Origin of the sequence: Empedobacter sp. UBA5987, assembly GCF_002429865.1 — a bacterium.
Lineage (GTDB): Bacteria > Bacteroidota > Bacteroidia > Flavobacteriales > Weeksellaceae > Empedobacter > Empedobacter falsenii_B.
On sequence record NZ_DJBB01000070.1, the window covers coordinates 1 to 89,811 of the forward strand.

The 89,811-nt window shown below is 32.2% G+C and carries 84 protein-coding genes, 5 tRNA genes and 1 pseudogene; 45 read left to right on the top strand and 45 right to left on the bottom strand.

Features of this window, described 5'->3' with window-relative positions; translation table 11 throughout:
• Positions 1-33: 33 nt before the first annotated feature.
• The 6 genes from B3J26_RS12070 to mutY all read right to left on the bottom strand — a co-directional run bounded on the left by B3J26_RS12070 (position 34) and on the right by mutY (position 3,822).
• A tRNA-Asn gene (locus B3J26_RS12070) sits at positions 34-107 on the bottom strand.
• A 55-nt stretch (positions 108-162) separates the two neighbouring features.
• A tRNA-Asn gene (locus B3J26_RS12075) sits at positions 163-236 on the bottom strand.
• A gap of 65 nt (positions 237-301) precedes the next feature.
• Entirely contained in the window at positions 302-1,612 is a 1,311-nt protein-coding gene (gene rseP / locus B3J26_RS12080; RefSeq protein WP_291074694.1) for an RIP metalloprotease RseP, read from the bottom strand.
• Positions 1,613-1,687: 75 nt separating this feature from the next.
• Positions 1,688-2,296: a gliding motility lipoprotein GldD gene (locus B3J26_RS12085; protein ID WP_260392386.1), complete on the bottom strand. Its 609-nt coding sequence runs from the start codon at positions 2,294-2,296 to the stop codon at positions 1,688-1,690.
• Positions 2,297-2,311: 15 nt separating this feature from the next.
• A complete protein-coding gene (locus B3J26_RS12090; RefSeq protein WP_038334855.1) occupies positions 2,312-2,764 on the bottom strand; it encodes a single-stranded DNA-binding protein in 453 nt (150 codons plus the stop codon).
• 38 nt (positions 2,765-2,802) lie between these two features.
• Positions 2,803-3,822 (bottom strand): A/G-specific adenine glycosylase, encoded by a 1,020-nt coding sequence (mutY, locus tag B3J26_RS12095; protein ID WP_291074695.1) that lies wholly within the window; start codon positions 3,820-3,822, stop codon positions 2,803-2,805.
• Positions 3,823-3,926: 104 nt separating this feature from the next.
• Here mutY and B3J26_RS12100 point away from each other — a divergent pair, with 104 nt between their 5' ends.
• Both B3J26_RS12100 and B3J26_RS12105 read left to right on the top strand, forming a co-directional pair.
• Positions 3,927-4,223 carry an HU family DNA-binding protein gene (locus B3J26_RS12100; RefSeq protein ID WP_019975652.1) on the top strand — a complete coding sequence of 99 codons (297 nt, stop codon included), beginning with the start codon at positions 3,927-3,929 and terminating at the stop codon, positions 4,221-4,223.
• Between the two features lie 213 nt (positions 4,224-4,436).
• Positions 4,437-6,008, top strand: a complete 1,572-nt coding sequence (locus tag B3J26_RS12105; RefSeq protein ID WP_291074696.1) for an Rne/Rng family ribonuclease — start codon at positions 4,437-4,439, stop codon at positions 6,006-6,008.
• A 35-nt stretch (positions 6,009-6,043) separates the two neighbouring features.
• Here B3J26_RS12105 and B3J26_RS12110 read toward each other — a convergent pair whose 3' ends face one another.
• Entirely contained in the window at positions 6,044-6,766 is a 723-nt protein-coding gene (locus B3J26_RS12110) for a GLPGLI family protein (RefSeq protein ID WP_125349904.1), read from the bottom strand.
• Positions 6,767-6,864: 98 nt separating this feature from the next.
• On the opposite strand from B3J26_RS12110, the gene B3J26_RS12115 reads away from it, so the two are divergent.
• The 3 genes from B3J26_RS12115 to B3J26_RS12125 all read left to right on the top strand — a co-directional run bounded on the left by B3J26_RS12115 (position 6,865) and on the right by B3J26_RS12125 (position 8,341).
• Positions 6,865-7,539 carry a TIGR02117 family protein gene (locus tag B3J26_RS12115; protein WP_291074697.1) on the top strand — a complete coding sequence of 225 codons (675 nt, stop codon included), beginning with the start codon at positions 6,865-6,867 and terminating at the stop codon, positions 7,537-7,539.
• Positions 7,540-7,675: 136 nt separating this feature from the next.
• Positions 7,676-7,749 (top strand) — tRNA-Asn (locus B3J26_RS12120).
• A 121-nt stretch (positions 7,750-7,870) separates the two neighbouring features.
• Complete coding sequence (locus B3J26_RS12125) at positions 7,871-8,341, top strand: ecotin family protein (protein ID WP_291074698.1); 471 nt, start codon at positions 7,871-7,873, stop codon at positions 8,339-8,341.
• Positions 8,342-8,393: 52 nt separating this feature from the next.
• Here the strand turns inward: B3J26_RS12125 and B3J26_RS12130 are convergent, their stop codons facing one another.
• The 3 genes from B3J26_RS12130 to era all read right to left on the bottom strand — a co-directional run bounded on the left by B3J26_RS12130 (position 8,394) and on the right by era (position 11,506).
• Positions 8,394-9,638 carry a DUF445 domain-containing protein gene (locus B3J26_RS12130; RefSeq protein ID WP_291074699.1) on the bottom strand — a complete coding sequence of 415 codons (1,245 nt, stop codon included), beginning with the start codon at positions 9,636-9,638 and terminating at the stop codon, positions 8,394-8,396.
• Positions 9,639-9,721: 83 nt separating this feature from the next.
• The gene (locus B3J26_RS12135) at positions 9,722-10,510 is read right to left on the bottom strand and encodes a universal stress protein (protein ID WP_221854431.1); all 789 of its coding nucleotides are present in this window, start codon (positions 10,508-10,510) and stop codon (positions 9,722-9,724) included.
• Positions 10,511-10,618: 108 nt separating this feature from the next.
• A complete protein-coding gene (era, locus tag B3J26_RS12140) occupies positions 10,619-11,506 on the bottom strand; it encodes a GTPase Era (RefSeq protein WP_038334822.1) in 888 nt (295 codons plus the stop codon).
• Between the two features lie 222 nt (positions 11,507-11,728).
• Between era and B3J26_RS12145 the strand changes: the two genes are divergently transcribed.
• Positions 11,729-11,998: a hypothetical protein gene (locus tag B3J26_RS12145; RefSeq protein WP_038334819.1), complete on the top strand. Its 270-nt coding sequence runs from the start codon at positions 11,729-11,731 to the stop codon at positions 11,996-11,998.
• Between the two features lie 58 nt (positions 11,999-12,056).
• On the opposite strand, the gene B3J26_RS12150 is transcribed toward B3J26_RS12145, so the two are convergent.
• Positions 12,057-13,100 carry a hypothetical protein gene (locus tag B3J26_RS12150; protein WP_291074700.1) on the bottom strand — a complete coding sequence of 348 codons (1,044 nt, stop codon included), beginning with the start codon at positions 13,098-13,100 and terminating at the stop codon, positions 12,057-12,059.
• Between the two features lie 173 nt (positions 13,101-13,273).
• Here B3J26_RS12150 and scpA point away from each other — a divergent pair, with 173 nt between their 5' ends.
• The 3 genes from scpA to B3J26_RS12165 all read left to right on the top strand — a co-directional run bounded on the left by scpA (position 13,274) and on the right by B3J26_RS12165 (position 18,802).
• Positions 13,274-15,406, top strand: a complete 2,133-nt coding sequence (gene scpA / locus B3J26_RS12155) for a methylmalonyl-CoA mutase (protein ID WP_280051711.1) — start codon at positions 13,274-13,276, stop codon at positions 15,404-15,406.
• A 76-nt stretch (positions 15,407-15,482) separates the two neighbouring features.
• Entirely contained in the window at positions 15,483-15,992 is a 510-nt protein-coding gene (locus tag B3J26_RS12160; protein ID WP_038334805.1) for a hypothetical protein, read from the top strand.
• Between the two features lie 38 nt (positions 15,993-16,030).
• On the top strand, positions 16,031-18,802 hold the full coding sequence (locus B3J26_RS12165; RefSeq protein ID WP_291074701.1) for an outer membrane beta-barrel protein: 2,772 nt from the start codon (positions 16,031-16,033) through the stop codon (positions 18,800-18,802).
• A 113-nt stretch (positions 18,803-18,915) separates the two neighbouring features.
• Here the strand turns inward: B3J26_RS12165 and B3J26_RS12170 are convergent, their stop codons facing one another.
• Positions 18,916-19,758 (bottom strand): siderophore-interacting protein, encoded by an 843-nt coding sequence (locus tag B3J26_RS12170; RefSeq protein WP_038334795.1) that lies wholly within the window; start codon positions 19,756-19,758, stop codon positions 18,916-18,918.
• A 177-nt stretch (positions 19,759-19,935) separates the two neighbouring features.
• On the opposite strand from B3J26_RS12170, the gene B3J26_RS12175 reads away from it, so the two are divergent.
• The gene (locus tag B3J26_RS12175; RefSeq protein ID WP_114998358.1) at positions 19,936-20,691 is read left to right on the top strand and encodes a tyrosine-protein phosphatase; all 756 of its coding nucleotides are present in this window, start codon (positions 19,936-19,938) and stop codon (positions 20,689-20,691) included.
• Between the two features lie 28 nt (positions 20,692-20,719).
• Here B3J26_RS12175 and B3J26_RS12180 read toward each other — a convergent pair whose 3' ends face one another.
• The 4 genes and pseudogenes from B3J26_RS12180 to B3J26_RS12195 all read right to left on the bottom strand — a co-directional run bounded on the left by B3J26_RS12180 (position 20,720) and on the right by B3J26_RS12195 (position 24,414).
• On the bottom strand, positions 20,720-22,654 hold the full coding sequence (locus B3J26_RS12180; protein ID WP_291074702.1) for a heavy metal translocating P-type ATPase: 1,935 nt from the start codon (positions 22,652-22,654) through the stop codon (positions 20,720-20,722).
• A 58-nt stretch (positions 22,655-22,712) separates the two neighbouring features.
• A complete protein-coding gene (locus B3J26_RS12185; RefSeq protein ID WP_291074703.1) occupies positions 22,713-23,129 on the bottom strand; it encodes a Fur family transcriptional regulator in 417 nt (138 codons plus the stop codon).
• A gap of 82 nt (positions 23,130-23,211) precedes the next feature.
• The gene (locus tag B3J26_RS12190; RefSeq protein ID WP_291074704.1) at positions 23,212-23,814 is read right to left on the bottom strand and encodes a discoidin domain-containing protein; all 603 of its coding nucleotides are present in this window, start codon (positions 23,812-23,814) and stop codon (positions 23,212-23,214) included.
• 39 nt (positions 23,815-23,853) lie between these two features.
• Positions 23,854-24,414 (bottom strand): annotated as a pseudogene (locus tag B3J26_RS12195) (glycoside hydrolase domain-containing protein).
• A gap of 24 nt (positions 24,415-24,438) precedes the next feature.
• On the opposite strand from B3J26_RS12195, the gene B3J26_RS12200 reads away from it, so the two are divergent.
• The 4 genes from B3J26_RS12200 (at position 24,439) to serS (ending at position 28,137) form a co-directional block, all read left to right on the top strand.
• Positions 24,439-25,086: a copper homeostasis protein CutC gene (locus tag B3J26_RS12200; RefSeq protein WP_291074705.1), complete on the top strand. Its 648-nt coding sequence runs from the start codon at positions 24,439-24,441 to the stop codon at positions 25,084-25,086.
• A gap of 18 nt (positions 25,087-25,104) precedes the next feature.
• A complete protein-coding gene (locus B3J26_RS12205; RefSeq protein WP_125349212.1) occupies positions 25,105-26,229 on the top strand; it encodes an ATP-binding protein in 1,125 nt (374 codons plus the stop codon).
• Positions 26,230-26,250: 21 nt separating this feature from the next.
• Positions 26,251-26,553, top strand: a complete 303-nt coding sequence (locus tag B3J26_RS12210) for a hypothetical protein (RefSeq protein WP_180905654.1) — start codon at positions 26,251-26,253, stop codon at positions 26,551-26,553.
• Between the two features lie 315 nt (positions 26,554-26,868).
• On the top strand, positions 26,869-28,137 hold the full coding sequence (gene serS, locus B3J26_RS12215; RefSeq protein WP_038334750.1) for a serine--tRNA ligase: 1,269 nt from the start codon (positions 26,869-26,871) through the stop codon (positions 28,135-28,137).
• A gap of 68 nt (positions 28,138-28,205) precedes the next feature.
• Here serS and rfbD read toward each other — a convergent pair whose 3' ends face one another.
• The 8 genes from rfbD to B3J26_RS12255 all read right to left on the bottom strand — a co-directional run bounded on the left by rfbD (position 28,206) and on the right by B3J26_RS12255 (position 36,035).
• Positions 28,206-29,060: a dTDP-4-dehydrorhamnose reductase gene (rfbD, locus tag B3J26_RS12220; protein WP_291074706.1), complete on the bottom strand. Its 855-nt coding sequence runs from the start codon at positions 29,058-29,060 to the stop codon at positions 28,206-28,208.
• 54 nt (positions 29,061-29,114) lie between these two features.
• Positions 29,115-29,630, bottom strand: coding sequence for an OmpH family outer membrane protein (locus B3J26_RS12225; RefSeq protein WP_114998374.1), 516 nt, complete (start codon positions 29,628-29,630; stop codon positions 29,115-29,117).
• 19 nt (positions 29,631-29,649) lie between these two features.
• The gene (locus B3J26_RS12230; protein ID WP_291074707.1) at positions 29,650-30,243 is read right to left on the bottom strand and encodes an OmpH family outer membrane protein; all 594 of its coding nucleotides are present in this window, start codon (positions 30,241-30,243) and stop codon (positions 29,650-29,652) included.
• A 61-nt stretch (positions 30,244-30,304) separates the two neighbouring features.
• Positions 30,305-32,827, bottom strand: a complete 2,523-nt coding sequence (gene bamA / locus B3J26_RS12235; RefSeq protein ID WP_236688201.1) for an outer membrane protein assembly factor BamA — start codon at positions 32,825-32,827, stop codon at positions 30,305-30,307.
• Between the two features lie 20 nt (positions 32,828-32,847).
• A complete protein-coding gene (locus tag B3J26_RS12240; RefSeq protein ID WP_291066364.1) occupies positions 32,848-33,591 on the bottom strand; it encodes an isoprenyl transferase in 744 nt (247 codons plus the stop codon).
• Positions 33,592-33,602: 11 nt separating this feature from the next.
• Positions 33,603-34,376 carry a DUF6089 family protein gene (locus B3J26_RS12245; RefSeq protein WP_291074708.1) on the bottom strand — a complete coding sequence of 258 codons (774 nt, stop codon included), beginning with the start codon at positions 34,374-34,376 and terminating at the stop codon, positions 33,603-33,605.
• Positions 34,377-34,494: 118 nt separating this feature from the next.
• On the bottom strand, positions 34,495-35,379 hold the full coding sequence (locus B3J26_RS12250) for an NAD kinase (RefSeq protein ID WP_291074709.1): 885 nt from the start codon (positions 35,377-35,379) through the stop codon (positions 34,495-34,497).
• Entirely contained in the window at positions 35,379-36,035 is a 657-nt protein-coding gene (locus B3J26_RS12255) for an HPP family protein (RefSeq protein WP_114998381.1), read from the bottom strand. Before B3J26_RS12255 ends, B3J26_RS12250 begins: the two co-directional genes overlap by 1 nt.
• A gap of 243 nt (positions 36,036-36,278) precedes the next feature.
• On the opposite strand from B3J26_RS12255, the gene B3J26_RS12260 reads away from it, so the two are divergent.
• The 3 genes from B3J26_RS12260 to B3J26_RS12270 are packed head-to-tail and all read left to right on the top strand — an operon-like array spanning position 36,279 to position 39,100.
• On the top strand, positions 36,279-37,196 hold the full coding sequence (locus tag B3J26_RS12260; RefSeq protein WP_291074710.1) for a mevalonate kinase family protein: 918 nt from the start codon (positions 36,279-36,281) through the stop codon (positions 37,194-37,196).
• Positions 37,197-37,221: 25 nt separating this feature from the next.
• Positions 37,222-38,145: a UbiA family prenyltransferase gene (locus tag B3J26_RS12265; protein ID WP_291074711.1), complete on the top strand. Its 924-nt coding sequence runs from the start codon at positions 37,222-37,224 to the stop codon at positions 38,143-38,145.
• A gap of 10 nt (positions 38,146-38,155) precedes the next feature.
• Positions 38,156-39,100, top strand: coding sequence for a pseudouridine synthase (locus tag B3J26_RS12270; RefSeq protein ID WP_038334708.1), 945 nt, complete (start codon positions 38,156-38,158; stop codon positions 39,098-39,100).
• Between the two features lie 54 nt (positions 39,101-39,154).
• Here the strand turns inward: B3J26_RS12270 and B3J26_RS12275 are convergent, their stop codons facing one another.
• From B3J26_RS12275 to rluF, 3 genes are all read right to left on the bottom strand, one after another.
• The gene (locus B3J26_RS12275; protein ID WP_114998385.1) at positions 39,155-39,877 is read right to left on the bottom strand and encodes a GLPGLI family protein; all 723 of its coding nucleotides are present in this window, start codon (positions 39,875-39,877) and stop codon (positions 39,155-39,157) included.
• An 84-nt stretch (positions 39,878-39,961) separates the two neighbouring features.
• The gene (locus tag B3J26_RS12280; RefSeq protein ID WP_291074712.1) at positions 39,962-42,406 is read right to left on the bottom strand and encodes an alpha/beta hydrolase family protein; all 2,445 of its coding nucleotides are present in this window, start codon (positions 42,404-42,406) and stop codon (positions 39,962-39,964) included.
• 115 nt (positions 42,407-42,521) lie between these two features.
• Entirely contained in the window at positions 42,522-43,436 is a 915-nt protein-coding gene (gene rluF / locus B3J26_RS12285; RefSeq protein WP_038334704.1) for a 23S rRNA pseudouridine(2604) synthase RluF, read from the bottom strand.
• 110 nt (positions 43,437-43,546) lie between these two features.
• On the opposite strand from rluF, the gene B3J26_RS12290 reads away from it, so the two are divergent.
• Positions 43,547-43,894, top strand: a complete 348-nt coding sequence (locus tag B3J26_RS12290; protein WP_038334703.1) for an arsenate reductase family protein — start codon at positions 43,547-43,549, stop codon at positions 43,892-43,894.
• Between the two features lie 9 nt (positions 43,895-43,903).
• Positions 43,904-46,042 (top strand): S9 family peptidase, encoded by a 2,139-nt coding sequence (locus B3J26_RS12295; RefSeq protein WP_291074713.1) that lies wholly within the window; start codon positions 43,904-43,906, stop codon positions 46,040-46,042.
• 91 nt (positions 46,043-46,133) lie between these two features.
• Here B3J26_RS12295 and B3J26_RS12300 read toward each other — a convergent pair whose 3' ends face one another.
• From B3J26_RS12300 to B3J26_RS12335, 8 genes are all read right to left on the bottom strand, one after another.
• Positions 46,134-48,335: a M1 family metallopeptidase gene (locus B3J26_RS12300; protein WP_291074714.1), complete on the bottom strand. Its 2,202-nt coding sequence runs from the start codon at positions 48,333-48,335 to the stop codon at positions 46,134-46,136.
• A 267-nt stretch (positions 48,336-48,602) separates the two neighbouring features.
• Entirely contained in the window at positions 48,603-49,214 is a 612-nt protein-coding gene (locus B3J26_RS12305) for a DUF4254 domain-containing protein (protein ID WP_114998393.1), read from the bottom strand.
• Between the two features lie 81 nt (positions 49,215-49,295).
• A complete protein-coding gene (tatA, locus tag B3J26_RS12310) occupies positions 49,296-49,478 on the bottom strand; it encodes a twin-arginine translocase TatA/TatE family subunit (RefSeq protein WP_038336575.1) in 183 nt (60 codons plus the stop codon).
• A gap of 37 nt (positions 49,479-49,515) precedes the next feature.
• A complete protein-coding gene (locus B3J26_RS12315; protein WP_221627893.1) occupies positions 49,516-51,183 on the bottom strand; it encodes a murein hydrolase activator EnvC family protein in 1,668 nt (555 codons plus the stop codon).
• The gene (locus B3J26_RS12320; RefSeq protein ID WP_291074715.1) at positions 51,183-51,983 is read right to left on the bottom strand and encodes a DUF4292 domain-containing protein; all 801 of its coding nucleotides are present in this window, start codon (positions 51,981-51,983) and stop codon (positions 51,183-51,185) included. Before B3J26_RS12320 ends, B3J26_RS12315 begins: the two co-directional genes overlap by 1 nt.
• Positions 51,984-51,988: 5 nt before the next feature.
• A complete protein-coding gene (locus tag B3J26_RS12325) occupies positions 51,989-53,011 on the bottom strand; it encodes a sugar phosphate nucleotidyltransferase (protein ID WP_291074716.1) in 1,023 nt (340 codons plus the stop codon).
• 98 nt (positions 53,012-53,109) lie between these two features.
• Positions 53,110-53,544, bottom strand: a complete 435-nt coding sequence (gene dut / locus B3J26_RS12330) for a dUTP diphosphatase (protein WP_038336568.1) — start codon at positions 53,542-53,544, stop codon at positions 53,110-53,112.
• 2 nt (positions 53,545-53,546) lie between these two features.
• Positions 53,547-54,965, bottom strand: coding sequence for a lipopolysaccharide biosynthesis protein (locus tag B3J26_RS12335; protein WP_291074717.1), 1,419 nt, complete (start codon positions 54,963-54,965; stop codon positions 53,547-53,549).
• A 96-nt stretch (positions 54,966-55,061) separates the two neighbouring features.
• Here B3J26_RS12335 and B3J26_RS12340 point away from each other — a divergent pair, with 96 nt between their 5' ends.
• The 8 genes from B3J26_RS12340 to B3J26_RS12375 all read left to right on the top strand — a co-directional run bounded on the left by B3J26_RS12340 (position 55,062) and on the right by B3J26_RS12375 (position 62,522).
• The gene (locus tag B3J26_RS12340; RefSeq protein WP_291074718.1) at positions 55,062-56,063 is read left to right on the top strand and encodes an NAD(P)H-dependent glycerol-3-phosphate dehydrogenase; all 1,002 of its coding nucleotides are present in this window, start codon (positions 55,062-55,064) and stop codon (positions 56,061-56,063) included.
• 1 nt (position 56,064) lies between these two features.
• Positions 56,065-56,478 carry a hypothetical protein gene (locus tag B3J26_RS12345; RefSeq protein ID WP_291074719.1) on the top strand — a complete coding sequence of 138 codons (414 nt, stop codon included), beginning with the start codon at positions 56,065-56,067 and terminating at the stop codon, positions 56,476-56,478.
• Positions 56,479-56,566: 88 nt separating this feature from the next.
• Positions 56,567-57,025, top strand: coding sequence for a hypothetical protein (locus tag B3J26_RS12350; RefSeq protein WP_291074720.1), 459 nt, complete (start codon positions 56,567-56,569; stop codon positions 57,023-57,025).
• 150 nt (positions 57,026-57,175) lie between these two features.
• Entirely contained in the window at positions 57,176-58,051 is an 876-nt protein-coding gene (locus B3J26_RS12355; RefSeq protein ID WP_038336522.1) for a bifunctional 5,10-methylenetetrahydrofolate dehydrogenase/5,10-methenyltetrahydrofolate cyclohydrolase, read from the top strand.
• 4 nt (positions 58,052-58,055) lie between these two features.
• Positions 58,056-58,703, top strand: a complete 648-nt coding sequence (locus B3J26_RS12360) for a 7-carboxy-7-deazaguanine synthase QueE (RefSeq protein WP_052217917.1) — start codon at positions 58,056-58,058, stop codon at positions 58,701-58,703.
• Between the two features lie 96 nt (positions 58,704-58,799).
• Complete coding sequence (locus B3J26_RS12365) at positions 58,800-59,321, top strand: plastocyanin/azurin family copper-binding protein (protein WP_114998433.1); 522 nt, start codon at positions 58,800-58,802, stop codon at positions 59,319-59,321.
• A 229-nt stretch (positions 59,322-59,550) separates the two neighbouring features.
• Positions 59,551-61,284 (top strand): thiamine pyrophosphate-dependent enzyme, encoded by a 1,734-nt coding sequence (locus B3J26_RS12370; protein ID WP_280045875.1) that lies wholly within the window; start codon positions 59,551-59,553, stop codon positions 61,282-61,284.
• Positions 61,284-62,522 (top strand): MFS transporter, encoded by a 1,239-nt coding sequence (locus B3J26_RS12375; RefSeq protein ID WP_280045876.1) that lies wholly within the window; start codon positions 61,284-61,286, stop codon positions 62,520-62,522. The genes B3J26_RS12370 and B3J26_RS12375 overlap by 1 nt, the downstream gene beginning before the upstream one ends.
• Before the next feature lie 46 nt (positions 62,523-62,568).
• Here the strand turns inward: B3J26_RS12375 and pgi are convergent, their stop codons facing one another.
• A complete protein-coding gene (gene pgi, locus B3J26_RS12380) occupies positions 62,569-64,221 on the bottom strand; it encodes a glucose-6-phosphate isomerase (RefSeq protein ID WP_280045877.1) in 1,653 nt (550 codons plus the stop codon).
• A 165-nt stretch (positions 64,222-64,386) separates the two neighbouring features.
• On the opposite strand from pgi, the gene B3J26_RS12385 reads away from it, so the two are divergent.
• The 7 genes from B3J26_RS12385 to B3J26_RS12415 all read left to right on the top strand — a co-directional run bounded on the left by B3J26_RS12385 (position 64,387) and on the right by B3J26_RS12415 (position 72,070).
• Entirely contained in the window at positions 64,387-66,012 is a 1,626-nt protein-coding gene (locus B3J26_RS12385) for an alpha/beta fold hydrolase (RefSeq protein ID WP_280045878.1), read from the top strand.
• Between the two features lie 55 nt (positions 66,013-66,067).
• A complete protein-coding gene (locus tag B3J26_RS12390; protein ID WP_244957993.1) occupies positions 66,068-66,814 on the top strand; it encodes a lysophospholipid acyltransferase family protein in 747 nt (248 codons plus the stop codon).
• On the top strand, positions 66,811-68,661 hold the full coding sequence (locus B3J26_RS12395; RefSeq protein ID WP_291074721.1) for a M1 family metallopeptidase: 1,851 nt from the start codon (positions 66,811-66,813) through the stop codon (positions 68,659-68,661). Before B3J26_RS12390 ends, B3J26_RS12395 begins: the two co-directional genes overlap by 4 nt.
• Before the next feature lie 3 nt (positions 68,662-68,664).
• Positions 68,665-69,138 carry a ribonuclease HI gene (rnhA, locus tag B3J26_RS12400; protein ID WP_038336544.1) on the top strand — a complete coding sequence of 158 codons (474 nt, stop codon included), beginning with the start codon at positions 68,665-68,667 and terminating at the stop codon, positions 69,136-69,138.
• 29 nt (positions 69,139-69,167) lie between these two features.
• Entirely contained in the window at positions 69,168-70,082 is a 915-nt protein-coding gene (locus tag B3J26_RS12405; protein ID WP_291074722.1) for a hypothetical protein, read from the top strand.
• A gap of 386 nt (positions 70,083-70,468) precedes the next feature.
• Positions 70,469-71,482: a radical SAM protein gene (locus B3J26_RS12410; RefSeq protein ID WP_038336547.1), complete on the top strand. Its 1,014-nt coding sequence runs from the start codon at positions 70,469-70,471 to the stop codon at positions 71,480-71,482.
• 30 nt (positions 71,483-71,512) lie between these two features.
• A complete protein-coding gene (locus tag B3J26_RS12415) occupies positions 71,513-72,070 on the top strand; it encodes a 5-formyltetrahydrofolate cyclo-ligase (protein ID WP_291074723.1) in 558 nt (185 codons plus the stop codon).
• On the opposite strand, the gene B3J26_RS12420 is transcribed toward B3J26_RS12415, so the two are convergent.
• Both B3J26_RS12420 and B3J26_RS12425 read right to left on the bottom strand, forming a co-directional pair.
• Entirely contained in the window at positions 72,010-72,639 is a 630-nt protein-coding gene (locus B3J26_RS12420) for a hypothetical protein (protein WP_291066273.1), read from the bottom strand. The genes B3J26_RS12415 and B3J26_RS12420 overlap by 61 nt on opposite strands.
• Positions 72,623-73,705, bottom strand: coding sequence for a hypothetical protein (locus B3J26_RS12425; protein WP_291068814.1), 1,083 nt, complete (start codon positions 73,703-73,705; stop codon positions 72,623-72,625). Before B3J26_RS12425 ends, B3J26_RS12420 begins: the two co-directional genes overlap by 17 nt.
• 308 nt (positions 73,706-74,013) lie before the next feature.
• Here B3J26_RS12425 and B3J26_RS12430 point away from each other — a divergent pair, with 308 nt between their 5' ends.
• Both B3J26_RS12430 and B3J26_RS12435 read left to right on the top strand, forming a co-directional pair.
• Positions 74,014-74,271, top strand: coding sequence for a hypothetical protein (locus tag B3J26_RS12430; RefSeq protein ID WP_038336554.1), 258 nt, complete (start codon positions 74,014-74,016; stop codon positions 74,269-74,271).
• Positions 74,272-74,301: 30 nt separating this feature from the next.
• Positions 74,302-74,523 carry a hypothetical protein gene (locus B3J26_RS12435; RefSeq protein WP_125349179.1) on the top strand — a complete coding sequence of 74 codons (222 nt, stop codon included), beginning with the start codon at positions 74,302-74,304 and terminating at the stop codon, positions 74,521-74,523.
• 62 nt (positions 74,524-74,585) lie between these two features.
• Here the strand turns inward: B3J26_RS12435 and B3J26_RS12440 are convergent, their stop codons facing one another.
• Together B3J26_RS12440 and B3J26_RS12445 are read right to left on the bottom strand one after the other, a co-directional pair.
• The gene (locus B3J26_RS12440; RefSeq protein ID WP_291074724.1) at positions 74,586-75,635 is read right to left on the bottom strand and encodes an NAD(P)-dependent alcohol dehydrogenase; all 1,050 of its coding nucleotides are present in this window, start codon (positions 75,633-75,635) and stop codon (positions 74,586-74,588) included.
• 79 nt (positions 75,636-75,714) lie between these two features.
• Positions 75,715-77,829 (bottom strand): prolyl oligopeptidase family serine peptidase, encoded by a 2,115-nt coding sequence (locus tag B3J26_RS12445; RefSeq protein WP_291074725.1) that lies wholly within the window; start codon positions 77,827-77,829, stop codon positions 75,715-75,717.
• 200 nt (positions 77,830-78,029) lie between these two features.
• On the opposite strand from B3J26_RS12445, the gene B3J26_RS12450 reads away from it, so the two are divergent.
• Positions 78,030-79,454, top strand: a complete 1,425-nt coding sequence (locus tag B3J26_RS12450) for an MATE family efflux transporter (protein WP_291074726.1) — start codon at positions 78,030-78,032, stop codon at positions 79,452-79,454.
• A 35-nt stretch (positions 79,455-79,489) separates the two neighbouring features.
• Here B3J26_RS12450 and B3J26_RS12455 read toward each other — a convergent pair whose 3' ends face one another.
• Positions 79,490-80,815: a hydroxymethylglutaryl-CoA synthase family protein gene (locus B3J26_RS12455; RefSeq protein WP_291074727.1), complete on the bottom strand. Its 1,326-nt coding sequence runs from the start codon at positions 80,813-80,815 to the stop codon at positions 79,490-79,492.
• Positions 80,816-80,990: 175 nt separating this feature from the next.
• Between B3J26_RS12455 and B3J26_RS12460 the strand changes: the two genes are divergently transcribed.
• Positions 80,991-81,629, top strand: coding sequence for an HdeD family acid-resistance protein (locus tag B3J26_RS12460; protein WP_291066261.1), 639 nt, complete (start codon positions 80,991-80,993; stop codon positions 81,627-81,629).
• Between the two features lie 42 nt (positions 81,630-81,671).
• On the opposite strand, the gene B3J26_RS12465 is transcribed toward B3J26_RS12460, so the two are convergent.
• Together B3J26_RS12465 and cls are read right to left on the bottom strand one after the other, a co-directional pair.
• Complete coding sequence (locus B3J26_RS12465; protein ID WP_181816261.1) at positions 81,672-81,815, bottom strand: hypothetical protein; 144 nt, start codon at positions 81,813-81,815, stop codon at positions 81,672-81,674.
• A 34-nt stretch (positions 81,816-81,849) separates the two neighbouring features.
• Positions 81,850-83,340, bottom strand: a complete 1,491-nt coding sequence (gene cls / locus B3J26_RS12470; protein ID WP_291074728.1) for a cardiolipin synthase — start codon at positions 83,338-83,340, stop codon at positions 81,850-81,852.
• Positions 83,341-83,471: 131 nt separating this feature from the next.
• Here cls and B3J26_RS12475 point away from each other — a divergent pair.
• The 4 genes from B3J26_RS12475 (at position 83,472) to der (ending at position 85,885) form a co-directional block, all read left to right on the top strand.
• Positions 83,472-83,547 (top strand) — tRNA-Phe (locus tag B3J26_RS12475).
• A 112-nt stretch (positions 83,548-83,659) separates the two neighbouring features.
• Positions 83,660-84,010 carry a phosphomannose isomerase type II C-terminal cupin domain gene (locus B3J26_RS12480; RefSeq protein WP_038336510.1) on the top strand — a complete coding sequence of 117 codons (351 nt, stop codon included), beginning with the start codon at positions 83,660-83,662 and terminating at the stop codon, positions 84,008-84,010.
• Between the two features lie 35 nt (positions 84,011-84,045).
• Positions 84,046-84,474: an adenylyltransferase/cytidyltransferase family protein gene (locus tag B3J26_RS12485; protein ID WP_180905607.1), complete on the top strand. Its 429-nt coding sequence runs from the start codon at positions 84,046-84,048 to the stop codon at positions 84,472-84,474.
• A gap of 103 nt (positions 84,475-84,577) precedes the next feature.
• Positions 84,578-85,885 (top strand): ribosome biogenesis GTPase Der, encoded by a 1,308-nt coding sequence (gene der / locus B3J26_RS12490; protein ID WP_280049488.1) that lies wholly within the window; start codon positions 84,578-84,580, stop codon positions 85,883-85,885.
• A 108-nt stretch (positions 85,886-85,993) separates the two neighbouring features.
• Here the strand turns inward: der and B3J26_RS12495 are convergent.
• A tRNA-Arg gene (locus B3J26_RS12495) sits at positions 85,994-86,067 on the bottom strand.
• Between the two features lie 191 nt (positions 86,068-86,258).
• On the opposite strand from B3J26_RS12495, the gene B3J26_RS12500 reads away from it, so the two are divergent.
• Both B3J26_RS12500 and B3J26_RS12505 read left to right on the top strand, forming a co-directional pair.
• Positions 86,259-87,326 (top strand): ABC transporter substrate-binding protein, encoded by a 1,068-nt coding sequence (locus B3J26_RS12500; RefSeq protein WP_280050859.1) that lies wholly within the window; start codon positions 86,259-86,261, stop codon positions 87,324-87,326.
• Positions 87,327-87,818: a MepB family protein gene (locus B3J26_RS12505; RefSeq protein WP_291074729.1), complete on the top strand. Its 492-nt coding sequence runs from the start codon at positions 87,327-87,329 to the stop codon at positions 87,816-87,818.
• A 532-nt stretch (positions 87,819-88,350) separates the two neighbouring features.
• Here B3J26_RS12505 and B3J26_RS12510 read toward each other — a convergent pair.
• Complete coding sequence (locus B3J26_RS12510) at positions 88,351-89,370, bottom strand: phenylalanine--tRNA ligase subunit alpha (protein ID WP_291074730.1); 1,020 nt, start codon at positions 89,368-89,370, stop codon at positions 88,351-88,353.
• Between the two features lie 96 nt (positions 89,371-89,466).
• On the opposite strand from B3J26_RS12510, the gene B3J26_RS12515 reads away from it, so the two are divergent.
• On the top strand, positions 89,467-89,646 hold the full coding sequence (locus tag B3J26_RS12515; protein WP_291074731.1) for a hypothetical protein: 180 nt from the start codon (positions 89,467-89,469) through the stop codon (positions 89,644-89,646).
• Positions 89,647-89,811 lie beyond the last annotated feature (165 nt).

The following is an 89,811-nucleotide window of genomic DNA, read 5'->3' on the forward strand; positions in this document are numbered from 1 at the left end:
AAAAAAAGACAATCAAATTGATTGTCTTTTTTGCTCCTCCTCTTGGGCTCGAACCAAGGACCCTCTGATTAACAGTCAGATGCTCTAACCAACTGAGCTAAGGAGGAAAATCCTATATTTTAAATTTATTTTTAAGTCTTTGTTTGACATTTCACTAAAAAGCTCCTCCTCTTGGGCTCGAACCAAGGACCCTCTGATTAACAGTCAGATGCTCTAACCAACTGAGCTAAGGAGGAATGTTGCTTAATTGTGGGTGCAAATATAGAAGTATTTTTTACACCCACAAAAAATATTTTAAAATTTATTTAAAAATCATATTCACAATATCATTCCCGAAGATGAATACCATTAATCCTAAGATAATTACAACTCCAACCATTTGTGCTTTTTCTAAAACTTTTTCACTTGGTTTTTTCCCTGTCACCATTTCATAGATAGCAAAAACAGCATGTCCACCGTCCAAACCTGGAATTGGTAATAAGTTAATAAATGCTAACCAAGCAGAAATCATTGCCGTAAATGACCAGAAAAATAACCAGTTCCATTCTTTTGGCATTTGTTTTACCATTCCAATTGGTCCAGCAACTTGCTTACGACCGTCTTTTACTTGGAACAATGTCCCAATTCCACGAACTTGCGTTGCAATCACTTCAAATGGCTCTACGATTCCTTTTGCGATTCCTTCACCAATTGTATAATCTTCCTTAGAAATCAATGAATCTAAATACGCTGTTGATCGAAGAAATCCAATGCTTCCATCTTTACCTACATTAACCATCAACTCTACAGGCTCACCTTTTCTTTCAACACTCAAAGAAACAGTTTTCCCTTTGTATTCTTTTAATTTATTTGTTAAATCTGAAAATAGAGGTGTTGTGAAACCATCAATAGCAATTACTTTATCATCTTTTAATAAACCTGCTTTTTGTGCTGCGCTATTCTCTACAACTGAATCCACAACGGTTGGCATTTGAGGAATAAAGAAAGCGCCTTTAGCGTTTAAAATTTCAGTTCTGAAATCTTCTGTAATTGGTAAAGAAACTTCTTTTCCTTGACGTTTTACATCTAAAGTTTCACCACCTAACAAGGCTTCTTTTCCAATTTCATTTAATGCTTGATATTTAACACCATTTACACCAACTGGAATATCACCTTTTTGCAAGCCGAATTTAGTTTGCGTTGCATTCGCTTCGATTCCATATTGCATTTTGTTTACATCAACAAAGCTTTTTCCTTGAGAAATGAATAAAATAGTATAAATAATCATCGCTAAAATGATATTCACAATAATACCTCCTAACATAATGATTAATCGTTGCCAAGCTGGTTTTACGCGGAATTCCCATGGTTTTGGTTCTTGTTTCATTTGTTCCAAATCCATACTTTCGTCAATCATTCCCGAAAGTTTTACGTATCCTCCAAGAGGCAACCAACCGATACCGTAAACAGTATCACCAATTTTCTTTTTCCAAATGGCAAATTTCACATCGAAAAAACAAAAGAAACGTTCAACACGAACGCCAAACCATCGCGCTGTTACATAATGTCCTAGTTCGTGCAACATTACTAAAAGCATCAAACTAAGCATTAAGGTAGCTATCTGTATTAACATATTGTTTTAAATTTATTTATGTTCTAATTTTATTAAACGATTACAAAATTAATCGAATTTATTTATCAAAGCGGTTTATTTTTTCCATTCTAAGGTTTCTAACAATTTTTTTACATCTTTTTTGATATAATCAACTGCTGGAGCTAAAGAATCGGGTTTTGGTTGAGTTTTGAAATAAACCGAACCTGCTAAAAAATTCTTTACACTATCCGTCGCATGAAACTGAATATTAATCGCTGATTCTCCTCCTAATTCATACATAGTACCAAAAACCTTTTTTTCTGGAAAAGAAAATTCTTGTGGCGAGATAAAACTGGCTTTAACCGTCTGTTCTTGCACAAAACTTTCACTTTCTTTTATTTGAACGATTAAATCTTGTGGAGACTGAACTGGAAAATATGTCAGGTAAATTGTCGCTTTCATTCTTGGATAAACAATATTGAAAGAGTTTGGTTTTTTACCCATAATGACCTTCCCAAAGTTTGAGTATTGAAAAGTATAGGGTACATTTTCTTTGAAAGACAGATAAGTTTGTTGCGGATATTCGAGGCGAACTTGTCCTAAAGGTTTGGCAACTTCCTCGCTTTTATTGCACGACACAAAAAAAATAGCACTACTACATAATGCTATTATAGTTTTAAAATTCATTGTATAACGTAAAACGTTAAGTTTTTTAAAATTCATTTAATTTTTTAATTTCTAAAAAGGCAAATCGTCTTCTCCTTCATCTATAAAAGGTGGCTCGACAACTGTTGTGTTTTGTTGACTTTGCTGAACTTTGTTCTGATCATTTTGCATGGCTTGACGTTGTTCATTGTCAATTTTTGGTGTCAAAAACTCGATTGAATTTGCTACGATCTCTGTTGTATAACGCGTTTGTCCGTTATCGTCCCATTTGCGCGTTTTGATGCGTCCTTCAACAAAAACTTTATCTCCTTTTTTCAGATAACGATCACATAATTCTGCCAATTTATTGCGTGTCACAATATTGTGCCATTCTGTTTCTGTAATTCGTTCTCCTGTTCTCGAGATGTAAGACTCTGTCGTTGCAATAGGAAATCGTCCAATACAATTTTGTTCGTCAAAATGATGCAATTTTACATCATCACCCAAATTTCCGATCAAAAGTACTTTATTCGTTGTTCCATTCATAGTTGTAATAGATTTTTAGTGGCTTGTTACTTACAAAGTTAATCCAAATAATGTTTATTTATAAATTTTTCTATTGGTTTTGGAAGCGGATAATGTTCTAGATCATTTAAAGCAATCATTTCAAAATCATTTTCGGCTTTCAAATTTGTTATATCTATTAAAGATACATTTAATTTCCAATATTTTATAAATAAATTTTGATGCGACAAAATATGTTTCTCCTCTTCGATAAAAGTTAGATTATTTTCAAGATTTTGATCTAAAATCCAACCTTTATCCAACAAGTCAGTTTCGGTTTCTATTTTTGGAAAAGTGAATAAATTTTTCCAAACATCATTTCCAATTCGTTTAGACAAGGCAATTTTATCTTCATTTTCGATGAGAATAAAATGTAAAAAACGATTCGAAACTTTTGTCTTTTTCAATTTTATAGGCAATTCGTTGACTTTATTTAATCGAAGCGCTTCACAAGACTCATTAAGTGGACAAATTTCACACTTTGGCTGTTTTGGTGTACAAATTGTTGCACCCAAATCCATTACCGCCTGATTAAAATCACCCGGACGTTTTTTATCAATGATTTCTAAGCCCAAATCCCAGAAAATCTTCTTTGTTTTAGGCGAACTTATATCATCAGTAATATTAAAATATCGCGCAAAAACTCGAAACATATTTCCGTCTACAGCAGGTACAGATTCATCATACACAATAGATGCAATTGCAGCAGCAGTGTAATCTCCTACGCCTTTTAGCTTTTTTAAATCTTTGAAATTATTCGGAAATTGTCCATTTAATTCATCAGCAATCGTCTTTGCCGTGAAGTGTAAATTCCTGGCACGGGAATAATAACCCAGTCCTTGCCAAAGTTTTAGCACTTTTTGTTCGTCGGCATTTGCCAAATCGAAAATAGTCTCAAATTCTTGTATGAAATTATTGTAAAATTTCATACCTTGGTCAACCCTTGTTTGTTGGAGAATAATTTCCGACAACCAAATGTGAAAAGGGTCTTTTGTATGACGCCAAGGTAAATCTCGTTTATTTTTGTCAAAATATGACAAAATCAGATAGTTGAAGTTCATAAAAACTGAAAAAATCTTTTTTTGTTGGGATACTATCGTTATATTTGCACCCGCTTTCAAATTTAAGAATAATAAGAGGAATTATGACAAAGGCAGAAATAGTAAATAACATTTCAGGTAAATTAGGACTTGAAAAGAGCGATACTCAAAGGGTGGTAGAATCGTTTATGGAGGAGGTGATTAAATCATTAGTAGAAGGAGAAAATGTATACTTAAGAGGATTTGGTTCTTTTACTATTAAAACTAGAGCTGAAAAAACAGGTAGAAACATTACAAAAGGTACTTCTATCATTATCCCAGCACACAACGTTCCTACATTTAAACCAGCTAAAACTTTCATCGAAGATGTAAAGACTAGCGAAGCAAACGTAATCAAATAACAATAAAATAATTGTATCATGCCAAGCGGAAAAAAACGTAAAAGACATAAGGTAGCGACGCACAAACGCAAAAAACGTCGTCGTCTTAACAGACACAAAAAGAAAAAATAATTAGTAGCTAAGCTATTAATAATTTAGTCTTTTTACAAGATAGCACTTTTCAATGGAAATTTTGGAAAGTGCTTTTATCATTTTTAAAAACATAATTTTTTGATGAGTAAAGAATTAGTAATTTCAGCCTTAGCTGATCAAGTACGCATCGCAGTTTTAGATGAAGGCCGATTGATGGAATTTCATCAAGATACTGCAAATGATGGGTTTGCAGTTGGCGATATTTACTTGGGAAAAATCAAAAAATTAGCTCCTAGTTTAAATGCAACCTTTGTTGACATTGGTTATTCGAAAGATGCATTTTTACATTATCATGACTTAGGTCCACAAATACGTTCTTCTAACTCTTACAATAAAATTGTAGCGAACGGAACGTACAAAACCGAAAAATTGAAAAACTTCCGTATGGAAGCACCAATTGATAAAGATGGTCAGATTACTGATATTTTTGCACCTGGTGATTCCGTTTTGGTTCAAATTACAAAAGAACCAATCCATACGAAGGGACCAAGAATTACTTCTGAAATTTCAATTGCTGGTCGCTATTTAGTTTTAGTTCCATTTTCGGAACGTGTTTCGATTTCGCAAAAAATCAAACAAAAACCAGAACGCGATCGTTTAATCAAAATTTTAGAAGGTTTAACACCAGAAGGCTTCGGAGTTATTATCAGAACAGTTGCCGAAGAGAAGAACGCAGAAGAGTTGCAAGCAGATTTGGCTTATTTGTTAAACAAATGGACTCAAATCTTCAAAAATCTTCAGAAAAAGAAAGCCCCAGCTAAAATTCTTAGCGAAATGGACAGAGCTTCTTCTATTTTAAGAGATAATTTTAATGATGATTTTATTAAAATTTCTGTTGATGATGACGAATTAGCTGACGAAATGCGCGAATATTTGGAAGTTATTGCACCAGATAAAATTAATTTGGTAAAAGAATACGACGATCCATTTGTTCCAATTTTTGAGAAGTTTAATGTCGAAAGACAAATTAAACAAGCTTTTGGTAAAACGGTAACTATTCCACAATCTAAAGGTGCATATCTTGTGATTGAACACACAGAAGCGTTACACGTAATTGATGTGAATTCGGGAAATATTTCTCGAAATTCTAAAAATCAGGAAGATTCAGCTTTTGCCGTAAACAAAATTGCTGCTTCTGAAATTGCACGTCAGTTGCGATTACGTGATATGGGAGGAATTGTTGTGGTCGATTTTATTGACATGACGGATGTAGAACATAAAAAAGAATTGTTTGAACATCTGAGAGCTGAAATGGCGAAAGATAAAGCAAAACATAAGATTTTGCCACCAAGTAAATTTGGATTAATTCAGATTACAAGACAACGCGTTCGCCCAGAGGTGAATTTTGTTACAACTGAAGAAAATCCTAACCAAGAATCGAATGAAGTTGAAGCACCTATCGTTACAATTGATAAAATTGAACAAGTGCTCTTGAATATCCTTGATAGAAAAGATAAGGATTTACGAAAAATGTCGTTGCACGTGCATCCTTTCGTAGCTGCTTATTTACAACATGGATTGCCAAGCATTCAGATGAAATGGTTTTTTAAGCATAAAAAGTGGATTAAGATTGTACCAAGAGATGCGTACAAATACTTACAATTTAATTTCTTGGACAAGGATCATAATACACTTTACAACGAATCAAATTAAGAAAAACCTCGCAATTGCGAGGTTTTTGTTTTTAATTAATCTTTTTCAACTCCTCCGCTAGAGTTTTCTGCGTCGACCATCATTTGTACTCTTTTTTTATATTCACTTTCAAGTTTTTTAAACTCTTCTTGATTGATTAATTTTCCTTTATTAGGTTCAGTAAATTTTAATGAATTATCCAATTGAATAGATTCTAATTTATATGTCATATATTGATCAGGAACGGTTTTAAATGATTTTCTCATCTCCAATATTAATCCAGGAAGATTATTATAATTATTAGGTCCACATTTCGATTTTATTTCTGTAGCATACCAAGCTTCGAGTAATAAATCACCTTCTTCGTATATTGCTTTCTTAACATTAAATCCTTTTATAACCTTAGTTTCTCGAGTCAAATTCCAATTTATTTTAGTGAAATCTACTTTTATCAAGTACAATTTATTATCCATTTCTCTTGAAACCTTTAAATAATTTTTATCAAAATCATAATAACTTTCTAAGTCTTTGTAGCCGCCAATGTAATTTAAATTGCTTGTAGCTCCTTGAGAATTATCAAGTTTTACAATTTGTTTTTGAGAACAACGATTATTATCACCAGTTAATTCTATATATAATGGTCGAGAATAACGTTTTTCAGTTTCTAAATCTTGTTCTGTTTTTCCGAAATTCATGAACTTACGAACTTCATATTCAACCTTGAATTTTTCTTGACCAAAACTAAATATTGGAAAAAAAATTAACAATAAATATTTCATATGTAATCGGTTTGAAGATAAATATACCTAAATTATATAAAAAAATCCGTTCAACTATTTGAACAGATCTTTTTATATTCGTTATTCAACTTAATACTATGAAAAAAATCTTCCGAATTCTACTCAAAATATTAGGCCTTTTAGTTTTACTTATTATTGTTTATTTACTTGCGGTGGTTTTGTTGCCATTAATTCCAGTGAATAAACAAAAAGATAAGCCTAACGATCAAATTACTGCGTATATTTTGACAAATGGTGTACATACAGACATTGTAGTTCCTGTAAAATCTGAAACGATTGATTGGTCTACTTTTGTGCCTTTTTCGCATACAAAATCGAAAAAAGAATACAAATATATTGCCTTTGGTTGGGGAGATAAAGGCTTTTATTTGGATACACCAGAATGGAAAGATCTTAAATTTTCTACAGCTTTCAACGCTGCATTTTGGTTAGGAGATTCGGCGATGCATACTACTTTTTATGATAATATGACGATAGATGACGATTGTAAAAGAGTTGATTTGAGTGTAGAAGAGTATCAAAAATTAATTGTTTACATCAAGCAATCATTTGATTTGGATCAAAATAACAAAGTCGAATTAATAAAAACAGATGCTGTTTATGGAGATAGTGATTCGTTTTACGAAGCAAAAAGAAGTTATAGCTTATTTTTTACGTGTAATACGTGGGCTGCAAGCGCGTTAAAAGCAGCAAATAAAGAAGGATCATTGTGGACGGCAACACAACAAGGAATTTTTCGTCATTATGAATAAATTTTTTTAAATTATTTCTAATTCATTTTCAAAGAGTTGCCTATTAATGCGACTTGTAGAACGAAAAAAAATACTTTTAAGATTTGGAAGTAATAAAATTTGCTCTATATTTGCAACACAATATCGATAACGATACTCCTCCTTAGCTCAGTTGGTTAGAGCATCTGACTGTTAATCAGAGGGTCCTTGGTTCGAGCCCAAGAGGAGGAGCAAAAAAGACAATCAATTTGATTGTCTTTTTTTATTTCACAAATATTTAACATTTCCTCACACAACCATTCACCTAACTTTTGCATCTTACTAATAGAAAAACAAATAAAATCAGATTAGTATGAAATTTAGAAAAGTATTTAGCGTTTTAGCATTATTAATGGTTATGGTAACATTCGCACAAAAAAATATGAAAATAGATTATTCAATGTATCCAAAAGCAAAAGATGGATATGAACAGAAAATTATCACTTTAAAACCACAAGCCAATGAAGAAAACTATTTAGTTGAAATATTTGCTGGGAAAAAAACAAAGGTTGATTCTTGTAATCAATTTTTCTTAAGTGGAAATTTTGATCAAAAAACTGTTGATGGTTGGGGTTATGATTATTTTAATTTCGAAACTGATGGAAATATAGCAGGAACTTTAATGGGATGTAGTGACAACAAATCTGTCGAAAAAATTGTACATGCTCAATCTTTGCAGACGCGTTACAATAGCAAATTACCAATCGTAGTTTACGTACCAAAAGGCTATACTTTAGAATATAGAATTTGGAAAGCAGATGAAAAACTTAACATAGTTAAGTAATATTTATAGTTGTTAATTGAAAAAGCTCGAGAAATTCTCGAGCTTTTATATTTTAATGAAATACCAATTGCGTAATCGTGTAAATAACCAAACCAACAAGTCCACCAACCAGCGTCCCGTTAATCCGAATAAATTGCAAATCTTTTCCAACTTCCAATTCTAGCTTTTCGCTCAATTCTTTTCCTTCCCATTTATCAACCGTATTACTAATCAAGCTTTCCATTTCTTTGACATTTCGTAAAATCATACGGTAAATAAAATGACGCACCCAACCATTAATTTTATCAATCATTTCTTGGTTATCGTTCAAATTTTCGGTTAACTTTTTAATGTTTTTCTTAATGTAAACTTGCATTGCAGAATTTTCATCATCAAAACTTTCGGTCAGATTTTGTTTAATCGCCAACCACAAATCCAAAGCATAATCATTCAATCGTTCTTTTGTGATAAAATCATCTCGAAGCGATTCTAACCTAAATTTCCAATCGGGAGATTCTTTTATATTCTGAATGTTTTCTCGGATAATTCGTTCGATATTATGACGAACTGGATGTTCTTTATCTTCTTCAACCTCATCCAAAAAACTCACCACGCCTTCTACTACTCCTTTCGATATTTTTTTACCAGCAAAAAATGAAATCACAGGATGTTTTTCGTTTAATTTATCTTTAATAATCAAATCACTTTCTAAGATATATTCTTTTGCTTTTGGAATAATTGCTTCTAAAATTTCGTCGTGTTTTTCCTTTTCTAAAATATACTCTAAACTTGATGATACTAATTCAGGTAAATCAAATTGTTTTAAAATTTCATCACCTTTCAAGGTTATAAAATCAACGACATCTTTATCATCTAAGTCTTTGACAATTTTCTTGGAGAAATTAATCAACTCTTCTTGCAACATTTCTTGATTCGTAGGTTTATTCAACCAATCTGCTGCGTATTTTACAACTTCTAATTTCTCGATATATGGACGAATTGTAGATGGCGTCAAAAAATTCTCAGTTACAAACTGTCCCAAATTATCTCCGATTGCATTTTTACTATTTTCAATCAGATTTGTATGCGGAATTTTAAGTCCAAGCGGATATTTGAACAAAGCTGTAACCGCAAACCAATCGGCAAGCGCACCAACCATCGCTGCTTCGGCAAATGCTTCCACATATCCGATCCATTTCGCTGGCGAATGTTGACTTAGATACACCATCAAAAAGTAAATAAAAGCCATCAAAATGAATAATCCTGTCGCAATAGCTTTATGTTTTTTGAGGTTTTGTATTTTCTGAAGTTCCGTCATAAAAGTGTTTTGAAAATTTGTTGCAAAAATTTAGCCAATCAAAAAAGCGGAGAATTCTCCGCTCAAATTTTTGTGTTTTTGATTTATTTACTTTCCTGAAAAACCAATAATGCAACATTTGCACTCGATAATAATCGTTGGCTATGATTGATTGTAAATAATCTTTCGAAAGACGATAATTCACGGTGAACAACACCTAAAACATCGATGTTGTTTTTTGTACAATAAGTGATTAAACCATCTTCTACATCTTTATTCGGTTCAATTGTAATCATCGCTTCAGGATATTCTTCTTCCCATTCTTTTTTCACGCTTAACATTTGTGGAGTAATCGATTTATCATCAACATGTACAATGTTCAACAATTTATCGTAACGTTTTGTCACTTCTTCCATTTGCGCCAAAGCTTTTGCTTCTTTTTGATTGAACAATGTAGCGTAAGCAAAATTTCTTTCTTCTTTAAATTTTACATTATTTGGAACAACCAACACAGGTGCAGGCGAATTGTTAATGACATTTACCGTGTTAGAACCAAAAAACTTTTTGCCTAAACTATTTTGTCCATTCGTTCCCATCACCACGTATTGTATATCTTCTTTGTTGATAATATCCAAAATCATCAACAACAAATCGCCAACAACCAAAGAACTCTCTATTTTAACGTGTTCAAGGTTATTTTCTTTTGCAATATTTTTAAGTTTATTGATATAATTTTCGAAGTTTTCTTCTGTAACTTCAAGATAATTTTTAAGATTTGATTGTACCGAGACTAACTTAATATTAGTTTTGAGAACTTTTGCAAGGTTTAACGCATACAAAAAAGCATTGTTCGCTGTTTCCGAAAAATCGGTTGGAAATAATATTTTAGCCATAATAATTAAATTCTAGAATAGATTGTTCTATAAATTTACAACTAAAATTTAGGTAAAGCCACAAAAAAAGTCTTGATTTCTCAAGACTTATCTATTTTTTAACCGTTTTTAATAACCAAAACGACGCAAATCATTCTCTTTGCTTCTCCAGTCTTTTCGCACTTTCACGAAAAGTTTCAAGAATACTTTTTTATCAAAGAATTTCTCTAACTCTTCTCTTGCTTCTTTTCCTACTTTCGATAAAGACTCTCCTTTATGTCCAATAATAATTCCTTTCTGAGAGTCACGCTCAACAAAAATTTCAGCTTCGATAGAAATTAAATTCAAATCTTCTTTGAAACGTTCTGTTACTACCTCAACAGAATATGGAATCTCTTTTTGATAGTTTAATAAAATCTTTTCGCGAATTACTTCATTTACAATAAAACGCTCCGAACGGTCTGTTAATTGATCTTCTGGATAATATTGCGGACCTTCTGGAATAATTGCTTTGATCTTATTAATCAACAAATCTACATTCACGTTTTCTTTTGCCGAAATAGGTAAAATCTCTGCTTTTGGTAATAATTCGTGCCAATATTCTACTGCTTCATTTAATCGATCTGGCGTAGCTGTATCAATTTTATTCAATAATAAAATAATTGGTGTAGATGTTTTTTGCAGACGTTCGAAAACTTGTTCATTTTTCAATCGTTTTTCTCCAATTTCTACAACATAAAGAATCACATCAGCATCCACCAACGATTCATTTACTGCATCCATCATTTTTGTTTGCAGTTCATAAGCAGGATCCAAAACACCAGGCGTATCCGAAAATACAATCTGATAATCTTCTCCTGTTAAAATACCTTTGATACGATGACGTGTAGTTTGCGCTTTGTGTGTTGCGATAACCAAACGCTCTTTCATCAACATATTCATCAAAGTAGATTTTCCAACATTTGGATTTCCTATGATATTTACAAAACCGGATTTAAATTTCTTTTCGTCTGACATTCTGCAAATTTAGTGATTTCTATAATATTATTTCAGATTAATATGTTGAAGAAAAGATTAATATTCTAATCCAATTTTAATTTCATAAAATTGATTTTGGTCTGTATTTTGAATAATTCTAATTAAGTTCAAAAAAATATGACGAAAGTTATGGTTTATTGAAAAATATGATTAATTTCATACATGTGTTATGGAAGATTAAATTAACCAAAATTTAAAAAAATGATGAAAGCAGAACTTATCGAAAAAGAAGAAGTAAGAAACTATAAATTTTTAGACGCGCCAAAAGACGAAGTAACGGTAGAGGCAAACAAATTGAATGGTGCAGTAAGATTAGGAAACGAATTCAAATCGAAAGCATATATTACATTTCAAACAGATCAAGGTCCTAAGAAAATTGAGACGACTGTTTGGTCTGTTACGGATAAATTTTTACAAATTAAGAATGGAGTTTTGATTCCGTTAAAATCTTTAATTGATATTCAATACTAAAAATTGTTTATTGCTTAAATTAAAAAAGGGATACGACGATGTCGTATCCCTTTTTTAATTAATTATTATCGTTGGATTCTTTCAACAATCTAATTAACTCTGCACGTATAGCAGCTTTATCATTACTTTTCGGGAAATCTCCTATAAAAAATGTTTGTTGCGGAACTTCATAAGGTTCTAATTCACTTTTTGGAATATCAACATGTTCAGCAAATCGACTTTCTATTACCAAAGAAATTACATCTTCTGTAGATCCTTTTTTCGGAAAAGCAATCACAATAAAGTTATAATCGATATATGGTTTTAATTTTTCTTCAATCAATTCTAAATTCACCACATCTTTCCCATTCAACTTACACTCATTTCCAAAAATCCATCTAAACTTTTTCTGATCATCCGAAACAACAGCCTGTCTATTTAAATTTAGTGATTCTTTTTCGTAAGGCGAATTCAAGACTAAATTACCTTTTTCATCTTCCGAAAGTTCTATTTTATCTAAAACTGTATAATCTGTTTCATCTATTTTCTTTACTGCAATCGGAAACCCATTCGCGGTAAAAACTTGATAAAAAGTTGTTTTCGTTTGATCATTCAATTTACTTTTCAAATCATCTGACAAATCATCACTTTCGACAGCAATTTTTTCGATTCTTGCTAAATCTTCAAAAGAGTTTTCAATCTGTTTCTTTGTCAAATAAGCATAATTTAATGCGTATCCTATCTCGTCTTGACTTTCGTCCGTTAATGGAATCTTCACTTTATCCGAATCTTCATGACAATACAAATCAAAACCTCCTTCTATGGCTTGAACCAATGAAATTTCTCCTTCATTTTCTAAAACCGATGAACTTAAAAGTGTAGAATCTCCTTTTTTCAATCCTAAAAAATTATTTAACGAATGAAACGTTTCATTCACAAATTGAGGATCAAAATTTGATATATAAACATTATCTTCTCTCGAATAATGGAAATTAACTTTTTCTTCTTTTGAATCGATCTTTTTCATCAAATCAAAAATATCATTTTGCCATTGAAAGGTATTTTTATCCTGAAATTCACTTAAAATCTCTGGAATGTTTTTATTGTTAAAATCTAACTTCATAATAATTACTTTTGTGTGTTTTTAATTTACTGATAATCAAATTAAATCAATAATTTTACCAAAAAACTCGATTAAAATGTTTTTTCAACTTTTGTTGACAAAAAGTTGAAAAAAGCAGTTTCAAAAATTGGTAATTTTATAAAATTTAATGGATAATTATTTATCTTAGCAAGATGAATCACAAAACAGATTTTTCGAATTTAAGATTTAAACGAAATCTAAATTCTAATCCATCACATATAGAGTCATTTGAATTAGATAGTTTACAAGTCAAAAGTGATTACAATTACGATGATGTAAAAAATCTGAAACAGATTAACTTTTTACCCGGAGTTGCCCCATATTTACGCGGTCCTTATACGACAATGTATGTTCGTCAACCTTGGACAATTCGCCAATATGCAGGTTTTTCTACTGCAGAAGAATCGAATGCTTTTTATAAAAGAAATTTAGCTGCTGGTCAGAAAGGGCTTTCTGTTGCCTTTGATTTGGCTACTCACCGCGGTTACGACTCAGATCATGAACGTGTTGTAGGAGATGTAGGTAAAGCTGGCGTTGCGATAGATTCTGTAGAAGATATGAAGATTTTGTTCAATGAAATTCCATTGGATAAAATTTCGGTTTCGATGACAATGAACGGAGCTGTTCTTCCTATTTTAGCTTTTTACATTGTAGCTGCAGAAGAGCAAGGTGTTTCGCAAGATCAACTTTCTGGTACAATTCAGAATGATATTTTGAAAGAGTTCATGGTGCGTAATACATACATTTATCCGCCAACTCCTTCAATGAAAATTATTGCAGATATTTTCGAATATACTTCTCAAAAAATTCCTCGCTTCAATTCAATTTCTATTTCGGGTTATCACATGCAAGAAGCTGGAGCTACGCCTGTTTTGGAAATGGCTTATACCCTTGCAGATGGTTACGAATATGTAAAAACTGGTTTGGAAGCAGGATTGAAAGTTGATGATTTTGCTCCTCGTTTATCATTTTTCTGGGCGATTGGAATGAATTTCCCTCAAGAAATTGCAAAAATGAGAGCTGCTCGTATGTTATGGGCAAAATTGATGCAAGAATTTGAGCCTCAAAATAAAAAATCATTAATGTTGAGAACGCACTGTCAGACTTCTGGTTGGAGTTTAACAGAGCAAGAACCTTATAACAATATTGGTCGTACAGCGATAGAAGCGTTAGCTGCTGCTTTAGGAGGAACGCAGTCTTTGCATACCAATGCGTTGGACGAAGCAATTGCTTTGCCAACAGATTTCTCGGCTCGTATTGCACGTAATACACAAATCATTTTACAAGAGGAAACTCAAATTTGTAGAACGGCTGATCCTTTTGGAGGAAGCTTTATGATTGAATCTTTGACAAATGAAATGGCAAATCAAGCGTGGGAATATATTCAAGAAGTTCGTGAATTAGGTGGAATGACGCAAGCCATAGAAGCTGGAATTCCAAAAATGCGTATTGAAGAAGCTGCTGCAAAAAAACAAGCCAAAATTGACTCTGGTGAAGTCGCAATTGTTGGTGTAAATGCTTACCGCTCGAAATTAGAACAACAAGAGTTCGAAATTTTAGAAGTTGACAACACTGCTGTTCGTCAAAAACAAATTGATCGATTAAATCAAATTAAGGCCGAGCGTAATAGCGAAGCTGTTCAAGATATTTTAGCGCAATTAACAAAAGCTGCTGAAACTGGCGAAGGAAATTTATTAGAATTATCTATCGAAGCGGCTCGTCGTCGTGTTACGTTAGGTGAAATTTCTGATGCATTAGAAGCCGTTTTTGGTCGTCACAAAGCGATTACAAGAGGAATTCAAGGAGTTTATGCTATGGAAGCAGGTAAAATGAATAAATTTGAGGAAGCTCGTAATTTAGCTGATGAGTTTGCAGAAGAAGACGGACGTCGCCCTCGTATTATGGTGGCAAAAATGGGACAAGACGGTCACGATCGTGGTGCGAAAGTCGTTGCAACATCTTTTGCGGATATGGGATTTGATGTGGATATTTCTCCTTTGTTCCAAACGCCAGCAGAAGTTGCGAAACAAGCTGTAGAGAATGATGTTCATATTTTAGGAATTTCTTCTTTGGCAGCAGGTCACAAAACATTGGTTCCGGAAGTTGTGAAACAATTGAAAGAATTAGGTAGAGACGATGTTTATATCGTAGTCGGAGGTGTTATTCCGCGTCAAGATTATGATTATCTTTATCAAAATGGTGCAGATGCAATCTTTGGTCCAGGAACAAACTTGGCGGAATGTGCCTGCGAAATTTTAGAGAATTTATTGAAATCTTATAAATAAATCTATTTTAGTATGAGTATTCCTGTCTATTGACAGGAATATTTTTATATTTATACCACACAAACCTTAAAGCGAAATGAATAAAACTCTTCGAAATATTATCTTAATCATCTGTACAATTTTTATTATATGGTTTATTGGATACTTTCTGATTGGAGATTTTATCAGTTTAGAATTCGCGAATCATGATTTTGCGAAACTATTTCCAAAGCTTTTAACATTTGCTGCGGCAGTTAGTATTTATGTACTTTTTCTACTTTCTATCAAAAAGAAAGACGGATGGAGTTTTATGAATGTGATGAAATTTATCTTTGGAATTATCTTCGGATTTCTTCCACTTCTAACCTTCGAATATTATAGTATTGGAAGTTGTACAAATTGGAAAATTGATAAAAAAATTCAAAAAACGCTTTATAAATCCAATTCTTCTGATTCAGAAAAAATTGTTTTAATCGAAACTTTTTGTCCAGAATCTAACCTAAAAACAACTCAGGTAAAGCGAATTGTAGAAATTACACCTCTTTTTATCACAACTTCTGAAATTGATCTAAATAAAATTTCGGATAAAAGTTGGAAAAAACTTTAATCAAAATTAAACTTTGCTCAAAATTTGATGTCTAACAGATGAAGAAACCAATTCATCTCATGACAAAATATATTCTGTCATTTCTTTTTAGTTTGATTACGATTTTTTCTTTTGGACAAGAAAAAGTCACAATTACGGGAAAAGTAACGGATGTGCTTAATTTTCCTTTAACTGATTCTGAAGTTATTTTAGGCAACAAAGTCGATTCTGCACAAATTTCTACTACATCTACAAATGATGATGGTACGTTCAAAATTGAAGTTAATCTACAAGATAAACCTGTTTATTTAATCATTGATGATCCTTTAGAAGGCGTTTTCAAACAAAGTTTCGAATCCATCAAAAACAATATTGATCTTGGAACAATTATCATTAATCCGATGATTTATGATTTAGATGAGGTTGTGGTAACAAATGTGGAACCTATTGTTGTAAAACAAGATACAATCGAGTATAATGCTGATTCTTACAAAGTAAAACCGAATGCAAATTTGGAAGCTTTGTTGAGAGAATTACCAGGTTTTGAGATGGATGACAGCGGAAATATTACGGTAAATGGAAAAGATGTTAATGAGATTTTGATTGATGGTGAACCATTTTTTGGAACGGATGGAAAAGTTGCGTTAGAAAATTTACCTGCAGATATTATCAAAAAAATTCAGGTTTCGGATTATAAAACGAAAAATGAAAAATTCTCTGGAGAACGTTCGAAATCGGATAAATCTTCGCTAAACATTACCTTGAAAGAGGATAAAAAGAAAGGTTATATGCTGAAAGCAACAGCGGGTTATGGAACGGATAATCATTACGAAGGCAATTTGATGGCGAACTATTTTAAAGGTAAAAAGAAAATTAGTTTGATTGGGTCTTCGACGGATATTGCAGCTTCTGGAATGACAAGCGGTGAAGGTTCGCGTGGTCGTGGTGGAATGGGAAGAAGAGGTTCTGATGGTATAACGACAAATACTTCGATTGGATTGAATTATAGCGATCAATTAAATGTTAATTTGAAAATTGGTGCTGATTATCGTTTAAATCATTCGTTTTCAAAAAATGATCAATATAAACACATCGAAAATTTTGCTCCAAAAAATATTTATACTTCTGATGCGAATTCTAAAACTAAAAGTGAAACGTATGGTCATAATTTTGGAACAAATTTAGAATGGACGAAAAACAATACAAAAATTTATTTTTATCCATCGTTTAGTAATTCATCATCTACAAATTCATCGATTTCGGATATTAAAACATATTCAGATTTGGGTGATTTGAGAAATCAAATGAATCAAACATCGAATGGAAAATCAAATTCGAATACATTTAATACATTATTATCACTTAATCAGAAATTCAAAAATCAATCATATCTAGACTTTAATTCAAGTATTTCGATTGGGAAAACAGATCGAAATTCGTTCATCAATTCGACAACTTTATATACAAATGATTCGATAGCGGATATTTATCGAAACATCAATGAAAAAAATATTTCGAAGAATAATCAATACAATTTTGATGTAAAATATACGTATCCAATTACAGATTCTTTGAAAATTGCTGTTGGTTCTGCTTATAATTTAACTGATTCTGAAACCAATAATAGAACATGGAATTATAATGATGTAACGGGAGAATATGATAATTTAAACAATGATTTGACGCGTTTTTATTCAACTCAATTGAATGAATTTAATCCATATGCACAATTATTATTGAACAAAAATAAAATTTCAGCAACTGTACGTTTTGGAGCAAATATATATAATCAACAAAATTTTGGAACGTTTAAAGCAGATGATTACAGCTCAACTCAAAACAAAACCTTGCCAGATATTTCGGGAAATATTCGTTATCAAAGCGGAAACAACTCGATTTATTTAATGTATAATTATCAGACAAGTTTGGCTTCGACATCACAAGTTTTACCTATTCTAGATGAAACTGATCCGTTAGATGTTTTCAAAGGTAACCCAGATCTTGATCCAAATAAAGCGCATCAAATCAATTTGATGTTCAGCAATTTTGATCGTAAAACGCGTCAAGGATTTAACGCTAACTTAGGTTATACATACAACGAATCGAATATTGTTAATTACACAGAAATGGATTATTCGATTTATAAACGAACTACAACCTATGAAAATGTAAAAGGAAATTATCGTTTGAATGGTAACTTTTTCTTTAATAAACAATATCAAAAAGGGATCAATAAATTTAGAGTAAATGTAGGAATGTCGGCGAGTTATGCTTTAACACAAGGTTTTAGAGATGCGGTAAAATATGAGCAATACAATACAACTCTATCACCTACATTGAGATTAAATTGGGATTATGGTGATTATTTAACGATTTCACCTTCTTATCGTTTGAACTTTACAAATTCTAAATATGTCAATTACTCAATTGATAATCAAAATAATATTACGCACAATTTCGGAATTAAAACGATTTCTACTTTTCCTAAAAATTTGACTTGGACAAATGATTTCAGTTACAATTATAACTCGAGAATGGCAGCAGGTTTCAAGCGTGATTTCTTTTTGTGGAATACAAGTTTGATGTATCGTTTCTTCGATGATAAATTGGAGGCTGGTGTTAAAGTTTACGATTTATTGAATCAAAATAACAGTTATACGCGTACAATTACAGCAGAATCAACAATCGATCAACGCAATAATATTCTGACTCGTTTTGTAATGTTCTCGTTAACATTCAACTTAAATCAGTTTGGTGGAAAATCAACAAAAAATGGAAACGGAAACCGACCAAGAGAAGGTGGTGGAATGCGAAGAATGGAAATGCAATAGTAAAATAACAACAAAAAAACGGCTCAAAATTGAGCCGTTTTTTCAATTCTTATATAATCAAAAAAAGCTTCACCATTTCTGATGAAGCTTTTGATTAAATATCCCTCTTGTTTTTAGAAAACTCTTACCAACAATTCTTGTTCTATTTTATCGTGACAATTTTCTAATGCATTTCTCTCTGCTTTTCCAGCTTTCCAATGCGATGTACAATAAAATTCGTCTTTTTTCCATTCTAAATCATCTTTAAAAAATGATTTTATTTCCTTTACAGATTTAGATTCTCCCGCAACATAAGCAAAACGTTTTCCATCTTTGCGTTTCGGAAATTGCTGATTTTTCGTCAAACTATATAAAGCTGTTCCACTTCCTACATTTTGATTCACAATCCATTTAAATTCTAAATTTGCTTTTGTTTCAATTTGGTGAATATCATCTTCTGTTGGCACTTCCACACAAACAATTCCGTTTGTTTTAGCAGGAAGCGACTCTATAATTGCCGAAATTACTGGCAATCCTGTTAAGTCTGCAGCTAAGAAAATGAAATCTGTTTTTGGAGCCAAGTCTTTCTTTTTCGACTTCATCGAAACCCCAATCATATCTCCGACTTTCGCCTCATTTGCCCAACGCGATCCTGGACCATTCAATCCATGATTTGCAATATCAATCACAATCACATTGTTTTTTGCATCAATATCGCGCAACGTGTAGGTACGAGAAACTGGTTTAAATTTTTCTGATGGCGAAATCCATTTTTGATTCTCTTCATCATACTCAGCGTAGTGAATATCACGGATCCCAAGCGGTGGAAAAAGTAATTTACATGTTCCGCCCAACGTTGTATCCTTAAAAAAAGATACATCATCATTTTCCAAATGAACGCGAATAAGATGTGGTGTCACAAATTCTTTCTTTTTTAAGATGAACTTCTCCTTCGCAATTTTCACTTTATCTCCCATCAGATTATTTAGATTTATTCTAATTCTATGCGAATATAAAGTAAATTTAGATTGAATAAGAATAATAAAATGTTAAAGTAAAAAGTTATACTTTTTTTAATATCATTTTAATATGATAACTAAATAATTAGCCTTAACTTTTACATATCAAAAAATAACCTAAAAAACGAACAGAAAATGGAAAATACTTTTTGCGAAATCTCGCTCGAACAAAGAACTCTTCCACTTGAAGGCGGATTTAATTGCAGAGATTTAGGTGGAATAATTAACACAAAAAATGAAGTCATTAGAAAAGGATTGTTAATTCGATCTGATGATTTAGCAAATTTGACAGATGATGACTTGGAGATTTTAAACGATTTTCCAATTCGAACAATTATTGATTTACGCACGACTTACGAACGTTTAAAAAATCAAGATCACATTCCAAATAGTTGTAATCACGAAGTTCATTTGGATATTTCTTCTGGACATTTCGAAAATTTAGTGAAACAATTCAAAGCTGGAATTTCAAATCCGAAAGAATTTATGTGCAAAATTTACGAGGATTTTGTTTTAGATAAGACGTGTCAAACGCAATACAAAAGCTTTTTTGATATTATTCAACACAAAAATAGAACGCCAATTTTATTTCATTGTACAGCTGGAAAAGATCGAACTGGATTTGCAACAGCAATGATTTTATCTGCTTTGAAAGTCGATTTAGATACAATTATGGATGATTATTTGGCTTCTAATATCTTTTTGGAACAAAAATATGCTCACATCTTAAAAATCGATCCAAATTATAAATATCTAATTGATGTTTTACCTGAATATTTAGAAAGTTCTTATGAAGCGATTAATAAGAATTTTGGTTCAGTCGAAAATTATTTAACTGATATTTTAAAGGTTGATTTAGATTTGATGAAAGATTTATACATAAAAAAATAAGCGATCAATTGATCGCTTTATTTTTTATCTAAAATTTCATTCGTTGAATTCGTACCGCATTCAAAATTGCTAATAAAGCAACCCCAACATCAGCAAAAACAGCTTCCCACATATTGGCGATTCCTTCTGCACCAAGGAAAAGCACGATTATTTTAACGCCCATTGCTAAAATGATATTCTGTATCACAATCTTTTTTGTTTCACGACCAATTTTTATCGCCGTTGCTATTTTAGAAGGTTGATCGGTTTGGATTACAACATCTGCAGTTTCTATCGCAGCATCACTACCAAGTCCACCCATCGCAATTCCAACATCAGAAAGAGCTAAAACAGGTGCATCATTGATTCCATCTCCAACAAAAGCCACCACTTGATTTTGATCTTTTTTCAATGCTTCAACTTTCTCTACTTTTCCTTCTGGTAACAATCCACCAAAAGCTTCATCAACACCAACTTCTTTTGCAACTTTTTGCGTAATGGTATTTTTATCTCCACTCAACATAATCGTTTTCGAAACACCTAAAGCTTTCATTTTCTGAATTGCTTGTTGCGCATCTTCCTTGATTTTATCAGCAATTGTAATATATCCAGCATATTTTTCATCAACTGCAACCACCACAATGCTTTCTACAATATCATGAATTTCTTGTGGATATTGAATCGAGAAATAATCTAATAATTTAGTATTTCCAGCTAAAACTATTTTTCCATCAACTTTTCCTTTCAAACCTTTTCCAGAAATTTCTTCCACTTCTATCGCTTTCAATTCTGATGGATGACTTGCCACAATCGCTTTCGCAATTGGATGCGTAGATTGCTTTTCTAAAGCCGAAACAAGATTTAAAAAATCGTTTTCAGGAAGATTAGTTTCAATTTTTTGAACTTCGAAAACGCCTTCCGTCATTGTTCCAGTTTTATCCATCACAACTGTGTTTACTTTCGCCATTAAATCTAAAAAGTTAGAACCTTTTACTAAAATTCCGTTGCGTGAAGCCGCTCCAATTCCTCCAAAATAACCCAACGGAACCGAAATAACCAACGCACAAGGACAAGAAACAACCAAGAAAACTAAACCTCTGTACAACCAATCATGAAAATCATAATTGTCAACAAAAAAGTAAGGAATAATCACCAAAGCGGCAGCTAAAAAGAAAACAATTGGCGTATATATTTTTGCAAATTTTCGGATAAATAATTCAGTTGGTGCTTTGCGAGAAGCTGCATCTTGAACCATTTGTAAAATTTTTGCAATCGAGCTATCTTCAAATTTTTTAGTCGTTTGAATTTCAATTACATTTTCAAGATTTAACATTCCTGCCAAAACAGTTTCTCCAGTTTTATAAGTTGAAGGTTTACTTTCTCCTGTCAAAGCCGCAGTATTAAAGCTCCCTTTATCTGAAATCATAATTCCATCTAACGGGACTTTTTCCCCAACTTTTACCTGAATTGTTTCTCCAATTGCCACATCTTGCGGTTTTATTGTTTCAAAATTACCATTTCGTAAAACATGCGCTGTGTCTGGACGAACATCTAATAAGGCTTTAATATTTCCTTTTGCCTTATTAACCGCCGCTTCCTGAAACATTTCGCCAATTGTATAAAACAACATTACCGCTACACCTTCTGGATATTCGCCAATAATGAAAGCACCTAAAGTCGCAATTCCCATCAACGAAAATTCATTGAAGAAATCTAGCTTTTTAGCTAATTTAAAGGCTTCTCCCCAAACAGGAAATGCTACTAAAATATAAGAAATGCCAAACCATATCAAACGAATAATTTGATTATCAACAAACCAAGTTGGTTTTAAAACATATTGAACAAAAATTCCGGCAAAGAAAATAGCTAAACTGGCACCTAATAAAATTTTACTATTATTGTGTTCGTGGTCATGACCTTCGTGATTGTGATCATGAGTATCTTTATGTTCGTCATTTGACGTACTACAACAAGCTTTAGACATAATTCAAAAATTTATATTTCAAAATTATAAAGTTATTGCTGCAATCTGGTTGCAAAGTTTAGGACTTACATTGATCGCAAATTCCTTTTAAGATAAATGAAGATTGTTCGGCTTCGAAATTTTTAGGAAGTTTTATTTCTGGCACATGAATATTTCGCAAACAAAACGTTTGATTACAATTGTTGCAATGAAAATGAGCATGCGTAAACTCGGGCGTACATTTGCAACTCGACTCGCAAAGCGCATATTTTATAGAACCCGTTCCGTCCTCGATTGAATGAATTAATTTATTTTCTTCGAAAGTTTTTAAGGTTCTATAAATTGTTACTCGATCTGCCTGATCCATTTCAATTTCTAAATCAGCCAAGCTCAGCGCAACTTCTGCATTCATCAATTTATCCAAGACCAACAATCTCATCGCAGTCGGATTGATAGAACGATTTTGTAATGTTTTGTTTAAAATTTCTGTTTGCATTTTCTTCGATTTCGAATATAAAGTTACGAAAAAAGAGGCAAATCGTATTGATTTACCTCTTTTTATAAATTTGAATATTATCTTATTTGATTGTTATTTCATCAACGAAAATATAGGATTTCCCTTGAAAAGGTTCTGCTAAATGACCTTTTGGAAATGCACCATAATTTGTTGCTTTTACTTTGATATAACGTGCTTTTTCTGTTTTGAACTGAACTTTCCATGAATCAGAAAAAACGTTATTATCAAATGTATCAACTTGTTTTTCTAACATTCCAACTAATTTAAAATTCTGATTATCCTTAGATGTATAGACTTCTAATTTTGTCGGTAAGACAATCCAAGAACGAGAATCTTGCAAGAAATTCATGACAACCGAAGAAACTGATTTCGCTTTTTTCATGTCAACAATTGCTTCAAAATCTTGGTCATAATATCCTTGCCAATCGCCTTTTTTCCAATTGCTATCACCAATAATACAGTCCAATAAACCTTGTGGACCACCTGCATGATATTGTGGTGTATAAGTAGAATTCAACTGAATTGTATAATCATTTGGTTTCTTTGTAAACGTTCCAGAAATTGTTTTACTTTTCTTTCCATTCAATTCTACAAAAGAAGAAATTGTAGTTGTTTCTTTGATCGAAATTGGCCTTTTATAGATTTCAGCTTTTTTATCATTCACCGAAACATAAATTTTTGCATTAGGTTCATAAGATTTTACTTAAACATTCATTTTATTTTGAAATGATCTGTCTTCAGCAACCAAAACTGGAACTGTTACAATTTTTTCACTTTCAGAAATAGGTTTAATCTCTCTATCTTTCAAAAATTCAAATCCTAAAAATTGATTTTCTTTATAATTATTTTTTGTGATTACATGCTTCGTTCCATCTTCTAAATTAATCGTGATTTCATCAAAATATGGCTCGACCGTCGTCCACATTCCAGAACCTGGCGTAACACTGTAAATTCCCATCGAAGCCAAAACATACCACGCACTCATCTGTCCACAATCTTCATTACCAATTAATCCATCTGGCGAATTTTTATAATGTTCGTCCAAAATTTTATGAACCAATTCTTTTGTTTTTTCAGGTTTATCAATTTAATTGTACAAAAACGCTACGTGATGACTCGGCTCATTTCCTTGCGCATATTGTCCAATAAGTCCCGTAACATCCACTTGTTCTCGACCTGTTGTTTCTGATGGTGCATTAAATAATTCATCCAATTTTGCCTCAAAACCATCTTTTCCACCATAAATATCAATCATTCCATTAATATCTTGAGGAGCGAAAAATGTATATTGCCAACCATTTGCTTCTGTGTAATTGTTATTAACTTCACGTTTGAGTTATGTGCCGATGCTTCAACAGGTGGAATTACACCAGATTTTGAAGATATCAAAACATTGCGAAAAGAAACAGACAAAGATATTATGGTGATGATTCGCCCTCGTGGTGGAGATTTTTGTTATTCTGATGAAGAATTTGAACAAATGAAATCTAATATTATTATGATTAAAAATTTTAGAATTGATGGTTTTGTTTTTGGAATTTTGAATGAAGATAATAAAATTGATTTTGAACGAAATCAAGAATTAATTGAACTTGCAAAACCTTTTCCTTGTACTTTTCATCGCGCTTTTGACAGAACTTCTGATGCCGAAAATTCACTTCAAATCGTGATTGATTTAGGATTCAAAACTATTTTAACTTCTGGTTTAGATAGTAATGTTGATGATGGAAAACATGAATTAAAAAACCTTGTTAAAAAAGCAGAAAATAAGATTACAATTATGCCAAGAGGTGGTTTGCGCTCAACAAATATTAAAGAAATTGATTCATATACAAACGCTACTTACTTTCATTCATCAGCGATGATTGACGATTCTGGAATTGCTAATTTAGAAGAAATCAATCGATTAAAAAGTATGATAAATTCTGAAAAATAAAAATAGTAACTTTGGACTATGCTTTGGGAAAATATAATTGGACAACAGGAGATTAAAAACAAGCTTCAACAATCTATAAAAGATGGTCGTATAAGTCATGCTCAGCTTTTTTCTGGTCCAGAAGGTTCGGGAACTTTGGCTTTGGCAATTGCTTATGCACGTGAGGTTTTGTGTGATTTGAATAACGAACAATGCAATCTGAAAGTTGATAAATTACAACATCCCGATTTACATTTTTCTTTTCCTTATTCAGCAACAGAAAGTGTAAAAAAGCCACTTGCTAAGTATTTATTAAACGATTGGCGAACTTTTGTAGACGAAAATGTCTATGGAAATTTAACGGATTGGATGTCTCATCTTGGAATTGAGAAAAAACAAGGCGTTATTCCTGTTGATGAAGCGGATGAAATCGTCAAAACATTAGCGTTAAACAGTTACGAAGGAGGCTATAAAATCATGATTATTTGGCAAGCTGAGGAAATGACTACTGCAGCTGCAAATAAATTGTTGAAAATAATTGAAGAACCACCTCAAAAAACACTGTTTTTATTGGTAACAGAGCGCGAGGATTTAATTTTACAAACCATTACTTCTCGTTGTCAATTAGTCAAAATCCCACGTTTATCGCAATCGGATGTAAAGAACTATTTGGTTGAGAAGAAAAATATTAATCCAGAAAAAGCGCAACATATTGCTTTTCTATCGCAAGGAAATGTACGAGAAGCCTTGCATCAATTGAATGATGACGAACATTTATTCGATAAGTATTTTGTGACTTGGGTTCGAAAAGCGTTTATGGCAGCCAAAACTCCAACTGTCTTAAAAGATTTGATTGATTGGTCAAATCAAATTGCAAGTTGGTCGAGAAGTGAGCAAAAAGATTTTTTGAATTATTGTTCAGAGATTTTTCGTCAAGCTTTATTAAAAACGTATCAATCTGATGATTTAGTTTTTCTACAAATCAATGCAGAAGGTTTTAAATGGCAAGGTTTTGCGCCTTTTATACATGGAGCAAATATCGAAGATATTTTAAATGAAATTAATGAAGCGTCGTATCATATCGAACGAAATGGTAATTCTAAAATTATACTTTTAGATTTATCAATCAAGCTAACGAGATATTTACATCGCAAAACAGCATAAAAAAAACCACTTATCTAATAAGTGGTTTCTTTATATGATCTGAATGTTATTTCAAATTATTTTGCTGGAGCTTCAGTAGCTGGAGCTACTTCTTTAGCTGCACCTTCAACTTTAGTTGCTGCTGAATCAACTTTAGCTGCTGCTGAGTCAACTACTGCTGCTGCTGAATCAACTACTGCTGCTGCTGAATCAACTGTTACTGCTGCTGAATCAACGTTAGCTGGTGCTTCTTCTGCTTTTTTCTCACCACAAGATACTGCTCCTAAAGATAAAGCTGCTACTGCAACTACTGCGAAAAATTTTTTCATTGTTTTATTGTTTTAATTATTAATAATTTTCGATTAATTTTCTTTGACAAATGTATTTCGAAATGCAAACAACAGCATGTAAAATCAATGTAATATAGTTGTATTAATAAATTCTCAATAAATGAAATTTAAACTATTGATTTTTAATCAATTATAAATAGTTTTACAATTTTTGAATATTTTTTGTAAAAAACATTGTGTCAATTATTTATCTAATGAAGACAGTTAAATTTAAAAATTAATTGATTTTGATTAATTTTTGATCCTAAATCATTTAATCTTTATTCTAAAAAATTAATTATTTATACATTTGTATAAATTTAATAAAAGTATGCTAGTAGTTTCTTACATTCAAGAAAACAAAGATCGTGTAATTGAAGGACTTAAAAAACGTAACTTCAAACAATTAGATCTTGTTGATGAAGTTTTAAATGTGGATGAACTTCGTCGTAAAACACAATTTGAATTAGATAATGTATTAGCTGAATCCAATAAATTAGCAAAAGAAATTGGTAATTTGTTTAAAGATGGAAGATCGGAAGAGGCTAATGAATTAAAAAACAAAACGGTTGATTTAAAAACTCAATCAAAAGAGTTACAAGATTTATTATCGTCTTACGAAACATCCGTTAAAGATATTTTGTATCAAATCCCGAATATTCCGAACGAAATCGTAAAAGCAGGAAAAGATGCTGATGATAATGAAATCGTTTTTGAACACGGAGATGCAACTGCAAAACCAAACAATTTGCCACACTGGGAAGTTGCTAAGAAATTTAACATCATTGATTTTGAATTAGGTGTTAAAATTACCGGAGCTGGTTTCCCTGTTTACAAAGGAAAAGGTGCTCGTTTGCAACGTGCTTTAACACAATTTTTCTTAGATAAAAATTCTGATGCTGGCTATACAGAAATTGTTCCTCCCTTCGTTGTGAATGAGGCTTCTGGTTATGGAACTGGACAGTTACCAGACAAAGAAGGACAAATGTATTATATTGGAGAAGATGATTTGTACTTGATTCCTACTGCGGAAGTTCCTGTGACGAATATTTACCGTGATACAATTGTAAAAGCAGAAGATTTACCAATTACGTTGACTGCATATTCACCATGTTTCCGTCGTGAAGCGGGTTCTTATGGAAAAGATGTTAGAGGATTAAATCGTTTACACCAATTTGAGAAAGTTGAGATTGTACGTATCGAAAAACCAGAAAATTCTTACGCTGCTTTAGACGGAATGATTGAGCACGTAAAAGGAATTTTAGAAGATTTAGAATTACCATACCGTATTTTAAGACTTTGTGGTGGTGATACAGGATTTACATCTGCAATTACATACGATTTTGAAGTTTTCTCTGAAGCGCAAGAAAAATGGTTAGAAGTTTCATCTGTATCTAATTTTGAGACTTTCCAAGCGAATCGTTTGAAATTACGTTACAAAGATGAAAACGGAACTCAATTAGCACATAGTTTAAATGGTTCTGCTTTGGCTTTACCACGTATTTTAGCCTCAATTTTAGAGAATCACCAACAAGCTGATGGAACAGTAAAAATTCCGAAAGCGTTGCAACCTTATACTCGTTTTGAGATTTTAGATTAATCAATAATCTGTCAGATAAATAAAAGCTCGAGAATTTCTCGAGCTTTTTTATGTTATTAAAATTGAAACTAAATCAGGTGTTTCAATTCTTTTTTCAAACTATCTTCCCAAGTCGGAATATCAAATTGATAAACTTCTTTTATTTTCGATTTATCCAATAAACTATACGCAGGACGTTTCGCTTTTGTCGGATAAGCTGAAGTTGGAACAGGATTAATTTCGATTGTTGAATTAGACAATTCTTTAATTTTTTGCGCAAATTCAAACCAAGAACATTTTCCTTCATTCGAATAATTAAAAATTCCATACGTTAAATCATCATTCGAAATAATCGTTAAGATTGCATCAGCCAAATCTATTGCATTTGTTGGAGAACCAATTTGATCTGCCACAACAGAGATTGAATCTTTGTCATTAAACAATCTAAGCATCGTTTTAACGAAGTTATTTCCAAATCGAGAATAAACCCAAGCTGTGCGTAAAATAATCGTTTTAGAATTGTTTTCTAATGCTAAATTTTCGCCATCTAATTTTGTTTGACCATACACCCCTATAGGATTTGTTTGATCTGTTTCTAGACGAGGTTGAGCTTCAGTTCCATCAAATACATAATCTGTCGAAACGTGAATAAAAGGAATTCCTTTTTGATTCGTGATTTTTGCTAAAAATTCTGTTGCTTTTGCGTTTACTAAATAAGCATTCTCTTGATCATCTTCAGCTTTATCAACCGCTGTATAAGCTGCACAATTGACAACAAAATCGAATGATTTATCTTCGAAATAATGATTAATTAATTCTTCATTCGTAATATCTAATTCATTTCGAGTGACAAAAAAACATTCAATTTCCTTGTAGTTTTTTGATTGCTCTAAAATCGATTGACCTAACTGACCATTCGCTCCGGTAACTAAAATTCTTTTCATATATAAAAAAAGCCACTAAAATAGTGGCTTGAAGGTATTATTAATATCTTAAAATTATAATCCTAATTCTTTTTTAACGTCATTTAATAAGTCGTATCCTCCAGCTTTGTAAACTAAAACACCTGCAGGTAAAACATATTTAACTCCTTTTTTTGCAGCAGCAGCATTAATTGCATCCATTACTCTTTTCTCGATTGGATCCATTAAAGCTTTCTCTTTTGCTTGCATTTCATCTTGAGCAGCTTTTGCATACGTTTCGTATTTCTTTTGCATTTCTTGCTCTTTCTCTTGGTATTTGTTCGCTGCAATTAATTTTTGAGCCTCTTCTTGAGATTTACCAGCTAAATCTTTTTGAGCAGTTTCCATAAAAGTTTTATAGTCTGCTTGTAATTTTGCGATAGCATCTTCGTGTTTTTTACCTAATGCTTGTAAATCAGCCTCTGCTTTTTTGTAAGCTGGCATTGATTCAATTACTGCTTGCGTATCAATATGTGCAATTTCTTGAGCGAAAGATAAAACGCTTCCGAAAACCATCATTGTAAATACTGCTATCAATCTAATTTGTTTCATTTCTAGTCTAATTTGTTTTTTAAAATTTATTTCTTGTTTTATTGCTACTATTACTAGTTTTATTATTTCCAGAAGTTGATGTTTTTGAATTATTTGGTTTCAATTCTGGTCTTAAAGTCATTAATACTTCTCTACTTATGTCAAACTTTGGATCTGTGTAAATCATGATTAAATCACTTCCTTTATCAAATACGAAACCATAACCTCTTTTATCTGCAACTTCTTTTGTCGCATTATAGATTTGATCTTGCAAAGGCTTTACCATTGATCTTCTCAGATTCACTAAATCGCCATTTGGTCCATAACGCTTGTCTTGCAAAATTCTTACAGCCGCTACTTCATCTGCTAGCTTTTTCTCTTGCTCTTTAACCTGTTCTGCCGTTAATAAAATCTTTTCTGCTTCGAATTCGGCTTGTAATTTAGCTAAATTTTCTTGTTTTTGCTCAATTTCTTTTTGCCAAGATTCTGTTTGAGATTTTAATTTATTTTGAGACGATGTATATTCTGGTAAATTTTCTAAAATATACTGACTGTCTACATAACAAAACCTTTGCGCGAAAGAGAAACTTGCTAATCCAAAGAACAACGCTATAAATCTAATCCATTTTTTCATATTTGTGATGTGTTAATTCTAAAATTATGCCAAAACGTTCTAAGCAAATTTAATCAATTTATTAGAATTGTTGTCCAATAATAAAGTGAGTTTGCAATCCAGAGCGTTCTGTTTGTCCAAATCCTTTATCAAATCCGTATCCGAAATCAAATCCTAATAAACCAAATGCTGGCATATAAATACGAACACCTGCTCCAGCAGAACGTTTTAATTCAAACGGTTTAAATTCACTTGTATTGTTCCAAACGTTACCTCCTTCTGCAAAAGTTAATGCATAAATTTTGGCTGTTTGGCTCATTGTGATTGGATAACGTAATTCTAACGAATATTTATTATAAATTGTTCCACCTCCTTCTGGCGTAATATCTCCTGTTTGTCCACCAGAATTTGTTGCATCTTCGTAACCTCTTAATGAAATAATCTCACGTCCATCGAAACGATTTTGTGTAAGACCTGTTCCTCCTAAGTAAAAACGTTCGAAAGGAATTGTTCCAATTTTACGGTTATATGTTCCTAAAACTCCAAATTCTCCACCGGCTTTTAAAACTAATTTACCCGTTAATTCTTTGTAGAAATATGCTTTAGCTTTGAATTTATAATACTCTAACCATTTGAATTTTTCTACGTCAGACATGTTTATATAGTCTTTGTTATTAAAAGCTGAATAAGGAAATGTTGTCGTAAACGATAAACTAATTTCTGATCCTGATTGTGGGAAAATAGGGTCTGGTCCAGCAGAGTTACGTGTTAAACCTAATGTATAGTTTAAGTTGTTTGACGAACCATTTTCATATTGCATATTACCAACAGACATCGCATAATTATCGAAGTTATATAACTGATAAGAAATTGAGTTTGATAAACGGAAATAATCATCTGGCCAAGTTAATAACTTAGTTAACCCAACTGAAGCTCCTAAGATATCCAATTTCGCTTTTTCTCCATAATTATCACGGTAATCATATTGTGAATAATAAAAAGATGTTGATAAAGCTGTAGGGCGTTTTCCTCCAATCCAAGGTTCAACAAATGATAAACTATAATTTTTATATCCGTTACCAGCTTGTGCTCTTAGTGATAATTGTTGTCCATCTCCCATTGGAATTGGTTTCCAAGCTTTTTTATTGAAAAAATTCTTTAATGAGAAATTCCCGAAAGTTAATCCTAATGTACCAATGAAAGTCCCTGCACCATATCCTCCTTGTAATTCTACTTGAGAAGATGATTTTGGCGCAACTTTCCACTCCACATCAACTGTATTATTATCTTGATTTGGTTGAATATCTGGAACAATTTGCGTTGGCTCTAAGTATCCCAAAGAAGCTAACTCCATCATCGTACGCTTAATGTCCGATTTAGAGAATAAATCTCCTGGTTTAGTTCTTAACTCACGGTATAAAATATGATCGTGTGCTTCTGTATTACCGTTAATCGTTACTTTATTAAGTGTAGCTTGTGTACCTTCGAAAACTTTAATTTCAAGATCGATTGTATCATTTTTTACACTTTTTTCTACAGGAATAGCACGAGCAAACAAATACCCTCTATCCATATATAACGTAGAAATATCATCGTCTTTTTCTGATCCAGAAATCTTTTTGTTGATACCTACTGCGTCATAACGATCTCCTGTTTTGTAACCAAAAATTCGCTGTAACTGTTCAGAAGTATAAATTGAGTTTCCAGAAAACGTTACATCTCCTAAGAAATATGGTTTTCCTTCGTTAACTTTAATCTTAACCAATAAGTTTTTATCATCAACTTTTTCGATATTGTATGACTCAACTTTAGCATCTCTAAAACCAACAGATTTGTACTCTTCAACCAATGTTTTTAAATCTTCCTGGAATTTTTCAGGAATCATTTTAGATGACTTGAAGATATTGATAGATTTCTGTTTGGTATTTTTCATCCCTTTTTTACGTAAACGAGCAGCAGTTAAGTTTTCATTTCCTTCGAAAATGATTTTCTTAATCTTTACACGCTCTCCACGATTCACATTCAATGTAATGTTTTCTTCGTCTTCTTTACCAACAATTGGCTGACGTTCTACATTAATTGTTGTGTTAGGATAACCTTTTCCAGTATAATAATCTTTGATTTTATTATTTGTTGTATTGATTAAACTTTGCGTAATCTTAACACCTGGATTTAATTTATTTTGTTTGATTAAATCTTCGCGTTGCGATTTTTTCACGCCGTTAATCTTAATTTCTCCTAAACTAGGAACTGAAACCAAGGCAAGCTCTAATGTTACTTCGTTACCTTCTATTTTATCTACATACAAGTCGATGTCAGAGAAAATATTAGATCTCCATAATTTTTTTACAGCATTATTTACCTTCGTACCTGGTAATTCTATCTCCTCACCGATAGCAAAACCTGCATAACGGATAATTTGATTCTTAGAATATTTAGAATCTCCTGTTACAACGATATCTTTCAGTTTGAAAGTTCGTGCATTGGTATAATCTAAGACAAAATTATCTTGTTGTGTTGAATCAATGGTTTTCGTAGAGTCTACGACTTGCGCCTGTGCCATGTAAGCACCAAGCATACACATTGTCCAAAAAATTTTCTTCATAATCCTCTATTTCAGTTCGATTAGTTCGTTAGTTGCTCGCTTATCTTACCAAATCTACGTTCTCGATTTTGGTAATTTAAAATTGCTTTATAAAATTCTTCCTCGTTAAAATCAGGCCACAAAACCTCTGTAAAATATAATTCTGCGTAAGCAATTTGCCACAACAAGAAATTACTAATTCTGGTTTCGCCACTTGTTCTAATCATAAGATCTACCATTGGTAAATCGTGTGTATATAAGTTTTGATGAACTAATTCTTCATTAAAATCATTGTCGGATATTTCTCCGTCATTGTATTTTTTGGCAATAGATTTCATCGCGTGTAATAGTTCTTCTTTCGAACCATAACTTAATGCTAATGTCAAAACACAATCTGTGTTGTCTTTCGTTTTTTCCATCGCTTGAGTCAAATCTTTGAATGCTTTTTTTGGTAATTTTGATAAATCTCCAATCACATTCAAGCGAACTCCATTTTTGTGTAATTCATTTATTTCGTCCTTAATTGCAGAACTTAATAACGTCATTAAAACATTGACTTCTAATTTTGGACGGTTCCAATTTTCAGTAGAAAATGCGTAAAGTGTAAGATGTTTTATACCTAATTTTCGACAAGTCTCGATTGAAGATCGTACAGCTCCCAAAGCACTTTTGTGTCCAAAAGTTCTTTCTTTACCGTTCTTCTTAGCCCATCTTCCGTTACCATCCATAATGATTGCAACGTGAATAGGTATATTGTTTTTATCTATTTGTTCTACTAAACTAATTCCCATTCTTTTTAATCACAATAACAAGCAGGTCGACCAAAACTGTACGTTAAGGTAATTCCTGATAATACGTACCAATCTTTGTTTGATGTGTTTCCATATACTCTTTTACTATATTCATCTGAAGGTACAACACCATCAGCTACAGCATCGATAAAATTTTGAGTAAATTTTCCTTTGTTGTAATCTATATAATCAACATTTGTATAACGAACACCTGTCTCAAAAGATAAAATCCAATTGTAATTGAATCTTACTTTATATCCAACCCCAAAAGGAATCGTTAAATCGGTATTATATTTTGTTTTTTCGATAATTACGTTGTTTGTCCCATCGTAATCATATTCTTTTCCTTTTGCAGAAAAAGCTCCAACTCCTACAAAAATATAAGGCGATTGCGCTTTTTCTTGATCATCATTGATATTAAAGAAATTATACTCAAACATCAAAGATCCTTCTACAATATTATTTCGAAAATTTTTATTTCTTTTTAATTTGTAATACTCTTTCGAGCGGTGGTCACTTGCACCAACTTTTGAATAAGAGATATTTGCTCTAAAACCCATTTGTGGATTTATATTAAAACGATATAATCCTCCTATTGAAATTGGTAAATATATTTTACCTCCTGCTTCAGTTTTAGTAGGAAATGGATTGATATAGCTAGCTTTTCCAACATCACCTATCACATTTGCCCCACCAGCAAAAATTCCGAGTTCGTGTCTTTGGGCAAAAATCATTTGCGACAAACACAATGTAAAAACGAACAAAAATAATCTCATCATAATGTTGTGTTATTTTTTCGGCTTTTGCTTTTTCTTCTTTTTAAATTCGAACAAATATAAACAAAAGTCAATTCAACGTAACTGATTTAACAAAAATTAAGAAGATTTATTGTAAATTTTAATTCCTTTTATCTGAACCCCAAAGCATTTTTTCTCTCAAAGTTGTGAAATAAGTCGCATCAATAGCTTCAACGATTAAGATTTTGAAGTCAGCTTTTTGTATCGTCAATTCGACGTCAGTTGTTAAAGGAAAGTTACGAGAATCCAACGAAAGGAAGTATTCATTAGCTCTACTACGTATTTTTAAGTCAATTTTTTCGTTTTCTGATACAATTAATGGACGCACATTTAGATTATGTGGCGCAACAGGTGTAATGACAAAATTTTGATTGGACGGATGAACAATTGGTCCTCCACAACTCAACGAATATCCTGTAGAACCTGTTGGCGTAGAAATAATTAATCCATCAGACCAAAAAGAATTTAGAAATTCATTGTTCAAATAAGCATCAACCGTAATCATACTAGTTGTTTCACGGCGAACTACAGTTACTTCGTTTATCGCAAAATTATTTTCAATTTCTACACCATCACTTCTTTTCACTGTTAATAAAGTTCGTGGAATAATGTTATAATCATCATTGAAAAAACTATCCATTTGCTCCAATAACACACTTTTATTAATTGTTGCTAAAAAGCCTAAACGTCCCGTATTTACACCAATAATTGGAATATTAGAATTCCTAACAATTGTAGTTGCTGATAAAATTGTTCCGTCTCCACCAAAACTGAATAAGAATTTAACCGATTTGTCTAAATCATCATGAGAAGTATAGGTTTCTACATTATCAGGTTCAAAATCAGTTGTTTCTTTTAAGATTTGAAGAAAATTTTGCTCAACACAAAAAGCAATTTCGTTCTGAATTAAATAATTAATAAATGGTGGAATAATATCCGTTAAAGACGTACTTGTTTTTTGTCCAAAAAGTGCAACTTTTATCATTAGGTATTCATGTATTTTAACAATTGTGCATAACGACTTTGCAGAAGTTCTTGTTTTTCGTCGTTATAAAATTTTTGAATCACTTGATATCCATATCGCTCAAATGTTTCACCAATTGTTAACAAGTTTGATGAACTAAATTTCAGCAAAACATAAACGCTATCTTCTTTATTTCCAACAATCATCATTCCCAATATTTTTCCGTTATTCACTTCTATAATATTAGAAATCGCCGTCATCGACAAGTCTTTTTCCGCAATCGAAACTAACATCGAAACGCCTTGTGCAGCGACAAAAGGGAAATTTGCAAACGTGTTGATAATATCCGTTTCCGTAATAAAACCAACATAACGCGATTGTTCGTTAATAATCGGTAAGATATTCGCCTGATTCGTGTACATCATCTGAATTGCATCTAAAAGCGTACTCGATTCAGAAAGATAAAAACTCTCCAAATATGAAGTATAATCTACTTTTTCATCATCAATTGATAATTCAATCAAATCTTCTTCCGAGATATTTCCAACAAAATCCAACCCTTTAAACAAAGGTAAATGCGTCAATTTATTCTCTTGCACAACTTCTAAAAGCTGACTTGGAGAAGAATTAACTTTCCCTGGTTTTATCTCATTCGATAGATATTCGGTGATATACATGGCACAAATTTATATATTTTAATACATTAATTCTCTATTTTTAATGCTAATTCGGTTAAAATCATTGATTATTAATTGAAATTTAACCAATTTATTTTAAATTATTTAGTCAAAATATATTCCAAAATCTACTAATAATCAAAAAATAATGTGATTTACAATTTTTTAAAACAAAACTCTTCCTCAAATTCAAAAAAGAATGGCTTAAATTTTGTAGATTTGCAGTACCAATTTTAGCATTGAATGAAGAACCCATTATTTTATGCCAAAATCTTACTTTTTGGCGAATATGGAATTATTGAGAACTCGAAAGGATTAACAATTCCTTATAATTTTTACCAAGGTGCATTAAAATTTGAGCCTTCTGAAATAGCAGAATCATCAAATGCTCACTTGAAAAATTATGCAAAATTTTTGGAAGAAAATTTTGCTGATACTTTTGATACAAAATCTTTTTCGGAAGATGTTGCAAACGGAATGTACTTCGATTCTAACATTCCTCAAGGATATGGTGTAGGTAGTTCTGGCGCTTTGGTTGCAGCTATTTATGACAAATATGCCTTGAATAAAATTGATATCAATCAAAATCTGAACAAAGAAAAAATCAGCGAATTAAAAGCGCTTTTCGGAAATTTAGAATCTCATTTTCATGGAAAAAGTTCTGGAATTGATCCTTTGATTTGTTATATGAATATTCCTTTGTTAATTCAATCAAAAAATGATATCTCGACAATTGGTTTACCTTCTGCAAACGTAGACGGAAAAGGAGCTGTTTTCTTAATCAATTCTGGTACACCAGGAGAAACGGCACCAATGATTCATATTTTCTTTGAAAAAATGAAAAAAGAAGGTTTCCGTAAAACATTGAAAGAAGAGTTTATTAAATACAACAACGCATGTATAGAAAACTTTGTGAAAGGTGAATACAATCCACTTTTTGCAAATCTTCAGAAATTGTCAGCTTGGGGTTATGAACATTTTAGACCTATGATTCCTCAAAAATTAGTGAACGCATGGAAAACTGGAATTGATACAGATACGTATTATCTAAAACTTTGTGGTTCTGGCGGAGGCGGTTATGTTCTTGGTTTTACACAAGATTATGACAAAGCGAAAAGCTACTTAAAAGACTTCCAGACCGAAGTTATTTACAAATTCTAAAAAATAATTTATAAAAATATAATCAATGAACGTTCAGAAAATAATCTTAAAAGTTTTTGCATTATTTTCTGTTGTTCGTGGCTATAATTTAATTGTGTTAATATTGGCACAATACCTTGCTGCACTTTTTATTTTTGCGCCAGAAGTTGGTCATCGTCAATTGTTGACAAATCCAAAGTTGGACGGGCTTATTCTTTGTTCGATACTTTGTGTGGCCGCGGGATATATCATCAATAATTTTTACGATTTAGAAAAAGACGAACTCAAACGTCCTTTACAAGTTTATCTTCAGAAACAAGTTTCGCAAGGTTTCAAACTAACTGTTTACATTGTTCTGAATGCTTTAGCATTGATTATTGCAGCCTTAATTTCGTGGAAGGTTTTCATTTTCTTTTTGATTTATCAATTTCTAGTTTGGTTTTATAGCCACAAAATCAATCGATTTGCATTGATCAAAAACTTTTATTTGGTTATTATTCGTGTCATGCCATTTTTCGCCTTATTGGTTTATTTTGATCATTTCACGTTCAATTTGGCTTTACATGCTACTTTTTTGAGTATTTTATTATTGATTACTGATATTGTAAAAGATTTGAGTTCTCAAAAAGCAGATTTGATTTATAATTATGATTCAATTCCAATTAAATATGGAATCGATTTTACAAAAGTTTTGATTTCATGTTTAATTATTACAGAATTAATCATTGGAATTATTATCATTATGAAAAATAATGTTGGTGCAATGAAATACTTTTTTATTGCTGCAAATATCGCTTTCACAGTGATTTTATTTATCATTTGGAGAATAAAATCGACACAAGCATATAAGATTTTACATTATTTTTTTAAGGGAATGATTGTTGCGGGTGTATTTAGTATCGTATTAATCGAAATAAATCCCTTAACTTTGCAAACTATTGCGCAAAATTTTAATCAGCGCATAAATTAATCAAATTCAGATGAATAACAGACGAAATCAATCCAACGACAGAAATTCCCAAGGCGGGAACAATCGTGGAAAAGGTGGAGCAAGAGGAAATTCTTCTTCTAAACCATCTTCAGGGAAAGGAAAACCAACTTTTGGTGGAAAACCATCGGAAGAAGGAAAGAAAAGTTTTGGACCAAAGAAACCGTTTAACAAACCAGGTGAAAAACCATTTGTTAAAAGACTGAAAAAAGCACCAGTTGATGACGGGACTATTCGTTTAAATAAATATGTGGCGAATGCAGGGATTGCATCCAGAAGAGAGGCCGACGAGTTGATCAAAACTGGAATCGTTACAGTGAATGGTCAAGTGATTACTGAAATGGGTTATAAAGTACAACCCGATGATGAAGTTCGTTTCGATGGTCGTAAAATCTCTTCAGAGAAAAATGTATATTTTGTGTTGAATAAACCAAAAGGTTTTATTTCAACATCAAATGATGAAAAAGGACGTAAAACTGTGATGGACTTAATGTCTACAGCAACTACAGCGAGAATTTTCCCAGTAGGACGCTTGGATAGACAAACAACAGGAGTTTTATTGTTTACAAATGATGGTTATTTAACTAAGAAATTAACACATCCAAGTCATGATATCAAAAAAATATATCACGTTACATTGGACAAAAAGTTAACAGCAAATGATTTGGCTGACATCAAAAAAGGTGTTCGTTTAATTCCTGAAGGAATTGCAGTTGTTGACGAAATTTCTTTTATTGAAGGTAGACCGAAAAATGAAGTTGGTGTAGAATTACATATTGGTTGGAACCGCGTTGTACGTCGTATTTTCGAAACAAAAGGATACGAAGTAGAAGCGTTAGACCGCGTTTCTTTTGCAGGACTTACAAAGAAAACTTTACAAAGAGGTGATTTTAGAAGATTAACGGAATTAGAAGTTAACTTCTTGAAAATGTTATAATACCTCAGCTATAAAATTTAAAAACCACTTCTAAAGAAGTGGTTTTTTTATGTTTTAATCTTTCGAAACCTTGTTATTATAAGCTTCCATCATCTTTTTATTTGCTTCTTTCACAAAATCATCTTTCTCAATTTGTGTCATTTTCTGACCTTTTGATGGAATTTTAATCACTTCGTTTTTAGATGCTTCTTTTATATTAATTGCTCTGAAAATCGTTTCATAACTTTCGTCTTTCATTGTTGTTACAGCTTTCAATTCTAAAATTAAACCTGGTAACCCATTGAAAAATATTGGTCCTCCTTTTGGTTGTAAAGTTGGCGCAAACCAAACTTCTATCTTAGAATCTTTGTATTCGGTTATTGCTTTTTTTACTTTAATTCCCAAAATTTCTTTTGATTCTCTACTAATTGTCCAAGTGTATTTAGGCAAATTATCTATTATTAAAATATTCTTGTTCACATAATTTCCTTCAATCTTATATTGTGAAGTTTTATAATCGATGTAAATATTATCATCAATTGTACTCATCGACATAGATGATTGATTTTGACTATTATCAATTCTTACAATTTCAGAAAAAAACGACTGATTTTCATTAAAAAGTAATTGATAGTATTTTGGTGTAGAATTGTTTTTATCTAATTCTGCCTTAAAAACAGGATCTTTTTCGTCAAAAAACATTTTATCATAGGTTTCATATTCTACTTTCCACAAATTTTGAGCAAATAGAAATGGAGAAAAAATCATTAGAAAGAAGAGTAAAGCTTTTAATTTCATAGTTGATTAATTATGAACTAAATATAATAATTATTTACAATAAAAAAGCGATTCAAAATTGAATCGCTTTTCTTATATTGAGAATTATTTCTTTTCAGAATTTTTTCCTTTGTTTTTCACATATTTCTCTAACCATTGATCTTGTTCCCACAACATGTGAAGAATATTTTCTCTGGCTGCATATCCGTGAGATTCTTTTGGTAATAAAACCAAACGAGTTGTCGCTCCCAAACCTTTCAATGCATTGAAATAGCGCTCAGATTGCATCGGGAAAGTTCCTGTATTATTATCTGCTTCACCATGAATTAACAACAATGGTGTTTTCATTTTATCTGCATTTTGGAAAGGCGCCATTGTGTTGTAAACATCTGGAGCTTCCCAATAATTACGTTGTTCAGATTGAAATCCAAAAGGCGTCAATGTACGGTTATAAGCACCTGAACGTGCGATACCTGCCGCAAATAAATTAGAATGCGTTAATAAATTTGCTGTCATAAATGCGCCATAAGAATGTCCACCAACCGCAACTCTTTCACGATCGATAAAACCTAATTTATCCACCGCATCAATCGCAGCTTTTGCATTGGCAACCAATTGAGGAACGAACGTATCATTTGGCTCCTCTTTTCCTTCTCCAATAATTGGAAAAGCCGCATCATCTAAGACCGCATATCCTCTCAATGCCCAATAAATAGGACCTCCGTAAGAAGGAGAAGTAAATTTATTTTCAGAAGTTGTTACCTGACCAGCCGTAGATGCATCTTTGAACTCGCGAGGATAAGCCCACATTAACATTGGCAACTTTTCCTTTTTCGTTTTATCGTAATTTGGCGGCAAATATAAAGTTCCTGATAATTCTACACCATCAGCACGTTTGTACGTAATTAATTCTTTCGAAATTTTGTTCATTGCCTCAAAAGGATTTTTTGTAAACGTTACTTGTTTTGGCTTTCCTCCTTTCTGAAAAATATTACGAACATATAAATTTGGATAATCTGTTTTCGATTGAATCTGTTCTAAAATGATCCCTTTCTTCGGATCGATAACTCTAGCAATCGCTTCTAGTTTATCTGATTTCTGTGCTCTCCATAAACGAGAAGTTTTTTGCGTTTTGATATCAAAATCATCTACAAAAGGTAAGATTCCTTCCGCAGAAACTCCTTCTCCAACTAACATCAATTTTCCTTTGTTAATTGCTAAAACATTGTAACCATAATCATTCATTTCAGTTACAAAACTTCCAGGATTATTGTAAGCATCTTGCGAGTTTCTACTAAAAAAGCGTATCGGTTCTTGATTTGGATTTGACGGATTGAACAAATAACTACTTTCGTTACGTGTATTATACCAAGCATCTCTCACAATCGCAACCTCATCATTCCCCCAAGTCACTCCTCTATAGCGATCTTTTACTTTTACCAACAACTCTTTATTCGCTGTAAATGGCGCCGTTACTTGATAAAGCGCATCGCGATATTCCGCAGGCTTGTTTGCATCACCACCATCTAAAGCCTCAACCCAATATAAAGTATTTGGTTTATCTGCTCTCCAATTCAAACCTCTTTTTCCCATTATAGTAGAAGAAAATCCTTTCGGTACAACTTCTTGTAACTCTTTATGATCAACTTCTTTTACTAATTTTCCATTGATATCATACACAATATCAGTTGATGGAAAACTATTGTAGGTTACTAAATATGAAAAAGGTTTTTTGATTTCGTTCACCAAAACATATTGTCCATCTGGAGAAGTCGAAATATCCGTGTACATCGCAGCATCTTTCCATTTCGATTTTGCTCCTGTTTCGATATTAACTTTTACTAATTCAGAAATTGCTAATTGCTCGAAGTTAAACTCATCATTTTTATTTTGCAATAAATCTTGATAAGTTCTGTTTTGTGCTTCTTTTCCGTCAGCAACAGAAACTGTAGGTCCAGTCGCAATAGCATCTTTCGTATCAATCAATGCTTTTTTAGAAGCCGGAATTACATTCACAATTAATTCTGTATCTGAAATCCAATTGAAAGGACGACCTAAGTTTGCGTTTAATTTATCTTCATAAACTTTTGTTGCAGCTTGTGTTTTTACATCAATAATCCACAATTCTACACCTTTATTTGTTGTATTTGTAACGGCAAATTTTGATTGAGAAGTGTTCCAAGACTGATTAGAAAAACGACCTTTTGCAGGTAAACCAGCTATCGTTTTTTCTTTTGAAGTTTTCAGATCAAAATAAGTAATTTTCTCACTGAATGTTTCACGTGAATTGATATTTGTAACTGGATTAATTCGTAATCCTGCTAAACGTAATTCTTTTTCTGACAATTCATTAATCGTTTTATAACGACTTCTATAAGACAAAAATGCATTTTCTGCCTTGCGATCTGTACTAATTGAGGGTGGCATATCCGCATCTGCCAATTGTAAAATTTCTTGCGGAGGCAATTGATAAGTAACATTTTCTTGCGCTTTTACCGACGCACCAAAAGTCATCGCTATAAAAAGCAACGAGTAAACAATTTTCTTCATGTGTTTTTAAGATTTTACTTTATAAAGATATTGAATCTTTGGTAAAATGATATGATAGAAGTTAGTTTTGACCAAAATGTATAAAAAAAGACGAATAATATTCGTCTTTTCAATTTTATCTTCTTTTACCAAATTTCCCTCCTTTGGTATTTGTAGGTGGTTTACTTTTTCCTACTCTGGCTTGAGTTGTTGATTTTTTTACTGGCTTTTTAATTGATTTTCCTTTCGAATCTTTAAAATCTGGAGAAATTTCTTTTGTTTTTTTCGCTGATGATTTTTTTGATTTTGAAGCTGGTTTCTTTTCTTCGTGTTTTTCCGAATCTTTCGTCAAGCGATTGATTTCTGCTAATTCTTCTGCCGTTAAATCTCGATGTTGACCAATTCCTACATTCAACGTTAAATTCATAATCCGAACACGTTCTAATTTTTTTACACCATATCCAAAATATTCGCACATACGGCGAATCTGTCTATTCAAACCTTGGATTAATGTAATTTTGAAAACATTTGTACTTATTTTTTCGATCTTACATTTCTTCGTAACCTGATTAAGAATCGGAACACCTTTCGACATTCGTTCGCAAAATTCATCCGTAATTGGTTTATCAACGGTTACAATGTATTCTTTTTCGTGATTATTTCCAGCACGTAAAATCTTATTCACAATATCACCATCGCTTGTCAATAAAATCAATCCTTGCGAATCTTTATCTAAACGACCAATCGGAAAAATTCGTTCTCCAAACGAAAGAAAATCGATAATATTATCTGGATCTGTAGGATCTGTTGTACACGTAACGCCCACAGGTTTATTCAGCATAATATAAACCGCATGCTCCTTTTCGCGCGGTTCTATTTCGACACCTTTTACAGTCACCACATCATTTGGTCCTACAAATTGCCCAATTTTAGCAACTCGTCCATTAATTTGTACCAAACGATTTTCGATGTATTGATCTGCTTCACGACGCGAACAAAAACCACTATCGCTAATATATTTGTTTAAACGCAAAAAATTAGTTTCTTCCATACTTGCAAAGATAGTTTTTTATCGATTTGAAATATATTTTGACAAAATTCTTTATCATTCTGCAAAACGATGAAACTTATTTATCTTTACAAAACCAAAGATTTTGAGAAATGAAAAAAATATTTTTTTTGAAAACTTGCGATACGTGCAAACGTATTATGAAAGAGTTTGATTTTACAGGTTTTGATTTGCATGAAATAAAATCGACTGCGATAACAGCAGAAGAATTAGAAGAAATGAAGAATTTAGCTGGCAACTACGAAGCTCTATTTTCACGTCGTGCACAGAATTACAAAAAATTAGGATTGAAAGATCAACAGCTTTCTGAAGATGATATCAAAAATTATATTTTATCAGATTATACTTTCCTAAAACGTCCTGTCGTGGTAGATGGAGACAAAATTTTTATTGGAAACGAAAAGAAAAACTTAGAAGCCCTTGGGCAATATTTGAAATAGAAATCACACATGAAAAAAACAATTTTATTGAGTACACTTTTGATGAGCGCGAGTTTACTTGCTCAGAAAAAGAACATCACAATGGAGGATGCTGTACTTGGATTATCGACAAATTTACGTATCGAGAATCTAAATCAAGTACAATGGATTCCGAATCAAAATGCGTACACGCAAAATGTAAAAACATCATACGGAGAAGCTTTAATCAAGAAAGAAGTTCCATCTCTTAAAACGGATACAATTTTTAGAAGTTCTCAATTTGAGAATAAAAGAATTCCGTCTTTGAATTGGATCAATGATAAGCAAGCTTATTTTTCGACAAAAACAGGTTACAAAACAATTACAACTGCTGGTCAACAAGCCGATTGGTTGAAATTACCTGACAATGCAGAAAATGTAGAATTCGACGCGACGAATAATCAAGTTGGATATGTAATTGACAACAATTTATTTTTTGTTGATAAAGCTGGAAAAACACATCAAATTACCAAAGACGGAAAATATGAAATTGTGAATGGAAAATCGGTTCATCAAAATGAATTTGGGATTCACAAAGGAATTTTCATTTCTCCAAAAGGGAATTTAGTTGCATTTTATAGAATGGATCAAACAGCGGTTACAGATTATCCAATTATCGATTGGTCTGTACAACCTGCGGTGAACAAAAACATCAAATATCCATTTGCTGGAACAAAAAATCATACGGTTACGTTAGGTGTTTATAATCCAACCTCTCAAAAAACGACTTTCTTAGAAACTCACCCAGAAGTAGATCATTATTTAACTTCGGTTACGTGGTCGCCAGACGAAAAATATATTTATATCGCATTACTTTCTCGTAATCAAAAACACATGGAATTGAATCAATATGATGCTGTTTCAGGGAAATTGATTAAAACATTATTCAAAGAAGATGATGTAAAATATGTAGAACCTCAAAACGAATTGCATTTTATTCCAGGAAAAAATAACGAGTTTGTTTGGTGGTCGCAACGCGATGGTTTTATGCATTTGTACCGATTCAATACGGAAGGAAAATTATTGAACCAAATCACAAAAGGAGATTGGATTGTAACGGATCTTGTTGGAGAAAATGCGAAGAAAAAAGAATTCTTAATCATGACAACAAAAGATTCTCCGAAAGATCGTCATTTATATGCGGTGAATTGGGAGAATGGAAAATTGCGTAAAATAACAACTGATGCTGGAACGCACAATGTTTCGGTTTCAACGAACGGAGAATATGCAATTGATAATTGGAGTAATGATAACACGCCTCGTAAAATTGATGTATTGGATGCAAACGGAAAATTCAAACAAAATATCTTAACTGCTCAAAATCCTTTGGCAAATTACAATACAGCGAAAGTTGAAAATGTAACGTTAAAAGCAGATGATGGAACAGATTTGTATGGAAAATTAATCTATCCAACAAACTTTGATTCTTCGAAAAAATATCCCGTTATCGTTTATTTATACAATGGTCCTCACGCGCAATTAATCACAAATCGTTTTCCTGCAACAGGAAATCTTTGGTATGATCATTTAGCGGAAAAAGGTTATGTTGTGTTTACAATGGACGGACGCGGATCAGCTAATAGAGGTCTTAAATTTGAACAAGCGATTCACGGAAATGTAGCAACTACAGAAATGAATGACCAAATGAAAGGTGTCGATTTCTTGAAAACTTTACCTTTCGTAGATGCGGAACGTATGGGAATTCATGGTTGGTCTTATGGTGGATTTATGACAACATCATTCATGTTACGTAAACCTGACGTTTTCAAAGTTGGAGTTGCTGGTGGACCAGTTTTAGATTGGACGCAATACGAAATTATGTATACGGAACGTTACATGGAATCGCCACAAGATAATCCTGAAGGTTTCAAAAACACGAATTTAATTAACCGTGTAAAAGACTTAAAAGGTAAATTATTGATGATTCACGGAGCGCAAGATAATGTGGTTGTTTGGCAACATTCGATTGATTTTATTCGCGAAGCAGTGAAAAATGGTATGCAAATGGATTATTTTGTTTATCCTGGACATGAGCATAATGTTCGTGGAAAAGATCGCGTTCATTTGATGCAAAAAATTACAGATTACTTCGATTTATATCTTAAACCAGAAGGTACATCTCAAAAATAATAGTCAACAAAAAACCACTTCTTATGAAGTGGTTTTTTATATTTTATGATGTGATGCTAAAACGGGTTCAGTATGAAAATTTAGAACAAATTTACTTCTTTGTAAACTCAAACTTTTGTCCAGCTTCTTCTACAGAAAATGTCTTTTTATCTTTTGCAAAAGTCAACTCCAAACCGCCTTGTTCATTCACAAATTTACTATCACCTTGATAATCTAATGGAATAGTTTGTCCACCAAAAACTAATTTCAATTTATCGTTTTCAGCTTTCAACACAAATTCTGAATTAATTTGTTTATTCGTAAATGTACCTTCGTATTCTTTTGGATTAACCTTTTCAACAGGTTTTGCATCCGCCATATTGAATGTATTATTCTTCAAATCAATATCTGGTAAAGCTCCATTTGGATCCAATTTAATCATCGAAACTTCTTTTGTTGAAGGCACTTTGAATGTCCATTCTGTATTACGTTTCCAAACTTCAATCGGTAATTTAACTTCTTGAGAAGTCCCATCTTTAAAGTTCACTTGAACAGTAGTTGGCATTGGTAATTGTCCAAAATTTTCAACTTTCAAAATCAAGCCTTTTTTGTAATCTCCATCTACATATTTTGCACTGTTAATTCCTTGATCAATTGTCCATTTATTCAAAAACCAACCTCTCCAAAACCAAGATAATTCTTCTCCTGAAACATTTTCCATCGTGCGGAAAAAATCTTCTGGCGTTGGATGTTTATATGCCCAATATTTGATGTATTGGCGCAATGCTTTATCGAATTTTTCTTCACCCAAAATTGTTTCACGCAAAACTTTCATTCCTGCACCTGGCTTATAATACAACAATGCACCGATATTTCTTTCGCGCATATTATCTGGTTGAGTCGTTACAGGCTCAAGATTATCGCTGAATAAATAACCCGCCATTCGTTGTGCAGATTGCTTTTTGTAATATTCGCCATTGTTGAAATTCTTCGTCGAAATATCATTGATAAACGTATTAAAACCTTCGTCCATCCAACCATGAACACGCTCATTAGAACCAACAATCATCGGGAACCAAATATGTCCAAATTCGTGATCTGTAACGCCCCAAAGACCTTCACCTTTCGAAGTCATATGACAAAAAACAATCCCAGGATATTCCATTCCACCCTCATTTCCTGCCACATTTGTCGCCGCTGGATAAGGATACTCTAACCATTGTTTCGAGTAATGCTCAATAGAAGCTTTTGTATATTCTGTCGATCTTCCCCAAGCATCATTTCCGTCACTTTCTACTGGATAAGCCGAAATTGCCAACGATTTTTGACCACTTGAAAGATTAATTTTTGCTGCATCTAAGATGAACGAAGATGATGAAGCCCAAGCAAAATCACGTGTATTCTGAATTTTAAATTTCCACGTTTTTGTTCCTTTTGCAACTTTTGTCGCTTTGTTTACCTCATCAGCAGAACGAATAATAACGGTTTTATCACTCGCTTTTGCTTTGTTCCAACGATTCACTTCTTCTTTCGAGTAGACTTCGTTTTCATTCAATAATTCTCCTGAACCAACCACATAATGCGTAGACGGAACTGTAATATTTGCTGTTACATCTCCATATTCCAGATAAAATTCTCCTGGTCCTAAGTATGGTAATGTATTCCATCCCATGATGTCATCGTAAACCGCCATGCGAGGAAACCATTGCGCCATCGTAAAAATCTTTCCATTTTTAGTTGGTTCTACACCCATTCTATCGGCTCCATAATCTGGTGAAACAAATGAATATTCGATTTTTATTTTTGTTTTTCCTCCACGAGCTTTCAAATGATTAATCAAATCAATTTGCATGCGTGTATCCGAAACAGTGTATTTCGCTTCTTTTCCGTCTATTTGAACAGATTTAATTTTATAACCTCCTTCAAATTCAGAAGTTGAATCACCATAACGGCTTCCAGAAATCGGTAATAAAGCACTTCCTCGAGATTCTTTTTTGAATAAATTTTGATCCAATTGTAACCACAAAAAGTCTAAATCATCAAAACTATTGTTGGTATATGTAATTTCAGATGTTCCCGAAATTTCATTTTTTTCTTCATTCAAACTAACATTCAGATTATAATCTGCACGATTTTGCCAATAATTATGACCTGGTTTTCCACTCGCCGAACGAGTTTCTGTTGCATTATTCTGATAAAAAAATGGTTTGAAAGCTTCTTGATAATCGTATTTTGGTTTTTCTTGTTGACCAAAAACCGAAATCGAGAATAAACTTATTCCTAAAAGTAAGGGTTTGAAATAATTTTTCTTCATGTGTGAAATTTTACAGTAATTATAAAATTACCTCATATTTTTCAATACGAGGTAATTTCAACTTTATAATTATTCTAAAATTTTAGTTTGAAGCTTTTTAAATTCTTCTGGTGTTAATTTTTAGGTTGATTATAAGGTAAAGCAAGTAATAAATTTCAGTTTTTTCATTCTAATATTTTGATTAGATGAAATTAACATATTTGTACGCAATAAAAAAACTCATCTAAAAAAGATGAGTTTTCTATATTTTATTAATTTTTCTGAAAATTATTTCTTGTTTGCATAAAGAACTGGATTCAAATCCTCGTCATTATACATTTTCATTTGTTTATACACTTTCATGTATTTTTTACCTGCTTCAAAATCAGCCAACAATTCTTCAATCGCTGTTGATAAATCTTGATGTTGTTGATTCAAAACATCTAATTTCACTTGACAAGCTGCTTTATGCTCCGGTGTTGCATCCTCACGTTCTACCTCTTGTTTCATGTGATAAACCTTAAGCGATAAAATAGAAAAACGGTCTACAGCCCACGCAGGAGATTCTGTATTGTAAGTTGCATCTGCTTTCACTTCTACATTCGCATATTGTTGTAAAAACCAGCTATCCACATATTCTACCATATCTGTACGTTCTTGGTTTGATTTATCAATCCAACGTTTTAAGCTTAATGCTTCTACTGGATCAATTTGTGGATCACGAATAATATCTTCTAAATGCCATTGAACTGTATCAATCCAATTTTTTTTATACAATAAATGAGCGATTAAATCTTCTTCGCTATATGGATTTTCGATTTGACGATTTACATCATCATATTTGTGATAATCATTGATACTTTGATTAAAAATAGACCAAGCTTTATCTGTGAATTTCATGTTTTGTTTTAGTTTATAAAATAAAAGCATTGTAATTGTATACGCAACTACAATGCTCTATTATCTAATTAAAAATATATTTTAATTTTCTTTTTTGTCAGAAGTACTTTCTGTAGCTTCTGATTTGTTATCATCTTTTGTTGCTTTCTTGAATTCGTTTAATCCAGAACCTAATCCTTTCATTAATTCAGGAATTTTCTTTCCTCCGAATAATAATAACACAACAAGTACGATTACGATCCATTCTTTACCTCCTAATCCCATACTGAATTGATTTTAATGCAAATATATAATTAATTTATTACATTCCCGCTACCCAAGAAGCAGGATTTTGTTTTGTTGTTCCGCTCCAAACTTGGAAATTCATGATTGTTTCTCCATCTCCACTTGTATAGATAATTCCTAAAGACTGACCACGTTTTACATCATCACCTTTCGAAACACTTACACTTGATAAGTTTGTATAAACTGAATAATACGAACCATGTCTTACCAATACAGACTTACCATTTCCAGATACACTCATTACAGCTTGAACAGTTCCTTCGTAAACAGCACGTGCATGTGCTCCACGATAAGTTGAAATATCAACACCACTATTTTGCGTTGTAATATTAGATAAAACTGGGTGAGAATTAGCTCCAAATCTACTTACAACCGTTCCTTTATCAACAGGCCAAGGTAGACGACCTTTGTTTGATGAGAATTCTCCCGAAATACCTTCAGAATCTGGACGTTCTGCAAAAGTCTCAGCTGGTTTTACTGCATCTACTTTTACAACACGTTCTTTTTCTGGCACTTTTACAACAACTTTCTGCTCAGCTTCTATCTTCGCTTTACGCTCAGCTTCAGCTTTAGCTGCTGCAATTTTACGAGCATCTTCTTCTTTTTGAGCTTTCAAACGAGCTTCCTCTTCTGCTTTACGTTGTGCAATGATACGTTGACGTTCTGCTTCAGCTTCGCGTTCTAATTGTTCAAATTTAGCAACTTCTGTTTTTGCTGTAGATACGAAACTTCCTGTTGGATGATGATTTAAATAAGATTGATACGCTTGTTTTGTATGCGCTGAACGTGCAATATTCCATGCTTTGGCATCATTCTCAATTCTTAAAATAGCTGTACGAGCTGATTTCGCATAATCTCCTTTTGGGTTATCTCTTAAATACTCATTATAAGATGCAATTGTATTTCCTCGTTTAGCTTCGTTCCAATCTTTTAAATCTTTTTCTGCACGAATCTTTGCTTGTCGAATCTCTTCTTCAATAATTGCTTTAATCTGTGCATCAATTTGACGTTGTTGTGCTTCTTTTGCATTAATTTCAGCAGCAATAACACCTTCGTTTTTACGGAATTCTTCGACCGCTTTCTCTTTTGTTAATCGTTCTTTTTCAAGATTTTGACTAAACAAAGTTTGCTGAGAAAGTACTTTTTCTTTTTCGTCTTTCGCTTTTTCTTTTTTTGCTTTTTTCGTCTGAATATCAGTTTGTTTACCGATAATTTCATTTGCTTGTCCTAATTGAAAAGCCGAATATTTTTCTAAATATTTGATACGACGATATGCTTCTCCCAAACTTTTAGAAGAAAGCACAAAAAGTAATTTATTTTCAACAGATTTGTTCTTATATGCTCGAACCAAAACCTGTTTGTAGTCTTTTTTTAGCTCAACCAACTCGCGCGAAAGTTTATTAATCTCTAATTGAGTTAAATAAATTTCGTCCTCGATAAAGCGTTTTTCTTTCGATAAGTTGTTAACTAATTTTGTTTGTACCTGAATTTTTTTCGTCAAATTCTGCACAAAATCAACATTTAACTTCGAATTTTGCTTATTAACCTCGAGTTGTTTGTTTAAGTTTATAATCTCTTTTTTAAGCTGAGCATTCTGTTTTTGTAAGTTCGCTTTATTGTACGGAACCTGCGCAAACACTGATAATGACAACGTTAAAAGTACAGTTGATAAAACAAACTTCATTATTTTATTTCTTTTTTCTTATACCCATCTGGAATTGAGAACGGTGTGTTCGTTTCCTGAAACGTAAAACTATTATATTCCAAGTCTATTTGACGCGTTTTTTTCTCTTTTATAATAATTTTAACATTTTTCGGAAATTCCTCTGCTCCAGCTTTTACCCAATTGTCGTAAGCCAAATCAACTTCCATTTTTCGTTTTGGATCTTTCAGATGTGCTTCTTTCAATCGGAAACCATTGTCAAAAACATATGTTTGTATGTATTCGCCTTCTTTTGGAGAAATAGAAATTGCTTGATTTTTATTATATGTAATCGTATATTGATTATCTGTAAAAGTAGCTGTATAATCTGTAGGATTTAGATCAACGAAAACTTTTCCTAACATCAAATTTTGTAATTTTTGATAATCGACAAAATCAACTTTCAATAATTTATTTGCAATAGAAAAATCTCCTTCATAATATGTTCCACCTAACTTTTCAAAAGCTGAAAAACCATCAGGCGTAATCAATGCGCGAGCACCTGTAAATCCAAATTTTGTTGCATTAACCCATATCTTTTGCCCATTTTTCACAGCAATTGTAGCGTTTGCATCTCCAGAAATCTCTTCTAAATCTGCTGTTACTTTTGCCTTAATCGTCAAATCTTTGAATGATGATTTTTTTGACAAGGTTTGCTGAATAATTTTTGAAGAAGCCGAAACAACTTCTGTATTATCTTTATCTACTTTTGCTGCTTTCTGAGTGTTACAAGCTGTTGCAAGAACCCCTAAACAAAAGATATACGTTAATTTTTTAATCATAATTTTTATGCTTTGTGTGATTTGAAATCCAATTCTGAATAATCTCCTAAACTGATACTTCGCGAAACATCATAATATTTGGCATTATTTCCGATCATAGTATCTGTAAGATTTGCATTACTGATGATTGAATTTTCTTGAATCAAACTGTTATCAATATTCGAGTTTTCAACAACCGTTCCATTTCCTAATGAAACAAAAGGTCCGATTTTCGAATTTTTAATCACGACATTTTCTCCAATAAAACATGGTTCAATAATTAATGAATTGTCAATTTTTGCAGAAGACGAAATCGTTTTGAAATCTTCTTTGTCCAAATTCAACACACGTGTATTAGTATCAACTGTAACCGCTTTGTTACCACAATCCATCCATTCGTCCACTTTTCCAAGCGTAAATTTATCACCCGCAGCACGCATATTTTCTAATGCATCTGTCAATTGATATTCTCCACCTTTTTGAATATCATTTTCCAATAAATATTCAATTTCTTTATATAGCTTTTGCCCATCACGGAAAAAGTAAATCCCAATAATTGCCAAATCAGAAACAAATTCTTTTGGTTTTTCAACGAAATCTGTAATAACATTATTATCATCCAATTTCACTACACCAAAAGCCGAAGGATTATCAACTTGTTTTACCCAAACAACGCCATCCGACTCCATATCTAATTTGAAATCTGCACGGAATAATGTGTCTGCATACGCCACAACTGTTGGTCCATCCAAAGCTTCTTTTGCCATCCAAATAGAATGTGCTGTTCCAAGCGGCTCCAATTGATGACAAATTGTTCCTTTTGCTCCTAATTTTTCTGCAATTGCAATTAAATCAGCTTCAACCTCAGCTCCAAAATCACCAATCACAAAAGCAATTTCGTCAATTTTTTCTGAACAAACTTTTGCAATATCTTCTACCAAACGATGGACGATTGGTTTTCCAGCAATTGGAATTAATGGTTTTGGTGTTGTTAATGTATGAGGGCGTAAACGTGAACCACGTCCTGCCATTGGGATAATAATTTTCATTTTATTTCTAAAAATATTTTTTGTTAGATTGATATTTTATTATTGGATTAATTCTTTTTTAGATTCTTCGACAGGCTCAGAATAACAAAAAATATTATTTATTGTTTTCCTGTACTTCCGAAACCTCCAGCTCCGCGTTCAGTTTCATTTAAAGCGTTTGATTCTTCCCACTCAACCGTTTCATGTTTTGCGATTACTAATTGTGCAATTCGCTCACCATCGTTGATTGTAACTGCTTCGTTTGAAACATTCGCTAAAATAACACCAATTTCTCCACGATAATCTGCGTCGATTGTACCAGGAGAATTCAAACAAGTTAAACCATATTTTAATGCCATTCCACTACGAGGACGAACTTGTGCTTCGTAACCTGCTGGTAGTTCAATGCTCAATCCTGTTGGAATTAATCTTCTTTCCAAAGGTTTTAATTCGATTGGTGCATCAATGTTAGCTGTTAAGTCCATTCCAGCCGATAAAGCTGTTTTATATTCTGGTAAAGCGTGTTTCGAGATGTTGATAACTTTTACTTTCATCTTTATTTTCTTAGTTTTTTAAGTGTGTTTTTTTCCGCAAACGCAATAAACGCAATGTACACGATAAGAATCAGATTACCAATAATCAAATTAGAATCGAGCATATAGTAGTTTGTACATGCTAGAGCAATTGCAATTCCCATGTAAAGTAGAATTTTATTCACCTTATATGGAATTGGATAAACTTTCTGCCCCCAAATGTACGAAATCACCATCATTACACCATACGCTAATAAAGTTGTCCAAGCAGAAACCATAAAACCATATTTTGGCAATAAAAAAACATTCAAAATAATAGTGATTGCACCACCAACCAATGAAATTATAGTTCCGATACTTGTTCTATCTGTAACTTTGTACCAAGTTGAAAGGTTGTAATAAATTCCGAAAAATAAATTCGCAATTAAAATAATTGGTACAATATCTAAAGCATTCCAATACGTTGAATTTGGAACAAATATTTTCTTAATCCAATCTATATTTGCTAAAATTCCAAGAATCACAATATTACAAATGATACTGAAAAAGAACAGAATATTCGCATACGTCTGTTTTGCATCTCCTTTTTTAGCAACTTTAAAGAAAAATGGTTCTATTCCCATTCGAAAAGCCGTTACGAAAAGCGTCATCAATGTTGCTAATTTGTAACAAGCGCCATAAGAACCCGCTGCTGCAGGATCTATTAATTGTCGTTGAACTAATTTATCGAAATTTTCATTCAAGATATATCCTAAACCAGCAATCATAATCGGATAACCGTACAAAAACATTTGCTTGAAAAGTGGTTGATCAAATTTGAATTGAACATGACGTACAACGCCTATTAACAATACAAAACCTAAAATACTCGCTAATAAATTCGCAATAAACGGATAGGAAATTGCATTATCAAAACCAAGACTTAGCATAAAATCTTTGGAAACATAATACAACAAACCAATTGTCAAAACTGCTTGAAAAACATTCTGAATGACACGAATTGCGGTATATAATATTGGTCGATTTTTAAAACGTAGAACCGCAAAAGGAATCACACAAATTGCATCAAAAAACGCAATCCACGCAAACCACAACAAGTATTCGGGATGATCGCTATAATTTGCAAAATCTGCCAAAGGTTGTAAAAAAAGAAAAACCAAAACGAGCATCGCAGTAGAACTTATCACCATAAACCAAAAAGCTGTATTCAACACTTTTTGATACATTCCTTTTTCGGTTGCATAGCGGAAAAAGGCTGTTTCGAAACCAAATGTTAAAATGACATTCAGGAAAGAAACCGCAGAATATAATTGAGAAAACATTGCAAAATCTGAATTATCAACTTGCTTGATAATAAAAAAATTCAATGCTAAAATAATTACCCTCGGCAATATAGAGCCAATACCATAGATAATGGTCTCACTAAAAAGCTTTTTATACAAAGTCGTTAAAATTTTTACAAAATTGAGTTTCTTTTCGTAAAATTCAAAATACCTAAGCTACAAATTAATTAACTTTGTCTGTTCAATACATATATTATGATAGAGTTATCTAATCGTAAAGTTGGATTAATAGGAAATGGAAGCTGGGCAACTGCGATTGCAAAAATGCTGAATAAAAACCTTGAAACTTTCAACTGGTGGGTAAAAGATGAATACGTAAAAGGATATTTGGAGCGAAATAGACACAATCCAAATTATTTAACTGATGTCGAATTTAAGTCAGAAAAGCTTAAAATTTCAACGGATATCAACGAAGTTGTCATGAATTCGGATATCATCTTTTTGGTTGTGCCATCTATTTACGTTGCCGATTGTTTGAGTAAATTAACTGTTCCGTTGACAGATAAATTTGTTGTGACATCAATCAAAGGAATTATTCCAGATTATTATCAATTGGTTGGGCAATATTTGTTCGATAAATTCGATGTAAAAGAAGAACAATTAGGAATTGTAAGCGGTCCTTGTCACGCTGAGGAAGTTGCTTTGGAGCGTCTTTCATATTTGACAATTGCGGCGCAAGACGAAGCTAAAGCACAAATTGTTGCGGATTGTTTGGCATGTGATTTTATCAAAACGAAACTTTCAAACGATATTTACGGAACTGAATTTGGCGCGGTATTGAAAAATATTTACGCGATTGCAGCAGGTATAGCGCATGGTTTGGGTTATGGAGATAATTTCCAAGCAGTTTTGATGAGTAACGCAATTCGAGAAATGAATCATATCTTGAAAACAGCAAGTCCAATGAAACGTAAAATTAACGATTCGGCTTATTTAGGCGATTTGTTGGTGACAGGATATTCATTCTTTTCACGAAATCGTATGTTCGGAAATATGATAGGAAAAGGTTATACTGTAAAATCTGCTATTTTGGAGATGAATATGGTTGCCGAAGGTTACTATGCGACAAAAGGTGTGGCGATTATGAATGAGCAATATCAAATAAAAGCGCCAATTATCAATGCTGTTCATAAGATTTTATACGAAGATAAAAATCCGAAGAAAACTTTCGAAAAGTTGTCTAAAAAATTAGATTAAGATGATTAAACAAGATTTTATTTCAAAATATATTCAAGAATTAAACAAAACATTGGCTCGAATTATTTCGTTAGAAGTCGGAAATGCTGATGAAGGTTTTTTGATTATTTTCAATCAAATGTTACAATCGTATTACAAAATTGATGACAATAATTTGTCTACTTTATTGGAAGCAAACGAAGAACGCGATCAGTTTTTGTTGGCAGATGAATTGAAAAAGAAAAATATTTTGACGTTTATGAAAGCGATTCGTATTTATATAAATCGAGAAGATGCTGTAAAAGCAAAAGCATCTTACGAAGTCTTGAAACGCATTGAAAGCATCAATTCTGGAATTTTTCAATTTCCGACAGAAGAAGATCATTTGATTGCACAAGAACGAAAAGTTGTAGAAGAAAAAATGAGTAATTTGTAATAAAATCAAACTTTATAAAATTTCAAAAAAGCTGTTAGAAAACTAACAGCTTTTTTTTGTATCTTAACACAACCTAAATCAATCTATTATGGATAACATTCTCTCATTACTATCATCATTACTTTGTTGTTTTTTACCATTTGCCTTAATTTTTGGAATAACTTTTTGGTCAAGTAAATCACGCGAAAAGAAACAAAATGCTTTGTTAACACAAGTTCCTCCAAATGTAGAATTTAAAGCAGTTTTGCGTTATAACTTTGGAAATCTACAATCAAAATTCTTAAAAATGAAAGCGTTTCAAGGAAGTGGTGTTTTATATGTTTTGGACGACAAAACACATTATATCACCACAAATAATCCGAATGATAATTTTATTTTCGATCTGAAAACTTCACAAATCAATTGGATTGGTGTTAATCTTACAAATGGTTTGTTGGAATGGTTTCAATTGAAAAATGGAGAAAAAGATTATTATTTCAATGTCGAAACTGGCATGTTTATTTTTAATATAAATTCTAAAAAAAATGAACACAACACAAGTTTTTAATTACTTAAAAGAATCGCAGAAAAAATATCAATAATGCTAAAAACACTTCACAACGAAGTGGTTTTTCTATTTAATCAGAAAATCATCAACTCAAAACTTAATGATTTATTTTCCAATTTGTCCGTATCTTTGCGCAAACACAACAAAACAATGCAAATTTTAGACGGTATTAAACTGGCAAAAGAGATCAAACAAGAGATCAAGGAGCTGGTGCAGAATTACAAGGACCAAGGAGTTCGTGTACCACATTTGGGTGCAATTTTAGTAGGAAGTAATGGTGCTTCTCAGACCTATGTTGACAATAAAATCAAGGATTGTCATTTTGTAGGTTTCGAGTCATCAGAATTACGTTTGCCTGATACAATTTCTCAAGAAGATTTGATTGCTGAAATTGAAAAATGGAACAATGATGATACATTGGACGGGTTTATCGTGCAATTGCCATTACCAAAACACATCGATCAAGAAGCGGTTATCAATGCAATTGATCCTAAAAAAGATGTAGATGGTTTTCATCCGATGAATTTTGGGAAAATGGCGTTAGAAATGGAAACATTTTTACCTGCTACACCTTACGGAATTATGGAAATGTTAGAGCGTTATAACATTGATACAGCTGGTAAACATACAGTTGTGATTGGTCGTTCTCGCATCGTTGGTCGCCCAATGAGTATTTTGATGAGTAAAAACGGAAATCCTGGAAACAGTACAGTTACATTAACTCATTCGAAAACTCAAAATTTAGAACAATTTACAAAAGAAGCTGATATTGTGATCACTGCATTAGGTGTTCCAGGTTTCTTAAAAGCTGATATGGTAAAAGATGGAGCGGTTATCGTTGACGTAGGAATTACACGCGTTGATGACGAAACTAATCCACGAGGATTTAGATTAGCTGGTGATGTAGATTTTGATAATGTAAAAGAAAAAGCATCATGGATAACGCCAGTTCCAGGAGGAGTTGGACCTATGACACGCGCTATGTTATTAAAAAACACATTGTTGGCATACAACAACAAAAAATAAAATTATGATACACATTGCATCAACAACTGCAGAAGAACAACAATTGATACAAGAAGGGAAATTATTGCCTGTTATGGAGCATTTTTACACAATTCAAGGTGAAGGAATGTACACAGGTGTGGCTTCTTATTTTATTCGATTAGGAGGTTGTGATGTAGGTTGCCATTGGTGCGATGTAAAAGATAGTTGGGATGCTGAAAAGCATCCCTTAACTAATGTTGATGAATTGGTGGATTTGGCAACTTCTCAAGCCAAAACAATCATTATTACAGGAGGAGAACCTTTGATGTGGGATTTGACTTATTTGACAAAAAAACTACACGAAAAAGGTGCAAGAATCCATATTGAAACTTCGGGTGCTTATCCGTTGAGTGGAGAAATTGATTGGGTTTGTCTTTCTCCTAAAAAATTAATGTTGCCGTTAGACGAAGTTTGCGAAGCTGCAAATGAATTGAAATGTATTGTGTTCAATAATCACGATTTTCAGTTTGCTGAAGAACAAGCTGCTCGTGTTGGAAAAGATTGTACACTTTTCTTACAAACAGAATGGAGCAAACGCGACAAAAATCTTCCATTGATTGTGGAATATGTAAAAGAAAATCCGAAATGGCGTTATTCTTTACAAACACACAAATATTTGGATATTCCTTAGATATTTATCTGTTTAAAATCAGTTCTATTTAGACTGAGTAAACTTTTTTAAGTTACTGGATTTCATTATTTTTATATCAAACAAAAAATTGAAATAATGAAAAAAATAGTTTTGATGAGTTTCGCGGCAATTTTGATGATGAGCTGCGGAGGTTCTAAGAAAGATGAAACAACTCAACCAGAAATAGATTATAGTACAGCTCCATCAGAAGATGCTGAAACTTCTACAGCTACGCCTGCTACAAACAATCATATTGTTTTGAAAGCGAGTGATGATATGCGCTACGATAAAACTGAATTTACAGTAAAAGCTGGTGAAGAAGTAACTTTAATCTTAATGAATGCTGGTGAAATGTCAAAAGAAGCAATGGGACATAATTTTATTTTGTTAAAACCAGGTTCTGATGCTTCTGCTTTTGCAAATACAGCGGCTTCTGCTAAGGCGACAGATTATATTCCGACAGAATTACAATCAGAAATTATTGCGCACACAAAATTGTTAGGTGGTAAAGAAAATGATCAAATCAAATTTACCTTAGAAGAAGGTACTTATGATTTTTTATGCTCTTTCCCAGGACATTTTGCAACAATGAATGGAAAAATAAAAGCGGTTAAATAAATTAAATATTTAATATGTCAAATATAATATTGGCACAAATATTGAATTATATTAATCGTATAAGATTTAGTAGAGTAAATTTTGTCCTCATGTGTTAATTTTAAGCCTGTTTCTTAACAGGCTTTTTTATTTTACAAAAATTTATTGTTCAAATATTTAACACTTATTCCAAATATTTTCATTCTATAATTTCATAACTTGTTAGTCACAATCAAAAAAATACTTTATTATGGGAAAGAATGTAGCACATCAAATTGTAGAATTACTAGAAAAAGCGAATATAAAACGTGTTTATGCAGTAACTGGTGATAGTCTCAATTTTTTTAATATTGCAGTTAAACAAAGTGACAAAATTGATTGGGTTCATGTAAGACATGAAGAAGCTGGAGCAATAGCTGCTACTGCCGAATCAGAATTGAATGGGATTGGATGTTGCGCTGGAAGCTCTGGTCCTGGTCATGTACATTTGATCAATGGAGTTTATGAAGCGCATAAATCAAGAACTCCTTTAGTTGTAATTGCCTCTACTCTGCCTACAATAGAATTTGGTACAGATTATTTTCAGGAAACGAATACTATTAAACTTTTTGATGATTGTAGTTGTTATAATCAAATTATTACTCGAGCAGAACAAGTTCCTAGAATGGTACAAACAGCTATACAACATGCTATTTCAAAAAAAGATGTTGCAATTATTGGACTTCCAGGAGATATTGCAGAAATGGAAGCCGTTGAAAGTAATTATACCTCGAATTTCTATTTCAATCAACCTATTATTACTCCAAATAAAACTGAATTAAGAGAAGCTGCTTCTATTATAAATGATGCAAATAATATTACCTTATTCTGTGGAATTGGCGCATCTCAAGCAAATGAAGAAGTTATAAAACTTTCTCGTCATTTGCATGCTCCAGTTGGATATTCGTTCAAAGGGAAAATGAGTATTCAACCCAATAATCCAAATGAAATAGGAATGACAGGATTACTTGGTCAACCATCTGCTTATCATGCTATGCACAAAGCTGATTTAATTATTTTGATTGGTACCGATTTTCCTTATAAAGATTTTATTCCAACAGATAAAAAAATCATTCAAATTGATTCAGATGGCTCTAAACTTGGACGAAGAGCTAAAATTGATTTAGGATTAGTCGGAAATGCAAAAGAAACAATTAACGAATTAATTGAGTTATTAGAACCTAAGCAAGACAGAGATTTTTTGGATAGTCAATTAGAAATGTATAAGAAAGTTCTTGAAAGCAAAATGACATTTGTTCATGAAAAAGGAAAAGAAAATGCCATTCAACCCGAATATGCAGCTTATTTATTAGATGAGTTAGCTACAAAAGATGCCATTTTTACAGTTGATACAGGAATGTGTTGTGTGTGGGGAGCACGTTATATAACGGGTACGGGAGAGCGAAAAATGTTAGGATCTTTCAATCATGGCTCTATGGCAAATGCAATGCCTCAAGCGATTGGTGCACAAATGGCATATCCTGATAGACAAATTATTGCTATGTGTGGTGATGGTGGAATTTCGATGTTATTAGGAGATTTAGCAACCATCAAACAATATAATCTACCTGTTAAACTTATTATTTTTAATAATAGAACATTAGGAATGGTTAAATTGGAAATGGAAGTTGCTGGTTTACCTGACAATGAAACAGATATGGAAAATCCTGACTTTACTTTGATTGGAAAAGCAATGGGAATAGAAAGCGAATCGGTTAAAAATCCCGATGATTTACCTGATGCAATCGGAAGAGCTTTTGCTCATAATGGACCGTATTTATTAAATGTATTTACAAATCCAAACGCTTTAGCAATGCCTCCAAAAGTAGATCTTGATCAAATGATTGGAATGACAAAATCTATGGCAAAACTAATGTTAGGTGGAAAAATGGATGAGGTAATGGAAACTATTAAATCCAATTATAAACATTTAAAAGATTTATAATGAATCAATCATCATCTATCACACAATCAAGTAAAAAACTTTTCATCATTGCATGGGTTTTAGGCTTAATCTTCTATTTCATTGATTACGCAACTCGTTCTGCACCTTCATTAATGATCACAGATTTGGCTCAGAATTACAACATTTCTAAAGAAAATTTAGTTTCTCTTATTGGAACATATTATTACACTTATTCGATATTCGCTTTAATTGCTGGAATATGTTTAGACAAATTTGGTGCAAGATATTCGATGTTTGCAGGGTGTTTTATACTCGGAATAGGATGTATTTTATTTATCGCTTCCTCCCAATTTGCTGGAACAACAGGCAGATTATTACAAGGAGCGGGTAGCGCATTTGCTTTTCCTGGTTGTGTCTATTTAGCAACCAAAGGATTCTCATCAAAATCTTTAGCAACAGCAATAGGCTTCTCTCAATGTATAGGAATGCTTGGTGGAGCGGCAGGACAATTTGTGGTTGCGCCATTATTAGAAAATGGTTTTGGATATAAAACATTTTGGATAATTGCTGGAGTTTTATGTATAATTCCAGCTGTAGCAATGCTGTTCATAACTCCAAAATCGTCTGAAGAAGAGATCGAAAAAAGTAAACAAACCTCTTTTATTGAACCTTTCAAAATTATTTTCAGCAATCCAAATTCGTGGTTAACTGGTATTATTTCTGGATTATTATTTATACCGACAACGATTTTTGCCATGACTTGGGCTGTTCCTTTTTTCAAATTAGACTTAGGTTTTGATGCTCACACTGCTGCTATGACTGCTGCTATGGCGTCACTAGGCTGGGTAGTTGGATGTCCATTAATGGGTTATATAACGGATAAAATAGGAAAAAGAAAACCTGTTATTCTTTTTGGTTGTATCGGAATGATCTTGATGTTTTTACAACTCATTTATCTTCCAGATTTAATTCCAATAAAAGTTACATTTTTCATTTTTGGGCTTTTCTCTGGAGTCGCAATGATTCCATATTCGGTTATCAAAGAAGCTAATCCAGATTATGTAAAAGGCTCTGCAACTGGAGTTCAAAACTTTTTGACGTTTGGTGTAACTTCTCTAGTTAATCCTGTTTTTGCTAAATTATATGGAAACGAAATTGTAAATGTTACAGATAAAACTGGACATTATCATCAAGCAATTTGGTTTTGGATCATCGGAATATTTATTGCCATTATTCTAACCTTATTTTTAAAAGAAACTGGTCACAAAAATTCATAAAAAAATCCGCTCATTGAGCGGATTTTTTAGTAATTATATTGATAAATTATTTTCTCCAATATTTATAAGCATTGATTAATCCATTTGTAGAAGCATCATGAGAAGTAACTTGCTCATCATTTTCTAACTCTGGTAAAATCACATTTGCTAATTGTTTTCCTAACTCTACTCCCCATTGATCAAAAGAGAAAATATTCCAAATAACTCCTTGCACAAAAATTTTGTGTTCGTACATCGCAATTAAATTTCCTAAAACTTTTGGAGTCAACACTTCATATAAAATTGAGTTTGTAGGACGATTTCCTTCAAAAATTTTGAAAGCAGTTAAGAAATCAATTTCTTCCTTCGATTTCCCTGCTTTTTCTAATTCAGCAATAACCGTTTCTTCATCTTTTCCAAATGCTAAAGCTTCTGTTTGAGCAAAAAAGTTTGATAATAATTTTGCATGATGGTCGCCTAAAACATTCAACGAATTAGCTCCTGCAATAAAATCGGCTGGAATTAATTTTGTTCCTTGATGGATTAATTGATAAAAAGCATGCTGACCATTTGTTCCTGGTTCTCCCCAAATAATTGGTCCCGTTTCATAATCCACTTTTTTCCCATCTCGACCAACATATTTACCATTCGATTCCATATCACCTTGCTGAAAATATGCTGCAAATCGCGATAAATATTGTTCATAAGGTAACAAAGCAACCGAATCTGCACCAAAGAAGTTGTTGTACCAAATTCCTAAAAGCGCCAAAACTACTGGTATATTTTGATCTAAAGTTTCTGTTTTGAAATGCACATCCATTTCATGTGCTCCCTCTAACAATTCTTCGAAATTTTCGAAACCTACTGCCAAAGCAATGCTCAAACCAATCGCACTCCACAATGAATAACGACCACCAACCCAATCCCAAAATTGAAACATGTTTGCCGTATCAATTCCGAAATTAGCAACACCTTCTGCATTTGTCGATAATGCCACAAAATGTTTCGCAACATCAGCTTCATTTGCGTTAGAATTCAAAAACCATTCTTTCGCAGAAAAAGCATTTGTCATCGTTTCTTGCGTTGTAAATGTTTTTGAAGCAACAATAAATAAGGTTGTTTCAGGATTTATTTCTTTAAAAGTTTCTGCTAAATGCGTTCCATCAATATTCGAAACAAAATGAATATTTAAACGAGTTTTATAATGTTTCAACGCTTCTGTCACCATCACAGGTCCAAGATCCGAACCACCAATTCCGATGTTGACAACATCTGTAATTTCTTTCCCTGAAAAACCTTTCCATTCACCCGAAATTACTTTTTCCGAAAAAGATTTCATCTGATCTAACACCTCATTAATTTGAGGCATTACATCTTTTCCATCAACCAAAACCTCTTCATTAGAGCGATTGCGCAAAGCTGTATGCAGAACAGCTCTTTTTTCTGTCACGTTGATTACATCTCCTTCAAACATTTGCTGAATTGCAGTATCAACATCCATTTCTTTCGCTAAATCAACCAAAAGTTGAATCGTTTCTGCATTAATTCTATTTTTCGAATAATCTACTAATAATGAGGGATATTGAATCGAAAATTCTTCAAAACGATTTGCATTTTGAGCAAATAGTTCTTTGATTGATGTATGCTGAATCGTTTGAAAATGTTTCTCTAACGCATTCCAAGCCTTTGTAGTTGTTGGATTGATTGTATTTAAAGCCATAATATTTTTAGTATTCTTTCCTTAACAAATTTAATCATTTCAAATTCATCTCAAAATCAATATTGTCTCGATAACGTTGTAGCAGAAAAATTTTAAGAAATAATTATCAATCTAGTCATGTAACCTTTTTAAAAACAATTCGTCTTATAACCAAAACAATAAAATATGCGCAACTATTTTTTTATATTAATCGTAACAATTTGTACAATTCTTCAAGCTCAAATTAAATTAAAAGGAAGTGTAAAAGACAGCAATAATTTGCCAATTGCATACTGTTCGATTGGAATAAAAAATTCAGAAGTTGGAACAATCACAGATGAAAATGGTCAATTTTCTATCGAAATTCCAGAAAATCAATCTAAAAGTCACTTAATTTTTGATGCATCAGGTTATGATGAAATTTCAAAATCTATAGAAGAAATCCAACAAAATTCTGTTATTATTTTAAATGAAAAATCAATTTCATTGACAGAAGTTACACTTAAAACAGAAAAAATGAAAGAGAAAATTATTGGTCAAAAAACTCGTCCAATGCTTACTTTTTCTAAAATGTTTGATGAAAATGTACCAACAATTGAACAAGGAAATATTTTTGAAATTTACCCAAATACAAAACTAAACGCATTCAATTTTCATATTATTCCAAGTTCTAAATACGGAGAAATTACCTTAAAAGTTAATATTTATGCTGTTAAAAATGATTTGCCAACAGAATCGCTTTTAGACGAAAATATTATTTATAAAACATCTACAACTGGATGGCAAAAAATTGATTTAGCACCTTATAAATTTCGATACAAAAATGTTGATAAAATCGCTGTTACACTACAATTAGTTGATTATAAAAAACTTGCTCAAGAAGATTTTATTTTTGGTGTTTCTGCCAAGAAATCTTTAGGAAAAGACTTGTTGTTTAGATATCAAAGTCAAGGTAATTGGGAAGCTTCTCCAGGCGTTTTTATCGCTAACTTAGAAGTTTTATATTCAAAAGATAAATTGACTATAAATGAGGAAAAGCCTGAGGAAATTGATACAAAAACAAAAGAATTAATTTCATATTATCAACATAAAGAGAGTGCTAAAAAGTCGATATATGGAAAAAATAAGTCAGGAAAATATATTGATATAAATGATGCGAAGATTTATTATGAAGAATATGGACAAGGCGAGCCTTTGATATTTCTACATGGAAATAATGGAAGTATAGAAGATTTTTATCAACAAATTCCATTTTTTGCCAAGCATTATCGAGTAATTGCTCTTGATACACGCGGACAAGGGAGAAGTACCGATTTGACAAATACACCTTACACTTATGAAGAGTTTGCAAACGATTTACTTCAAGTGATACAAAAACTTAATCTAAAGAAAGTCAATCTTGTTGGTTGGAGTGATGGTGGAAATACAGCTTTAATTTTCAATGCTCAATATTCTGAAATAATTAATAAAATTGTAACAATTGGTGCTGTTCTTAACCCAAATGGAGTAAGCGAAGAACTAATTGGGAGTTTGAAAAATTTAGCAAATAAACCTTCAGAAAACACGAATTCACGCTTAATCGAATTGATGTTAAATGAACCAAATATTACAAAATCTGAACTAAATAAAATTCAAAATCCTGTATTGGTTATTGCTGGTGAAAAAGATGAAGTAAAAGAGAGTTATACGAAAGAAATTCAACAAAATATTTCAAAAGCGGAGTTATTGATTATTCCAAATTCAACGCATTATGTTCCTTTTGAACAGCCAAAAATATTAAATGAAGCTATTTTGAAGTTTTTGAAAAAATAGGAACATAAGTTTAGTTTTCAATTTCTCCATATCTTTACTCCACTAAACCAACTCAATGAAATACATCACAGGTTTTTTTGTCCTTATTTGGCGCATTTGGATGATATTTTTAGCCGCAATTTATGTCCTAACAATAGGAGTTTTTATCGTGCTACCTTTGGCAAGTTTCGAAAAAACATTCCCATATATTTATCCGTTAATCAGATATTGGGGCAAATTTGTGTTGTACGGAACTGGATTTAGAATTGATTACAAAAAACTTGTTCCACTCGATCCGAAAGAAAACTATGTTTTTATAGCCAATCATACTTCGATTATGGATATTATGTTGATGTTGACGATTCTAAAACATCATCCAATCGTATTTGTAGGCAAGGCAGAGTTACTCAAAATCCCTATCTTTGGACGAATATTCGAACGAATTTGTATCCCTGTCGACCGAAAAAGTGCACGTAGTAAAGCACTTGTTTATCCCGAAGCAAAGAAAAAGTTAGACAAAAATCTGAGTATTTTTATTTTTCCTGAAGGAGGCGTTACAAACGACAAAGAATTCAAGATTTATTTGGATCCTTTCAAAGATGGAGCGTTTAACATTGCGATTGAAACACAAACGCCTTTGGCTGTTTTGGCGATTCACGGTGTTAATAAAATGTTTCCGTTTAATTGGTTTAGAGGTTATCCAGGAAAAATAAAAGTCCGACTATTGGAGACTTTCGAAACGAAAGATTTGAATGTAAAAAACGATAAAGTTGCTTTGAAAGAAGCTGCTTTCAACATGATTTTAAAAGATTTAGAACAATGAAAAATTTAGTTTATATCGCATTAGGAACGGCTTTAACGGCGGTTAGTTGCAATAAACAAATCTCTTCTACCACAGAAACTGAAGCAAAAGACAATCAAACTTTTGCTGATTTAGATAAAGCTCGCATCAAACATTTGAGTTTGGATATCGAAACTGATTTCGATACGCATCAAATCAAAGGTTCGGCAGCTTATACATTCGAAAATAATCAAGCAAAACAATTGATTTTAGATACCGAAAAACTAACAATTGATTCAGTTTTATTAGCGAATGGTCAAAAAACGACATACAGATTAGGTGAAAAAGATTCGATCAAAGGTCAAGCCTTAATCATTGATGTTACGCCAAATGATACAATTGTAAAAGTTTTCTACAAAACTTCGCCTGATGCAAATGCTTTACAATGGTTAAATCCGCAACAAACACACGATAAAAAACATCCGTTTTTATTGTCTCAAGGACAAGCAATTTTAACTCGTTCTTGGATTCCGATTCAGGATACACCAAGTGTTCGCCTTACGTATGATGCAAAAGTAAAAACACCAAAAGATTTGTTGCCTTTGATGAGTGCGATCAATCCGAAAGAAAAAAATGCCGAAGGTGTTTATACCTTCAAAATGCCTCAACCAATTGCACCTTATTTGATTGCTTTAGCTGTTGGTGATGTACAATATCAACCAATCGATAACAGAACGGGAGTTTATGCAGAACCTGGCTTATTGAAAGCTGCTGCTTGGGAATTTGCTGACATGGGAAAAATGGTAACGGCTGCCGAAAAATTATATGGAAAATATCCTTGGGAACAATTTGATGTATTGGTTTTACCGCCTTCGTTTCCTTTTGGTGGAATGGAAAATCCGCGTTTAACGTTTGCTACGCCAACTGCAATTGTAGGTGATCGTTCGATGACAAATTTGATTGCACACGAATTGGCTCATTCTTGGTCTGGAAATTTAGTAACGAATTCTACGTGGGATGATTTCTGGGTGAACGAAGGATTTACAGTTTATTTTGAGCGTCGAATCATGGAAGAATTAGAAGGAAAAGATTATGCGGATATGATTTCGGTAATCGGTTTTCAAGATTTGGAAACGTCGATGAAAAATATTCCAGAAAAATATACTTCATTAAAAGTGAACATGAAAGGAGCAAATCCTGATGATGCTTTTTCTGATGTTCCATACGATAAAGGTTATTTATTTTTGAAAATGTTAGAAGATAAATATGGTCGTGAAAAGTTTGATAAATTCTTGAATCAATATTTTTCTTCGCATGCATTCCAAACAATGACAACAGAAAAATTTGTTGATTATTTGAAAGCTAATTTAACAAATGGAGACGATTCTTTTGTTCAAGAATGGATTTATAACACAGGTTGGCCAAAAGATTTGAAAAAACCGACTTCAAAATTATTTGATTTAGCAGAAGCACAGTTACAACAAGATATTACAAACGGAAGAAATAAAGTTGCACCTAAAAAAGTGGCGATTTCTACGAAATCTACAAACGAATGGGTTCATTTTATTCGTCAAATTGATACAACTAAAAACACAAAAGAAGATTTAGCTTATTTGGATGCGATTTATGATTTTACAAATTCAAAAAATCCAGAAATTGAATGTGCTTGGTTCGAAAAAGCATTTTTAATGCATTACGATAAAGTCAACACAAATGCGAAAGAATTCTTGGTAAATGTTGGCCGTCGTAAATTTTTAGAGCCTTTATATTTAGCTTTAAAAGAATCTAATCAATTAGATTTAGCGAAAAATATTTACAAAGATGCGCGTCCAAATTATCATTTTGTTGCACGTCAAACAATTGATACAATGTTAAATTACAAACCATAAAACATGGCGATTGTAGCATATACAGACGGTTCGTCGTTGGGAAATCCTGGTCCAGGAGGATTTGGTTGTATTTTGTTGGAAACCGAGAAAAAAGTCAAAAAAGAAATTTCTCAAGGTTTTCGACTAACAACGAATAACCGAATGGAATTGTTAGCAGTTATTACGGCTTTGGAAACGCTAAAGTTTACTAATACTGAAATTACCATTGTGACGGATTCTAAATATGTGGTAGATGCTGTGGAAAAACGTTGGGTTTTTGGTTGGGTGCAAAAGAATTTCAAAGGAAAGAAGAATGCTGATTTGTGGAAAAGATTTTTAGAAGTTTATAAAATTCATCGTGTAAAATTTCAATGGATAAAAGGTCATGCTGGACATCATTGGAACGAAGAAGCTGATAAATTAGCGGTTGCGGCAGCAAATAAACCAGAAAATTTTAAGATAGATTCTTACTTCGAAATTCATCAAAACGAAGAATAATTTTCTACTTTTGTGAGGCAGAGAGAAAAATGAAAATGAAGACGTTGTGGAGATTTCTCCTACTACTTTTAATTACAATTTACAGTTGTTCACCTAAAAAAGAAAAAGGTGAACTTGTCTACTTTAGTGGACGAATTGCGAATGCGCAAACAGATAGCATTTACCTATTATTGAATAATCGTGAAAAAGCTTTTGCTTTAGATTTTGATGGAAACTTTTCGGATACTCTTCAGTTAGTTGACGAAGGCTACAAAACACTTTCTATCGAGCGCGAAGAGTTTACAATTTATTTGATTCCAGGTGATAGTTTGATTCTAAATACAGATTTAAAACATTTGGAGAATAATTTCAAATTCTCTGGAATAGGAAAAAATCGAAACAATTATTTGGTTGACAAAAGTTTTAAAACGGATAAATTCTTAACTGAACATACCGAATTATTTAAACTTGCTCCGACAGATTTCAAAAATCAAATCAAAAAGTTTCATCAAAAAGTTTTCGAAAATTTAGAAAAATTAGAAGTTAATTCTTCATTCATCAAAACAGAAAAAACGAATTTAAATTACGATTTTATCAATTTGTTGTACATATACAAGGATTCGTACACTTACTACAATCCTGCTTCACAACAATTACCCGTTAATTTTTTGACAGAATTAGACAAAATTGATTTAGATAATGACGAGGATTATAGAACGTATCAGAGTTACCGTAATATTGTCTTAACAAACTTACAAGAAAAATTATATCAAGGTCTTTCCCCAGATACTTTATTGGAAAACATCAAAAGTCAATCGATAAAAAACGGATTTATTAATTCATTAATCTATGAACTTGATCCAAAAGATCCGAATAGCAACGGAATTTATCAAGCAATACAAAAACATTGCAATTATCAACCTTGGTTGGACGAGGCTGCAAAAAGAATGAAAAAGTTTGGTTGATAACTTTAAAAAATGCTTTCAGAATCTGAAAGCATTTTTTAAACATTTTTTATTTAATTGAGACACAGAAGTATACTTGTTAGTTGTGTTTTTTAACTTTTTTACAAGCAACCTTTTTAAGAAATTTGCATCTATATTGTAGAATTAGTAATGAAATTGAAAATGTCTAAACCGAAAAGAATTCACAAAACTTACAAAAAGTCTATATTTAGTAAAATGAAAGTAAAACCAATAAACTTATTGCTTTTTATGGCAATCGTTTGTTTTATTTTTGTCGTATTTTTCTTAAAATAATTACAATTAAGTTCTTTCAAAGAAAAAGAAATAATTCTTCATCGCGTTCGTTTTAAAGTATATTTGTAAGAATCAAATTACACTATTAAGATATGAACGTTTATAAGCTTTTAAAATTAAATTGGTTAATTAAAAATCATCGGATAAAATTTTTAGGAATGTATCTTTTGCATAAAACAAATCAAAGATATATTGCTGTCAATTTTGATCCTGTGATGGCTTGTAATTTACGTTGCAAAATGTGTTATTTTACAGATGAAAATTATGTAAAGAAAACTAAAGGTATTTTTCCAAAAGAAGATTTATCAATTTTAGCTGATAAAATGTTTGGCAGAGCTCTTAAACTGCAAATTGGTTGCGGTACAGAACCTACTTTGTATAAAGATCTAGCGCAAATTGTTTCGTTAGGAAAAGCACATAAGGTTCCTTATATATCGCTTACAACGAATGCAAATTTGTTAACCAAAGAAAAGGTAAAAGAACTTGTGGATAATGGATTGAATGAATTCACTATTTCGTTGCATGGTGTACATCAAGAAGCTTACGAAAACTTTATGGGAAAAGCTTCTTTCGATAAATTTCACGAAGCTTTACAAGCAATTTATGAAGAAAAGAAAAATAATCCGAATCTTATTTTAAGAATCAATTATACGTTCAATAAAGATAATTTCTTGGAATTGATGGATTTCTTTGCGATGTATGGACAATATGAACCAAATATTCTCCAAATTCGTCCAATGAAAAGCATGGGTGATACCGAATATCAAGATACAGATATTTCGAGCCTGAAAGATAGCTATGATTCGGTTTTGAGAGAAATTAAAACTGAATCAAAGAATAGAGAAATGACTTTATTAGCAACTTCAACTTACGATGAATTAGTAAACGCAACAAACGTAGAAAGTTTAGTTTATAATTATACCTATTGTTACATACGACCTGGTTATACGTGGAAAGATGAATTTGATTACAAAAAGGATACTTTTAACGATTTCTCTAAAAAAATAGGTCTATCAAAAGAACTTTTGAAAAATGCTTTTTCGAGTAAAAAACAAATGGATAAACTCAAAACAAAAACTTCTTTAAATTATAATATTATTGAGTAAGATCTTAACTTCGTATCAAACTACGAAGAAATGACAAAGTCTGAAGCTAGAAAATATTACCGAACGTTAAGAAAATCATTCACCAAAGAAGAAGTGAATAGTTTCAGTGAGCAAATTTTTGAACACATCAAACAATTGGATTTTTCTACAGATCAGACTTTTCATATTTTCTTACCTATCGAAAAAAACAACGAAATCAATACTTATCCGATCATAAATTGGCTATTTCAACAGCAAAAAGAGGTGGTTTTACCATTGGTTGTTGGCGATGATATGATTAATTGTAAAGTAGAAAAAGGTTTCGAAACGATTTTAAATTCACTTCAAATTCCAGAACCCACTCAGTATTCGGAAATTGATTCAAAAGCGATTGATGTTATTTTTATTCCAATGTTCGTTGCCGATAAAAAAGGAAATCGCGTCGGATACGGTGGCGGATATTATGATAAGTTTTTGGCAAAATGTAAACCTAATTCAAAAAAAATAGGTCTAACTTATTTTAGACCTATTGAATATATTGAAGACGCTTATTTCGGCGATTTTCCTCTTGATTTTTGTATTACTCCAGACGAAATTGAATCCTTCTGAATTGAGTCTTGTTTTTCATTTAACGTTCTGAAATAGAATTTAAACTCTCGTTGAAATTTGATCGGCTCTTGTTTTAGCACAAATACACCAACATGATTATTGGTTTCGATTAACTTTTTATCCGAATTGAAATAATTAATTGTATATGCAATTCGCTTGATAGAGTCTGGTGTAATCGAATCTTTTGGTAAAATTGCAAATTTAGAAACGGAAGTAAATGTAACTTTTTTCGAACGAAGTTCTCTCAATAACGAAAATATTTCGGTCGTATCTTTTTTAGGAAAATAAGACAACAATTGATCTCTCAACAAGCTATCAACAACCGTATCATTGGTGTTAGATGCCAACGCCGAAAGCTCAAAAAACTCGCGCAATTTCTGCTTTGCAATAAAATTTACAGCTTCTACCGAATCCATTTTACTACTTACTGTCGATGCCTCGTTTTTGTAACCTTTTATCGCTTCTGGGTTGTAATCTCCTTTATATTTATCGTCTTTGCACGAAAATATCATCCAAAAACTCATCAGCAATATCATGCTAAACTGAACTATTTTACTTATCGTTCTCATCTTGCTGGATTTTAAATTTTAATTTCACAATTTTTCCATTTTTCCTTTCCGATTCGATCAAAGAAAAATTCTTTAACGACGTCGTAGGCATAGTAACTAAATTGATATATTGTTGTTTCGAAAGAATCTCTACACCAAAAAAATCATTGTCATAGACTTGATAAATCAACGCATCATCCGCAATCATTTGATTTAGCTTAGAAATTCGTTGTTTCAAATCTTTTGCTGAATTCGAATAATAATACAGCATAATCTTATAATCATCTGGCTCTAACAAAAGCATTTCTGGCTGATTATATTGATGCAAATTAACCCTAAACGTATCTTGTTTATAGTAAGGTGAACTCACAAACATCTTGATTGTATCTTTTTGCGATTCAAATTTGATACAACCTGTTTTGGTCGATAAATAAAGTGGTGTAAAACCATCTCTAATAATTGTAACCTCAACAGAATTGGTAATTGCAGCTTGTCTATCCGAGTCTACAAAACAAAATTCGTACTCGCGCTGACCAAAAATTGAATAATAAATAGTTGCTCCAATTCCGCTCAACAAAACAACAGCAGCTGCTATTATCGAAATCAATTTTAGCTTGGGTTTTATTTTAACAGCTTCCTCTTTTGCAGGAATTATTTCTTTTTCTGTTGATGGTTTAACTTCTGCTTGAATCTCTATTTCAGATTCTTCTGGAGTTATATGTTCTGATGAAAAATTTTCGTTTTCTTTTGCTTCAATCGTCGATTCTTCAGCTTTATTTGGACCAAAATGTTCTATTTTCTGAACATTAAGAAAGTGTGCCCAATTTTTATATCCACAATATTGCGCCAAAAGATTGAGCATATCAATACGCGGAAGCTTCTGAAAATCTGACTTAAAATACGTATAAAACCACTTTTCGCTAACGGTAGATCTGGTTTTATTGAATAAATCGTCTTGGAAAGATGTAATTTCTTGCCCCTTCCAATCGGAGATATTTTCGGATTGAGCAGAATTTTCTTCCAAAAATCGATTTGAAATCGTTTTTTTCAGAATTTCGAAAATTTCTATATCTGTAAATTTGCTCAAAAAATAAAATTTATAAAATTGGTTTTCAGTATTTTGTAAAATAATTTCGATTTTACAAATTGTCTTTTAATACAACTACAAATAAAATAATTTTTTTGATATGTTGAGTTGTATTTCTTTATTAATGCGTTGTTAAATGATTTCTTTTGTTGTAAAACATTTGTTGAATATTCAATGATTGGATTACAATCATCTTACAACTATTTTGCTTCGAAAAACTTTGATATCAGCTTAACTTTGGTTCAACAAAATGATTGAAAAAATCAACAAAAACAAAAAATAAATTAAACATTTAAAAAATTAAAGTTATGAAAAAATTAGCATTAAACGTAATCGTATTAGGAGTAATCGGAACTGCATTTGGTTTAACATCTTGTAATTTATTTGGATCGAAAGAAACAAAAACTGAAACAGAAGTAAAAAATGACACGATTACAACAATCGAAGATTCTGTAAAAATTGACTCTGTAGGAAAAGATTCTGTTGTTATCAAAGATTCGGCAGTTGTAAAAGAAACTCCTGTAAAAGTTGAAACAACTACGACTACAACAACAGAGAAAAAATAATTTGTAGAATAGATTAAACAAAAAAATCAAATGAAAAAATTAGCGTTATTCGCTTTCGCAGCGATTTCTTTCACAGCAATTTCTTGTAAACAAGAACCAACAAGTGTAGGAGAACCAACAACAGTTATTGAAGATTCTGTAAATGTTGAAAAAGCAGAAATTCCTTCGGCAGATTCTGTAGAAGGAGTTACGGTAGATTCTTCGAAAACTGTAAATCCAGCAGGAACAACAAAAGATTCTGTTGCGAAATAGAACTTAAAAACTCAAAAAAAAATCCGCTCGTTAAGCGGATTTTTTTGTTTCTATATCTAAGATTAAGATTCTTTCAATGATTTAATATCAATCACAAAACGGTACTTCACATCAGATTTCATCATTCGCTCGTAAGCTTCATTAATGTTTTGAATATCGATCATTTCGACATCAGACACAATATTATGTTCTCCACAAAAATCTAACATTTCTTGTGTTTCCTTGATTCCTCCAATTAAAGATCCTGCTAAATTACGACGTTTCATAATCAATAAACCTCCGTGAACAGCATCTAAAGGCTCGATAGCTCCAACCATACACATTGTTTTATCTAATTTTAATAATTGTAAATATGGATTAACATCGTGTTTTACAGGAATTGTATTCAATAAAAAATCAAATGAATTTGCATGCGCTTTCATTTGTGTTGCATCTTTCGAAATTAAAACCTCATCAGCTCCAAGTTTCTTTGCATCTTCACCTTTAGATTCAGAAGTTGTAATCATTACCACATGTGCACCCATTGCTTTTGCAAATTTAACACCCATATGTCCCAAACCTCCAAGACCGATTACACCAACTTTATCGCCCGCTTTTACATTCCAATGACGCAAAGGAGACCAAGTTGTAATTCCCGCACACAACAATGGCGCAGCAGCTTTTACATCGATACTTTCAGGTACGTGAAGCACAAAATCTTCTTCTACCACAATATTTTCTGAATAACCACCGTAAGTGATTCCGCCATGTTTCGAGTTTTTAGAATTATACGTTCCCGTAAAACCATTTTCACAATACTGCTCCAAACCTTCGTCGCAAGAATGACAATGTTGACAAGATTCGACCATACAACCTACTCCAACCAAATCTCCAACTTTGAATTTTGTCACTTCAGAACCAACTTCTTTTACTCGACCAATGATTTCGTGTCCAGGAACAACCGGATAATTTGGTTTTCCCCAATCTCCTTTCGCAGTGTGAATATCGCTGTGACAAACCCCGCAATACTCGATATCGATAAAAATATCTTTCGCCTGTAAATGTCTACGTTCTATTGTGTGTGGCGCTAATGGATCAGTTTCATTGAACGCTGCGTATGTTTTTGTGTTCATTATTTTTAAAATTTTTAACCCTATAAAATTAAAAAATCTACCTGAATAATCAGATGGTTTTGAATGAATTAAATTATAATTATTTCAATTTTTTGATTCCCATGTTCCACAAAGTGAAGGCATATTTATCAGCTGTTTCATTGATCACAACTTCTGTCGAACGACCTGCTCCGTGACCAGCTTTTGTTTCAATTCTGATTAAAACTGGATTATCACACGCTTGTTTCGCTTGTAAATTTGCCGCAAACTTGTAAGAATGTGCAGGAACTACACGATCATCATGATCTCCTGTTGTGACTAATGTAGCAGGATAACATGTTCCTTCTTTTACGTTGTGAACTGGTGAATATCCTTTCAAATACTCGAACATTTCTTTGCTATCATCAGCTGTTCCATAATCATAACCCCAACCTGCACCAGCAGTAAATGTATGATAACGTAACATATCTAAAACACCAACTGCAGGCAATGCTACTTTTGCTATTTTTGGATTAATTGTTTCTGTTGCTCCAACTAATAATCCTCCGTTAGATCCTCCTGATAATGCAGTAAAATCTGGTGAAGTGTAATTGTTTTTCTGTAAATATTCTGCAGCAGCAATGAAATCATTAAAAACATTTAATTTATTGAATTGACGCCCTCCATCGTGCCATTTTTTACCATATTCTCCACCTCCACGTAGGTTTGGAACAGCGTAAACTCCACCATTTTCAATCCAAGCAGCAGTTGCTGGACTAAATCCTGGTGTTAAACTAATATTGAATCCGCCGTATCCATAAACAATTGTAGGATTTTTACCATTTTTCTTCAATCCTTTTTTATACGTAATAATCATCGGAACTTTTGTCCCATCTTTTGACGTATAAAAAACTTGTTCAGAAATGTAATCATCTGAATTAAATTTCACATTTGGTTTAATGTAAACATCTGAAGAACCTGATTCTACATTGTACTTGTAACTTGTAGAAGGTGTGATATAATTTGAAAATCCGAAATAGATTTCTTTCTCTGATTTTTTCCCTCCAAATCCTGATGCAGAACCAACTCCAGGCAATGTAATTTGACGAACTTTTGATCCATCATATTTGTATTGCTCTACAACCGAAATTGCATCTTTTAAGTATTTAGCAAATAAATAACCTCCTCCTGTAGAAACAGATAATACATTTTCAGTTTCTGGAATAACGGTTTGCCAAGCAGCTTCGCTCAAATCTGAGATTGTAGCTTTTACAACCTTGTTATTAGGTGCTTTGTTATTCGTAAAAATGTAGAAAGTCTCTCCATCATTATCAATAACAGAAGTATTTGTATCAAAGTTGTTCACAATCGTTTTGATTGGGCTATTTGCTTGAGACAAATCCTGATAATACAACTCATTTCCTGTTGTTGTATTGGCTGCAGATATGATTAAGAAACGTTCATCATCTGTCAAATAAGCACCAACATAGCGGCGAGGTGTTTCTGCTCCTCCAAAAATCAATTGATCTTTTTTCTGAGCTGTTCCTAATTTGTGGTAATATAATTTGTGTTGATCTGTTTTCTCAGATAATTCAGATCCTTTTGGTTTATCATAAGACGAATAGTAGAAACCGTCGTTTCCTTTCCAAGCTGTTCCAGAGAATTTAACATCAATCAATGTTTCTCCAACTTGTGTTTTATCTTTTGCATTCAAAACAATTACTTTTCTCCAGTCCGATCCACCTTCTGAAATAGAATAGGCAACTAAGCTTCCATCTTTAGAAAAGCTAACATCAGCCAACGAAACAGAACCATCTTTCGAGAATTTATTCGGATCTAAAAAAACTTCTTCCGTTCCGTTTTCACCTAATTTACGGTACAAAACTGAGTGTTGTTGTAAACCATCATTTTTGTAGTAATACGTATAATCTCCTTCTTTAAAAGGAGTCGAAATTTTCTCGTAATTCCAGATATCTGTCAACGATTTTTTCAATTGCGTGCGTAAAGGAATCTCATTCAAATAAGCATAAGTTGCTTTATTTTGTTCGATTACCCATTTCTTAGTATCCTCAGACAAATCGTCTTCCAACCAACGATATGGATCTTGTACATTCTCTCCAAAATACGTATCAACATGATCAATTTTTTTTGTATCTGGATACTTTTTCTTATAACTCTGTGCATTCACTCCTACCATAAGGGCAACATTAAATAAAATAAAAGCAGTTTTTTTCATTTCTTCTTAGTATAGCTATTTTGGTAAAGATAATAAAATCAAAAAGATAAATTGGTATTGAAAAAAATGATTTATTTTTGGGCAAAATCCTCTCAGATTTTAATTGAAATGAATACTTACAACTTCGCGGCAACTTAACGTTAAATTCATTTTGATTTAAAAATTTATCAAGTATTTTTAATTTTTTTAAAACCAAAAAAATGACTGTAGAAAAGTCTTTAACAGCCAAAATTGGGTCTATTTTTTCGTTAATTAAACAATCTTTTTCAAGCGAAAACTTAGATTTAACCGCGTTACCAATCAAAAAATCAGTCTTTCTATTAGCAATTCCGATGATGTTCGAAATGGTGATGGAATCTGTCTTTGCATTGGTCGATTTATATTTTGTAGGACATTTAAAAGAAAGCGCTTTCGCCATACAAACCGTTGGTCTTACAGAATCTTTATTAACAATTGTTTATTCGATTTCAATAGGAATAAGTATGGCTGCAACTGCCATTATTGCACGAAGAATTGGTGAAAAGAAACCCGAAAAAGCTTCGGAAAGTGCTTCGCAAGCAATTTTATTATCGATAATCATTACAATTCTGTTGAGTATTTTCGGATTTATATTCTCCAAAGATTTATTGATTTGGATGGGATCAACCGAACAAGCCGCAGAATACGGGAAGAATTTCACTAAAATAATGATGGCAAGTTGTTTATCAATTGTGTTATTATTCTTGATTAACGGAATTTTTCGCGGAGCTGGAAATGCAGCAATTGCGATGAAAAGTTTGTGGTTAGCTAACGGAATCAATATTATTTTGTGTCCAATTCTTGTTCGCGGATGGTTCTTTTTTCCTGAAATGGGATTAGAAGGAGCAGCCTTAGCTACTGCAATTGGTAGAAGTGGTGGTGTGGTTTATCAATTGTATGGTTTAACGAAAAAAGATTCATTAATTCAAATCAAATGGAGTTATTTCGTTCCAAAATCTAAACTAATTATCAATATTGTAAAAATTGCAGTACCAGCTATTGTACAATACATTATTGCTAGTTGTAGTTGGATTATTCTTGCGCGAATTGTTGCTCAATCTGGTGGAGAAATTGCCTCATCTGGTTATCAAACAGCTTTACGACTGATGATGTTTTTTATGTTACCTGCTTGGGGATTGAGCAATGCTGCGGCAACTTTAGTTGGTCAAAACTTAGGAAATAAAGATCCCGAAAAAGCAGAAAAATCAGTCCTTATGACCATGAAATTTAACATCATTTACATGTTGATTGTAAGTGTTATTTTCTATGGATTAAGCAATTATTTAGTCTCAATTTTTACAACAGAAGAACATATCAAAATCGTTGCAAAAGAAGGAATGTATATTTTGGCAACTGGTTTTTTATTATACGGAATTGGAATGGTAATGATGAATGCTTTTAATGGAGCAGGCGATACAATGACGCCAACGATTATCAATTTTGTTGGATTTTGGTTATTTCAAATTCCGTTAGCTTATGTACTTTCTTATCATTTCAATTTGAAAGAAGAAGGCGTATTTATTGCAATTCCTGTTTCGGAAACGTTTATTGCAATTTTAGCATTTATTCTCTTTAAACGAGGGAAATGGAAGCAGAAAATAGTATAAAAAAAATCGCTCAAATGAGCGATTTTTTTATGTTTTTATCCTTTGTAAGTATAATATCTTGCACCTTTCAAATCTGGAATTTCAGTTTCAATGCGATCTAAGGCAAAACCTTTCGAATCATTAATAGATGTTTTCAGATTTTTATTGTGTAAATCTTGGTATTGTTCAAAAGAAATTGCTTCTCTTTTATTTAAATAAGTGAACAAATCCATTTTATTCATCACATTCTTCCAACCTTCACCAATTTGTCCTTGAAAAACTTTCGATTTAGATCCAGAACCATACGCAATAAAACCAACTGTTTTTCCATTTAATTCTTCATTGCTATCTGCGCTTACTTGTAGAGCCGATAAAAATGCTGTAAAAACTGAAGCTGTGTACATATTTCCGATCTCAGAAGAAGCACGTTGAGTTGGTTCTACTTTTTCTTTGATTAAGGCTTTATATTCATCCGATTTTGAAACAACTTTCAAGTTATCATTCGAATTATCTTGATCATTTTCTAATGCAAAAACATCCGAAAACATTCTTTTTCCTTGAAATGCATAAGGCAAGTGAAAAGCAATATATCGCCAACTTTCGTACAATTTACCTTCTATTTTAGCCTCATCTTTAAAGTTGAAATAAGCTTCTCTAACTCTGTTTTTATAACATTCGTTAGAATATTGCCCTTCAAAAACGGGTTCATCAGAAAAGATTTCGATTTCAGATTTTGTTGTTCCTAAAGCATTCAAAATCGCTTCATCAGAAGTTGATTGATGTGGTTTAAAGAAATCAAAAACAGATTCCATTCCAATTCCCCAATTGTTATCAAACGCAATCAAATCTGGTTGATTCGAGATTAACATCGCTACTGCACCAGCACCTTGCGTATATTCTCCCGTCGATTCTAAACCATATTTTGCATAATCGGCTGCAATTACAATTGCTTTTTTAGCTGGATTTACACGAACATAATCGATAGAATTGTGCATCGCATCTACTCCACCCACGCACGCAAACGTCATATCCACAACATCTGTATGTCTAAAAGGTCGTTCTCCAAATTGATTTGCCAAAACAGATTCTACCAATTGTACTGCATAAGTTGCGGTTGGTTTTGCTCCATCCAAAGCACTTTCTGTTCCTAAATAAATTCGTCCGATTTCGTTTGGATTAACATTAAAATCTGTAATCAATTTCAACAAAGCATTCGCAGCAATAGTTGCTGTATCTTCGTGAACATCTAAAACTGACATTCTCTTTAAACCTAAACCAATTTCAAGTTTATCAGGATCAATATTACGCTGAATTGCTAAATCTTTTATTGGTAAATATATATGCGGAACGTAGATAGAAGCCGCCTCTATTCCATACTTCATTTTCGTTGATTTTTAAGCGAACTTCAAAGTTAAGGGTATTTTAATTTTATTCTGGCATGAAATAAATCCTGAATTTTAAGAAATCTAATTTCATTATAAATTACTCAAAAAAGAATGCTTTTAATTATAAAATTTCTTAAATTTAAGAGCATAATTTAAAATATCAATTTTCAAAATGGCACGTACTTTTTACAAATCAATTAAAAATTCTATCAAATATTGGTGGATTTTACTTATCATAGGATTACTATTTGTTGGATTAGGAATTTATTGTTTTGCATTTCCTACTGCATCATATGTAGCACTTTCAGTCTTCTTTGCAGTTTCGTTTTTATTTTCAGGAATTTCAGAAATTATCTTTTCCATTTCGAACAAAGATGAAATTGATAGTTGGGGCTGGACATTGACATATGGAATTATTACAACTATTGTTGGATTTATGTTAGTTGTAAATCCAATTCTAAGTTTAGAAGTTTTTGCTTATTATGTTGGATTTTTAATTTTATTCCGCTCAATTTCTGGAATTAGTTATGCTTTCGACCTAAAAAATTATGGCGTAAAAGATTGGGGAATTTCTCTGTTCTTAGCTATTATTGGATTAATCATTTCGCTTATTTTATTATCATCTCCACAATTAGCAGGTTTAACAGCTGTTGCATGGCTAGGATTAGCAGTTATTTCTACCGGATTATTTGCGATTTTTATTTCATTACAATTGAAGAAAATTAAAGATATCCCGAATAATATTTCGGACGATTTGAGAAGTCGATACGAAGAAATTAGAAAAGAAATCGAAGATTTTAAAAATCAATAAAAAACAAAAACCTCTACTTTAATTGAAGTGGAGGTTTTTGTTTTATTTTCCTAAGATTCCTTCTAAAAATCCAGTTTTAAAAGATTCAATCATAACATCTGGTTGATCTATAAAATTTAGAAAACCATAAGCTAGAACTGCACCTATAGCAATTTTTCCAATTGTTAATAAAGATAGCTTTTTCATATTACCTTGATCTAAAATCGAATGTAATAAATATTTACAATATCGGTGCTAACAATCTACAAATTGATGCAAATGCACGGTAATACCAAGGTCTATTTTCCCATTTTTCAAGAGTTAATAATTCTGAATCCTCTTTATCTATATCAAATTGAGCACTCATTTGTTGCAATAACGTCGTGTTTTCAATCACCGAAGTAATCTCGAAATTAATCATAAAACTACGATAATCTAAATTCACTGTTCCAATAAAAGCCAATTTATCATCAACCGTTATTGTTTTGGCGTGAATAAATCCTTTTTCGTATAAATAAACTTTTACACCCCGCTTCATCAAAGGTTTTAGGAATGATAATGACGCTTGTTGCACTACAATAGAATCGCCTTTTTTAGGTATAATCAACTCCACTTCTACTCCGCTCGAAACAGCAATCATCATCGCTGTTTTAAATTCGTCACTTGGTATAAAATATGGCGTGCACAATTGCACTTTCTTTTTCGCCAAAGTAATTGCCAAAACCATCGCTTCCATAGCCGAATGTAAATCACTTCCTGGTGAAGAGAGTCCAAAACTAACTGTTGATAAATCGTTATTTTCTTGAGATGAATAAAAATATTTTGGATCAGAAATATTATACTTTTTGCCTTCCGTCATCATCCAATTTAAATAAAAATGCAATTGCAAACTATTGATAGAATCTCCTTCAATCATCACAGAAGTATCACGCCAATAAACCTTATTATTTGGGCTTATTACACTATTTTGATTGATGTATTTATCACTAATGTTAATTCCGCCTACAAATGCTTTTTTGCCATCAACAATCAAAATTTTGCGGTGATTACGGTAATTAGAATTCGCCAAAGACGAAAATCGAACAGGTAAAAATGTTTGAAATTCCACACCTGTTCCATCAAATCTTGATTGATGTTTATTTAGTTTCGGCGAGCCAAAATCATCCGCAGTAACACGAACTTCTACACCATTTTTAGCTTTTTCAATCAGAATATCAATGATTTCATTTCCGATATGATCTTCATCAAAAATATAATATTCGAGATGAATATGATCTTTCGCTTCACGTAAAGCTTCCAAAAAAAGAGGGAATTTTTCTTCTCCATTTGTCAACAACTTTACTTTATTATTTGTTGCAGGATAAGCAACTCTTGCATTGTTTAAATAACGATAAACCTGTGACAACGAACCTATTCTTATATTTACTTTATCTAAATCATCTTGAACAAATTGATCCATTTTTGCCCATTTCTCGTTGATGATTTTTTGATGATTCTTATCTATTCGTTTAAAAAACTCATCTTTTTTAAATTTTTGTCCAAAGAAAAAATAAAGAATTATTCCGATAAATGGTAGAAATACAATCACTAATATCCATGCAATTGTTTTGGTAGGGTTTCGATTTTCGATCAAAATAGTAACAATCACCATTATATAAAGGACGGTAAGCGGAACCCAATACCATTCTTTGATAAAATTCCAGATGTGCAAAAGTGTGATTGACCATTCCATTTGTTACCAATTCGTAATTTTTATAAAAATAAATGAATAAAAATCAATTCCTTAAAAAATTAATAGAAAATATTTAAAAATAATTTTGGAAATATAAAACAAACCTTCTTATATTTGCAATCCAAAATGACGGTGCCTTAGCTCAGTTGGTAGAGCAAAGGACTGAAAATCCTTGTGTCCCTGGTTCGATTCCTGGAGGCACCACCACATTTATAAAACCTCAAGCATGTGTTTGAGGTTTTTTTTTTGAATGAACATAACAATTTATTCATCGAGTATTTTAGAGTTGCATCTAAATATTCCGTAAATTGCGTAAAACATGGAAATAGGAAATAGACCTTGGGGTTCTTACTATGTATTAGAGGACACCGATATATATAAATTGAAGAGAATAGAAGTGAATGTTGGCGGGCGTTTGTCTTACCAATATCACAATCATCGTGCAGAAGTTTGGACAATTGTTCAGGGAACCGCAATGGTGACACTTGATGATAAAGAATATGAATACAAAGCGGGTGAAGTCGTTATTATTCCATTAAAAGCAAAACATCGTATTCAGAACATAGGTAATGAAACATTAATTTTTATCGAAGTTCAACATGGTACGTATTTTGGTGAGGAAGACATCATTCGCATTGAAGATGATTACAACCGATCATCTGAAGATTAATAAAAACTAATTATAAAAGACTAAACTGATTGACTATGAAAATCGGAATTACATTTAGTGCTTTTGATTTGCTTCATGCGGGACATATCAAAATGCTAGAAGACGCAAAACAACATTGCGATTATTTGATTGTAGGTTTACAAACAGATCCAACATTAGATCGACCAGAAAAAAACAAACCAACGCAAACTGTTGTAGAACGCTACATTCAGTTAAAAGGTTGCAAATTTGTTGACGAAATTGTGCCTTATGCAACAGAAGAAGATTTGGAAGACGTTTTGAGATCTTTCAAAATCGATGTGCGTATTTTAGGTATTGAATACCAAGACAAAAACTTTACAGGACGTAAATATTGTGAAGAAAAAGGAATCGAATTGTATTACAATTCAAGAGACCACCGTTTCTCAAGTTCCGGACTTAGAAAAGTGGTTGCCGAAAAAGAACTTCTTAAAGTTGTAAAATAAAAATTGAGTAAGGTTAGAGTTTGTCTAACCTTTTTTATTTACAATACTTTATCAATCAAAAAATTAATGTAAAAAATAAATCGAAAAATTATACCTTTGCAGAATGTCAAATATAGTTGCAATTGTAGGAAGACCAAACGTTGGTAAATCTACGTTCTTCAACAGAATGATCCAAAAAAGACAAGCTATCGTTGATGACACTTCTGGTGTTACACGTGACCGTCACTATGGAAAATCTGATTGGAATGGAAAAGAGTTTACCGTAATCGATACCGGAGGGTATGTCGTTGGTTCAGATGATACCTTTGAAGAAGAGATCCGCAAGCAAGTTGAATTGGCTATTGATGAAGCAAATGTAATTTTGTTCATGGTAGACAATCAAGTTGGTTTAACGGATATGGATAAGGAAGTTGGCAACCTTTTAAGACGCACTAAGAAGCCTACATTCTTAGTTGTGAATAAGGTCGATACCAACAAAAATTTAGACGATTCTTATGAGTTTTATAACTTAGGATTCGAAAAAATGTACACAATCGCTGCAATGAGCGGAAGTGGAACAGGTGAATTATTGGATGATGTGGTAGATTGTTTTACAGAAGAACAACACATTGATCCATTCGAAGGTTTACCTAAAATTACGATCGTAGGTCGTCCAAATGCTGGAAAATCTACATTAATCAATGCATTATTAGGTGAAGAACGTAATATTGTAACGGATATCGCAGGAACAACACGTGATTCTATCGAAACGTTGTACAATAAATTTGGACACGAATTTGTTTTGGTAGACACTGCCGGAATGCGTAAAAAAGGAAAAGTAAGCGAAGATTTAGAATTCTATTCTGTGATGCGTTCGGTTCGTGCAATCGAAGAATGCGACGTTTGTGTCTTAGTAATTGATGCAGAACGTGGTATTGAAGCACAAGATTTGAATATTCTTTATTTAGCAGAACGTAACCGAAAAGGTGTGGTCATCTTAATCAACAAATGGGATTTATTGGAAAAAGAAACCAATACAATGAAAGAATACAAAGATGCTATTCTAAAACGTATTGCGCCTTTTACAGACGTTCCTGTGTTGTTTATCTCGGCTCTTACAAAACAACGTGTCTTGAAAGCTGTTGATACATTTATCGAAGTTTACGAGAACCGCAGTCGTCGTATCAAAACAAGTAAATTAAACGAAACCTTGTTACCGATTATCGAGATTACACCTCCACCTGCAGTAAAAGGAAAATACATCAAAATCAAATATGTAACGCAGTTACCTACAAAAACGCCTCAATTTGCGTTTTTCTGTAACTTGCCACAATATATTAGAGATCCTTACAAACGATTTATCGAAAATCAATTGAGAAAGGAGTTCAATTTTGAAGGAGTTCCAGTTGAAGTTTACTTCAGAAAGAAATAATAAAAATCCAAAAAGTCCATTTACAATTTGTAGATGGACTTTTTTATTGATAACAATAGAATTTAACATTCATAAAAAAAGCTCAACGATTGACGCTGAGCATTTTTGTGACCGAGACAGGATTCAAACCTGTAACCTCTTGAGCCGTAATCAAGTGCGCTATTCAGTTGCGCCACTCGGCCGTTTGAAATAATTGAAAGTATTTTCCCTTATTTTCGAATGCAAATATACAGCTCTTTTATCGTAAAAACCTAAGCTTTTCGAGAAAAATTTTTAACAATAATTTAATTTACAACGAATCAATTGCTTACAAAAATATTTTTTTTAAGATTTTAACAGAATTCTTAACTTGCTTCCTCTAAATTCAATCCAAATGATAAAAAAATTTATTCTAACCTCATTCGTTCTTCTTGCCATTAGTAGTTGTAAACAGTCAAAAGAAGCTGTTAAAACTGAACAAGAAAATACAACTTTTCAGTTTGCAAAAAATATTTCTATCGAAGAAAACAACCAAACAATCACGATAAAATCTTCTGGAAATACAATTTCATTTGATAAAAAAGACTTGCCTATCAAAACTGTGATGGTTGAAACTTCATCTGCCGTTACGTTTTTAGATCAATTAGGAAGTCTTGACTTAATCAAAGGAGTTTGCGATGCAGATTTTATTTACAATCCTAAAATAGCAGAAGGAATTGCGAATAAATCAATCTTAAAAGTTGGAAATTCAAACGAACTATTCACAGAAATTATCTTAAAAAATAAACCACAATTGATTATCGCAAGTTCTAATCCTGTTTTAGCAAAATTTCATCAACAATTAGAACAAAATGGAATAAAAGTATTGTATTTAGATGAATACAAAGAGCAAAACCCATTGGGACAAGTTGAGTATTTGAAGGTTTTCGGAAAATTATTCGGAAAAGATACAGAAGCTGAAAAACGCGTAGAAACGGTTAAAAATAATTACGACTCCATCAAAAATATCATTCAAACCAAAGGTCAAGGTAATGTTTCAACAATTGTGAATACAATGTATGGCGACATTTGGTACGTTCCGACAAATGACTTGTTGCAAGCAAAATTAATAGACGATGCGAAAGGAAATTATATTTTCAAGAATAAAACAGGTGAAAATAGTTTGAGCTTAACATTTGAAGAAGTTTATACAGCTGGAAAATCTGCAAATTATTGGATCAATGTTACAAACGTAAATACGTTGGCAGAAATGAAAGCTTCTTATCCAAACTATGCGTGGTTTGATGCATTTAAGAAAGGAAATGTGTACGCTTACAACAAACGTATGAATGCAAAAGGTTCGAATGATTATTTTGAACAAGGAATTCTTCGTCCTGATATTATTTTGAATGATTTAGGAAAAATTTTCTATCCAAATTTATTCCCAACGTATGATTTATACTTTTATCAACAATTGAAATAAATGACTGAGATTATTCAAAAATTCGAGGATTTTATTCTAAAATCAATGAATTTATCCATTTCTAAGCTAGAAAAAGATGCAGAATGTGACGAATATATTGGTTATAATTTCAATGTTAATGAGTTTTCTATAAAATTTAGAAAAGCGAAAATTACACCTAAAAAAGTTGGTCAATTTGTAACGTTATGGAAACGAAATACAGCTAAACAAACCAAACCTTTCGATGAAAATGATGTATTTGATTATTACATTATTGCTACAGAAGAAGATTCGAAACTAGGTTTTTATATTTTCCCGAAATCAATTTTAATTGAAAAGAATATTTTAACCTCAATTAAAAAAGAAGGAAAACGAGGTTTTAGAGTTTATCCGAATTGGGTAAAACCTGAAAATAAACAAGCGGAGAAAACTCAAAATTGGCAACAAGATTATTTCGTAGAAGTCAACAATCAACAGATTGATTTAAATAAAGTTAAATCATTATTCAAATAATAATTGAGATGTCTCGACTAGCTCGACATGACATTTCCTGAATACTTTTTTATGAAAATTATAAAACTATATGAAATGTCATTCCAGCGTTAGGAGGAATATCTACTATATTTATATTTCAAAATTTGAGATTTAAATAAAGACATCAAACAATTTAGGTATTCCTTGTACTTCAATGTCACTTTTTACTTGACTAAAAAGTAACCAAAAAGTCAAGACTGTAAATCTATTAGACTAAAAATAATTTCATTTCACTAAAGTTTTTAAAAACCCTACGGGCTAAAATCTTTTTAATGTTACATTCAATTATTTTCTTAACGTCATAAATTTAAGGCCATTTTTAATAGGACGATTACATTAATTATTACTTTGTAAATAAATAGAGTGATGTCTCGGCATGACAATTTCTAAATGCTTTTTTATGAAAATTAAAACTAAAGGATATAATCTCTAATATATTATTTAAAACATTATTCCAATAAAAAAATCCTGCTCAATTGAACAGGATTTTTTGTTTATAATATTTTCTATCTTAGAATAACTCCGATTGAAATTGCTCTAAGAAACGTTTATCATTCTCTGTGTACAAACGGATATCCCCAATTTGATACAACAACAACGCAATACGCTCAATTCCCATACCGAATGCATAACCCGAATATTTTTCAGGATCGATATCTACATTGCGCAAAACGTTAGGATCTACCATTCCACATCCCATAATTTCTAACCAACCTGTCCCTTTTGTCATACGATAATCAGTTTCGGTTTCTAATCCCCAATATACGTCAACCTCTGCAGAAGGCTCTGTAAACGGGAAATATGACGGACGTAAACGAATTTCAGATTTACCAAATAACTCAGTTGTAAAATAACTTAAAGTTTGTTTCAAATCTGCAAACGAAACACCTTCGTCGATGTATAAACCTTCGATTTGGTGGAACATCATATGCGAACGAGACGAAATCGCTTCGTTACGGTAAACACGACCAGGTGCTAAGAAACGCATTGGTGGTTGATTTTTCTCCATATGACGAATCTGCGTAGACGATGTATGCGTACGCAACACAATATCTGGATCAGTTTCGATGAAAAATGTATCTTGCATGTCTCTCGCAGGGTGATGTGCAGGCAAATTTAACGCTGTAAAATTGTGCCAATCATCTTCGATTTCTGGCCCTTCAGAAACGCTGAATCCAATGCGATTAAAAATCTCGATAATACGATTTTTTGTAATGTTAATTGGATGACGAGATCCTAATGGAAACGGCTCTCCAGGACGCGTTAAATCTAAAGAAGAATCAGTTTTTCCTTCGTTTGAGATTTCATTTTTAAGAACAGTTGATTTTTCAGTTGCCAATGTTTTTAACTCATTCACAACTTGACCAAATTCCTTTTTTTGTTCATTCGGAACAGATTTGAACTGTGTAAACAAGTCCGTTAAAATTCCTTTTTTTCCTAAAAATTTAATTCTGAATTCTTCAATTTCAGCAGCATTTGTTGAATGGAAGTTTTTTACTTCTTCAATATATTGTTTGATTTGGTCAATCATAATTTCTGATCAATTTGATTACAAATTTAACCGATAATCAACTTATAACAAATTATTCGAGTACTTTTATCTTTATTCCACTAAAACTCTGTAAAAATGGCTCAACCAATTTTAGAAATTAATTTTAAAAAAATTAGTTATGATTTAGATAAAGTTAATTTGAAGTATCGAGAAATCTATTATTTTCATTTTTTGCTCATCCAAAAAACATTTGAAATTAAAAGGAGGAGCCATGGAATGGCTCAGGTAATTCAACTAAATAAATTATTTCCATAAAGTTGGCAACTCGCTCCACTCAGACACTCCAACTTTTTTTATTCCAATAATTTAGAGTTGAATTGCATTTCGATCCTAAATCGTCGGATTTTTTTAATTCCTATTTAAACATTCAAATCCACGTTTTATAACGAATTTTAGAGTCGACATACGATTTGCAGACGA

Coding starts and splice junctions, on each gene's coding strand:
- B3J26_RS12340 (WP_291074718.1), top strand. CDS start 55,062: ATGATAGAGTTATCTAATCGTAAAGTTGGATTAATAGGAAATGGAAGC.
- B3J26_RS12395 (WP_291074721.1), top strand. CDS start 66,811: ATGAAAAATTTAGTTTATATCGCATTAGGAACGGCTTTAACGGCGGTT.
- B3J26_RS12415 (WP_291074723.1), top strand. CDS start 71,513: ATGACAAAGTCTGAAGCTAGAAAATATTACCGAACGTTAAGAAAATCA.
- B3J26_RS12125 (WP_291074698.1), top strand. CDS start 7,871: ATGAAATTTAGAAAAGTATTTAGCGTTTTAGCATTATTAATGGTTATG.
- B3J26_RS12115 (WP_291074697.1), top strand. CDS start 6,865: ATGAAAAAAATCTTCCGAATTCTACTCAAAATATTAGGCCTTTTAGTT.
- era (WP_038334822.1), bottom strand. CDS start 11,506: ATGTCAGACGAAAAGAAATTTAAATCCGGTTTTGTAAATATCATAGGA.
- B3J26_RS12305 (WP_114998393.1), bottom strand. CDS start 49,214: ATGAAATTCACAGATAAAGCTTGGTCTATTTTTAATCAAAGTATCAAT.
- B3J26_RS12165 (WP_291074701.1), top strand. CDS start 16,031: ATGAAGAAACCAATTCATCTCATGACAAAATATATTCTGTCATTTCTT.
- B3J26_RS12515 (WP_291074731.1), top strand. CDS start 89,467: ATGGCTCAACCAATTTTAGAAATTAATTTTAAAAAAATTAGTTATGAT.
- B3J26_RS12365 (WP_114998433.1), top strand. CDS start 58,800: ATGAAAAAAATAGTTTTGATGAGTTTCGCGGCAATTTTGATGATGAGC.
- B3J26_RS12390 (WP_244957993.1), top strand. CDS start 66,068: ATGAAATACATCACAGGTTTTTTTGTCCTTATTTGGCGCATTTGGATG.
- B3J26_RS12455 (WP_291074727.1), bottom strand. CDS start 80,815: ATGAAGTATGGAATAGAGGCGGCTTCTATCTACGTTCCGCATATATAT.
- B3J26_RS12420 (WP_291066273.1), bottom strand. CDS start 72,639: ATGAGAACGATAAGTAAAATAGTTCAGTTTAGCATGATATTGCTGATG.
- B3J26_RS12375 (WP_280045876.1), top strand. CDS start 61,284: ATGAATCAATCATCATCTATCACACAATCAAGTAAAAAACTTTTCATC.
- pgi (WP_280045877.1), bottom strand. CDS start 64,221: ATGGCTTTAAATACAATCAATCCAACAACTACAAAGGCTTGGAATGCG.
- B3J26_RS12290 (WP_038334703.1), top strand. CDS start 43,547: ATGAAAAAAATATTTTTTTTGAAAACTTGCGATACGTGCAAACGTATT.
- B3J26_RS12170 (WP_038334795.1), bottom strand. CDS start 19,758: ATGGGAGATAAAGTGAAAATTGCGAAGGAGAAGTTCATCTTAAAAAAG.
- B3J26_RS12445 (WP_291074725.1), bottom strand. CDS start 77,829: ATGAAAAAAACTGCTTTTATTTTATTTAATGTTGCCCTTATGGTAGGA.
- B3J26_RS12245 (WP_291074708.1), bottom strand. CDS start 34,376: ATGATGAGATTATTTTTGTTCGTTTTTACATTGTGTTTGTCGCAAATG.
- B3J26_RS12180 (WP_291074702.1), bottom strand. CDS start 22,654: ATGTCTAAAGCTTGTTGTAGTACGTCAAATGACGAACATAAAGATACT.
- bamA (WP_236688201.1), bottom strand. CDS start 32,827: ATGAAGAAAATTTTTTGGACAATGTGTATGCTTGGTGCTTACATGGCA.
- B3J26_RS12100 (WP_019975652.1), top strand. CDS start 3,927: ATGACAAAGGCAGAAATAGTAAATAACATTTCAGGTAAATTAGGACTT.
- rfbD (WP_291074706.1), bottom strand. CDS start 29,060: ATGAAAAGAATTTTAGTTACCGGAGCGAATGGTCAGTTAGGTCAATCG.
- B3J26_RS12360 (WP_052217917.1), top strand. CDS start 58,056: ATGATACACATTGCATCAACAACTGCAGAAGAACAACAATTGATACAA.
- B3J26_RS12315 (WP_221627893.1), bottom strand. CDS start 51,183: ATGAAGTTTGTTTTATCAACTGTACTTTTAACGTTGTCATTATCAGTG.
- B3J26_RS12385 (WP_280045878.1), top strand. CDS start 64,387: ATGCGCAACTATTTTTTTATATTAATCGTAACAATTTGTACAATTCTT.
- rluF (WP_038334704.1), bottom strand. CDS start 43,436: ATGGAAGAAACTAATTTTTTGCGTTTAAACAAATATATTAGCGATAGT.
- B3J26_RS12485 (WP_180905607.1), top strand. CDS start 84,046: ATGAAAATCGGAATTACATTTAGTGCTTTTGATTTGCTTCATGCGGGA.
- B3J26_RS12225 (WP_114998374.1), bottom strand. CDS start 29,630: ATGAAACAAATTAGATTGATAGCAGTATTTACAATGATGGTTTTCGGA.
- B3J26_RS12500 (WP_280050859.1), top strand. CDS start 86,259: ATGATAAAAAAATTTATTCTAACCTCATTCGTTCTTCTTGCCATTAGT.
- B3J26_RS12345 (WP_291074719.1), top strand. CDS start 56,065: ATGATTAAACAAGATTTTATTTCAAAATATATTCAAGAATTAAACAAA.
- B3J26_RS12325 (WP_291074716.1), bottom strand. CDS start 53,011: ATGAAAATTATTATCCCAATGGCAGGACGTGGTTCACGTTTACGCCCT.
- B3J26_RS12205 (WP_125349212.1), top strand. CDS start 25,105: ATGCTTTGGGAAAATATAATTGGACAACAGGAGATTAAAAACAAGCTT.
- B3J26_RS12145 (WP_038334819.1), top strand. CDS start 11,729: ATGATGAAAGCAGAACTTATCGAAAAAGAAGAAGTAAGAAACTATAAA.
- B3J26_RS12355 (WP_038336522.1), top strand. CDS start 57,176: ATGCAAATTTTAGACGGTATTAAACTGGCAAAAGAGATCAAACAAGAG.
- B3J26_RS12510 (WP_291074730.1), bottom strand. CDS start 89,370: ATGATTGACCAAATCAAACAATATATTGAAGAAGTAAAAAACTTCCAT.
- B3J26_RS12350 (WP_291074720.1), top strand. CDS start 56,567: ATGGATAACATTCTCTCATTACTATCATCATTACTTTGTTGTTTTTTA.
- B3J26_RS12260 (WP_291074710.1), top strand. CDS start 36,279: ATGAAGAACCCATTATTTTATGCCAAAATCTTACTTTTTGGCGAATAT.
- B3J26_RS12230 (WP_291074707.1), bottom strand. CDS start 30,243: ATGAAAAAATGGATTAGATTTATAGCGTTGTTCTTTGGATTAGCAAGT.
- B3J26_RS12480 (WP_038336510.1), top strand. CDS start 83,660: ATGGAAATAGGAAATAGACCTTGGGGTTCTTACTATGTATTAGAGGAC.
- B3J26_RS12505 (WP_291074729.1), top strand. CDS start 87,327: ATGACTGAGATTATTCAAAAATTCGAGGATTTTATTCTAAAATCAATG.
- serS (WP_038334750.1), top strand. CDS start 26,869: ATGCTAGTAGTTTCTTACATTCAAGAAAACAAAGATCGTGTAATTGAA.
- B3J26_RS12405 (WP_291074722.1), top strand. CDS start 69,168: ATGAAAATGAAGACGTTGTGGAGATTTCTCCTACTACTTTTAATTACA.
- B3J26_RS12090 (WP_038334855.1), bottom strand. CDS start 2,764: ATGAATGGAACAACGAATAAAGTACTTTTGATCGGAAATTTGGGTGAT.
- B3J26_RS12275 (WP_114998385.1), bottom strand. CDS start 39,877: ATGAAATTAAAAGCTTTACTCTTCTTTCTAATGATTTTTTCTCCATTT.
- B3J26_RS12185 (WP_291074703.1), bottom strand. CDS start 23,129: ATGCAAACAGAAATTTTAAACAAAACATTACAAAATCGTTCTATCAAT.
- B3J26_RS12300 (WP_291074714.1), bottom strand. CDS start 48,335: ATGAAGAAAAATTATTTCAAACCCTTACTTTTAGGAATAAGTTTATTC.
- B3J26_RS12270 (WP_038334708.1), top strand. CDS start 38,156: ATGAATAACAGACGAAATCAATCCAACGACAGAAATTCCCAAGGCGGG.
- B3J26_RS12255 (WP_114998381.1), bottom strand. CDS start 36,035: ATGTATATCACCGAATATCTATCGAATGAGATAAAACCAGGGAAAGTT.
- rnhA (WP_038336544.1), top strand. CDS start 68,665: ATGGCGATTGTAGCATATACAGACGGTTCGTCGTTGGGAAATCCTGGT.
- B3J26_RS12450 (WP_291074726.1), top strand. CDS start 78,030: ATGACTGTAGAAAAGTCTTTAACAGCCAAAATTGGGTCTATTTTTTCG.
- B3J26_RS12320 (WP_291074715.1), bottom strand. CDS start 51,983: ATGATTAAAAAATTAACGTATATCTTTTGTTTAGGGGTTCTTGCAACA.
- tatA (WP_038336575.1), bottom strand. CDS start 49,478: ATGGGATTAGGAGGTAAAGAATGGATCGTAATCGTACTTGTTGTGTTA.
- dut (WP_038336568.1), bottom strand. CDS start 53,544: ATGAAAGTAAAAGTTATCAACATCTCGAAACACGCTTTACCAGAATAT.
- B3J26_RS12430 (WP_038336554.1), top strand. CDS start 74,014: ATGAAAAAATTAGCATTAAACGTAATCGTATTAGGAGTAATCGGAACT.
- B3J26_RS12105 (WP_291074696.1), top strand. CDS start 4,437: ATGAGTAAAGAATTAGTAATTTCAGCCTTAGCTGATCAAGTACGCATC.
- B3J26_RS12130 (WP_291074699.1), bottom strand. CDS start 9,638: ATGACGGAACTTCAGAAAATACAAAACCTCAAAAAACATAAAGCTATT.
- B3J26_RS12370 (WP_280045875.1), top strand. CDS start 59,551: ATGGGAAAGAATGTAGCACATCAAATTGTAGAATTACTAGAAAAAGCG.
- B3J26_RS12465 (WP_181816261.1), bottom strand. CDS start 81,815: ATGAAAAAGCTATCTTTATTAACAATTGGAAAAATTGCTATAGGTGCA.
- B3J26_RS12160 (WP_038334805.1), top strand. CDS start 15,483: ATGAATAAAACTCTTCGAAATATTATCTTAATCATCTGTACAATTTTT.
- B3J26_RS12085 (WP_260392386.1), bottom strand. CDS start 2,296: ATGAATTTTAAAAAACTTAACGTTTTACGTTATACAATGAATTTTAAA.
- B3J26_RS12175 (WP_114998358.1), top strand. CDS start 19,936: ATGGAAAATACTTTTTGCGAAATCTCGCTCGAACAAAGAACTCTTCCA.
- der (WP_280049488.1), top strand. CDS start 84,578: ATGTCAAATATAGTTGCAATTGTAGGAAGACCAAACGTTGGTAAATCT.
- B3J26_RS12460 (WP_291066261.1), top strand. CDS start 80,991: ATGGCACGTACTTTTTACAAATCAATTAAAAATTCTATCAAATATTGG.
- B3J26_RS12295 (WP_291074713.1), top strand. CDS start 43,904: ATGAAAAAAACAATTTTATTGAGTACACTTTTGATGAGCGCGAGTTTA.
- B3J26_RS12135 (WP_221854431.1), bottom strand. CDS start 10,510: ATGGCTAAAATATTATTTCCAACCGATTTTTCGGAAACAGCGAACAAT.
- B3J26_RS12280 (WP_291074712.1), bottom strand. CDS start 42,406: ATGAAGAAAATTGTTTACTCGTTGCTTTTTATAGCGATGACTTTTGGT.
- B3J26_RS12250 (WP_291074709.1), bottom strand. CDS start 35,379: ATGATAAAAGTTGCACTTTTTGGACAAAAAACAAGTACGTCTTTAACG.
- B3J26_RS12435 (WP_125349179.1), top strand. CDS start 74,302: ATGAAAAAATTAGCGTTATTCGCTTTCGCAGCGATTTCTTTCACAGCA.
- B3J26_RS12150 (WP_291074700.1), bottom strand. CDS start 13,100: ATGAAGTTAGATTTTAACAATAAAAACATTCCAGAGATTTTAAGTGAA.
- B3J26_RS12410 (WP_038336547.1), top strand. CDS start 70,469: ATGAACGTTTATAAGCTTTTAAAATTAAATTGGTTAATTAAAAATCAT.
- cls (WP_291074728.1), bottom strand. CDS start 83,340: ATGGAATGGTCAATCACACTTTTGCACATCTGGAATTTTATCAAAGAA.
- B3J26_RS12110 (WP_125349904.1), bottom strand. CDS start 6,766: ATGAAATATTTATTGTTAATTTTTTTTCCAATATTTAGTTTTGGTCAA.
- scpA (WP_280051711.1), top strand. CDS start 13,274: ATGAATCACAAAACAGATTTTTCGAATTTAAGATTTAAACGAAATCTA.
- B3J26_RS12265 (WP_291074711.1), top strand. CDS start 37,222: ATGAACGTTCAGAAAATAATCTTAAAAGTTTTTGCATTATTTTCTGTT.
- rseP (WP_291074694.1), bottom strand. CDS start 1,612: ATGTTAATACAGATAGCTACCTTAATGCTTAGTTTGATGCTTTTAGTA.
- B3J26_RS12440 (WP_291074724.1), bottom strand. CDS start 75,635: ATGAACACAAAAACATACGCAGCGTTCAATGAAACTGATCCATTAGCG.